Raw genomic sequence first — 115,343 nt, forward strand, 5'->3', positions numbered from 1 at the left:
GCGTAGCGAAACCTATTTTGCGGTGATTAAAGACACGACCGCATATGAGTATGTCGAAGCCGGAGGAATGGGAGTTGATCTACTTCCGGATTATTTTAGAAGTCAGCGTCAACTTATTATTGATACCGAAAAACTGCTTAAAAACAAACCGAATTTAAGTACCAAAGAATTCAATTCGACCAGTAACGAACTCGCTTTTGACCAGAAAAGTCTGCGTTTAAAATATGGCGAATTTATGGGCGATGAGGCCGAAGGCGGTCTTGCCGCGCAAACTGAAGATCTCGGGATAATAAGCGAAGAGGATGCTGACCCACTTGCTGAATATTCCCATCGACATGACAGTTCCAACGAGCATAATCTGGTGGAAGAGGAGCACGAACACGAGCACGAAGGCGAAGAAACAGAGGAGGAAGATCCGCTGGAGAAATACGTACACAACCACAGCGACCCTGAAGAATCGACCTTGTTTGCAAAATCCTTAAAGCAGAAGTTGCGCGAGGGGCTCAACATAATGTGGGATGCAGAATTGCACCTGAGAATGTTTGAGCCCGAAAAATCCCTACCGTATCAAAATGAGGCGTTGAAATTGATTCAGGAAATCAAGAACAGTTCGCGTATTTATGTACACCGCATCGGTTTTGATCCGCCGCCCATCAAGGAAGATAAACGCCTGACCGGCGAGTTGAAAGAAGTTGCAAGCACCACAAAACAGGAGGATTTGGAGCAAGGCGCCCGTTTTGAAGCGATTCAAAAGGCCATTTCAAGAATAGAAGAATTGATTGCGTTTCAAGTGAAATTAACTCCGGAAGATCAGCAATTGTTTGAAGACGCAGGCAACGAACTTGCAGCATTAGCTATTGAGCAGCCTGGGAATTATCTGGAAACCCTACAGCAACTCAATTGGATCTCGCAAAACCTGGATACCGATATCAAAACCTTGAAAGAACTACAAAACGGATTGCTCAAAGCCTTACCCGCCGAAGAAGCAAAACCCAATACCCAAAATGCCAAATTTTCTAAACTGGATGCCGTGCTGGTGAAAAATCTGGATGCCGATGAGTGAGTTGACCTCTGTACATAGCGCCTATTGGATTCCGGTATTGATTGGGGCGGTAATGTTATTCGCTGTTTTTGTTGCGAAAGAATGGCCGCGCAGAAGCAGCAGTTTTGTGTGGCGTCTGGCAGCCGGATTGGTAGCCGTTTTGGCATTGCTGGCCATTGCTTTAAAACCGGCACACTTGACCTCAGTGGAGGGAAAGCAAGGTGTTTTATTGACTTCAGGATATCAGGAAGCACAATTGGATAGTTTGCGGAAAACGAATCCGGAGTTAAAAGAGTTGGTGTATCAAGATCATATTGACCGGGACGAACTGGATTCGATCTCTCAACTTTTTATTCTGGGAAGTGGAATTAAACCGTATGATTTCTGGCAGTTAGAAGGAAGAAATGTAAAATTTCTAAAGAAAGAAATCCCCAATGGCATCGATCAATTAAGCTATTCAAAAACACTTTCAGAAGGAGAAGAACTAAACATTACGGCCCATTACTCAAAACCAAAACGCGGAAATCAAATCGTATTGCAAGCTCCGGGAAATCTGGGATTGGATTCGATTCAAGTTACGGCTACAGCAGATACGGTGTTTTCGCTTCAAGCGAAAGTAAAAGCGCCCGGAGATTTTGTATACAGTTTAGTTGAGAAGGATTCTTTGGGAAGGCTTTTGAACAACGAAGCTTTACCTGTACACATAAATCCGGAAAAGCAGTTGAGCGTTGTGATGCTTTCAGCATTTCCTTCTTTTGATTTCAAGTATCTAAAAAATTACCTGGCGGAATTGAACCATCAGGTTTTGGTGCGCAGTCAGTTGACGCAAGGTCGTTATAAGTACGAGTACTTCAATCAAGAACGGAAGCCTTTTAATGCGTTGAGTACTTCCGGTTTGAAAGATTTAGATTTGGTGATTCTCGATGCGGGAGCTTGGCAATCCCTTTCGCGAAACGAACAAAACAGCATCAAAGATGCGGTAGCACAGGAAGGCCTTGGAGTGTTTGTGATGCCTAGCGAAGAGCTATTTTATGGCAGTCAGCCCTTAATCGATTTTAAATTCACCCGAACCGCACAGAGAGAAGTAGAGCTACAAGATGGGACTGTGGTTTCTACATTTGGATACTATATGAATTCTGCGGCCAATTTTAATGCGACGCTAAAGGCAGCAAATCAAATCTTAGCTGGGCAACGCTTTATCGGCTTTGGAAGTGTCAGCACCACGGTGTTGTCAAATACCTACGCTTTGCAGTTAAAAGGAAATCAAGAGCGGTATAAATCCCTGTGGAGCGAGATATTAAAATCGGTGCTCAAACCGGAAAGCGATATGATTTTCTGGGAAGAAACAGAACAAATTGTTAGGCCTCATGAACCCTACACTATAAAGTTTCGAACTGCGGTTTCAGAATTCACCCTGACCGATACAGATGGGAATTCCATTCCTGTCATACAAGATCCAGACATCCCCGAGTTATGGTTAGCCACATTTTATCCCGAAGAAACCGGTTGGTTTACCTTAAGATTTTCCACAGGAGATACGGTTTCAGAATATGCATATTATGTGTTTGCCGAAGTGGATTGGAAAGCTAGAGCAGCGCAGGGGCTCACCAAAGCCAATCAGGACTTTTTTAGAAAAGGAGATGCTGAAGTAGAAGAACTTCAGGTAAAACGTCCTATCAATCCAATATACTTTTTTATTCTCTTTGTGCTGGCTATGGGCTATTTATGGTTAGAGCCAAAGCTGGAGCGCTAAATTCTAATACGATTTCTTAAAATTCAGCTTTAATGCTAATAAAATTTAGAAAGCCTTAGTATATGATGCTAAAGTACTTTTAATCTTTTGCTGGTGAGTGCTAATGCTTTGTAAATTAGAATTATAAATTTTGGACGATGAAAACTTTACTAAGCATATTCAGCATAATCACACTAAGTTTAAGCACCGCGATACTTCCGGTGAATGATGATCCTAGCACCCAACAACTCACCTTTGATGGCTATGAAGGCGGCTACTATTTTTTCTCAGACGAAACTTATCAAGCCGTAGTTCTGGAAAGTGATTCAGAACTTGTGATGGACCTAAAAAATAATGATGCGGTAGGTGAGCAATTTGAGGTAGCTTACGAACCTAAGGCACAAACTGAGACTTCTTCAAGTCAAGGTACCATTGAAAGCATTAAAAAAATTAAATAATTTATTTTGATTCCCCCCAACGAGAAAGTCCGGATTGTGAATCCGGACTTTTTTTATGGCTACACTTTTCGGAAGATTATATCCTGAAAAAATTAGTGTAGAATGTTTCGGGCTGTATGCTTATTTAATTTCGGTGATGAAATCCTCTTTAGGCGTACGCACTTTTTTCATATTCACTAACCAATCATTATCAGCATCGCGATAGCCCAAAGTGAGCAACAAGGTACTTTTATACCCAGAACCTTCCAATTCTAATAATTTATCTACTTCCGCAGGAACAAAACCTTCCATAGGCGTTGCATCAACTTTTTGTTCTGCCGCAGCAGCGATAGCCATCGCAAAAGAGATATAACTTTGTTTTGAAGCGTGATCTGCCTGCCACTCTTTACCCAATGGTTCGTACAAACTCATAATATTTTGCTTGTAATCATCCATAGTTTCGTGAGGTAAGCCGCGCTGATCCATCGTATAATTAAATACTGCGCTCACACGCTCATTGGTATAACCATCCCAAGCAGCAAAAACCAATAAATGCGAGCAATCAGTAACCTGACTTTGATTCCACGCAACATTTTTGATTTTTTCAAGCAATTCTTTGTTGGTAATCACAAACACTTTATAAGGCTGTAGTCCTGAAGAAGAAGGTGCTAAACGGGCAGCTTCTAAAATATAATCCAGTTTTTCCTGAGGTACTTCTGCGCCATTCATGCTTTTAGCTGCATAACGCCATTTTAGATCGTCTAATAAACTCATATGCTAGTATAATTTTTGAGCAAAATTAGCAAAGGGAGGTTACATAAAGTAACTTTGTAACAAAATAGCTAGTAACATTAGAGTAACCGGGTTATGTGTGAGGATGAATTAAATTGTAAAGAAAAAATTAGAGCCATTCACGATACGATGGATGTCCTGAGCGGCAAATGGAAAGTTTCAATTATTGCTTGCTTGTGTTATCAAGGTATGCGTTTTTCTGAATTACTCAGGGAGGTAGAGGGAATTTCCGGGCGTATGCTGAGTAGAGAACTCAAAGATCTGGAGATGAATAAACTCATTGAGCGTACCGTAGTTGACACTAAACCGGTAAGCGTGTTTTACAAAATTACAGACTATGGTGCTTCTCTAAAGGAACTCACCGATGTTATTGCCGAATGGGGCATAAAGCACCGCGCTCTGATCACTGAAGATTTTAAAAAGGTAACGCTGTGAAAGAGATCGAAAGTACATTGCAAAATAAAGGCATTCGGCCTACGGCGATGCGTATGCTGATCTATAAGTTTATGGCCGAAAAAAAATCGGCACAAGGCCTGTCAGATCTGGAGTTGGCGTTTACTAAAGCGGATCGCACCACGGTTTATCGCACGCTAAAAACTTTTGAAGAAAAAGGGGTAGTTCACCAGATTGACGACGGTACCGGCGTGCTCAAGTATGCGCTCTGTGAACCCGGCTGTCGGTGCGATATTGAGCGTGATCTGCACCTGCATTTTCATTGTAACTCCTGTGATAAAACCATTTGTCTAACCGAACATAAAATTCCGCATATCAATTTACCTGATGGTTTTATTGCCGAAGATGCTAATCTGGTGGTCAAAGGTATTTGCGACAGCTGCAGCACCTATTAAAATGCACTTCTGTTGCACGGCTTTTTTAGTGAACTTTCCATTATGAAAGAACACACGCATACTTCAGAGCACCACGTTGAAGAGGGGTGCTGCGCAAAACATAGCACATCAGGCACTTCTGAACAGCATCATCACGGTACGCTAGCGTTTAAAAACTATGGACCAGGACTTTTTAGTTTTTTGATGCTGGCTTCAGGAATGTTGCTAGACCATTTTGAAGCATCTTTTTTCAAAGGTACGTGGCGCTTGATTTGGTATATTATTGCCTATATCCCGGTGGGGATTCCCGTACTTCAAGACAGTTGGGAGAATATTAAAAAGGGTTCGGTCTTTACTGAATTTCTTTTGATGAGCATTGCAACGCTGGGTGCTTTTATCTTAGGCGAATATCCCGAAGGTGTTACGGTAATGTTGTTTTATGCCGTGGGCGAATTGTTTCAGCACGCTGCGGTAGATAAGGCCAAGAACAACATCAAAGCCTTGTTAGATGTACGACCCAATGAAGCTATGGTTTTTAGAGAGGGGAAATTTGTTCCGACGGCTCCCGAAGATGTTAAAATAGGCGAACGCGTTCAGGTGCGCAAAGGTGAAAAAATACCTTTAGACGGAATTTTGCTAAGCGCGAAAGCTTCTCTAAATACGGCTGCATTAACAGGCGAAAGCAAACCGGATTCGGTTAAACAAGGAGAAACCGTCTATGCCGGAAGCATTAATCTCGATGAAGTTATCGAACTGGAAACTACTGCGATTTTTACAGAAAGTTCCATTGCGCGTATTCTGGAACTGGTACAGAACGCCACTGCTAGAAAGTCAAAAACCGAATTGTTCATCCGCAAGTTTGCTAAAGTCTACACGCCCATCGTCGCCTTTCTGGCCTTAGCATTAACCTTTTTACCTTACTTCTTTGTAGCCGATTATGTGTTTAAAGAATGGTTGTATCGTGCCTTGATCTTCTTAGTGATCTCGTGTCCTTGTGCTTTAGTGATCTCTATTCCGTTAGGGTATTTTGGAGGTTTAGGAGCAGCATCCCGTAACGGGATTTTATTTAAAGGGGCCTCTTTTCTTGATGCGATAACCAAAGTGAAGCTCGTGGTTACTGATAAAACGGGAACGCTCACGCAAGGAGTTTTCCGCATAACAACCATAACAACTGAAAACGGCTGGAGCGAAGCAGAATTTATGACTTATGTAAAGGCCTTAGAAGCACAATCGACGCATCCCATAGCTAAAGCGATACAGGAATATCAAGTAGAAAGTTCAAGCGTAGAAGTGCGCGAGGTTCAAGAGCATAGCGGTAAAGGCTTGCAAGCGTTGATCAACGGCAAAACGGTGCTTGCCGGTAATGCGGCTTTACTGAAAAGTCAGCATATCAAAGTTCCGCAAAGTCTTGAGGATATCGTAGAAACTCTGGTTCTCGTTGCCATTGACGGTGACTTCGCCGGTTACATTGTACTTGCCGATGAGCTAAAGCCTGATGCTAAAACAGCTATTCAAAAACTGAAGGAAGCCGGTGTACAGCAGACTGTGATGCTTTCGGGAGATAAAGATACCATAACCCAAAAGGTTGCTAAAAGTCTTGGAATTACCTGGGCAAAAGGCGGACTCCTACCCGAAGATAAACTGCGGGAGGTTGAGCAGTTGCAAAAAAAAGGAACTACTAAGGTAGCATTCATCGGCGATGGGATTAACGATGCGCCGGTTTTAGCAACTGCTGACGTGGGTATCGCTATGGGCGGTTTGGGAAGCGATGTGGCGATAGAGACCGCCGATGTGATTATTCAGACAGACGAACCTTCTAAGGTGGCGCAAGCGATGCGAATAGGCAAAGCTACTCGCAAAATTGTTTGGCAGAATATCGCGTTAGCCTTCGGTGTAAAAGCTGCGGTATTGATCCTTGGAGCAGGCGGACTCGCAACAATGTGGGAAGCGGTGTTTGCTGATGTGGGCGTGGCGTTTCTCGCGATTTTAAACGCGATTCGTTTACAGCATATGAAGTGGAACTAAGCTTAAGGCTGAAGATCGATCTGGTAATCGGTGATTTTTAGTTTTAAGACGCCGGTTTTAGTATCCATATTCCGCATGGTTTTGCGGTCAATTTTTGTGTCACTTCCCATAAAATTCAGTGGGATTTTAAGCTTTTCGATAGCAAATGCAACTTCCACATAATTGGGCAACACGGTCGATGCCTGATCATATTGCATCTTTAGTTTGTAAGTACCGTTCTTTTTGGTGGTGATCTCTGAAGCTGCGATGCGCTGCTGCTCTATATCTAAAAACAAGGTTGCCAGCGCCATATCTGAGTCGTCACCGGTAGGAATCACATTAAGCACTTTTACTTGGTTTCCGTCAAGGGTTTGCATCCCGCGATCTACAGTGATAAATGGATGTTCAAACAATTCAGAAAGCGTAAAATCAAGACCGCGTTTGGGTAAGATGACAAAATCATCACTCGAGAATTTCAGGTCTTTTCCACGTTGATATTCCATCGCAGCACGCTTGGTGGGCATATTGATAAACGGCGCTTCGAGATCCAACTGAAGCTTTGCCGAAAAAGTATTCACGGCGTCCATCTTTGCTTTTATAGCAAGTAAATCGGCATCTATTTCCTGAGCATTGCAGTTCAAGCCGAACAGTAAAAAAGCGATTAAATATAAGGGTTTTATCATCCTACATCTTGTTTAGTAAACAGGTACATTCCGCCAAGGGCGACTAAAAAAGTATAAATAGTCAACGCGATATTATCGATTAGAATCTCCTGTAATTGCAATTCGTAATCAAAAAAGCGCTGCCACGAATTGATGAGTTTTGCAAAGAAAAAACGTTCCATACTACCCAAACCGAAATCGGCTTTTAAAAGTAGCGAACTCAAAATAAGAAAGAATGCTGAGGCGATCCAGGTTTTTGCAGGTTCCTTCAACAGTATCCCAAGCGTAACGCTCACTGTGGTAAAAAAAAGCATACTCAAAGTTCCCGAAGCGAAGGCCATCAGGATGCGTTTAAATGCTTCTTCCGCAGGAAAAAAATTGAGGGTTCCCAAATACACCACCAGATCACCGCTACCAAAAATACCATAGGCGAGGAGGAAGGTACTCGCCATCAGCAACAGCAACATCAACAATGTGAAAATCGCCGAGGTAAGGTATTTAGCCAGCATTAACTTGCGCTTGCTTACGGCCTGAAGCATCAGTGTTTTTAATGTGCCGTTTTTATATTCTTCAGTGATGAGGGCCGAGCTGACGATCATTAAGATGAGTGGTAGATTAAACCACAGCGAGTTGAGAATGATGTAGAGCAGCAAATTTCCGTTTAAAAGTGTTCCCTCAAAATAGAAGGATTGGCGTAGATTGTCGAGTAATAATTCTAAGATCGTAGCCCCTTGAAAGTAGGCGGCGATAAGAATGATGAATTCGATAAGTAAGACCGCTGCGACCGCATACCAGGTTTTACTTTCTCTAAAAAGTTTAAATAATTCAGCTTTTAATAAGGGAATCATCATGCGTTAAGCGGAATTATAAGTTGTTCTAAAGAAATGTTGGGAACACAAGAATGTACCTCAAACCCTTCTTCTAAAGTGCTTCGGAGTACGGCTGAAACCGGAATATGTTCACAATTGATGGTCACCGTGTTTGTCTCGGCGTGCAGCACATAGGGTTGAAGACTTTGAGCTTTTTCAATAGCAGTTCCAGTGAGTGTATATACCGAAATAAGCGCGTTGAGCAGGTTTTGCGTAGGACCTTCATTAACGATTTTACCTTGATCAATCACATACAGATAATCGCAGGACTTTTGAAGTTCTGCCATCAGATGCGACGAAACCAAGATTGCGATGTTTTGTTGTGCAAGTGTTTTGATCAATTGAATTAGCGAAGCCACTCCCGTAGGATCCAAACCAGAAAAAGGTTCGTCTAAAATGAGTATATCAGGAGCGTTGAGTAAAGCGATGGCAATGCCCAGACGCTGCTTCATCCCCATCGAAAAGTTGCGCACAGGATCTTTACGATCTAGTGGAAGTCCCACTTGAGTTAAATAATTTTCCAGCGAAGTGCGATCTGCCGGAGCAGCTTGAATTTGAGCAAAAAGTTTGAGGTTTTCGTAAGCGTTGAGGTAGGTGTACAGTCCCGGTTCTTCAATCACAGCACCAATAGGTTTAGCTCTTTTAGAGTTATGCTGTACCGCTCCATCATCTGGTGTGATCAGGCCGCAAAGTATTTTAAAAAGTGTGGTTTTTCCGGCACCGTTGCGACCTAAGAGTCCGCTAATTTTTCCGGGTTCAAGAGAGATCGAAACCGCATCGAGCACCTTTCCTGATTTATAGGATTTGCTCAGCTTGATCGCATTTAGCATTCCGTCGTGATTTTTTGCTCGTTTCTAAATTCAAATTTTGGTTCGTAATATTTCTCTAAAAAGGTACGGGACCAAAAGTATTTTTTAAAAGGAAACAACGGATCCTGAATCATAAACTGCGGGATAAAGTGATACCATTTTATACCCGCTTGCGCATAATGCTGTTTGATCTCTGTTTCCATTCCTAATTCTTTAGCAGCGGCATATAACGCCATGCGTTGGCATTTACTGCCTTTGTAATGTTCTGCGATTTTAGGCGTAAACCCGTGCTGAAACAAGTGATCTTTGATGCGTTTGTAGTTTTGAAAACGCGACCAGACATCCATCGTCACCAGAAAAATATGAATGAAAGAAAACATCAGGCACCACAACCAGAACGCGATGATAAGTATTGTTTTTTCGGTATAGGCTTCTACAAATTTAGTATAGTAAAAAACCGTTTCCAGAATAAACAAAAACAACGCGCCATATAAGAGTTTGCCTACATTCCAATAGGAAACAAAGGCGCTGGGTTGTTTGGGTAAATCACTAAAGTGCATGAATAAACGGGCTGAGTGCTACAAGTATACGCATTTACAGGTTTTGATAACAAGAAAGGCTTAGGATTAACTGTATTTTTTAGAAAAATACAGTTTAACCTGACGGAATTAAAAATCTGATAGTTATAGCCTAAAAAGAAGCAGATTATTAATCCACCTTTATCACCTCAGTTTTTTCGGAAATTCCATTTTCATTAAAGGCTTCGATGGAAAAGTAATAGGTCTGATCCCGATCTAAACAGCGCATAAAGAGTTCGTGCTCGTCATAAACCAACCACGACTGATACAATTTATCAGGAGCAATACCCCAGTGAATGTTATAGCCTTGGGCGCTTTTGATAGCATCCCAAGTGAGTTGTGCATCCCTGCGGTCGGTTTGTCTATCTATTGTAAAAGCTTTGACCTTTGTAGGTTTTTTACCAAATCCTTTTCCAAAGACACGAATTTCAGAGAGTGCGAGATTATTGCCGGGAACTTTGATGTTTTTGTAACGTATGTACGTGGCTTTTACCGGTTGGTTTAACACTAAATAGGCATTGGGCGTGTCTTTATAGCTCTTGGAACGATCAATAACCGTTTCCCAGGTTTTACCATCTTCTGAAGTTTCTATGATGAATCTATGCTTTAAGCCTTCCACACGCGTGTAGATCCCGCTTTCGTGATCGTGAAAATTCAGCTGAAGTGCATATACGTTTCCGGGCTGATTCATTTGGATCGTTACCCATTGTTTGGCATCATTCGCTTCAGCAACCCAAAACGACTTCGGGTTTTCGTCAGTTAATACTTCAGAAAGAATGCTTCCGTCAGCGTTGGTTTTTTTAGGAATTTCAGTGACTTCAAAATCTCCATCAGTGATCGTGCTTTTAGTGATTTGTAACTGCGAGGACGAAACAGTCGCATTTCCTTTATACGACAATAACATCCAGCCGTTATGTTCACCGGCCTTGGTAGGATGGCTTGGCGCATAACGCGGATAATCGCCATAGCTGGTATTGGAATACATGAGTCCGTCTTCATCAAAATACGTTGGAAACATACACAGTCGGCGCTCCCAGTGCGAGTTAGATGCCAGAGCCATTGTCGCAAAATGCCAGTACTGCCCGTTGGTTTGTTTCACCGTGATTCCGTGGCCCGCCCCGTTAGTAAAGCCTCCGGGTTTAAAACTCATCGGATTGTTAGGCATATATTTAAACGGACCCAGCGGTGTTTCGCCCATATAAACTCCGTCTCCATATACATTAAACTGCGTGCCGGGCGCGGCGTATTGCAAGTAGTATTTGCCATCGTGCTTGGTCATCGAAGCGCCTTCCATATAGCCTTCTTTTAGGGTAGGGTGGAAGTTGTTTTCGCCAAAACGCTCCCAGCCGTGCGCTTCCTCATCCAGATTGATGAGATCCTTGGTCACTCCGGTTTCCAACATGCGATCGTCTTTATTGAGCATTTTGACTCGAATGGGATGCACATTAGAAGAACCCCAGTACAAATAAGTTTTGCCATCGTCGTCAATAAACAATTCAGAATCCTGAATATTATTGCTTATAGAAGCCACCGGATTCCATATGCCTTCCTTGGGATTATCGGTATATAAAATACTGCCATATCCGGCAGGATCACCGGCAAAATAAACCAGCGAATCCTTATAATTAAATGCCGTGGGAGCATTGCTTCCCTCAAAAAACCACTGCTTGGGTTTGATGAAATCCCAATTGACTAGATCAGTAGAATGCCAATAACCAAACGAGCGGGTGACAAACATATAATACTCTCCACGGAACTCGATCACCGCCGGGTCTGCACCTGAGCGGTACGATATGTTCTTACTCGAATTATAGACCATATAGGTATAATCGATATCTAATGGATTGATATAGCTTTCAGGGATCACCTTTTGCGCCCGACTCAACGAAGTAAGGAGCGACAGTAATATGATGGGAAGTAGCTGTAGTTTTTTCATAGAAGTTTGTTTTTTCAATGGGTGGCTTACTTTCCAATACAATAGTTTCGGGTTCTTTATTTATAAGACTTCCCGAAGATTGAGGTGTAAAATAGGTGTAGAGCCTGATCTGTTTTTACATGTTAGAAAGGATAAGTATTACCCAGAAATTCGTAAAGCTAAAACTAATTTTTTATTAAGAGAATGCATGATTTTCAAGTTTAAAACTGATTCAAAATAAATACTAGTTTTAGACTCAAGGTTTAATTAACTTTAAGAATGGATAATTTGTCAAAATATGAAGTATATCTCATCAGTGCGTTGGCGCACGGGGCTACTATCATCCAAACGCGAAAAGTATTACGGTATTACAAGTTACGCCCTTATTCGTTGAGCAGCATTGATAAAAAGCTTTTTGATCTTCGTAAACGCTACCAGTGTAAAACGACCTTTCAATTGATTTATAAATTGAGCGATAGGGTAGAGGTTATGGATCTTGAGGATGTTCTAGAGTAAATTATTTTTATTTGTAATTTTTTAATATCCGTGTGTTAGAAAGGAATACTTTGTTAATTCTGTCTTTTTCGGATTTTAATTACTTAAGTCGATGTATACAGATAGCGGTAACTTCGAACTCGAGTTCGAAGTTACCGCTATCTGTATACACAAGCAAATTATTTTTATAAGTTTTAAAATGTCCAGTTTTTTATATAAAAAACTGGACATTTTTTTTATTTTTGATTAAAACATAAATAGTGAAAATATCAGTATATATAAGGGATAAGATAAATAAGCTTCCGAAAGGATATATTTTCACCTATACTGATTTTAGTACAGAGGTGAATGATAAAGAAGCTGTTATTAAGCATTTAAATAGGATGGTTGCCGCTGGCAATATTAATAAATTGTCTAAGGGAAAATACTATAAGCCTGAAGAAACTGTTTTTGGAACACTACAGCCCAATCAATACCAAATAGTAAAAGATTTATTAGAAGATGAAGGTAAAATTATAGGCTATTTAACAGGTTATAGTATATATAATTCATTAGGGTTAACAACACAGGTTAGTAATAGGATACAAATAGGTAAAAATGAAATTAGACCTGCTTTTAAAAGAGAACGATTTAAAATTTCTTTTATAAAGCAAAAAAATACAATAACAAGAGAAAATGTACCTCTATTACAAATCTTAGATGCTATACGTTATATAAAGAAGATACCAGATACAACTATTGATAAAAGTTGTATTCGGATAACTTCATTATTATCAGATTTGAAAAACTATGAAAAGCAAAGACTTATAAAGTTAGCTGCAAAATATCCACCGTCTACCAGAGCTCTAGTTGGAGCATTATTAGACAGAATTGAATATAGCGATAAGGACATTTTAAATACATTATTTGAAACGTTAAATCCTATATCAACTTATAAGCTGAATGTTTCAAAAGAGATCTTACCCAATGCAGAAAATTGGAATATAAAATGAATTTACACGAGAATAATACTCTTTTCAAGCAAGCGGTAAAAGTTACCGCGGAACGAATGGGAATTTTGGATATTTATATAGAAAAGGACTATTGGGTATGTTATGCGCTCAAACTAATCTTTGAAAGCAAAATTAAGGAAGAGGCTATATTTAAAGGTGGAACTGCGCTATCTAAATGCTATAAGTATATAGAGCGTTTTTCAGAGGATATAGATTTAGTCATTCTGAAACGAGAAGAGGATACAGCAAATCAACTGAAACGTAAACTTAGAGATGTAACGAATGAAATTTCGGCTCCATTTGAAGAAGTCGAGCAGGAGGGAATAAGTAATAAAAAGGGAATGATAAGAAAGATAGCTTATAATTATCCCAAAACGTTTAAAGGAAATTATGGTCAGGTTCGAGACACTATAATCATTGAAGCGACTTGGTTAGGCTATTTTGAACCCTATACTAAACGTGTTTTGAATACCTATATATATGAGATGATGCTAGCCACTAATCAAGGTGATTTGGCAAAAGAATATGATTTATTACCTTTTGAAGTCCTGGTATTGGATACAACTCGAACACTATGTGAAAAAATAATGAGCCTGGTTCGTTTTTCTTATTCTTTAAATCCTATTGAAGATTTAAAGGCAAAAATCAGGCATGTTTATGACATTCATCAATTATTGAAAGACATAAATTTATTTGAATTTTTTAATTCTGAAGCCTTCGAATTAATGTTGGTGAAAGTTGGTAATGACGATGTACAAAGCTTCAAAAACAATAATCAGTGGTTATCCAATCATCCTAAAGATGCTCTGGTATTCAAAATTCCTGAAGAGATCTGGAGGAAGATTAGGGCTACGTATCAAAATGAATTTAAGTTTTTAGTTTATGGAGAATTGCCTCCTGAAAATGAAGTTTTAAATACACTTAATCAAGTGTCTAAACGCCTTAGATTAATAGAGTGGAAAATTAGCTTATAAAACTTAGAAATAATTATTTTGCGTTATTTTCTAAAATTTCAATGAAACATTCAGTAAGCTCTAGCCTTAATATATCAAATTGACTAAAAATTGTCATGGTATTTTGATGTTCTAACAAATCTAAAGTCTGTATAAACGGTATTTGATAAGCCTTTACTTCTATTTCCTGACCTTCAGCAAGCATGTCTTGGACTTGCAAGGTTTTTATTTCACAGGGCTCAATAGCGTTGATAGAATTTGGATAAAACAGAATTATTTTTTTTGATTCAAAGCGTATAGCATAAGAAACCATTTGATAAAGATCAGATTGTGAGATTCCCCTTTTTGAATCTTGCTCATCTAGATTTACAATTTTGTACTTAGTGTCAGCAACAATGTGTTGGTCTTTATAATTTAATAGTAGGTCTGGCTTGAGTGCAAAATGCCTGTTAGTATCTAAAAAGGTGTTTGAGATTTGTGCCTTAGCATTAAGCTCCTCTATTTCTTTTTGGATAAACCCAAAAACAAAGTCTTCAAACACGTATTCCATGGGTAGGAGAAAAGCAAATAATTGTAAAGAGCTTTTATAGTTAAAAGAAACTGAGTTTTCTAAAAAGAGTATGCAATAATCCCTAACGGTTTCAAATTCCTTAAACATGGGATTGAATTGTATACTTCTACATTGATTTGCCGTGATGGATTCTCCACTTACTTCATCAAGAATAAATAGAATATCTCTTAGATTTCGTTTAGATTGACTGTCTTTAGATACTGTTAGTAATAGCTCCGCTACATATTTAATACATCGATTAAACGTATTGTCTAATTCGAAAGAATCGTAGGAACAAGGAATGTGATGGTAGTTTCCTCTTGAGATATGATTACCAACATACGCATTAAAGTTAACACTACCTTTTACGACATTCAGATCCCGTTCTACATTAACATACTGCTGAAAAATAGATGAGGACAATAACTGTTTGGTATACTTGCTGAACAGATAAATTAGAATCTCAAAGAAATCTTCCTTTTCATTTGTGAGGCCCGTTTGATAATTAGGAAAACGCAATTTTCTGCAGTAGCTCAGCCACCATAATACATGTGCATTGATTGAGCGAACATCCTTTTCTGTGTAGGTTTTTCCATTTTGAAAAAAAACCTTCGGGAGTAGGTTTATTGTTTGCTTATTAAAATGAATAACACCAACATACTTGTTTGATTTTAGATGATGCTCTTTTCTGAGTAATTGTAAAAATCGTTGGGCTTCAACTAGCTCTTCATCCTCAGAATCGGAGAAGTAGGATGACTTTTCTCGCTTATTCCAGATATCATCCAAAAACAGCTCTAATTCATCAAATTGATCTGCTTCAAAAGGTTCTTGATTTTGATATTCAAAAAGATTAATCATGTGCCTTTTCTTTGATAAACTCAAGAGGCCAGTTACCAATCTCTAAACCTGCAAAATCGAGAATGCCTATTACCTCTTTCTCATCATTCATAAAATATTCTAAGAGAAGAGGAATAATTTTATTATCAATAGTTTCTTTAAGATTAAATTCATCTTCCATAAAATAGGAGTGCCCTATCGTAAAATCTCGGGTTTTTAACTTAATAATTTTTTCGTTTATTTTCTCAAGAATTTCTGGTCTTTGAACGCCTTCAACCTTGCTATTAGGATACATAGGGATAAATTTAAAGCGTCTTCGCAATGCGATGTCTAAGAGGGCGATTGATTTATCTGCAGTATTCATAGTCCCAATCAAATAAAGATTTGAGGGTACAATAAAGCGTTCACCTGAGGGTAAAGTACAGGTGAGCGGTAATTTACCATGAGAGCGTTTATCGGATTCTAATAAGGTTATCAGTTCACCAAATACTCTTGATATATTGGCTCTATTTATTTCGTCTATGATCAAAATATAAGAGGGTACAGCATCTATAGGTATTGACCGTATTTGCTCTAGAGGGGTTTTAGCTAACAGTTCTTTTTTGCGATCATAACTAATGTCATCATACATTAATTCATCATAGATGTCTCCCTCAGATACTTCTTGATGATACTCTGAGATGTAGTTTGATCTAAAATTTATAAATTCCCTAAGTGCCACATAATAAACGGTTGTATTGCAACCACCTATAGCTTCTCTAATATCATCGTGAATTTTTTGAATTTGATCAATATTGGGAAAGATCTCATAAAGTCTCAAAAGACGATCTTGGGATACTAAGTAAGGCCTTCCATTTTCAAAATGAGCATACTCTACATTTTTGCTTTTTGAAAAACCTATAATTTGAATAGAACTCCCTGATTTGGTTTCAAATACTTGTCCCTTCTTCAAAGATTTAAAATAGGCAGCATATACTTCTCCCAGTTCAGGTTCTTTTAAATTTTCAGTGCTTGAAATTAGCTTTTGTTTTTCAAGCTCTTTGTAATATTCAAAAAGAGCTTGTGTAGCTACTTGAGTAAATAACCCATCGTTACGTTGAAAGCTGAGTTCTTTGTTTTCCACATCGGGTCTAAGGCCTTGAATGAAGTCTTCGTAGCTGTAGTTTTGATGAAAAGTAATAAACTGAATCCGATTGCCTAATTGCTTCTGAAATATTTCAAGAGCATTCTCATAGTTATCTATCTTTTGGCCTGTGATTATTTCAGCAGACTGGGAGACCGTATTATAGGTTTTACCTGTACCCGGCGGGCCATAGAATAGTTGGTTTAAAGAGATACTTTCATTTCTTTGCTTCGGAGTATTCATAATTATTGAAAGTAAGTGTTCGTGAAGAAAATCAAATTTCTCAACTTCAGAGGGTACTGAAGTGATATTTGTTAAGGTTTTTATGGCCAATTGCTTTTCGGGATTCCACACTCCTTTACAAATCCAATCAACTTTTCTACAGCTTTTATATTCTTTTCGAGCTTCGTCATAATAATAATTGGATCGAATAATACCATAACCCAGTAATTGACTTCTTCCTTTTTTTACAATGATGTAATCACCTTGGTTTATAGTATGCGCAAAGTCCCAATTAGCAGTTGCATCATTACGCCTGTCAGTTGTCCCTTCTGATAGCTCTTTTAATTTTGCTTGAAGTGTTCTTTTGGATGAATAATTAGAAAGATTGCCCAGCTCATCCCAGCCTAAGCCTACAATTCCCAATTTATAGAACTCTTCCCATTGATCAGCATTCTCACCTGGGGAATAAAGCCAATACTTTTTATTTTTTGTATTGTTCTCAATCAAGGTCTTTAAAGTATCAAATTGGGATTTTGAAGCACTGAAATTAGTGCCTCTATTTCCAGCATTTAGGTCTTGTAATTTAGGAAGGTTTTTTAATTCATCCCAAAGAAGAGGAGAATCAGCAGCATAATGCGAAATTTTTAGCTTTACGCGAGACTCGTAAGTATTATCAGGTTCTTTAACATAGTACTGTGTCTCATAACTTTTTTCTTCAAATTCACCTACATCACTTGTTATTTCTGCTAATGCATAGCAACCTGATTGCTTACCCGTTTGCCAAATTATGACCTTGTCACCCTTCTTAATCTTGTCTTTATGGGCACTTACTTTCCAGCTTTTGATATGACCGCCCTTTAATGCTTTGGTGATGTTATAAACTTCTGGATTGCCCTGAAATAACCAATAATTGACTTTTTTCTTCGATTCTGAATATTCCCAGGAGTTGTACGAAAGCTCAGCGAAGGCTTTAGAGGATTTGTTTCTTATTTGAGATAATATTGTTTGATAATCCTCAAGTGTTTTAAAGGTTGGATCAATATTCAAAACCTCCTTCAAATAGAGTTTTGAAGGACCGTTAATAGGGAAGAAATTTTCTGGATCTACATAAAAAAGTGCTTCGGTGATTTTTGTTTTACCAATGCCGTTAATCGCCAGTGCTTTTTCAAAAAGCTCTTGTGTTAGATTTTTTGATACAGTTTGATCAAATAGGTTCCATAACGTATCAATTTCATTCGTTCTATCGTACTTATAAGGAAATAACCAAGTCTTTTGCGCATTGGCAGAAGGAAGACCGCGCTCGTCTTTAGGTCTTGTAAAGCCTAGCTGATCTGCAATATTCTGCAAAACCTTAAGCCTTTTCTTTTCACCATAAATGTAGATATAACAGAAAAAGGTAAAGGGATCTATCTCTTCTAATGGTATAGAAGTATCATAAGATGATTTATCGTCTTGTACATTAACACCGGTCTCGGTAAGAATTTTAATCAATGCCGGCTGATCATTTCTTTTCTTTTCTAAAAAGTGAACCAATTCTTTATGGGTTTCTACCCAAGTGTAATAAGATGATTCTTTTGATAGGTTTTGAGAGATCATAAATTACTTTCTTTACTATTTTCTATTTATCAGATTCATTCTCAAGCTTTTTTATAAGCTTAGCTCTTTCTTGAAAAAGATCGCTTAGGTCTTTTCCTGTTAATATTGGATAGAAGATCACAAATATTAGAGTAATAGTTACAGCACTCAAAAACCATAGTACAAAGGTTCCTTCTAAAATTGTTTCCAGTATGAGCTCGTAGGTTATGTAGATTTGGAAAACGAGAGGGATACAAACAATTAATAAAAAAAAAGGTATTAATAAGAAAATAGTTGAAAATGAGCTTTTAGCCAATTCTAAAAACATATTGTTCAATGCGAAATCCGGCCATATTCCACTAAGCCAAGCTCGACTTTCTTTATCCTTAGGAGCTAAAGCTTCAATAAGCATGAGTAGAGAATTCATTTTGGTTGCAGAATAGAATAAGTAATAATATATGCCTAAGCAAAGAGTAGGCATAAAACTTAAAATTATTTCGTTATTAGCAATGCTTACAAAACCAAGCGAAACATTTATATCTATACTGTTATCAATTAAAAAATAAACTACAGGGCATATGTAAAATAAAGCTCCAAGTCTGGTAATTCGTTTTTTAAGAACTGTAACTTCATCAAGTAAGGTTTGAACGTAGAATTCATTCATACGTAACTGTTTATTTTTTTTATAATTAATTGTTTGCCGTTTTTAAGGCCGGCTCCAAACCTAAGTTTAGTTTATGGAGAGCCTGAGCTTCAATGCCATCAGGACTAAAGAATACCTCCCGTAGTATCCTTCTTAGTTTTTTAGAAAAATTGATATTAGATCCTATGAATTCCTGCTCATAAAATGTGACAAGTTTATATCTGCCTTTTTTATCAGTTACTCTATCATGATAAAGGCAAGGAGAAATGCTTTTAATTTCAATTAGTTTTTGTATTTCTTCTTCAGAGGTTTTGGTTTTCAACTCCTTCCAAACTTCAAATATGATAAAGACTTGATTGGTCTCGATAATTTCTTTTGCATCGCTAATCCAGAATGCTAGATTCTCGTCTTTAGGGTGTACATACCAAAGTTCATATTCCACATAATTAAATGATTCGAAAATTCTCTGTATTTCAGCATCCAAAAAGTTAATAGCTTCCCTTTTTTTTCTGCTCAATTTCATTTACTGCCTTGTGGTTAGATGCAAGAGCGGTCACGATATCATTCATTTTGGGTTGGTTGCTAAGGTTAAAATAATGAGATTCTATATTCTTAAAATATTCTCTTAGATAGAAAATGTCTAATTCTGGAATGGAAGTATCAAAGGGTATTTCTTTGCGCACTTCATTAATAAGTTCCTGATGTGTAATATTGATGAACTCAGAACCGGGTTTTGGGTCCAGGAGTTCTAAACTCAAGACTAAACACAGCAATTCCTTCTTTTTTGATTGCGCGTGCTCTAAATAAATATCAAGTGGATTATTTAATAAATGATCTATTTTATTTTCTATTAAAATGCACCAATCCCTACCTTCAAGAACGATATCAATAGATTTTAAACGATTCTCTTCTTCTTTTACAAAACTCGTACGCTCTTCGGTAACTACAGAAATAACCGAGTTGTAAAACACATCATTAATATTACCTTTTTTAGATTTTAAAACTTCAAGTAATGCATTCTTAAAGAGGTCACCATAAGCGTGATCTTCATTGGGATTGAAGAAGTAGGCTAGAACATTACTATTTAGTGTTTCTTTACGTTGAACACGCAAAATGTCAAAGAAGTTCTTTCTAGGTATAGTGGGTAGACAAGGTAGCCGTAAGGCAACATCCACTATTTTTTGGGATAGATTACTCATAAATTTTCTATTTATAACAGTTTATTTCTTATAGAAAATATACTCAAGTCTCTTTTTCATGGATTTATTGTCACCAAACAGTAAATCAAAATATTGATCGTGAAGATCTCTATTGAATTTGGCATATTTAAAATTTTGAAAATTAACTTCATCGAAGGGTGTTGCAAATGTGTATTCATAATATTTCATATAGCTATCACTTAATTTACCCTTAGCCAACAATTTGAAATATTTTGTAATTGAATATAAATATCCCTTATCATGCAAATCAAGTTTGCTAGCAATGAACAATGCTTGATGTGTCTCATCTTCATACCTAGCTTTTAATTTAAATGCATTGACGTTTCCAAAGGATTTATCGTCTGGATGAGAATATTTACCGAATATTCTTTTGTATTCAGGACTCGTTTGATTTACTTCGGATTTTAATACCACTTTATATCTCGGATTGCGCACTCCACTTAATACTGATGTAAATATTAGGCTTTTATTAAAACCGTCTAAATAAGGATTTAAGTGATAATCATTTGTAAATTCTATTGTGCCCTTGTTTGTTTGATTACAAGTAGTGTCAGAAGGGACCAAATTATAGATTGAATAACATAATAATGGAAACCTTGCTTTGTCAAAAAAATGATCAAGATCATGACTAGCAGCAGCATTTTCTTTCGAATCAGCAATATATTTTATCTTGTCAAGATTGCAATAAGGACAATATTCGATGAAATTTTTTTCTCTAAAGAATTCCCTAACTAAATTAGCTATCTCCGAATGTTGCTTGTAATTAAAGGCTAATTTAATATAGAATAAGTCATCGGGGAGTGTTAATCCTAATGTGAATTCATTGCTAGTATTCTTTAATTGGCTAGCATTACATTTTAATAATCTCTTAAGCTTTACGCTATCATTCAACAATAATTTATTGAAAAGATTAGAGATTCTTGTGAGCTGAGCATTATTTAAATTATTGTTACTTTGGATGTAAGTATTTAATGAAGTTGTATATACATCGGCATTAAAATCTCGGGTGGAATATTTTTTACCAACTCTAATTTCATTATCGGGATCAATTTCTTTAATGATACTAATTGTTGCATTCTTAATGAAGTCTATTTCACCGACCCCAATATTTACAGGAAATCCATTTAGGTGATCAATAGCCTTTTTTACACAAGTAATTCTTTTGATTAATTTAGAAGAGATTTTTTCAAAATATTCTTTCTCTACCTGCTTTGGATTTTCTAGTTTAATTTTAATCATTTTATTCTTCCAAATTGGTTTTGATTGCAGTTGCTAAAAATTTGTCTCCAATTTCATCTATTAAGGATTTATCTTGGGATGTTGTCTTTTTTTCATTGACTCTTTGAATTAAGTCTGTTATTTTACTATCTGCGAAGGAACCAATTATACCATCTCTCAAGAAGAATTTGTCAATTAATAACTCATGAATATTACCACCAAAAGTTTTGCTTAAAGTATTCTTGGCGACCTTTATTCCGTCAATTGTTCTTTCAAATGTTAATACATTATCTTGTGGGAGATCACTTAAAATAAAAGGCGAATGAGATGTTAGTAATATTTGAAAATTATACTCAGGATATTGTGTCAAAAAATCAAAAATGGCTTTTAAATATTGACGTTGCCATTCTGGATGAAAATATAAGTCGCCTTCATCAATTAAAATAAGAATGTTATCGCGCCTTTTGCTTTTAAGTCTCAGGGCCGCATCTATTCTTGAGAAAAAAGTAATCATAGATTCTTCGCCGGCACTTAGTCTTGACCAATCTAGTTTAATTGAATTTTTCGAAAATGGAATTTTAAAATATATATTAATAACTCTATCCAACAGCGTGTCGTCTGTCTTAACAGTTGCTCTATCTGGAATGTTCATCCATAAACTATCCTGATAAATAATTAAATCTACTAACTCAATTAAATTAGCAAAATATTCTCTTGTAGAGTTTTCTTTTTCATAATTAGAGTTATTGAAGATCTCAAGCATTTGTCTTAGAAACCTATCTAAATATCCCTTTTCATCATTATTGTAAATAGCTGAAACAAATCTATCAAGCACCAAATCAATTTTTTCAGAACTATTTATTTCTAGTTTTATAAACTTAGCTAATACTTCAAAAAAAATAATTTCTGTTATTATTATATTATATAATCTTCTTTTTGATTCCGAAATAATTCCTTTTTTTTGAGTATAAAAGGCATTTGCAACGTGATTAATTAGTTCAGGAAGTTTCCTACTTATCTTTTGATTAGTTTTCGAACTATTTTTTTCAATTGACTTGGTAAGCCTCTTATAGTCTGTGTCTTTTTTTTCAAATGGAATAATTTCAACATAATCAACCCTTTTCAAAAGCTTTCTTATGCTGTTAGATTTCTCTGATCCAAGGAAATTTCTATTTCTTTGAAATTCATTTAATAAGAATCGCTGTTCTGCAGTTACTTTTTTTGTTTGAAACTCTCTATTTATCCTTGCATTATATGTCCTAGAAAGATATGGGGTAGATGTATTATATAAGATTTCAGATTCAATAAAATCATCATATAAATCAAAATTGTTTGAATAGTAAATTGTTAATTCACTTTTTAAATGATCAAATAATTTAGGCTTTTTTCTGTAGGCGATTGTTTCAGGCTTTAAGTCTAAATTTTGAATATTGACATTGATGTTTTTTGAATTAATACTGGTATGTACTACAATTTTATTGCTTTTTTGATATACTATTATATCTCCTTCTCTTACATCGATTTCATTCCTTCTTTCAAAATAGAGCTCCTTTATATACCTTAGGAATGTTGTTTTACCAACCCCATTTTCACCTATGACACAAGTGACATTTGTAATATTTTTTCCAAAAAAATCTTTTAAAGAATTAGTATTATTTGAAATGTTTAGTTCATTATTTTCTTTATTAAAATTGATGTCAAACTTTGAGGATAGGTTAAAACTTTTGTTTTCTAAAGTCCCATAAGGTTTTCTAATATGAATGAATAATAACTCCATACCTTTCATTTTTTAGTTGCAGTTTTCTTCTTAGTTCCAGATATCCCTTTTTTCACCCCCTCAATCTCCCTCAACAACTCCCGGGCATCCCCATCACTTTCTAATTGCGGTACGAGCTCTCCTTTAAAGGCTTTATGTAAGATAGCTTGGGGCAAGTGTTCTATTTTGGTTTTTAAAGCCTCGTAATGTACCTCAATGGCATCTACTTTGGCAAAGAGATTTTCTACACGATTGACAATTTCTTGTTGTTCATCGGGAGAAGGAAAGGGGAGTGTGAATTTTGATAGTTTTGTTGCGTTAATATTTGATTGACTAACACCATCTGTTTTCACTTCCCAACACCATTTTTTTGCGTAATTAGTGTTTAGAACTATATTAAGAAATTCAGAATTTAACTCCTTCATCGAGTCAATTTTTATCAAATAACCTGCGTAAAGAGCTGGTATTTCACCGCGATATATTGAGGTTTTGCCAACTAATTCAGGGCTGTTTGTTCTATTAAACAAGACATCTCCTTTATTAAGTTTGTATTTTTCATATTCGTCACTATCCGAAGTGTATTTAAGATCACTCCAATCTAATTTACCTTGTTGTATATTTCCCATTCTTAAGACGGGATATGTACCTTCATTATTAGACTTGGAGGATGTGCCGTATGAGAAGGATGTACAGATTTTATCTAGATTAATTTCTATCCAATTACTTGGTATAGGAAAATCTAAGCTAGAATCACTGTCACTATAAATTTCTTGAAGTTTAGTTAACTTATTTCCTTTTAAGTTTTCGGCGCGGTTGTTATAAATTTCACTTATTATTTCATTCGGACTTTGCAATTCCTTGCCCTTTCTCCACTCTTCCGTCAACTTACCCGTCACTGCCTGAGTTAAAACCTGCTGCCTAAAGTTTTTCAATAGGGTTGGGATGTGGTCCAGGCTTTTATTGATGTGCTCCAACTGCTCAAACAAGGTGTCTAATTTGGCTACAATACGATCCTGCTCAGCGCGCGGAGGAAGGGGCACTTGAATTTCTTTTAGAATCTTGAAATGACGGCTATAACCAAGATCTGGTATTTTAAGTGTTTTAAGATAGTAGAAGAAAAATTTGGGTTTTAGCTGGCTTTTCGGTCTTAGAATCTTTGTGCCATCAGCTCCTACAGCAAATTCAAAATCAATAAACTTAACGACTCGAGTATGATCTCCAAAAACAATAATAGGGTACTCACCAGTGTATATTTTATCAGGATCATCTATGTAACCTCCTATAAAACTATCTCCTTGATCAATAACTGGATAGGTGCCATTATTTGATAATCCTTTCGTCTTATGTTTTACATACTTTGGTGTTTTATCTAAAGAATTTTCAAAATCAATAGTTTTCCAATTTGGTAATAAATTAGGTTGGACTGAGTTATAATCAATATCTCCTCGACTTGCCATTACACTAATTCTTTAATTAATACATTAAGCTTAGCTGTAATGCTGTTTAATTCTGCAAGCGCTTCTTTGGCAATATCTACAGGATCGCCTAGATCATCCGCCCTGCTGATGCTGTCATCAGCAATAAGACCCAGATCTAAACTGTCATTCTTTTTAGCAATGCTTTCCCGGGTGATATACTGCCAGCGTTCATCTTTAATGCTTTTACGTTTTGTTTCATCAATAACCCCGTGAAACTCCTCTTCTAAAGTATCTACCTTGATCCCGCCGGTATAGGCTTCTACAAAACCTTCAAAAGCTTTTTCGGTAAACGGCGTGCGCTTCCCATAATTAGGCACATTGGTACGCATATCATAAAACCACACGCCTTGCGTGTTATTCAATTCTTCTTTTCCACGGGTAAAGAATAATACGTTCGTTTTTACACCGGCGGCATAGAAGATTCCGGTAGGCAAGCGTAAAATAGTATGCAGGTTACACTTGTCCATCAAATCTTTACGTATGCGCTGGCCGTCACCATCTTCAAAGAGTACGTTATCGGGCAACACCACTGCAGCACGGGCTTTACCGTCTTTTTTAAGGCTTCGGTAAATGTGTTGTAAAAAGTTAAGCTGCTTGTTGCTGGTGGGGAAGGTAAAGTCATCCCGGGTAGGGCGCTCGCCTCCTTTTTTGGTTCCAAAAGGCGGGTTGGCCAGCACCCCGTCATAATTCTTTAAGCTTTTACCAAATTCCGTCAAGGTATCCTGCAAATAAATGTTGCTTTCCATTCCGTGCAGGCGGGCGTTCATAAGAGCTAGACGATGCGCATCGGTAACCAACTCAACCCCGCTAAAGGCTTCTTCTTTTTGAAACTTACGGTCTTTTTCGTTGAGGGCGTAATAATTTTGGTATTTATTCCGCAAATAATCATCTGCAGCGATCATAAAGCCAAAAGTACCCGCTGCCGGGTCATTCCAGCGTTCGCCCAGTTTGGGAGCGAGTAATGCCACCATAATGTTGATGAGCGGGCGTGGAGTAAAGTACTGCCCGGCACCGCTTTTTTTCTCTCCAGCGTTCTTTTCCAGCAGGCTCTCATAAATGTCACCCATCGTATCCCGGTCGTTTTCTTCGTACCAGTCGAGCTCATCTATCGCCTGCACTAGCGTGTTGAAGTTTACCGGTTTGCGTAAACTGGTAGAGGCATTCGCATAAATCTCTTTGATACTGGCACTGCTGCTTTCGTTGCTAATCTCGGCCAGAAACTTACGATAGCGGTTAAAGGCTTCAATATTATCGGTCTCTTCTACAAAACCCCTCCAGCGGTACTGCTCGGGGATATGCTTTTCAAAGTCTTTAACCTCACTGAGCTTAAGGAAGAGGATATAGGTGAGTTCATTTAAATATTGGTGATAGGTAACTCCATCATCGCGTAAAACATTACACAGGTTCCAGAGTTTATTAGCGATTTCATCTGCGCTCATTAGGGTAGTTGTTATTCTTGATTTGTATTAGTTGCTTTGTTCTCGACTGCGCTCGAACTGACATTTTTTTGACCACGCTTAGCTAATTGGGTTGTTACACCGAGCGCAGTCGAAGTATTTTAAGCACCTTCTGAATATAAATTATCATTTAAAGCTTGAAGTACTGCATCTACATTGCCTTCAAAAATTTTATTGATACGGGTATAGCCGCCTTCCTCTTTAAAAGGATCATTGTTTAAATCTTCTTTGGTTAAAATGGCTTCAGCGATAAGCTGCGCCTTAAAGCGATCAAGCCAGCGTTGTTGAATTTTATTCCAGTTACGCATCGCCTGTACTTTGATGAAAGCATTAGTAATGCGCTGCTCCTGAGGAATCAAATCTACATCAAGCGCCAGGGTGCGAATATAGGCAATGATATCTGCTGCGATGTCTTGATTTTTGGCCTGTTTCCAGGCAGTCTGAAGCGCGCGGGTATTAAAACCTTCTGCATCCAGCTGTAATTTGAGTTCCTTCAGACTCTTACGGTCTAGGGAAGTAGGGCTGGTCACAATAGCTTGTAATGCAGCTATTTTATTTTTATTTTCTTCGATGTATTTTTTAAAGCCTTCGATATAGTCTTCAGGTTTCTGCACTTTACCATAATCCCGGTCTATCCCCAGAAACTCATCTTTATGTTCAGAAACGAGCTGTACTTTCGGTCTGTAGATTTTTCTATCCAAATAATTCCATAAGCTGGAATAAGACTGAATGATTTTTTTGACTTCCTGCTGCGAAGCATTTTTTATGGTCTCAATAATTTCCTGAGGCTCCAATCCACCGGAGCGATAGATGAACTCTTCTAAATCCTCCGCTTCAATTTTCTTTCGTTTGCGCTGCAGTTTGGATAATAATTGCTCTACCTGAGTTTGTACCCGTTCGTCGGTTCCAATATGATCAAGCTCTTCTACCAGTTGAGTAAAGGAGGTTGAAGGATTGCTTACGGGTTTCATCTGGGTATAATCCTCAAGCGCTTCGTGCACACGTACAGCATCATAAATATCAAAAGACTCTTTCCCAATCTCATCACATTTACGGGTAGCACGGCCCAGCATTTGCTCAAACAGAATACGCGAACTTACCCGGCGTAGGAATACCAGATTACAAATGGCTGGGACATCAATACCAGTGGTTAGTAAGTCTACGGTAACTGCGATGTTCGGAAACTTTTCGTTTTTATACCTGCGGGTTAGTTCTTCAGGATCGTAGGCCTGACCGGTTATTTTTTCAATAGCTCCCTGTGGTACATCATAGCCTATGTTGTGAAACTCCTCGTGTAATTGGGTTACAATTAAATCGGCGTGTGAATCTCTAACTGCAAAAATCAGGGTCTTCTCTTCGCTGTTGGGGTCCAGATACTGCACGAGTTGTTTAATAACCGTACGGTTAAAATCATCGGTAATGACCAGTTTATTAAACTGTTCGATTTCCACCAGCATATCATCTTCCAGTTCAGCGAGTTCTTCGATTTTATTGGTTTCCGGATTGAATACTTTTGGCCGTTCACCTTTTTTCCAGAGAATACCCTCTTCACTGAGTTTTGTTTTAATACGATGCGGAGGGTCGTGATCTGCAAGGTATCCATCAATGACCGCTTGCCGATACGAATACGAGTACACGGGTTTCCCAAAGATCTGTGTGGTATGCAGCGCCGGTGTGGCCGTCAATCCAATGATGTAAGCGTTAAAGTATTCGATTACGCGTTTATACTGGCTTACATAGTCGTTTTGATCTTTAAAGCTGAAATCTTCTTCATCCAGTTCTTTGTCCAGATTATAACCCCGGTGCGCCTCATCAATGATGATGCAGTCGTAGGTGTCGATGGGTAATTTATCCGTATCGTTATAAAACAGGCGTTTAACCAGACTTTGCACGGTTGCGAAATGAATACGGGTATCAGCATCGGGTATTGAGGTCTTCATATCCTCAATTTGATACACCTCAGAAAAGGTATTTATCCCTTCAACTTTATTGTCTTTGTAATTGCCTAAGGCCTGTTTTGCTAATAAGCGCCGGTCGGTCAAAAATAAAATGCGCTTAAACCGGTTGGCTTTAATCAAGCGATAGGTAAGGCCTATTACAGTTCGAGTTTTTCCAGTTCCGGTTGCCATTACCAAAAGGGATTTTAACTCGTCTGTATTTTTAATGATCTTGGTCTCAACTGCCTTGATAGCTTCAATCTGGTAATCCCTTAAGCCGAGTCCGCTTTTAACCTGCAGATAGTCGTAATCGCTTTGAACCAGACGCTTATTTTCTTCTTCAGTTTTCTTATCAAATAAGTCAATAAGACCTTGTGGGGAAAACCAACCTTTCAGCGGATAAGGATGGTTGTGCTTATTGCGTATGTCTAGGAACCAGATCCCACTCTTGGTTTTAATTTGTTCCAAATAGTCCCTACCATTTGTTGAAAACAAAAAGGGAGCTTTATAGTCAAACCAGTCCCCTAATAGTTGAAACTGTTCTGTAGCCTCAATGCACCCAGCATAAATTTTAGACTGCCTTAAATCAGTTGAAATATCACTGCTGTATTTTTTAGCTTCTACAATACCGTATAGCGTAGTACCAATAAATAAGGCATAATCTGCCCATTTACCTTCACAAGGCCATTCAGATATAGCTATAAACCGGCCTTTCTCAGGTAGTGTTTTATGGGTTTTATAATTGAGCTCTAGCGTATCACACTCCCACCCCGCAGCCCTCAATTGCTCGTCAATAAGCGTCAGGCGTGTATCTTTCTCGCTTAAGTTTAATTTTTTAGCAACGCGCTCACTGCGTTTTTTACGCGAATCGGTTACGGCTTTAGAGCTGTTGAGTTGCTCTATTTTTTCTTTGTAATCGGCCACTTGCTGTGCCAGAAAGTCCACCTGATCGGATAGCTCTTTTACAGAAAGTTTATTTTCTTCGGTAAGCTGATAGTTGGTTTCAGCGATGTAGTCATTCTCGTAGGTTTCGTAAAACCATTTAGAAAGCTGAAAGCACTTTTTCAGAATGAATAGGGCTTCTGGTTTTGAACCCGTCCCGTCGTGGCTCGCTTTGTTTCCTGAGGTGCGTATGGTATGTAAAATACCTTTGATGATGTCCGGTATAACATTGCGGTAAGCCAGCTGATTGATGCGGTCTACTTGTCTGCCGCTAAATTCATCCAGTTCTTCAAAGTCCCAGATTAAAACACTAGTCTTTTCAGCCAGTAAGCGCGCTTTAGCTATCGACGAACTGGGGTCAACAGTATAAAGTTTTTCGGCAAGTGCAGCAATCCCATAAAGTTCCGGATAATCCGGCTGGAGGAAATTAAAGCTTGAGGGCATGAATTTTTGATTAGTTTTCTAAATGGAAGGGGACTTAAAAATATATATTATTATCAATAAACTCAAACCTAAGTAAAAAAGAATTTAGAGCGTTACGGAATTCTGTATTTGAGGAGTGTTAGATTCAACACGGTCATCGCGATTTAGTTTTTTTAGCTTCAATAAGCTCATCCAAAGTCATAGAACTATCCGGGCCATTCCAGCCCAATTCAATTTCCTTTCTTAAATCTTGTATGACTTTTTCGCGATAGATGCCGTGAAGTCTTAAGGCATCTCGTATAACATCGCTATTATTTTGATATTCTCTGGAAGCCTCTTGCTCAGAGATATACTCTTCTTGTTTTTTAGTGAAACTAATATTCATAAGTATTATGCCTTTATTTAATGAATATAGATATTTCCTAAAGAAGAACGACAATTTTGAGAGCTATAGATTTGTTACGTGTACACCTAACTAGTTTTTGTATTGAAAGACGACTTTATCAGAGGAGAAATTTCCATTTGTATCAATAGCAGTAAACACCGCTGTGTAAGTTCCGATTGTGGTAGTTTCAAAACCTTCAGAAATAGTAATTATTTGTTCAGAATCGCTAAGAGCATGTTGAGTTTTTTCCAAAACAATTGTTCCATCACTATCCGTTACTTGTAATTCCATTTTTTCTAATTCCTTTTCATCTGCCCCTTGGGCTCTCAGATTAACCTTATAGGGAACATTATTATTTCCAATATCTGTCGAGTAGGATAGTAGTAAAATTGGACTTTGTATAAAAACTTTAGGAGCTGTGAGGTCTGTCTCTACTATAGCATCATCAGAACAGCTTGTTAACCCAATTCCGATGATCAGTAATACCAATAAAATTAATTGTAGTCTTTTCATTTTCTTGATTATGAGATGAGACTAAGTTAAACATTACAATAGGAACTGCCTTACAGAACCCTGTATTTTAAATAGCTATGGAGTATAGTTTATTTAGGACTAACATCTAAAGGTGTATAGCCCCATCAGGATTAAAGGACACCCAGATAAGGCTATAATGCAGCTACTAGGTTCACCCGTAGATAAGCCCTAGATAAAGCATAGATAGAGTATGGATACAGTATGAGGAGTGTATGAAAGAGGTATAAGGTTATTTACCTGTTTCCTCCAGTGGAAAATCAAAATCAAAAAGATCTTTAGGATGTATTTCCAAACCTTTGGAAAGCTCAATAATAGTTTGGAATTCTAAGCTTTTTTGACCTTTCTCAATTTTAGAGATAGCACTAAAATCAATATCACATTTTTGAGCTAATTGGCGGTAGCTTAATTTTAGAGCTATTCTTCTTTTAAGAACATTTTCTCCAAATTGTAAAAGATATTTTTGATTAGGAATCATGCGCTCAGCTCTTGATTTAAGCAAGCTCATAAAATTTAACACAAATAATGTAGGTAATACTAACTACAACTTGTTCTTTTTTATATATTTACCTCATAATTATATATTTGCGAAACTTCTTTAAGTAACATATTAGAAGCATTCGCTTTGAATCTCGAATCTAAAACTGGTAATTTTTGAACAGCGAGAGGATAAGCCGGGATGCTCACGACCCGGGCGTGGGCTCTCACTTATTGCTGTAAGGTATACCAGTACCCAGATTCGATAAGTTGAGACCTGCGCCTTTTCTTTTTTCTCAGCACATCTCAACATTCAAGCCGTGTTTCTTCCTTAACGAAGGCGAGCAGCCACACCCCAATTTCAAAATTGGCAACTTGCCGGGTACCCCTATGCCTACAAACAAGCCAAGAACCCCCTAAACTAATGCTTATGTAAGAACTAAAACGGGTTAAGAATGAAACGAACTACAGCAGACAAACACTATATAGGGCTGAAACACGGCTGCCCTAGGGCCTTCAAGGCCATTTATACCCAATACCACCGGCAGATCTATTGGATGGGACGGAGTTTGATCAAAGATGTATTTGTGGTAGAAACCTTGGTACAAGACACTTTTCTCACCCTATGGGAAAAACGCGAAAGCATCGAGTCTTCACAACATCTGATCAATTTTCTATATACCGTCATTTCCAATGAATGCAAATGGTATTATGCGCGGCCTAGAAATCAGTTTAATCGGGAGTGTTATGCTTTAGAAATGATAGACAACTACCAAACCTTTATGCTAGGCTATGACCCCACAGCTGTAGACATACATTTAGAAGACCAGCAACAAAACCAAAAGGAGTATGAGCAGGTGGTGAGGGTGTTACCCCTCTTGGGTGCCCAACGCCAACGCCTTATCGAGCTTTGCTTGCAACACGGGTTTCAATACAAAACTATCTCTGAGCAGCTGGGCATCAGCATCAAAGAAGCCAGTAATACACTCCAGCACACCATCAAAGAGATTAAGAACATCCTGCATCAAGGCTATGTGCTCCAAGCTCAGGAACCTGAGCCAATACAAAACGAAGTAGGGCAGATGACCGAGCAGGAAGCTCATATACTGGCACTCCGTTGCCAGCAGCACTACTCGTTTGCCCAGATCGCTAACGAACTCCAGCTTTCCCAAAAGGAAGTACACCGCGCCTTTACAACAGCCTATAAGCTGTTACAGCAGTACGAACACTTACAATCCGCGTGATGATGAAGAATAAGACCTTAAGCCTTACACGTAAAATTCAGCTCAAGGTAGATCTGCCTACCTATGAAGAGCGTAAAGAAGCAATTGGAAAATTGTACCAATGGCAAAACCGTTGCTTTAAAGCGGCTAACATCATCGTGACCCATTTATACTGCCAGGAAATGATCAAGGAGTTCTTTTACCTGACCGAAGACATCCAATACAAACTGGCCGATCAAAAGAAAGACGAAAATGGCATCTTAAAACGTTCGCGTATCAACACCACCTACCGGGTGATCGCAGACCGCTTTAAAGGAGAGATCCCGATGGAGATCCTGTCTAACCTCAATCGGAGCCTAGAAAGCAGCTTCAACAAAAACAAACCTAAATATTGGAAGGGCGAACGCTCGCTTAAAAACTTCAGGAGGGATATTGGTTTTCCGTTTCCTGCGCGCTGTATGTGGGGCTTCAAGCACGATCCCGAGCGCAATGCCTTTTGTTTTCGCTTATTTCAGATTCCCTTTTGCACCTATCTAGGCAGAGACTTTTCTGATAAGCGGGACCTTTTGCATCGGGCGGTAAACGGGGAGGTGCGCCTACGCACCTCAGAGATCAAACTAACCGATACTAAGATCTTTTGGTTGGCGGTATTTGATATCGAGCAAGAGCAACATTCTTTAAAACCAGAGGTGATAGCCGAAGCTTCCTTGTCGCTAGAGCATCCTATCAGCGTCAAAGTAGGCAACAACAGGTTAAACATCGGGACCAAAGAAGAATTTTTATATCGGAGACTAGCCATTCAAGCTGCGCGGAAGCGTGCCCTGGCCGGAACCGTCAATTCTCGCGGCGGTCACGGCCGCACCCGCAAGCTTAAGGCAGTAGAAAAATATAAAGACAAAGAAACCAAGTACGTCAATCAGCGCTTACACGTTTACAGCAGAAGACTCATAGACTTTTGTGTCAAACACCAAGCCGGCACCTTGATCTTAATAAATCAGGAAGCCAAGATCGAAGCCGCCAAAGAAAATCAATTTGTCCTAAGAAACTGGAACTACTACGAACTCATTAAAAAAATAGAATACAAAGCCAAAAAAGCAGGAATTGAATTAGTAGTGGGCTAGAGTCTTTCAAACTTAAAATCAAGCACCCTTCTCTGGCGGGAGAAGGGCGGGGGGATGAGGCGAGAAATGTGATTTGCACTCAGAATCTTGAATACAAAACCTTGAATTTTGAACAATAATAGCGGGTACTTGTATACCCATAACGTGAGGTTGAATGACACTCACGAAATGCCGCGGGGGCATATACAACGCGTGGGCTTACTTATAAATCAGCTCTAATATAAAACGATGCCAATGAAAGGATAATAAAAGATAACCTGAATGAATTGTAAATAGACCCTTTAGGGTTGAGGGTGCTTGTACACCCGTAAAGTGAGGTCACGGGCACTCACCAAATGCAGGAAGCATATACAACGGCGTGTTCATCTACACTTAGATAACAAGAGCTTTTTAGTGAAGCACATAAAACAAATAAGATTGAGTTTTCAATCTTGAATTTTGAATAGAATCAGAGGGTACTTGTATACCCATAGGGTGAGGCATTGGCACTCACTAAATAGCTTTAAGCTATATACAATGGCGTGAGTTTTTTTATTGGAAAGAGAGTTTATATGCTTTCGAATAAAAAGACAGCGATGAGCTGACAATTACATTTATTTAGCTTTTTGCTAAAAGCTACTGTCATACTAAATCAATACTCCCCATTCCCAAATCTTCATTCTGACATCGGTAATCCACCTCATTACGAATGCTTGCTGATATGCTTATACTTCTTTTGAAAAGCTAATGGACTCAACCCTGTGTTTGATTTAAAATATCTAGAGAAATAAGCATAGTCAGAAAATCCAAGACATTCTGCAATTTCTGAAAGTGAATGTTTAGAATGTACAATGAGTCTCCGGGCTTCCAGTATAACTCGATCTGCAATCAATTGAGTAGTGGTTTTATCAAGAGTTTCGTGGACTACACGATTTAGGTGTCTGGGTGTAATGTGTAATAAATCTGCATAAAACCGAGGTAATTTCTCCTGTTCAAAATACGTGTTAATTGCCTGTTCAAGCTGCTCCAGAATTTTAAAATAACCCGATTTGGAATACTTTGTTAAATCAATAGTTGATGTAAACATTCGGGTAATCTGTATGTAAATATCGTTGATCCCGTTTAAAAGTTTTAATTCTCTCAAAATCCGAGTGCTTACATATTCATCCAAGACATTTTCAAAGAGTGCTTGCACTTCGTTTTTGAAGTCGATATGTACTTGAGGCACATTATGGTACGGATAATAAAACGGAAAAATCTCAAGTTGATGTACTAAAGAATACATCTCATAAAAGGCTTTACTGTGAAAAAATATATAACCTTTGGGTTTTTTATCAAATTTCCAGAAATGGGTTTGACCAGGTTTTAAGAAAAAGACACTACCCGGGTTTATGTTATATGTGTTAAAATCAATTTCATGAGTACCATTACCTTCAGTAAAAAAAACACATAAGTAGAAGTCATGACTGTGAGGCTTGCTAATCAAGTTTTTGTTTTTTAGGAAATGATCGGAAAACCGATTTACATAAACTTCATCTGCAAGTTCTGCAGGCTTAAATTGGTCTATATTGAGAACAGGGGTTTTCATAGAAATGTCTTAAAAGTACAAAAAAGTACGTAAATGGTTTATATGGATATTAAACAAGCTACCCTAATTTTGCTAAGTAAATCTCAGTTACCATGAACACTATTATAAATATTCTAAAAGGAACCTGTCCCAATTGTGAAGAAGGCTCTATTTTTAAAACTAAGGGTAATATTTTTTTGTTGCGTATGCCTAAAATGAATGAGCGCTGCAAAACCTGTAATCATAAATTTGAAAAGGAAACCGGCTTCTTCTTTGGCGCTATGTTTGTTAGCTATGCTCTTGCAGTTGCCGAAATGATAGCGAGCCTCGTACTTTTTTGGATGGTTATGGATCTTTCGCCTCTACTTGTTTTTCTTATCATTGCTGCGATTGCCTTTGTGACCAGTACGTTTAATTTTAGGCTCTCTAGGACCATTTGGATTTATTTGTTTAATTAGTGCGGCAACCTAAGAACATGACTACTAAACTGTAAGAGTGTATTCCACCTGCTTTACCAGTGCCTGATCAAAGTGCCAGATATTTGGATGCTAACTTCCGTGCAGGCTACTCTGGTGGATTCTCAAAACTAGTTCAGGGGTAACACCAACATACCAAAATTCCTCAACCCAAGACTTTGAACAAAATAAGAGGTGCTTTTATACCCATAGGGTGAGGCTCTAACACTCACTAAATAGTCTACTATATACAATGGCGTGAGTTAATTATCTTTAAACCGTTTTAAAATGATTGTACACAAAAGGTCCTAGTTTTATCCAGCCTTAATACTATTAAGAATTATCCCTTGATAAACTCCACGTTTGGTTAATTGTAAAGGTTGGGATAGGTTCCGAATGAAGTGTAATCAACAGCTTATTTTTAAAGAAAACATGAAAAAAATCATACTTCCATTAATACTTATCCTAGTTATATATCACTCTTGTTTAGATCAAAATCAAAATCAGTCTAGTGCAATTGATACAGGGTTATTTAAAGAAGTTCAAAGTGATAGTATATCCTTTAAAATCCCTGATACGCTAAACGTTACACAAAATAAAAGGATAAACGCTTTGGTGCTCTTAAACCCTCAAAGTTCTAAATCATATTATGCGCTTATTTTAAATCCCGCAAAAGACTTAAGAACTACTGAAGAATACATTAAAGCAGTATTTTCAAACTTAAAGAGGGATTATGGTGATTACGAGTATAGTTTAACAAAGGTACACTTGGACACGGGAGCTCATTTTTATTATCTAAATGTCCTTATCGAAGATGATAAGAAAACGTACCGCATACACAATTTGATCTATTTAAAAGATGATCATTTTTATGATTTCAGTTTGCGGGGTTTAAATAAAGACTTTCAAAGTAAAGACTACGGGCGCTTATTTAAAAAAATAGTCTTTAGTACTAGAGTAAACAAAGAAGAGTTGTTTCGTGCAGAAAATACCATAGTAGTAAGAGAGGAGAATGTAGTACTATAGAATCCTTTAGTAGCTGGAAGTTTATAGATATAATTTAAAAGGATTGATAAATACCTAATATGCAACTTCTCATAAGGAAAGAGGTCTATTGATTTGTAATAACCTATCAATTCTATTATGCCGTATTTTCGATCCTGCTTTGTGCTGCTATGTGTAGTAATCAGTATTCAATCTGCTTTTTCCCAAGAAAAATACAATCTGAATTTTAATGATTTTGATCCAAACGAAGAGCGCTTGCCTAAAGGCTGGTTCGTATGGGGTGATTTTAAAACCGTTGTTGGGGATCGAGAAAATCCAAACAATGCAGTAGGTAAAATAGTATCCGACAAAAAAGGAAAATTTGGATGCATTGCCTATCAAATACCGGCAAATTATATCGGAGATACCATTGTACTATCAGGTAAAATCAAGTATGAAAAGGTCAAAAATTATGTAGGGCTGCTCATACGTATTGATGGTAAAAAATCAGTAGCCTTTAGAAGTATGCAATACTTGCAAATGCGGGGTTCTAGGGATTGGAAAGAATATTCGATAAAACTTCCTTATCCTACGAACGCCGCAAACATCTATGTGGGCGGAATTTTAGGCAAAGGAGGTACGGCTTGGTTTGATGATTTTAAGGTGACTATAGATGGAAAAGACATCCAGACCCTTGAAGAAACACCGGTTCAAACTTTAGCGCAAGTAGATAGTAAACAGCTACAACAGGCGATCAAGCAAGCTTCAAGTCCGCTGGATTGGTCTAGAGATGCTCAATTGAGTAAAGATCTGGATGCGTTGATTGAAAAGGTGGGAGATAAGCGCATTGTAGCCTTAGGAGAAAGTACGCATGGCACTTCAGAATTTTACAAGTTAAGAGCTTTACTTACGAAGAGATTAGTAGAAGAAAAGGGCTTTAATCAGGTGGTTTTAGAAAACCCCTATGACAATATCGAACGTTTAAATATGGAATTGGATACCAAACCGCTTGACAGTTTAATCAAGAGGGACCTGTTTTCCATTTATCAGACCGAAGAGGTGAAATCCTTTATAGAATGGTACAAAAGCAAGCGTGCCACTGTTGATGTGGAATTCAAGGGATGTGACGACTCCTATTGGTCTTTCCTTGAAGTCTTGACCGATCGATTAAAAGATACTCCGGATAACCAGTTGGAGCTACAAGTACAACAGCTTAAAACCCACGTATCGAAATCAACTAAAGCTAACCGCAAGAAAGAACTTCGGTTCAACAATTTGATCTATGAGGATATCGTCCAAATCGAAAAGTATTTAAAAGACGCCAATATGCTTGATGAGGATCTTGAAGAGCTCCTGTTCAACGGGAAGAATTCCTATATCAACTATGTGCATGTAAAAAATGGGATGCCCATCCAAAGTCGGGACAAAATCATGGCAGATCGAATAGCGTATTTGGCTAGAGATACTAATAATAAGATCATTGTTTGGGCGCATAATGCACACATTGCTAACGAAGTCATAGCAGACAACGAAATAGGTGTTATGGGGAGAGATCTAAAAGCAGCCTTTGGGGAAGATTACTACACAATAGGGCAAATGACATCAGAAGGGACCTATTCCTATATGGAGGAGAAGTTGATCAATGCGGATGAGGATTATTCCGAAATGCTTGAAACAGCAGTATTGCAGCAGCAAGACGAACTCTTATGGGAAGATCTATTCGCTGAGTGTTCTGAAGCGTTTATACTAGATCAAAAAGAACTAAAGAAGTCTTTTGATAAACGTATTATGGGACTTACCAATTTGGTTGGTTATGCCAAAGAAACTGAAAAAGACCAGTATTTCTTACCGCTTATGGAATATTACGATTCCCTGATTTACATTAACAAAACCCAAGCGACTTCACCTGTTTTTTTGATTAATAACTCAGAATACTCGTTTGATAGATAGGTTTCAGTTTTACAATTTAAATAGTTTACGCAAGAAGGAGGAAGCCGTAACATACTACCATTGAAAACTGGCGAATACCGGTAAATGATCTGATGCATAGTGTTCATCAATGACGCGATGATTGTTGAGCTTGAAAAAAGACTTTGGTTTAAAGGCTATAAAATCAATAGCCTTTGACGGATTTTCTACGGGGATTGTGGGCGGACAAGAGGAGCAGGTTCTTGTAAATACGCTATCGAGTGAGGTAATTACTGGGCTGTTTGCTACTGCATTAAAATCTCCTGCCAAAAGCACAGGCTGGTTCAAATTCGCAGTGATATTTAATAGTTCTTCTATTTGTAAGATCCGGTTGGTATCTTCTTTCTGAGAATCTAAATGGGTACTTGCAAACCAAATGGTCTGCGCATCCGGTAACTGGATCAATGACATAGCCAAAACTCGAGGTTCTCCGTGAGTTTTAGGTTTTGAAGGAAGTTTATAGACCTTAGATGCTATAATAGGGAAACGGGAAAGAATAGCAACACCGTAGGCTCCGTTTTGAAAATCTATTGACTTACCAAAGAATACCTGCATTCCCAGGGCATCTCCAATTTTTTGGGCTTGATTTCCTGAACCCGAGCGCTCCGTATCGGAATCGATTTCTTGTAAAGCAACGAGATCTGCATCACTATCTTTGATGACTTGAATGATGGCTGAGAGGTCTATACTGTCCTTATGCATCGGCGGATTCGCGTGATGAATGTTATAGCTTAAGACCTTCAGTTGATTGGAGGAGTTTCCAAAAGTAGCCGTGGAGCGCTCTTGAGAAAGCATTGGGTAAAAGGATAAAAAAAGGATTATCTTGAAGATAATCCCTTTAGTCATTTTTGTATGCATAGTGTTGTATGGGTTCATTAGGTAAAGCTATTAGTTCTCTGTTAGTTCAACTTTTGCAATCACAGGAAAGTGATCAGAGATATAGCGATCTCCGCGTTGTCCATCTAAAATTTGTAAAGTTAAGGGTTGCACCCCTCCCGAGTAGAATATGTAATCTATTCTACTATCTGAGGTTCTTTCTGTTGCATCCCATCCATTAGCACTGTATTCGGGACCATAGACCTGATCTGCATCTAAAGTAAGGTACGGATCTTTCAATCCGGAGCTTAAGAGGGTAGCGATAGCCTCACTTTTCGGCGAACTATTAAAATCACCCGTGAGTAGCACGGGGGAGGTTCCGGCAATTTCCTTAATTTTTTGAGTAAGTAAAGCTGCACTTGCTATTCGAGCTTGTTTTCCTCGGTGATCAAAATGCGTATTGAAGTGATAGAAGCTTATTCCAGAGTGTTTGTCTTTAAATAAAGCCCAGGTTACAATACGGGGTAAAGCCGCGTCCCAACCCTTGGAAGCGACAACATCTGGTGTTTCTGAAAGCCAAAAGGTATTACTTTCTAAGACTTCAAAGCGCTCTTTCTTATAGAAAATCGCAGAGTACTCTCCTTGAGTTGCACCATCGCGACCTATACCTACGTGCGCGTAATAAGGTAGGAGTACTTCCATATCCAAAAGTTGGGTATGGGTGACTTCTTGGGTACCAATAAGGTCTGCTTGATAAAACCGAATACTGTGGGTGAGCCAGTCTTTACGCTGCTCCCATATATTGATCCCGTCGTCAGGACTATTATAGCGTATATTGAACGAACTTATTACAAGTTCCCTCTTGCTTTTCTGAGCATTTACACTGCTGAATAGGAGCAGTGCAAATGCAATAGATACTAGGGTTCTCATTAGTTCCAACCAGGGTTTTGTTCCAGATTAGGATTGAGTTGTAATTCTCTACGCGGTATAGGGTAGAGGTAATCCTTGTTTTCATCAAAACTTCTGTTGTTAAAATCCGGATGAGGATCAATCAATCCATTCATGTCCAAGGTGAAATCTGAATCTAAGCGATAATATTGAATTCCGCTTATTGGATTCGCTGGTCGTTCTCCTTCATAAAGCACGACATTTATAGCACCATCTCCGGTAAGGTCATATTCACCTGGTCCGGGGAAGTATAAACCTCGAATAGGTTGGGTAAGGGTTTGGCCGGCTTTCCAGCGCACCACATCATCCCATCTGAAGTTTTCCATATACAATTCAATGCGTCGCTCTCGTCTTATTTCTAAAATAACACCAGTATTTGCTCCGGTTACATCGGGATACTGAGCTGCCATAAACGAATCTGGTGCTGCATTTGCTGTATCTAGATTCAAATCAGGCATACCAACGCGTTGTCTTAGTAAATTAATGGAATTATTGAGATCTTCTTGAGATAGCGTTCCTAATTCAGCTTTAGCTTCTGCATAATTCAAGAGCACTTCTCCAAAACGATAGATAGGAAGATCCGTAATAGACTGCCCATTGGTATCATAAACCGGCTCGGTCACATACTTTATGATTTGATAACCGGTAACTGTAGCTCCAAGATTAGGAGCCAACTCAATACTTTGTCCTTTTCGGGTATATCCCGGAGTGCGTATCGTCTGTGCCAAACGAGGGTCTCGATTTTGAACTTCTTCAGTAAAGGACAGTTGATTATAGCCTGCTCTATCTGTAAAACGCGTTCCATCAGCATTCAGATAGCTATTTACAAGATCTTTCGGCATACCTGGACGACCATACGAACTTGTCGTGGTGTAGTAATTTACATTATGACCAATATTAAGATCTTCCGAATACGCACGGGCTAAAATCACTTCAGTTTCATTGGCATCGTGTGAATTAAAAAGCTCTAGATAATCTTGTTCCGGATTTCCTGTGCTGTAAATCTGATAAGGAGAATCTTCAATCAATGCAGTTGATGCTGCTACAGAGGCTTCTAAGTATTTTTCATATCCGTCGATCCCTCTGTATTTCTCGTAAGTTCCCTCATAAAGTCCAATCCTTGATTTTAAAGCCAAAGCCGTATACTTAGTCACTTCATATGTATTTTGCTCTTCATTGAGGTTTTCAATAGCCCAGTCTAGATCTTCAAGCATTTTATCAACAACATACTGTCTTGAATCTCTAGGTTTGGTTAGTGCTTCAGTATCGTCTGGAGCTATGGGAGCGTCATACCAGGGTAAAGCACCAAAGCGTTGGAACTTATCGAAGTAAAACCGTGCTCTAAAAAAGCGAGCTACCCCTCCATAATGGGCTTTAGCCGCTTCATCATCAGATTTTTCGTATTCCTGTAGAAAAAAATTGATGTCACGCAAATATTCCCAATTCCAACCGCCTCCGGTTGTAGGTACAAGCCTTGCGCCACGCATTTCTTCACTCAATTCGGTTTGTATAATATTGTCTGTACTCGCTTCTCCGTTGTAGATGGAAGTACTGGGCCACATCCGGTAAAACCCGTTGGTGTACAGTTGAAGGTCACTAGCGGTATTGAAAAAGGTTTCAGCAGTAATTTCAGATAGCGGTTGCTTGTCTAAAAAATCATCACTGCACGAACTGATGCTGGTTGCAACAAGCAAACCGGCAAGTATATGTTTAACTTTCATAAGGATGTTTTTTAAAATTTAAGAGATAAGCCTAAAGAATAGGCTTCTGAAAATGGATTGGTTTGAGCTGTTCCTCGATTTGCAGAGGTAGAGGGACTGTTTAAATTCACAGAAGCACTTGCGGCTTCCGGATCGATATAATCGGTCAGTTTTGAAAAGGTCAGAAGGTTTTCGCCACTAAAATAGATACGCAGTTTCGTCGCAGCGGTTTTTGATATCAGTCCGTCAGGAAGTGTATATCCTAAGGTCAGATTTTTAAGTCTGAGATAGGCCACGCTTTGCAAGTAGCGATCATTTACCTTTTCTAAGGAACCACCAAGCGCGATATAACCGTAATTTCGGGGATAGTAAGCATCAGTATTTTCTGGGCTCCACATATCGTCTACCATATCTTTTCTGATATAAGAATTATAGGGTCTGTTGTAAGGTCCCCAAAACATTCGAGAGTCTGAATTAGGATACCAATCTTGTTTCCCTACACCCTGAAAGAACACAGAAAAATCAAAGCCTTTCCAATTAGCATTAGCCAAAAAGCTGTATAAATATTGCGGAGCAGAATTCCCGATAATTTCACGGTCTCCAGGATTGTCCACGGTATTTTCACCTTCTCCTATATAGCCATCACCGTCAAGGTCTCTGTATTTTACATCGCCAGGTTGTAGCCCTCCTCCGGAAGTGATTCTATTGGAAACAAAACTCTGGTCTGCATGATTGGCAATCTCTTCTTCGGTTTGAAAAAGTCCATCTATGCGATATCCCCAAAGTTCCCCGATGGTCATCCCTTCATAAAAGTCTACCAGGCTACGGTTAGGATTATCAAAGTTGGTTATTTTGGTTTTTGAGTTGGAAAGGTTCGCACTTACAGACCAGCTGAACGTATCTTCAGCTAATTCAAAATAGTCATTGTAGCTTACGGAAAGTTCAAATCCTTTGGTTCTTAAATCTGCAGCATTTTCTAAAGGAGAAGCGGTACCTAATACACTGGGTAGCGTAGCTCCAGGTGAAAGCATTCCTTGGGTATCTCTTTGAAACCAATCAAAAGAAGCAGATAAGTGGTTGTTAAAAACCCCTACATCAACCCCGAAGTCAAGCGTACTTACTTTTTCCCAGGTGATCTCGCTAGGGTTTAAGGCTGGAGATTCGATATAATTTAAGCGACTTCCATTAAGAACATAGTCATACAATCCATTTGGCAAAGTCGGGAAATAAGCATAATTGCTTATGTTTTGATTTCCTAGAGAACCGTATGAAGCACGGAATTTCAGCAGATCAAAGGTTTCTCCGGTGGCATCCTCAATAAATTGCTCTTTGTTTGCTAACCAAGCACCAGAAAAGGATGGGAAGAATCCCCATCGATAGGCAGATGGAAAGCGTGATGTTGCATCATATCTACCATTAAACTCAGCTACATATTTATCCTTATAATCATAGGATAGTCTATAAAATAAACCTTGAAGCGCCCACTCTGATGCACTACCAGAGGTGGTAGGATTCGATGTTGCCAGTCCTAAGGAGTTTAAGTCATTTGAAATTAAATTCTGCTTACTGGCGTTGATGCTCTTGGTCATGAACGTTTCTTGGTTGAAACCAATAGTAGCTTTTACATTATGATCTCCAAAGTATCCTTTGTACTCGCCATATACATTGAGCGCATCGTATTTGCTTTCAGTGCGATATTCATTAAGATAATCATTCCCCATTAGATCCAATTGTTCAGGATAAATCGAGTAGGGGATACGGGTAGAGCGTTGAAACCTGCTATACTCATTACGTCTAATAGCATAGTTTGCATTTAAGGTTACCCCTTTGATGGGTCTAAGTTCTACAGAAGCGATGTTACTAAACTCATTATTATTGGTTTGCTGTTTAGTGGTTCCTTGTAATAGTCCGGCATACACACCGTCACCAATCGTATAGTTATTCAGTTCCGTACGCCATAAGGCACCTCCATCAGGATTTACAGGAACATAGGAAGGCAGTGCGTGCACCCATATTAAACTTCCCCAAAGATTGCTGTAGTTTCCATATTGGCTACCACTGTGCTCCAGATCTTCTGAGCTGTTGTACTGCATATTGTTAGAGAACGATAACCAGTCTGTGGCTTTGATATCAATTTTGCCACGTAGATTGTACTTATCGTAATAGTCGTCCTGAACTTTCAGGATTCCTTGAGATTGAAAATTACGATAGGAGAAATAGGCTTTGATTTTTTCAGAACCTCCGGAAACAGAAGCATTATAAATTTGTGTTGGATAGGTCTTTCTGAAAAAAGTATTCCACCAGTCCGTATAGCCGTAGTGCACATATTGATCACGCCCATTGCGCTGGTCAATAATTACACGGGCTAGAGAAGGGTCTTGGGAAACTTCATAAAGCGCCTGCATATCTTCTTCCGTATAACCGGTATAAGACGCTCCGCTGTTATTTCTAAAAGCTTCATCCACGATGGAAACTGCTTTAAAAGGGTCAGTAAGAAAATCGGTGTTCATCGTTGGGGAGTTAATAGCTGTGGTCACTCCCAGATTCACTTGAACATTACCTTTATCCGCATTTTTAGTGGTTACTAAGACCACACCAAAGGAACCTCGGGCTCCATAGATTGCGGCAGCTCCGGCATCTTTTAAAACACTGATTGATTCAACATCACTTGGATTGAGGTTGCTCAAGCTTCCTTCTATACCATCAATAAGAATCAGTGGTGTTCCGCCATTAATAGAGGTAAAACCTCTGATGTTAATACGAGGTTCTGCACCTATCTTACCGGTACTTTGAGTAACATTAAGTCCGGGACTTAGACCCTGAAGACTTGAGGTAACGTCGGCTACGGGTCTCTGTTCTAAATTTTCAGTGTTGACCGTGCTAACTGCAGTAGAAAGTTTTTCTCGGCTGGTTTCACCATAACCTACGACAACCACTTCATCAAGTGCATTATTATCTGCTTGTAATTGAACTTGGAGCGGGGCCAAAGATTCAATGGTGATTTCCTGAGTGGTAAATCCTATATAGGAAATTTTAATTACCGCAGGTAATTGAGAAACATTAAGTTCAAAGTTACCATCAAAATCAGAGGAGGCCCCATTGGTGGTATTTACTTCCATAATAGAAGCGCCCGGCAAAGGCATTCCTGTATTGTCAAGAACCGTTCCTGTTAATTTTTGCTGATCGATGTTTGTGTTTAATGGAACGTTGGCAGCATTAATATTGGTTGAGCAGTAGAGTAATAAAGTAATCGTGACCAAAAATTTGGGCACAAGGGCAGGCAATTCAAAAAATTGGAGTAATTTGTTTTTCATCAGAATAGAACTATGGATTTGTACTGTAGTTTTAATTTTAATGACCCGTTTCTGGTGCAACAGAAACGGGCTTTAAATTTTTGGGCTAATTCAAAATAATGTGTCGTATACTAGGGCCTTTAGGAAGTTAGAATTCTATTTGAAGACAAAAGAAGGGCTTATTTGATTCAATTGTATTAACTTAATTTTATCTAAAACTTAAATAGTAAATGGTTTTAGTGAAAAGATTAACCTAAGATTTACAAAGTAGCGGAATAGAAAAAGTTGGTTTAATCTACTTCTATGATATTTTTATAAATAGGAATACAAGAGGATCATTATGTGAGATTACATAGTATGATTCTCGTGAAAGTTTTCTAGCGCTGCATTTAGATAGTGATCAATTCTGAGGAAGGATAAATATTTATAAAGTGGAGAGGCTGCTCTAAACCTATACTTATCATACATGAATAATTGACCTAGGTCACCTAAAGAATATTAGGTTCAATAAAAGTTCTAATTTATGGTGGCTAGGATCAAAAATCAAGACATATTTGAAGTTTAAATATATGGTTTGCCTTAAAATACCTGGAGAATAGGAAAACTACTCAATGTCTACCTTTCTATGAATCGCTTTAAATACCTAAAGTCAATCAACTTTCTTTAAAAATTCAGACGGTGGCATTCCAAAGTGCTTTTGAAAATTACGTCCAAAGTTGGTTTGTGATTTATAACCAACCTCCTCAGAAATTTCAAAAATTTTCTTGTTTGATGTTTTCAATAAAAATGCTGCTTTTCTGAGTCTACTTACGTTTATAAGTTCGTTTGGGGATAGTTCAGATATTTCTTTAATCTTTCGGTATAATGTTGATCGGCTCATATTCATGAGGCTGGCTAATGACTCTACGTTAAGATGAGGATCTTCTAAGTTTTGTAAAATTACCGTATCCAATTTAGAAAGAAAATCTTGGTCTGAGCCAGAGCTTGACAATGACTTCAAATGGGCTAGAGGTGAACTACTATAATGCCCTAAGATCGTTCTTCTATTTTCGAGAAGATTCGAGATTTGTACTAAAACATGATCCATTGAAAATGGTTTTGAAATGTAGGCATCTGCACCTGATTCTAAGCCTTCAATTTTTGCGTTTAAAGCACTTTTGGCAGTTAATAGGATTACAGGAATGTGACTAGTTTTAATGTCTTCTTTGATAAATCGACATAATTCGATTCCATTCAAAATAGGCATCATCACATCACTAATTACAAGTTGAATTTCATAATTCGAAATATAGTCTAACGCTTTCTGACCATTCCCAGCTATAATCACATTATAAATAGAGGACAATTCTGAAAACATAAAATCAGCAAGCTCACGGTTGTCTTCAGCAACTAAAATAGTCGGAACATTTTTATTAATATTCGGTGTGCCGTGTATAGCTGGATAAGTATCTATAGCGTCAGAGTGTTTGTGCACATTTTTTAAACCTTCAGATTGAAGAACAGGCATTTGTAAGATGAACGTGTTCATTTTATTCTGAGATTCAAAATATAAGCTACCGTGGTGCAGCTCGGTCAACGAATGAGCGAGTGACAAACCTATTCCTGTGCCTAGATTAAGGCGATCTCCTGGAACGCGGTAAAAAGGTTCGAAGATTCTTTTTTGAAGCTCCGTTGGAATTAATTTTCCGTCGTTTTGTATCGTTATTAGAAAGTCTGATTCTATTGATTTGAGATTGATTGAGACTTTGCTCTTAGAGTATTTAATAGCATTGTTAAAAAGGTTGCTCAATATTTTTTTGATGGCTTCTTCATCTACAAATGCGTAGATAGGTTCTTCTGTTTTTAAAAGTGAAAACTCGAGTTGTTTTTCTTGAATCATCTGACTGAAACGTACATACGTTTCTTCAAGGATCTCATTGATGTTGACCTCTACGAAATTCAGTTTTACATGCTGCATTTCCGTTTTTCTAAAATCGAGCAATTCATTTACAAGGTTTAAAAGTCTTGAGGTATTTTTCTCCATAATACCCAAATTTTTGGGTATTTCGGGGGACTTATAAGAGCTTTTTAAAAGCTTTTCTAAGGGGCTCTTTATCAGGGTCAGCGGTGTGCGTATTTCGTGAGCAATATTGGTGAAAAATTCAATTTTTGCCTGATAGATTTCTTTTTCTTTAGCATTTTCCAGCTGACGTATTCTGCTATTATTTTTATCCTTAGTATAGCGGTGATAGTATTGAAACGATAAAAATGCTATAACAATAAACAAGAGAATATATAAGGAGTATGCGGTTCTACTGGCAAAAAATGGAGGTGTTATCTCAATTTCTAGAAAATCGTCATTGGTACTCCAAACACCATGGCTATTTAATGCTTTAACTTGAAATAAATATGTGCCGGGGGGAAGTTGAGTGAAATTGACCTCGTGATTTTTACCTAGGCTTATCCAGTTGTCGTTAAGACCTTCTAGTTTATACCAATATTTGGTCATCTCAGGTGCGGTATAACTCAGAGTAGCAAATTCAAGTTTAAATGTGGATTGTTTATGAGTAAGACTCAATTTACTTGAAAAGGAAATTGATTTATTTAGGGGTGAATTAGCATTCTTGACACTTACTTCTTTGTTGTTAATTTGAATATCAGTGATATATATGGGTGGCTGATATGTGTTTTTAATAAAGGTATCAGGGTTAAAGCTGACCAGACCGTTAACGCTACCAAAATACATGACACCTGATTCGTCTTTAAATGCTGAACTGTAATTAAACTGGTCACTTAGTAAACCATTCGATTTAGTAAAAACTTTAATCTTCTCATTAACAGGATTGAATTCTACTAGACCGCTGGAAGTGCTAATCCATAAATCTTTATTTTGATCTTCAAGAATGGAATAAGTTACATTGCTTGGGAGTCCATCACTTTTGGTTATTCTTCTAAAATTTTTCTGTTCAGGATTGTATTTATTCAGGCCGTTTTCTGTGGTCACCCATAGCCGGTTTTCTGAGTCTTCAAAAATACCATTAATGACATTAGTACTAATACTGTTCGGATCTTTACTGTTGTATTTAAAAAAGCCTTTTTCCCCGCTCTTAGGATTGTAATAGTACAAACCATCCCAATAAGTTCCTGCCCACAAAACCCCTTGATGATCTTCAATTAAATAGGTGTAATGATAGGCTTCGGGAAAAGCTGTTACAACTTCAAATTCATTTAAATCTTCTTGAAAGCGATGAATTCCCGCAGAGGTTAGCACATAAAGATCTTTGTTTTTGGCTTCAAAAATATAGAGTACAAAGTCACTGCGTAACCCCTGGCCATTTTTCCCAGAGCCATAATGCTTGATTAATTTTCCAGTCTTGATATTAATCACATCAAGACCGTGTTCAAATGTACCTATCCACAATTCATCATTGCGAGCTAGTAAGCCATGAATATTATAATGAGCAATGGGGCCTTTATTTTTTACTGAAGCATAATTTTTAAATATTTCTGTTTGAGGGTTTAGGCGGTTTAAACCTGCATCTTCAGTTCCAATCCACAAATTACCGTACTTATCCTTTTGAATTTCCCTGACAGCATTGCCACTAATAGAGTTTTCACCCACTCGTGGAAAGTAACGTTTTATAGGGGTGTATTCTTTTGGGAAATAATTTACACCACCAAAATAAGTGCCTATCCAAACCCCATCTTCTTGGTCAAGAACCAGGCAGTAAATGGCATTATCAGATATTGAGTAGGGATTGTTGTAATTTTTTTTAAAGTTGTCTAAAACTTTAGTTTTAAGATTGTAAATGAAAATTCCAGATTCGCTTGCAATCCATAGTTCGTATTTATTTTTCCTTAGAAATTTTCTGACAAATAATGGATTTTCTTTCTCTGAAAATAAACTTGTAGTGTGGTTATTCACGAGAGTATGCGTCAGTACCCCGTTATCTTTAGTGCCTATATATAAGGTGTCATCAGCAACGTCAGCTGCGATTTCGGTAATGTTTACATTTCCACTAGAGTTAAAACCCAGATAAAGTTGCTGTAAAGAATTGGTATCTTCAACATAGGTGTATATCTGCTCAAAACTTGAAACGTAGATTTTGCCCTTTTCACTTTTGGAAATAAATGAGAAATTGGCCTCTTTAAAAACTTCTTCAGAATTATCAATAAGAGATTTCTTATATAAATTTCCTGAGGCTATATACCAGATGTTTCCTTTATTATCGTGGGTGATGTCAAGAATAGGTTGATCTTTTGTACTATTTAAGAGACTAAACGATTCGGTTTGTTCGTGGTATTTAAAAAGACCGGTATCTGTGCCTACCCATAGGGTGTTGTCAAACTCATATAGACAACGAATAAAATTGCTTCCTATACTACTGGAATCATTTGGGTTATGCTGAAAAATTTTATAGCTGTATCCATCAAACCTATTGAGTCCATCTTTAGTTCCAAACCACATAAATCCTCGATGATCTTGCAACATACTAATCACCGAATTATGGGATAAGCCATCTTCCACTCTATAATGATGAAAATTGGGACTTTGACAATAGATATTGACGACCCACAAAATTGTAATTATGGAAAACCAGAATTTCATAAATACAAAGCACGTGATTAAAACATGAATTGAATTAATACTTCCGTCCTATACTTCGACGATTTGTTTCAAAACGCCTAAAACTTAACTTTTTCTTAAAGATGAACAGAAGCGTCGAAAGATTGAAACACCAATTCAATGAGCTTTCAAATTAAAATAATCTCCTTTGTAGTGAGGTGAAATGATGAAATAACACCCTTTCTATTGAATTATTAATAGAATTGAATATTAAAAAGTAAGATATTGTTAAAATAAGACAATAAGCTTTTTTGGTTTTAAGGGTGTCTAATATTTGGAAACTTCATTAAATCGTCTCAATTAACTAAAACTAAAATTTCAAATGAAATTCTATGAGAACTAATTTACGTAACAATTTAAAGTCGATCTTGTTCCTGACTTTAATTGTTTTTTGCTTTAATCAATCGTTTGCGCAAGAAACAGAGATTACAGGAACTGTTACCACTGTAACTGGAGAGCCTATTCCATTTGCAAACATTTTGATTAAGGGAACATCACAGGGAACTTCTGCTGATTTTGATGGTATTTATTCCATATCAGCAGCAAGCGATCAGATATTGGTGTTCAGCTATGTTGGGTTTAAAACATTAGAAGTTCCGGTTGGAGATCAAAAAGTAGTTGATGTTCAATTGCAAGAAGATGTTGCAACTTTAGACGAAATCGTTGTAGTGGGGTATGGTACCCAAGATAAAAAAGATCTTACCAGTGCTATATCGGTGGTTAAATCTGACCAAATTCAGAAAAGACAAACAACTACGGTAGCTGAAAGTTTACAAGGTTTGGCGACTGGGGTTAATGTGCGTGGTGGTGGTCAACCAGGGCAAGAGGCCAAAATTGAAATTCGTGGCTTAAAAAATCTTCAAAATGCCAATCCGCTATACGTGATAGATGGATTAGTGACCACGGCTAACCGTGATTTTAATCCTAATGATATTGAGTCTATTCAAATCCTTAAGGATGCAGCTGCAGCTGCAATCTATGGTTCACGAGCGGCAAACGGGGTAATAATTATTACTACTAAAAAGGGTAAACAGGGGCCCTTGCAAGTTTCAGTGAGCTCAAAATGGAGTGTAACTGAGGTTCCTCGATATGATTTAGCCGGGCAAGAAGAGTTTGTGCGTTTAAACAATATGGCTTATGATAATTCTGGTATTCCTAGGCAAGATTTAAACCTAGATGTAAACACAGATTGGCAGGAAGAAGTATTCCGTACAGGCCTTATTCAAGATCAGAATGTAAGTTTTTCTGGCGGTGGTGAAAACTCCTCTTACTTTATGTCTGGTAATTATTTTGGTAATAAAGGAACTGTAATAGGTACAAAATTTGATCGAGTATCCTTTAGGGTAAACAGTAGTGGTACCAAGGGGATTTTTAGTATTGGTGAGAATCTAGCGCTTTCTAACTCTAAAAATAATGAAATAGGTGGACCGGAAGCGTTACGTGGAAATCCATTTATTGATGTAGTAAGATTATTTCCTACCATTCCAGTGTATGATGAAGATAATCCAGGTGGATATGGTTATGGTAAATCTGGAGTCGCAAATACTTTTGCTGCGAATCCAGTGGCCATTTCAAATCTTATTGATCAATCGATACAAAATTTTAGAATTCGAGGTAACGTATGGGCGGAGCTCAATCCGTTTCCTTTTTTAAAGTATCGAGCGAGTTTTGGCTATGAGACTAGTTTTGACAATTTCAAATATTTGAGAAAGGAAGGTAGCTGGACGTTGAATCAACCTTATGAGGCATCATTTACCAATCAAAACAGGGCCCAATCCCAAACGAAATTATTAGAAAATACGTTGACTTTTACCCACGATTTTGGGAAGCACGGTCTTACAGTTCTAGCAGGTACGACGTATCAGAAGGATAGCTACGAACAAATAAATGGATTAAAGAGAAATTTGCTTGTCAACCCGAATACTGGAGAATACTTTGACGTTTTAGATTTAGGGGATCAAGCACAAGTAGGTGGATTTAGAAATGAAGCTTCCTTACTTTCTTACTTAGGAAGATTGGAATACAATTATGACGACCGGTATTTATTGAATGCAGTATTCAGAAGAGATGGCTCCTCACGCTTTAGTGATGCTAATAAATGGTCTAATTTTCCGTCACTCTCGTTAGCCTGGCGTTTGAGTAACGAATCTTTTTTTAATATAGAATCCATTAGTGACTTGAAACTACGTGCAAGTTATGGAGAGTTAGGGAGTGGTAACATAGGCAATTATGAGTATCAAGGATTTATAAACACCTTTGGTGCGATAGTTTTAGGTACAGGTCAAAACTTGACCCCATCCGCTACACAGGTCAGACTTGCTAATTCAGAACTGCAGTGGGAGACCTTAAAACAGACCAATCTAGGTTTGGATCTAGCCTTATTTAAAAATAAACTTCAAATAACAGCAGATTACTTTATTGCAAAGACCGAAAATGTGCTGTTTGGTTTTCCAATTTTATTATCGACAGGTAATGATGGTGGAAACCCTATTGCAAATGCAGCAACCGTTGAGAACAAAGGTTTTGAATTGAATATAGCCTATAACAAAGTCATCAATAATGATTTAAGTTTCAATGCTTCTTTAAACTTCACGAAACTTAACAATAAGTTGGTTAAACTAGGGAATGGTTTAAATGAAAGTATTCAAGGAAATACTATAACCAGAGCAGGCGGTCCTGTGGGTATGTGGTATGTATTGCAAACTGACGGCTTGTTTCAGAGTCAAGACGAAATAAACAATTATACGAATTCTGAAGGAGAGGTTATTCAGCCAGGAGCTGTACCAGGAGATATACGTTTCGTTGATTTTAATGATGATGGTGAAATTACTAATGAAGACAAATCAATTGTAGCAAGCCCGTGGCCAGATTTTGAGATGGGCTTCAACGCAGGTGTTACGTATAAGGATTTTGATTTCTCAATGAACTGGATTGGTTCTTTCGGAGCTACCGTTTACAACGGATATCGCAGTATAGTAGATCGTTTTGATGACGATAGTAATTACCGGGCCGGTGTACAACCTTGGACTCCAGAAAATCCAAACACCGATTTTCCTAGGATTGTAAAAGGAACAACGCTCAATTCACGGGCAGATAGTGATAGATGGTTAGAGGATGGAAGTTTTGCCCGCTTAAAATATATCGGATTAGGATATAGTTTGCCTCAAAATACTCTTGACAAAATAGGATTTTCAAAAGTTCGTTTGAGCCTTTCTGCTCAAAATATAATCACGATCACGGGATATGAAGGTCTAGATCCTGAGTTCAGCAACAGTAATATTTTTCAACGAGGTGTAGACTTAGGTTCCTATCCTAACGTACAAACTTATTCATTAGGAGTAGAATTTGGTTTCTAAAATAAAACAGTAATAAAATGAGAAAAATACTAACAATACTTACAGTAACCTGTTCGCTTCTGGGGGTAGTTTCCTGCCAAGAAGACGAGCTTGATCTTAAAAACCCAAATGCATTGACCACAGATCAATTTTGGGTGACGCCGAATGATGCAGAGTTAGGTGTTAATGCTATTTATGCAATGTCTTATAAGGATGGCTTATGGTCTAGATGGATGTCTTTTAGACTCGATTTAACTTCAGATGAAGGTTTCAGCCAAAGCCCGTGGATAGAATTAGCAGACTGGACACGTTTTAATTATATCAACTATAATTTTTGGGAGGGTAATGGTGTGACGTGGAGAGATACCTATAAAGCCATTTTTAGAGCCAATCAAGTATTAGCAAATGTGCCGGATATAGAGTTTGATGATGCGGCAAGAAAGCAATCTATATTAGCAGAAGCTAAGTTTTTACGGGCGTTGAATTATTACTATGTGGGCTTACTTTGGGAGAATGCGCCTATTATTTTGGAGCCTTCAAAGCCAGATGATCTGCCGATGCAATCCACTCAGCAGGAGATCTACAGCCAAGCCGAATTAGACCTAAATGAAGCTTTCGAAGATTTACCCTTACAATGGGATGCTGAGAATCTTGGACGTCCTACAAAAGGTGCAGCAAAAGCAATGCTTGCGAAAATTTATATGCAACAGCGCCAATGGGGTGCTGCAAAAACTGCATTGGATTTTTTAGTTGTAGGAGAAGGAGCGAACTATAGTCTGGTATCAAATTATAAGGACAATTTTACAGATATAAATGAGAATAACTCAGAATCTGTATATGAGATTCAGTTTGGGGATCAGCGGAGAGGTGGTACTGGAGAAGGACCGAACGCAGCCGTATCAAGTACTAGAGCTCAGTTTTTTGCCCCTCGCGGGATTGGCTGGTCAGATGGACAAGCCCGTTTTTGGCTTGTAAATGCTTTCAAGCAAGAATTAACGGTCGATGGCAACCTAGATCCACGATTGCAACATTCTCTTTTTTATCCAGATCTATTTGAAGATTTTGGAGATAAAACTTACTCTAGAGACTGGGAGTGGGGAGAAGATGAGGCTTGGTTTAGAAAGGGAGCGCGTGATTATAAACGGGATAATGAAGATTATTTTTCTGAAGTAAACTGGCGATTAATTCGTTATGCTGATATTCTATTGCGTTATGCAGAAGTTTTAAATGAACTAGATATGACGGCAGATGCTTATCAATATGTTGATCAGGTTCGAGCACGTGCAAATATGGCTCCGCTTGCTACAGCATATCCTGAAATAGGAAATGATCATGATCTGTTTCTAGAGCGTCTTAAAATAGAACGTGTTTTAGAATTATCTGGCGAAAGTGTGCGTTGGGAAGATCTTAAAAGATGGGGTGATTTAGAAACGCAGGAGTCTGTAGATGCAATAGCAGAGCGTGATCCCGATTTTAAAAACTTTGAAATAGGTAAGAATATTCGTTTGCCTTTACCACAAGTAGAAGTAGAAAATAATCCTAATATGGAACAAAATCCACAATATTAACAACCCTAGTGCCTCCAAGTAAAGTATGGAGGTATTTTGAGGGGTCAAATATAAAATTGATGAAAAGACTAAGTTTTATTCTAACTCTTATAATGGTAAGCATGCTTTTTTCGTGTAAGAATACCAAAGAGGATTCTAAGGAGGTTGCGCTCAATACTAGCGATACAATTTCTGTAAATACCAGAGCAATCTGGTCTCAAGAAGAGGCCAACGCGTGGTACGCTAAGCAACCTTGGCTTGTAGGTGCTAATTTCAATCCGAGTAATGCCATAAATCAATTAGAAATGTGGCAAGAAGAGAGTTTTGATCCAGAGCGTATTGACGAAGAATTAGGCTGGGCTGAAGATATTGGAATGAATACCATGCGGGTTTATTTACATGACCTACTACATAAAAGCGATAAGGAGGGCTTGTATAAGCGCATGAATGAATTTTTGAAGATAGCGGATAGTCACGGTATTAAACCGTTATTTGTTCTATTTGATTCGTGCTGGGATCCTTTTCCAAAGGCAGGGGAACAACGAGCTCCCAAGCCACACGTTCATAACTCTGGGTGGGTACAAAGTCCTGGGCAGGAAGTGTTGAAAGATAGTACACAATACGGCAGATTAGAGTTATATGTAAAAGAAACCATAGGAGCATTTAGAACAGACGATCGCATTTTAGGTTGGGATATTTGGAATGAGCCAGATAATATGACTGGGCCTTCCTATGAAGATATAGAAATTCCAAATAAAGCAGAGTTGATAATGCCACTATTGGAAAAGGCATTTGGATGGGCACGATCTGTCAATCCGCAACAACCACTTACTTCGGGTGTATGGACGGGAGACTGGAGTGATCCCAAAACAATGAGTCCGTTTCATAAAATGCAATTGGAACAGTCGGATATTATTACATTCCACAATTACGATTTACCTGCCGATTTTGAGAAAGACATTAAAAATCTACAGCGTTATGGCAAACCTATTTTATGTACAGAATATATGGCCAGACCTAACGGAAGTACCTTTGAAGGCTTTTTACCTATAGCTAAAAAGTACAATGTAGGAATGTATAATTGGGGCTTTGTAGATGGCAAAAGTCAAACTAAATATCCTTGGGATAGTTGGACGAAAACCTATACTTCGGAACCCAAAGAGTGGTTTCATGAAATTTTTCATACAGATGGAACACCTTATAGAAAAGCAGAGACTGATTTGATTACAGACCTTACTTCTGAAGTAAATGCGAAATAACAAAAACATCCGTCATTTGGTAAATATTGAATGACGGTTTTTATTTTATGAAAAAATCACTTTTAATTATAATATGTCTTTTATTCGGGTTTTGTAATACTCAATGTGCTGCAGATCAATTATCAGACTCAGAGCAGATGGTCCAACCCAGTGATTCAGAATCTGAAATATCAACACAAGAACCTGTAACTGGTATACGAATCGCCTGGGATGCTTCTACAAAAACACAGATATCTGAATTGGGAGATGTGGGCTATAATGGTTACGCTCGGGTGATTCAGTTGACCGATGGGGCATTGGTGGTAACGTATGAATCCCATGGAAAGATCCTGGTTAAGAGGAGTACAGACTTAGGTCAAACTTGGTCATCTCTCATAGTTGTGGCTGATTATAAAAATGGTGTATCTAATACTACTCCAGATCTTATTGAGTTGAAAAACGGAACGATTTTACTTGCTTATAATCCTAGACCGGGAAATACAGCATCCGTAGATGAGCATTTTTCGATTAAAGTTATTCAAAGTTCAGATGGCGGTAGGTCTTGGCATAATGACCAAACGGTCTACACCGCTGATACCTTATTTGAAAATGGAGCCTGGGAACCTACTTTTTTACAACTGCCCAGTGGAGAAATTCAACTGTATTTTTCTAATGAGAATATTTACAGAAATTCTAACGAGCAAAACATTTCGATATTACGGTCTACTGATAACGGATTATCTTGGACTTTAACTCCTGAGATCACTAGCTTTAGAAGTGGTCATCGTGACGGAATGCCAGCACCTATTTATTTAAAGGATACTGAAGAAATTGTATATGCCATTGAAGATAATGGTGATAATAATCAGTTCAAGCCATATATTATACGCAATACCTTGGCTCAAAATTGGTCAACTTTCGTTAGCGCTAGCAGTCCTAACCGAAGTTACGCTTTACAAGATGCATTAGAGAAGGATGAATATGCAGGAGCTCCAGATCTTGTTCAATTGGCCAATGGCGAGGTACTGTTATCCTATCAAGGAACTGAAAACAGAGCAGGAACGGATTTGAATAATGCTGAAATGCGTGTGGCGATAGGAAACAAAATTGCCCAAAATTTCAACAGAACAACATCTCCTTTTGTAATTCCTGAAAATAAATCTGCACTATGGAATAGTATCACCGTTTTAGAAGACGGAACGGTTCTAGCATTAACTACTACCAATGCCTTTTCCTCTGCGAATAACTCCGAAGTGTGGATGATTAAAGGATATGTTATTCCGCAACTACGAGCAGAAAGTGCAACGATTAATATTGACGGAGCCCAAACTGAAGATATTTGGGAACATAATTTTCCATTATTTGTTGGTCATATGGGGGATACGCAGTTGCGTGGAACTGTTTCGGCAGATTCTAATAATTTATATATTCTTACACGGACCACAAATAATCAGGGTGCTTCTACAATTGCAACACAAAATAATGCAAACGGGACAATCCTATATTTAGATCCTCAGGCTCAAAATAAGCTAAGACCTGATGCGGGAATCTTTAAAATCCAAATATCGGTCAAAGGTGAAGCGGCTATTTATGAAGGAGCTGCCGGAAATTGGGATCAGATTGAAACACCACAATTACAAGTTGCTGTAGCGGAAAATGAGGGGATTATACAAGAAATTGCAATTCCTTGGGAGGTTTTGCATCATCGATTTCAAGTCGACACGGAGTTAGGGTTTAGTATTGCTTTAATAGGACGCGGAGAGGCGAATTATACTGAAATGCTATCTACTACAAATGGTGATGAACCATATACGTGGTTGCGTTTAAAGATTTAAGAAAGTAAGATAAAGGACGAGTTTAATGCTAAACTGAAAAATTATGCAATTATACATTTTATATTTCCTGATTCTGTTAGGAGGTTTAAGATTAGCGGCACAAAGCCAAAGAGATGATGTAATCTATCTGGCAGATCCTACAGTTTTTGAAGATGAGGGTATGTATTATTTATATGGTACAAAAGGCGATAATACTATAAAGGGTTCCGGTTTTTTAGTATATACTTCTAAAGATCTTAAACACTGGGAAGGCCCAGTAGGATCATCTGATGGTTTTGCGCTAAAAAAAGGCGATGCTTATGGAAATAAAGGCTTTTGGGCTCCGCAAATATTTAAACATAAAGCCAAATATTATATGGCTTACACCGCAAATGAAAACATAGCAATAGCAACAAGTGACAGTCCTTTAGGGCCATTTGTAAACGATAACAAAGCATTGGAAGCTCCCGTTCGGCAGATTGATCCTTATGTATTTTTTGATGAGGATAAGGTGTATTTATATCACGTGCGGCTTCAAGAAGGTAACCGTATTTTTGTTGCCGAGATGAATGCAGATCTCAAAAGCATAAAGCCGGAAACGTTGCGAGAATGTATCAATGCAGAAGAGACATGGGAAAATACTGCAAATGCAGATTGGCCTGTTGCCGAAGGACCTACGGTTTTCAAAAAAGATGCACTGTATTACTTGTTATACTCTGCTAATGATTACAGAAATCCAGATTATGCAGTCGGCTATGCTATAAGTAGGACTCCGTTAGGACCTTGGGAAAAAATGAAAACAAATCCGTTGATCTCGAAATTAGATAGTAACGCTGGTACAGGCCACGGGGACCTTTTTTATGATAAAAGAGGTAGAATGAAATATGTTTTACATACACATTTATCAAATGAGGAAGTCGGTCCACGTAAAACGGCAATACTTGAATTATATTTAAAAAATCAAAAGCTAAGCGTAAAAAATAATAGTTTCTATTTTGTCGAAAAGCAATAGTTCTATAGCTAAAGAGTATATCGGTCTACGAAGTTTGGAGGTACAGTTTCATTCTCATAGATCTTTGAAAATAATGGGAGACTTTTATGTCATATGGTCTAAGGCTTAAGATGTTAAAAATCATTGTGTTGATGTGCGAAATAAATTAAGTTAGGGTTTTAAGGATACGCAGTTTAGTCGAGATGTTAAAAGGAGATAAAGAAAATTACACATAATATTCTTCTAAGAAAGGTAAGCTAGAAACACTTCGAATTTTTTCTTTCTGAAAGGCCTTCACAAAAGACAGGTCTTTTTGAAAGAAAAATAAATTCCAATTTCACTTCTTAGCGCAGCAATAGAAAGACAATACAAAATGCTTGTGAAAGAAAAAGAAGCAGGGCTAAGATGATAAACCAATTTGGGATCGTTCGCGTATGCTTGATCTTTCTCAGAAGTTCCTTGCGATTTTCCTGCTGCGAGATTTGATGCAACTCCAATTTTCTAAGATGCGCTTCGACCATCTTTTCAATTTGGGTGCTATCTGCTTGTATGGAGGTGCTCTTAAGACTTTGTTCAATGCGTTCTAAGCGATTGACCTCGTGTTTGAATGAATGTAATTCTTCAACCAGCAGTTCTGATAAGTGTTCTAGTTTAGTCATATTCCTATTCCTTTATCGATTACTAGTTTTAATACTTTTTTAGCCACAGCTTTGGCCAGGCTTGGCGCAATAGGTATGCTCCCTCCGGATAACACAACAGCTTTGGCGCGGTTGATGGATTTAAGCAAACTACTGGCCGACATTGAGCGATGTACTTCACTTCCCTTAATGTTTTGACCTTTGTATTCAAAACGAAACCCCTGCAGCTGTTTTGATTTATTGATCACCGGGATCACGGTAATGTGCTGCTCTTGCATGCGATTGATGTAAGTCTGAAGATCTTTAGTAGAGCCTTGAATAGCCTGCTGATGAATTTTATGGATTTCACCTCGCGTCTGTGCTAAGGCTTTGTTTTTCTCAAGCTGAACGTCCTGTACGGTTTGAATACCCATTTGCTTTGCGGTCCGCTCAGCGGCCCACTGACTTTGCTTTCCGATAAAACTATCAGTATAAGCATTCCCTTTTAGATCGATTCGATTCACATAGAGATGCACGTGGGTATGTGCTTTGTCCCGATGTACATACGCCACTGCTTGGCGCTCTTGTAATTTCATATGTTGAATAAAGGTTTTAGTGAGTTTCCCTAAATCCTCTGTGTTCATTTGAGCTCCATCGGTTACTGTCGGACTTAGAACAAAACTCAACGTGTTGCGCTCACAATTTTGATTGAGCGCTTGCACGGCTTTAAATTCTTGGGTGATCTCTTCAGCAGTACCGCCTACAACCAGATCGCTATATACTAGCTCCGCTTGTTTGTCTGGATCATTACCGTAACGCAACGCGCCAAGGGTACTGGATATAGCACTGCCTTTGCCAATCATTTCATTATGGTTTTTAGATGTTTCTTGATTTCTTCAGCTACCTGAATGACTTCCTCACTAAGTTTTGGATTACCTTTTTTATACATATTCCCAATGCGTTTAAAATTGTTGTGATATTTCACCAGCATTTTATAGGTATGAATATGTTCTTCATTCATCCGCTCGGTGATCTGTTGCTCCAACAAACTTCTTCTGCAAAAAGCACTCAGGCTCAAGCCTGCAGCTTTTGCTTTTATCTGCAGCAATTTTTTCTCATACACGCTGCATCTGAATTTGATAAGTGCTCGTTTCATCGTTTGTTTTTTTTCTTTGCAACCACCGGGAGCAAAGCAAGATTGTGGCCACAGCCACACATCTTGCCCTGCTTCCCAGAAATCAGTTTAATGCGTTTTCATCAGCCAGGCATTAAGGTCTTTTTCCGCTTTATAGAAACTGGATTTATCAATACACGTAGCGTTGTTGTATAGAAAGAATGAAGTTGTTTTTCTTCCGGCGTCATCCTGATCGAGATACAATTCAACAGTAGTGTAGGTATCAAAATAGGGGAGTGCTTTTTCAGCAAAAGCAACAGAGTTTAAAATCAGAAAATCAGCTTCCCGTTTTAAGTTTGAAAAAAGTGTAAGCAGCGATAACAAATCAAACATTCCTTCAATGACGATCAAGTTTTGAGATCCATTAGTGATCCATCGCAAGTCCTTTGGGGAGCTGGATGCTTTAAAATATGTGTTTCTAAGTTCCCATCCTCCGGAATTGTTTTTCAGACCAATTGAAAAACCGTACTTCTCTTTTATGGTATAATGCACTTCTTTGCAAAACCCCTGCGCTACAACCGGACTAATTTTTCGACTTTGCAGATAGGCTAATAATGCCGGATGTTGAATCGATTTTACCTGTCTGATTACAATTCCAGATTTGTTTACTTTCGGTAATTGTGGTTTTGGAAGCGCATAGTTTCTGGTATTGACTTGAGCTAAAATTGCTAAAGCTTCACCTACAGCTATATTCTGAAGCTCACAAATAAGATCGATGCAATTGCCGCCTTTACCCAGTCCGTGATCGTACCAGCAGTTTAAAGATTTAGAGACTTTAAAGGAGGCTTGGGTTTCTGACCGCAGGGGACTCAGAAACCAAGCTTCCTTTTCCGTATTGCGAGTGGGAAGGTGCCCTAAAAATTCCAGCGCCTTAACGATGGGTATTTTTCGGGCTTGTTCACACGATAGTTTTTCTTTTTTCATCTGCACGCTATTTTTAAAAATAAAATGATGATTTGATGACTAATCTTCTTAAGCCTTGAAAACATTGGCTTTACCGTGTCATCAAAAATTCATCGTTTCATCATTTTTGATTTTTTAAGCTTAGTTTTTGTCATCATTTATTTTTTTGATGACAGTTTGATGATAAAATGATGACAGCTTCAGCCCTTATAAACAGTGGGATCATCTTCATCTGTCATCGTCTCATCAAAATTTTGGATCAGAAATTCCTTTTTTACGGTAAAGTAGCGGCCTTTTGCTTCAATTAGGGTGATAGTACCTTCAGACCAAATCACAAATTTTCGATACTGATTGGAGTTGGGTTGATTGGTAAGTTTCCAGTCCACCTTTAGTAATCTGCGCAGCTGGGTAAGATCGGTCTTTACTCGAGTTTTGTTCAAGGCATTCAAAGCATCCAGCGGACAAAAATCTACTTCTTCTAAATCAAATTTTTCAATAACTCCCATCAGGATACTGGCCAACTCTTTTTCTACGCGGTTCCTATTATTTTTTACAAGCTTGGTAAGCGCAGCGGTTTTGATCTGTCCTGGAGTAAACCACATACGCGTCTGATGTGGTGTACTTAGTTTGCGATTGGATAGGAAATAAAGAAAAGCAGGAATCTCTGTAATCAGATGTTCCAAAAAGTTGGTGCTTTCTTTTTTAATAGAAGGCACCTTCAACACCCAAAAACGCGTTTCATTGGCATCAACCTTTATAAAGTTATCCTCATTGTTACTACAGAGGATAAACTTGCCGAAGAATTCCACTTCACGTTTATCTTTTCCTTTAGCCTCGAGCTTATTGATATTGGTGGTGCTAAGGTATTTGATGCGTTCGGTAAGCTCTTCTTTATTGAAAAGAACTTCATCAATACAGATTAGGAGTTTATTGGCCCAATCAGAATTGAACTGACTGCTAAAGCTATCATTAGTAAGGTAGGTCAGGTTGTTCTCAAAAATGGATTTAAGCCATTTTAGAAAGGTGCTTTTCCCGGTGGAACGTTCTTTAGATACCAGACAAAGAATCGGTAATACTTGAACAGGTCTAGTGTAGAGTAGTTGCAGATAATCTAATCCCAAGGCTAATTGCTTACCAAAGATGTGCTCAAGAAAACCAATAGTGGTTTCACAAGAACCTTCAAGAGGTTCTTTGCTTAGAGGTGAATAGATATTATAGAAGCCTTTGTATTCCTGCTTAAAGTTGATATGATTGGGAATACAAGTAAACCCATCATACTTTGGTATTTTTGTCAAATAGGCTTTACCGTGATCTTGTTTGATGGTCTCGATATTCCAGTGTACAAGAAACTCATTAAAATGACCGGCAATAGTAGGAGCAGCCACCAATTTGTAATACGTGGTGCCCACCCTTTTATAAGGTATAGCTTTCATAGTGAATAGTATTAATAATGAAAAGAACCCCTGATTCGAAAAGAATTAGGGGCTTAGAGTAGCATCACCGTTTTTTCAAGGTGTATTCAAGGGCTTCCTGCTCAATCTGTGAATTCGATTTACGCTGATTTTCTAAAAGCCAGTTGTTGAGCAGATCGATATCAAAGTAAATAAGTTTACCGCCTGGCTTGCTGTGTGGGATACCTCCAGTAGAGGTCAGTTTGTACAGATAGCTTCGTGACATACCTGTATAGTCACAGGCTTCATCAAGATTGAGTACTTTTTTTTGGCTAAGTAACAGCGATTCAATGCGTGCTAGCCGTTCGTCTAAATTAATCGTGTTCATCATATTCGATTTTAAGGTGAATAGTGAACAAAGCGCTTTGTTTATTTATGATTGAATTCTTGAATTAAAAGTAGCGCCAAGGTTAATTTAAATGAAGTTTATTAGGCTGTTTTTATGCACAAAACAAGGAAAAACAATTGTATAAGTTATTTGTTTTCAGATGAAATCAAATGATTGCATTAAAAATTTTAGACTGTGAAGTGACTACTAAATCTCAACAAATAATAGTTAGGATAACGAAGTTTTTGAGAGTTATCAACAGGTCAAATCTGAGATTTCCAATTTCGGAATCAAATAGGCTGCTTCTTTCTTCTTAGTATCTACAATTTTAGCATAGATCTGAGTTGTGCGAATTTCTTTGTGTCCAAGAATTTTGGAGACGGTATAAATGTCGGCTCCGCGCTCCAGTAAAAGAACGGCGTGAGTATGTCTGGCGCTATGAAAGGTTATATGCTTCGTAATTCCGGCGCGCATACACCAACGGAGTATTTCCGCGTTAAAGTGAGCCCCGTACTTCAAGCCTTGAAACACACGTGTATTTTCTTGCTTTCGGCTTCCTAATATAGAACGTGCCTGATCCGATAGGTATTGATATTCCTGAGCAGCCGTTTTCTTTTGCTTAAAAACTAGTCGAGAACCCTCTTCCTCATCCCGTACTTCAGACCAAATAAGTTTATTAATATCACTCCATCGTAATCCGGTAAGACAACTGAATATAAAAGCATTTTTAAGTATTTGATGTTTACATTCAGCTTTAGCTAAATTTTGTAATTCGTCAAGCGTTAGATATTCACGCGTTGTTTCACCCATCGCAAAGCCTTTTACAGTAGAAGCGTAATTGCGACTGGTATAGCCATCATTAAAGGCTTGACGTAAAGCAGCTTTAAATTTATTGTAATAGGTGTATTTAGAATTTTGCGATAATAGGGTGTTGGATTTAGTCTTCGCTTTTTTATTGAGGTATTTCTTGAAACCATAAACAAAGTTTTCATCAATATCCTCAAAAGTAACCTGTTTGTTTTTGCAGAATTTCTCAAGATGATTTTGAGCGGCATCCCAATTGTCGTAATTCCCCTTGGATTCATAGCGCTCTTCTTTTAACTTATCGTAATAGGAGAGGAAGTTCAATTTTTCCTTAGAACGATCCTTAATGCTATACTTGCCTTGAGCATATTCAGCGCGACGAATCGAAAGGATTTGTTCAGCTCTTAACTGAGTTTCTTCATTGGCCTTCTTTTCAGATGCGTTTTTAGGGTTGATAATGAGATACTGTTTGAGATACTCAAATTCCCTCAAGTGTTTTGTCTTTCCTTTTTCATCTAGGGTGTGGCCTCTATAATATTCTATGTACAGGCTGTACTTCCCGGAATTGAGTTTCTTTTTTTTCAAATGTATTTTCATAACTCAATAGTATTAGGAGTTAATAGATAAGAAAGCAAAACCGAGATTTGATTATAAGTAAGATCTCAAATGTAATGGAATTACATAGGAATTACTTGTTCTAAAGAGCGTCTGTTTATTCTTATGAGTCGTTCCGATAAATTGACTGCTTTAATAGTCCCGTTATTAATTAGACGGTATACCGTTCTTGTAGAACAGCCAATTATTTGGGATACATCTTGAACTGTAAGGAAGTCCTTAGAATTTATGACATCAATACGCTTTGAATGAATCTGATTATTCTTTACCAGTGATGCTTCATTAATTTTTTGCTTCTTTTTACGTGCTTTATAATCTCTGCTATTGCATTTGTGAGAACAGTATCTAGTAGTGAGGGTCTTTGCAATAAACTCATTGCCACAATATTCGCAAATGCTTTTCAGCCTGATATTACTACTCATTTATCTTGTGTATTTCATCAAAACATGGCTAAGTTAATAAAATTAGGAGGAAATAGAGTGAAATAAGAAGAAATAAGTATACTTAAGTGTATTTAAGATGATTTAAGTTGAAATAGTCGCCATAATTTCGCCAAATTGAAAAAGGTATTGAACTACAATTTCCGAAGAAAATCAATGTGTAAATTATTGTTTATCAGTATTTTAATTAAAAAATGTCTATCTTTGGAAAATTAATATGATTCATGAAAAATCGAAAATATCTATATAAAAAGGCGAAATTATTCACTTTAATCCTAATGAGGTGTAAATTTTTACACCTCGTTGGGATTAAAAGCTTACTGAGGTGTAAATGAGGTGTAAATTTTGACCAAAAAACATCAAAAAATGAGAAAATTAAATTTAGAAATTCAGAGAATTAAAATGTTAACTATTTGTAAATCAGTGTTATTTGATGTCAAATGATATTAAATAAAACTAGAGGCTATTTACCAATACAAAAATTAGCAAAAATATTTCCGAGCAATTCATCATTAGTGACTTGTCCTGTGATTTCGCCAAAGTGATACAGCGCTTCTCGAATATCAATTGCCAACAAATCACCGCTTAAACCGGCATCGATGCCCAGTTGTACTTTTTCGATCTCTTCCAAGGCTTTAAGTAGTGCGTCGTAATGACGGGAGTTGGTTACCAGAGTTTCGTTATTGCGAAGTGCTCCGGTATTAACAAATTGAAGCAACTGCTCCTTAAGCGCTTCGACCCCAGTTCTGGTTTTAGCAGAAATAAGCAGTACCGCCGATTTGTTACCTTCTGAGACCAGTTTGGCAAGTTGGTCGTTGATTAATTCTTGTTCAGCTTCCGTGAGGTGATCGATCTTGTTGGCTACCAGGACCAATGGCTTGTCTGGGAAACGATTTCTGATCTTTTGTATTTCCACCGTAAATAATTCGGCTTGATCTTTAAACTTCTCCGAATTGATGAGGTAAAGTACGACTTGTGCTTGTGCGATCTTTTCAAAGGTTTTTTTAATCCCTAAACCTTCAATAACATCTGCCGTTTCGCGGATTCCAGCAGTATCTATAAATCGGAAACCAATACCACCTATTGAAATTTCATCTTCGATAGTATCTCTTGTAGTACCGGCGATATCACTAACAATAGCGCGTTCTTCGTTGAGCAAAGCGTTCAATAAGGTTGACTTACCCACATTAGGTTCGCCCACGATGGCAACCGGAATTCCGTTTTTGATCACATTTCCGGTTGCAAAAGAATCGATAAGTCTTTTTAGAACGCGTGTAATCTTTGATATTAGTTGCTGAAATTCTTCGCGATTAGCAAATTCCACGTCTTCTTCAGCAAAGTCAAGTTCGAGCTCTATAAGCGAAGCAAAATTGAGTAATTCTTGACGCAGCTGAGCAATTTCGTTTGAGAAACCGCCGCGCATTTGCTGCATAGCGATCTGATGCGCCCCAGCATTATCACTGGCGATGAGATCTGCTACAGCTTCCGCCTGACTCAAATCCATTTTCCCGTTGATGAACGCACGTAGGGTAAATTCGCCGGCTTTTGCTGCCCGGCAGCCATTTCTAAATAAAAGCTGAAGAATTTCTTGCTGAATGTAAGAACTACCGTGACACGAAATTTCAACCGTCGGCTCTCCGGTATAGGAGCGTTTCCCTTTAAAAATAGAAACTAAAACTTCATCAATAATCCGGGAACCATCAATAATGTTGCCCAGATGAAGCGTGTGCGAATCTTGCTCGATCAGCTTTTTTTTGCTTTTCGCTTGAAAAAGATCAGAAACGATCGAAAGCGCCTGAGTTCCGGAAACCCGAATTACAGCAATTGCTCCAGCGCCTGGCGCAGTCGCTAATGCAGCTATAGTGTCTTGAATTTGCATGCTGCAAAATTACAAAATAAGCAGCTCGCAACAGCCCATAAAAAATCCCCGATACACTAAAGTATCGAGGATTTTCAACTAACTAACCAACCAAAAAAATCAAACTATGTCCCACGATCGTGGGGTTTATCATTATGACCTACGACTACGCGTACTATAAACCGTTTGCGAGCGTACACCGTGTACTTCATATGCTTTACTGATAGTTCCCGTTTGCTTATAAATACGCCCGCTTCTATCATAGTGCATTTTTAAATTTCCTATTTTATCTAGACGTCCTTTTTTATAAGTAAGCGCTATATCACCTATCTTTTCAACACTCCCATTACGATGGTAATCAATGTTCAAATTACCTATTTGTGCTACTTGGCCGTTACGGTTGTATTGAATATATCCTTTACGATACGCTTGATTCGAACCATAAACCGAATTTGGATTGTAATAAATCTGGTTTACCCTTCTACCATTCAAGCTTATCGACGCCGGTGGAAGATTAAAATCTAATGTTCCGTCAGGATAAACTAAAAATTCAACACCTCGTTCTATAAAAACTACAGGTTCCAGATGCATTTTGCTTGCAGTATTTGCTGTAAGCGTTTGCCCTTCTATACGTTCGTTTGCCTGTGCAGAAACTCCGATTACGAAGCTGACTGCCAAAAAGAGTAAGGTGCGTTTCATAATTTTTAGTTTTTGAGATAACGCGCGTTGCGCTGTCTCGGTTCTGATATGTATAAACCAAACCGCGTGCCAAAAATTAAAATTACGTATTTGTGATAGTACTGTGGAAAAGTTTTATGGAATTTAAGTGTCTGAAATTTAATATTTTAAAACAAAAAAAAAGAGATGTGAATTTTTCACACCTCTTAACTGTTTTTCTACTTTGTGGGCACTACAGAGGGTTTACTACTCCGTCCCGAAAGTCATCGAGATGCCTAAACATTGAAAATTGGTTTCCAAATAATGCTTCATAGAATTGCCTTGCCGGGAGATAGACTTGCCTATGGGAGGTTATTTCCCATTAAAGTTTGTCTTTAAGATAAGGAGCAGTATATGATTTTTTATTTTTCGCAACCTCTTCCGGGGTTCCTGAAGCGATAAGATATCCGCCGTTTTCGCCACCTTCAAGACCCAAGTCGATTACGTGATCTGCACATTTGATCAGGTCTAAATTATGTTCAACAACAAGAATAGAATGTCCTTTTTTGATCAATGCCTGAAAGGAAGTAAGTAATTTCTGAATATCATGAAAGTGCAAACCTGTAGTAGGTTCGTCAAAAATAAATAGATTCTTTTCTTTAGAAGTACCTTTGACTAAAAAGGAAGCGAGCTTTATACGCTGCGCCTCGCCTCCGGAAAGGGTAGAAGAACTCTGCCCAAGCGTGACGTAGCCTAAGCCCACATCTTGCAAGGGTTTAAGCTTACGGGTGATTTTATCTTGCTTGTTTTCTTTAAAAAAGGCAATAGCATCATCGATGGTCATATTGAGTATGTCATCAATGTTTTTGTTTTCAAACGTAACCTCAAGCACCTCTTTTTTAAAACGTTTCCCTTTACACACTTCGCATTCTAGATGCACATCTGCCATAAACTGCATTTCAATGGTGACTTCGCCTTCGCCTTTACAATTTTCACAACGCCCCCCATCAACATTAAAGGAGAAATGTTTGGTTTGAAAATTTCTGATCTTACTCAATTTCTGACCAGCAAAAAGCGAACGAATATCATCATAGGCTTTGATGTAGGTCACAGGATTGGAACGTGAAGAACGACCAATAGGATTTTGATCTACAAACTCAATATGATTGATATTATCAAACTTCCCCTCAATCCCGGTCATTTGGCCCACTTTCTCACCATAACCGCCGGTTTCTTTAAGTAGGGCGGGGTAGAGCAGTTTTTTTACCAGCGTACTTTTACCACTTCCGGAAACTCCGGTTACTGCGACAAACATTCCTAATGGGAAACGTACATCTATATTTTTCAGGTTGTTTTCTCGTGCGCCTTTGACCTCCACATAATATTTAGATTCCCGGCGTTTTTCAGGGACCTTAATTTCAAGATCACCATTGAGATATTTTGCGGTAAGCGATTCGCTTTTTAGAATCTCATCATACGTGCCCACAGCAACAACATCACCGCCGAAGGTTCCGGCTTCCGGACCAATATCGATGATCTCATCTGCTGCTTTCATAATGTCTTCATCATGTTCTACAACGATCACCGTATTTCCTAAATCTCTAAGATTCTTAAGCACTTCTATAAGACGTTCGGTATCTTTTGGATGTAGGCCAATGCTGGGCTCGTCTAGTATATACATAGATCCCACAAGGCTGCTTCCCAATGAAGTCGCAAGATTGATTCGTTGAGATTCTCCTCCAGAAAGAGTATTGGATTTTCGGTTTAGCGTAAGGTAATTTAAGCCTACTTTAGACAGAAATTCTAATCGACTTTCAATTTCGGTGAGCAGACGCTTTGCGATTTTGCTATCGTGTTCACTCAGTTGAAGGTTCTTAAAAAAGTCAGCCACTTTATTAAGCGGAAGCCCTACAAGGTCTGTGATTGTGGTTCCACCAATTTTGACATAATTCGCTTCTTTACGCAGACGTTTGCCACCACAGGTTTTACAACGCGTTTTTCCGCGGTAGCGTGACAACATCACCCGATTTTGAATTTTATATGCTTTTGATTCCAAAAATTCAAAAAATTGGTGAATACCTTCAAAATACTGATTTCCATTCCATAACAACTCTTTTTGCGCGTCGCTGAGCTCAAAATAAGGTTTGTGAATAGGGAAATCAAATTTATAAGCGTTGTTTACCAGCTGGTCGCGATAGTAACTCATACTATCGCCACGCCAGGGAAATACAGCATTTTCATAAACTGAAAGTGCTGTGTTTGGAACGACTAGATCTTCATCTATACCAATCACATCACCGTAACCTTCACACGTGGGGCAAGCGCCATAAGGATTGTTAAAACTGAACAAATGCACGTTAGGCTCCAAAAAGCTCATGCCGTCCAATTCAAAACTATTGCTAAAGTGACGTTGTTTGCCGGTATCTAGATCTTCAATAAAAGCTTCTCCTTTACCTTCATAAAAAGCCGTTTGCACGGCATCAGCTAAGCGATTGTAAAAGTCTTCATCATTTTTTTTGATGATTCTGTCTACCACCAGAAAGAGTTTGTCTGTTTTTTTGATACTTCCGGCTTCATCAATACGTACGACGGTGTCATTGACTTTAATCCGTGCGTAACCTTGCTGCTGAAGAATATTGAGTTTTTCTTCAATTTTGCGTCCTTCTTCAACCAGAAAGGGAGCAAGTAATAAGAGTTTGCTACGCTCATCAAACTGCTTTACATAATCTACAACATCGGTCACGGTATCCTTCTTAACCTCATCACCAGAAATAGGAGAGTAGGTCTTCCCAATTCGGGCAAAAAGCAATTTGAGGTAATCGTAAATTTCGGTAGACGTTCCTACGGTTGAGCGCGGATTAGTACTGTTTACCTTTTGCTCGATAGCGATCGCGGGTGCAATACCTTTAATATAGTCAACCTTTGGTTTGTTAAGTCGGCCCAAAAATTGCCGTGCGTATGACGACAGGCTTTCTACATACCTGCGCTGACCTTCGGCATAAAGCGTATCAAAAGCGAGGCTCGATTTTCCTGATCCAGACAAACCGGTAATCACAACCAGCTTGTTACGTGGAATAATGGTATTTATATTTTTTAGGTTATGAAGCTTGGCCCCTTTGATGATAATATTCTCTTTAGGGTTAGCTTTTGAAGCATCAACAATCATAGCAATTTGTATAGGTATGCAAAGATAATTTATAGGATTGATACGCGCTCAAAGATTTGGCCAACGTCCTATTAATGTTAAAATTGTACAGGACGTGTTGTTTATTTGGAATGAAAGTTGTTATATTTGGTTTGTATTAACATTAACAGAACGCCTATACCTTAAAATTACTTTTTAAAATTTTTACCGGCCCTAAGGCCAACTTTAACCTACAAAAGTAATTTTATGGAAGAAATGTTAACTACAGACGCGACTCTGGTGAGCAGCTATATTAAAGGCGACGAGTCGGCACTTTCTATATTAATTTCGAGACATCAGCAACGAGTATACAGTTTTATTTATTCAAAGGTTTATGACCGTGATGTAACCGAAGATATTTTTCAAGACACCTTTATCAAAGTCATACGCACGCTAAAACGCGGTGGTTATAATGAAGAGGGTAAATTTTTACCCTGGGTAATGCGTATTTCGCATAATCTGGTTATAGACCATTTTAGAAAGAATAAGCGAATGCCGAAATTTGATAACACGGGCGACTTCAATATTTTTTCTGTTTTAGGAGATCCAGATCTAAATGCTGAAAAAAGAATTATCAAAGATCAGGTGGAAGAAGATGTGCGTAAGCTTATTGACGAACTTCCTGAAGATCAGCGCGATGTTTTGATGATGCGCATCTATAAAGATATGAGTTTTAAAGAGATAGCAGAGCGCACTGATGTGAGCATCAATACCGCTCTAGGTCGTATGCGTTATGCACTGATCAACCTGCGGAAAGTGATTGAGAAAAACAATATAGTTTTAACAAATTAAGATAGACTAAATCCAGAAAGTGTGCGTTATATAGGGACTATTAACCAAACGTCATTTAATGGAAAACATTTACTCAAAAAAAGCGTGCGCGCTTGACAACAATTTAAAACCGACTCAAGAGACGGTTGACCGCATTTTAAATTATTCTAAGGCTTTAAGTGTTATGAATACCAAATTTGGGAAGTTTGAGAATCTTCTCAATTAAAACTGAAAAGACCCGCAACTTGCGGGTCTTTTTTTTGGTTAATTGTTTTATTCTTTTACCAACGCGTAAGGATTTCTTTTACCTCTGGAGTTTCCGCTCTCAATTCAAATTGTGTTCGAAGACTATTTTCTAGTGATGCAAATCTTTCAGTCTTTTCTGGAATTTGTATTTGTTTGAAAGAATCTGAGAAAGCTTGAATACTTAATTTACCCACTCTCAAATTCTGAAAAACATTGGAGATGAACGCATTCATTTCTGCCTCTCCGATTTCGTTTTCCAAAATTTTAAACTGTTCAGGAGAAATAAGCAACGCGCTAAGTTCGCGTCTCTCTGAAGCCAGACCGGCATTAGAAGTGTTACCTTCTAAGAAGGAGTTTAGGTTATTGTATTGATCAACGCTGTATTTTTTCAGATAGCGCAGTTTTACATATTTCGCTAATGATTGAAGAAGCATACGATCTAACTGACTTTCTGGTTTAAAGGCACTTGCCATATAAAAGTAGGCGTCACCCTCTTCAATGGCATCGTCTATTTTTTTAACGTCAACTTGCGCTCCTGTGTTGATGATCGTATTGTATGTAGATTCATTACCATACACCGGCGAACTCACCTGCGCATAGACTACTTTGTCGTTAGGTGCTACTTGGGTCAATTCTTCTAGAAATCCGCGCGTTTTAGCAAACTTAGCCTCAAGTGCGGGGATGGCTTCTTGAGGAACGTTGATGTAATTAGCATATTTTCCGGTTTGGTATTCAAGATTACCGGCCAACAAAACTAAATCTCCTTCTGCCTGGGCATTTGTAAATTTAGACCCACTGGGCTGCGGTTGCCCTTTACCTATATAAATTTTATCACAATCTTCGCAATTAGCGGTAATACTATAGGTGTAATTAAAAGGATCCATATAATCTGAGATATTACTCGATTTATTGACGATCTCAGGATACCATTTATCTGAATTGGTCGCTCTTAGAACACCGTTAGAATATACTAATTGCCCTTTGTAACGTTTTGCTCCGCCTTCGCTATCAAAATTTTTAAACTTTCCCTCGGTAACAATCGTAAGTGTAGATTGTGGCGTGATTACCACCTCGCAGCCTACCAGAACGGTATAGATCAAACAATCAGTACAGTTTTGAGGAACTTTGCTAGAAGCAATGCGCTCACCATTTAGGGAGATCGATTTTACCTTGATAAACTCATTGAGTCTAAACGACAAGGTCTGTGTATCCACAGGTAGATTGCTTAATGTGTATGTGGCATCGATGGTTTCATCTTCTAAAGAGATGTTCACCGTACCATCTAAGTGACTTAAAGCTTGACCAATACTCAGGTTGGCACACATTGTAAAAAGGAAAAAGAGTAGCGTTCTGCTCATAAAATTCTGATTTCTAGTTTAAAATTAAACAAGCAGAAATTAAACTTTTGTAAAACAGCATTTTGTGGTTGTTCATCTATAAAAATGAACGTTAATCCGAAAGTCGATTAAAAGCCTAGATAAATTGTCAATTTTTTAGACTAACAGCCTGTGATATAAACCAATTGAATTTTAGAATTAGAAAATTGAGGCGCAAATGACTTGAAAATGAATCAAGATTGATTAGAAGACTATTATTCAAAATAATTTTTTAAGAAAAAATTAACGAACAGGAGTTTGATAAACGATCGCTTCGATACCTGAATCTAATTTAATCTTGAATTGCTCATAAGCTTCACTCTCATAAGCATCGGTAATTTTTAATTCGTGCTCTGATAAGTAGAAAACAACACCTTCAACACTATCCTGCGGATTACCGTTTGGTTTTGCGATGGGGTAGGTGATATAATTGAAGGAAGAATCCGGAAGATTAATGCTTTCCAAAATATAACCTGAAAGGCGATCAGGTTGACCTTCAAGCACACGCTGATACAGTTCCATTTGGACTTCAGGATTTTGAAGGGTGCCATAACTAAAAACAGCGATTTGATTTGGAGAATCCATTTTCATTTAGCGCTTTAATGTTACGTGACCTTGATAATTTACAAGAGATCCGTCTGTTTTTGTCAAAAGCACTTTATACCAATAATCGTCGGCCGGAAGGTTGCTACCGCGTGTGCTGCCGTCCCAGCTCGAATTGAAATCGTAAAGCGTTTTTAAGAGCTTTCCGAATCTATTAAAAATAAATATTTGAATCGCAGAAAATTCATTTGAAGCAACACCTTGCGCTCCCCAAGTATCGTGATAACCATCATTGTTTGGCGTGAAATACTTTGGGAAACCTAGCACAGGAATTTCAATACTGCTTATTCCGCAACCGTTCTGGTCACGCACATATAAGGTTTGTAAACCAATAGCAACATCGTCAAATGTCGGGTCTGTCTGATATGGACCTATGGGATCGCCTAGTGCAAATTCATAATCCCCAATTCCCAGCAGGCTTAAATCACGTATGTGTATACTGTTGCTCCCGTTTTGCTGAATAACTTCAATATTCTCTAGATCAAGTAGCGCAGCTTCAGAAGCGATAACTTCAATTTGCTTAGGTTCAGAAATGCAACCGTAAGTTGTAGTTGCGGTGACTGAATAAATTCCGGGAGTGGTAACGGTAACTTGAGCCGAAGTGCTTATGCGTGTGTTTGAAGCATCATACCAACTGTAATTATAAACACCTTGAGCATTTTCGGTTTCTAAGGTAAACGAACTCGCGTTACTGCAAAATTTGCCCTCATTAACGACATCAAAAATTGGGAGCGCTTCTACCTGAAGTTCTAAATGCGGACCCACTCCGTAACATCCGCCAGAATTTTGATCTTCAACACGCACGTATAGGATTTGATTATAAGCAACCTCGTTTCGGTAGAAGCTAGCGGTGCTTATTTCATTTTGAGCTAAGAGTGCATCTTGTTCAGAACGGAAATAGGAAACCTCAAGATTAGCCCCTGACGGAAACACATTTAGCATTGCTGAAGAAGCTTCGTTGAGGTCAAAATCCATAAAACCATCCTGTTGAGCATCGGTGTCGCAGCTGGTTAAATTGTATAAAAAACCAGTGGGGAAAGTGGTGGTGGAAACCTGTAGCTGCACTTCAGAAACTGCAGAACAGCCCGCACTATTGAAAATATACGCATAAATTGTATTGCCGGAAGCATTGTTATAGGGCGTTGTCAAAACATTACTTCCAGAATTGGTATCCGCGTCAAAACGCGTGCTGTAAAAGGTTACCTGAACAGCAGGATCAGCTGTTAAATACGGAATGATTTGTTGTAAATTAAAATCTACAAATCCATCAGGCGTTCCATCTTCATCACAATTAGAAAATGTGATCTGATTGGGGGCTGCAACCTCCGGGAGAATTTCTGCCTGAACCGCTCTTCTTTTCCCGGAAGTACATCCTGCAGGTTCTGCGGCAACATAAAAGGTTTGCGAACTTGTTAAATTTGGAGTGAATTGAGTGCCCGTAAATAAAATATTTCCTCCACTTTGACTATCATACCAGTGCAACTCACCAGCATTTGTAGTCGCATCCAATGTGACAACGCCGGGACCACACCGCGAATCTCCGGTAGCTGAAGTGACAGGAATGCGAATTTGAGTAGCTGCTGCAATTTTTAATACAGGATCACCCGGCATTCCGCCATATTCAACAATATATCCTTTTGCCTGAAAAAGCGGATTGGTTTCTCCAGTGGTTCTTAAATCATTCCAAGAACCTTCAATGCCAACTCCCGGTGCCGTGATATGCGCATAGTCTTCCCCACCGTTAGTATTGTTTGGTTCTCCCGGATTCCAATATGCGAAAGTTGTGGTGCTACCGCCGGGGCCACCTCTCCAAAATTCTAAACCGCCAGCTAGACCTTCTGGCCCTGTAACCCATTCCCAAACGCCTTCTACAGCTTCATCGGTGCCGCCAATCCAGCCAGCACCTTGAGTTTGTTCTCCGCACAAAACAGCTTCATCTAGTGTTGTAATGGTTGCGAGATAGCCTTGAAGACCGTAATAGGTTCTGTTTTGTGCTGCTATCCTTGCATCTTGCCAAGTAATGAGATTGGCAGGTACATACTCATAATAATGATCAGATGAGGGTAGGTAATTGGCTTGACCAATACTGATAGAAAACTCTTTTTTTCCGCTCACCGAGGCGTCATCACTTCTAAAGGTTACTGCTTCAACCGCCTCAATAATTTCAGCGTTGGTTATTGTCGAAGAAAAACGAAGTGTAAGTTTTCCGTCTGCTGCATTGAAACTTTGCGTGATATTGGGGTTGAGGTTGGGAAACTCTAAAAAATCGTTTCCTTGCTCATAGCCCGAAGAAATTTGAATGTAAAGCGCATCGATCACCGTTCCTGCGGAATTATTAAGCTCAAAATCAGTAGCAATAGGAATTGAAGTCAACGGACAATACACTTGATCTCCCACAGCGGTAAGTTCGGGGGCTTGCCCGTAGATAGAAGTGTATGCAAAAAAAAGACTTAGTAAGAGGTATTTATAATTCATACACTAATTTTCGTTGTCGGTTGCTTGATAGGCTCCGGAGTCTATGTGTTCTTCTCGGGCAATGCCTAAAAGGTCTGTGGGCACCTGAATTGCACCGCTTTCATTTCCCAAAGCCCTAGCGGCAGAAGGAGCGATGATTTTATAATTGTTTAGAGAAGTATTTTCAAAATTAGGGTCTTCATTTAAAAGTATATCGGTGTACAAAGTTTCGTTAGAAAATTGATATAAAGGGTTAGCAGTAAAATCATCAAAGGGATCTTCAAAGCGCACTAAGCTATTTGAAAAATTATACTGAAATGTTGCTGCATCTACTGCTTCGAGTCCTAATTCTTTTGTTGCGTTTCCGTAGATGATACAATTGGTAAATTGGGCTTTAGTAAGATCAGCGATCAACAGTTCGTCTTCGGTTTCTAAAAAATTCGACAATTGTACCGAAGGCGTATTTCTAAAACTTTGATTCCAATAATTAGCAAATGTACTGTGTACAAACTCGTAACTTCCACCTTGCCGAGCCCAAAAATTCGAAATTCCGGAATTTCCTATCACGAGATTTTCTCCTAAAATGGATGCGTTTAAGCCGTAAAGCCCCACCGAAGCCGTGTTATAAATCTGAACATTTTTGAAGTAGTGGTCAGGGGTGTTGGTGTTAGAATGTCCCTCAGCCAAAATGCCAATCGCATTGTTTTTAATTGTAACGTGCTGCATACGTGCAGTGCTTCCCGGGGTGAACCACAGCGTGCCCCATTGCCCGGGAACAGCACTAAATTCAGGCTCCAGCCGATCTCCTTCCAGAATGATCTCACCTTCTAAACGATCAGGATCTTGGCTTAAACTTCCGTCAGCTTCCAACCTGGCGCCGTTACTCAGTATGATCCCGCTATTTTCGTGAAAATGAATACGCGCTCCTGCTTCAATACGTAAGGTTTGTTCGCCTGCAACACCGGCATAGCCATAGATCACATAAGGTTTTTGATTCGTCCAAACAAGTTGATCTTCTTCTAAAATAAAACCTTCAATGGTTATCGGGTTGCCATCTTCATCGGTGCCTAAAGTCAAGGTTTCTTTGATTCCTTGAGCATTCCGTTCAGGATATAAAAAAATAGCGTCTTGAATAAGGGTGACCAATGCTACCTGCTGCTCGTAAACTCCAGAATCAAAAAGGATTTGATCTGTGTATAAAAACTGATTTTCATCTTGCTGTGAAGCGTCAACTGTGGTTTCCACGAAAACATAGATACTGTCTTTAGCAGGCAGTTCTACATTTTCAAAAGTTTTTCCCGGAATTCCATCTATATTAAGCCGGTATTGCGAATTTTCGCCTTGCGCGAGTCGTACTTGAGGAATGCTAATCAGTTCGTTAGATCGGTTGTAAACCTTAAAACTATAGGTGCTGCTACCAATGTTTGAAAAAACCGTGTCTAAAAAAATAGTATCTCTTGAGAATTCTAAATTACCTGTGCTTAAGCTGGGTTCAAAATCTGTTCTGCATGAATGAAGCAGGAGCAGCCCGAAACCGACAAGAGCACTTAAAAGACTACATTTTAGCAGGTTTTTCAAAGTAGTTATTTCTTAATCAAACGAATTTCAAACAGCTTGTCCCAGTGTTTACCGGTAACATAAAGTTGCTTTGTCGCTGAGTTGTATGCAATACCATTAAGCACTTCGTTATCAGCATCGGTAATGGAGCTGATTTCTTTTTTAAGTGGGCGTAAATCTACCACACCCTCGATCGCTCCCGATGTTGGATTAATTATTGAAATGCTATCAAACTGATAACTATTAGCGTAGATCTTACCATCTACCCACTCCAGTTCGTTGTATTTAGAGCGTAGTTTTTTAGAATCTACAACCTGAATATACTCTTGTTCAGCAAAAGTTTCCGGGTCAAGCAGCCATATTTTTTCGGTGCCGTCAGATTTATAGATCACCTGACCGTCATTACACAATCCCCAACCTTCTTTGCTTTTTCCGTAATTAAAGGTGTCGGTTTTTTCAAAACTATTCAAGTCATACACAAAACCTACATTCTCACGCCAAGTCAATTGAACAAGTTGGTTGTTGATCACCGTTAAGCCTTCGGCGAAATATTTTTTCTCAAGATCTTTGCGCTCCAAGATTTTTCCGGTTTCTAATTCGGTTTTGAGCAGACCAGATTCACCATATTCTCCCACGCTTTCATATAAGATGTTATCGTGAAATTCTAAACCTTGTGTGTACGAACTTCTATCATGTGGGTAGGTATTGACAATCTCATAGGTATATAACGTAGGAGTTTCAGAAGCTAAAAAGGTGAGTTTAGAATTTAGCGTGGCATGTTTTCCTTCGGCATAGACCTGCGCACTCAATTTTTTGGCTCCTAATTTAGTTACGTCAAAAGCGATCTCCAAAGGACTTAAATCTGTTTTGGTTCCTAAGACTGCACCATCCAGTTTATAAATCACAGAATCGATGGGGATTTCTCCTTTTGATTTCAGACTTATGCTTACCTGATCGCCGTTTTTAAGACTGTTTTCGGCCTTATTTAGGGTGAGTTTAAAACTTTTACTTAAATCTTTTCCGTTGCCGCAAGCCAGTAAGGTAAGGCTTAAAATAAAGACAGCGAGAAGGTTATAAATGCGCATGGAATTTTAAATTTTGTGGTCAAGTTAAATCAATAAATTCAGTTTAAAAAACGTTTGGTATACTGTTCTATTGCTGTATATTTGCAGCCGGCAAGTCCTACACAACCAGCTCCTGTCGAATTCCCCCAGGGCGGGAACGCAGCAAGGGTAGATGGTCGTAGCGGTGTGATGTAGGTAGCTTGCCTTTTTTTATGCCCTAATATTACGTATTTTCCCCGCTCTAAATTATTAATATGTCTCAAGTAGTCTTGATCACAGGAGCCTCTTCAGGAATCGGGAAATCTATCGCAGAATTTTTAGTTACCAAAGGTTTTATCGTTTATGGCACAAGCCGAAACCCCAAAAATGAACTCGTAAATGGGGTGCATTTTCTTGCCTTAGATGTAACACAAGGTGAAACGGTTAAAGCTGCGGTAGCTGCAGTGCTCGCCAAAGAGTCGCGCATTGATGTACTTATCAATAATGCCGGAAAGGGAATTACCGGTCCTTTAGAAGAAATTCCGGAGGAAGAGCTCAAATCTATTTTTGAAACAAATTATTTTGGTCCGTTAAAAGTCATTAAAGCGGTTTTACCTGCAATGCGTGAGCGGCGCAGCGGACTCATCATTAACGTTACGTCTATTGCGGGTTATATGGGGCTGCCGTATCGTAGCGCGTATTCTGCAACTAAAGGCGCGTTAGGTTTGACTACCGAAGCTTTAAGAATGGAATTAAAAGAGTTTAATATAAAACTCACCAATGTAGCTCCCGGAGATTTTGCGACGAATATTGCTTCCGGGCGCTATCACGCACCCTTAAAGGAAACTTCACCGTATAAAGAAAACTACGGCAAATCACTCGCTTTAATGGACGAGCACGTAGATCACGGTGAGGATCCTCAGAAAATGGGTAAAGCTGTTTATTCAATTATTACCGAAAAAGAACCTAAAGTGCATTACAAAGTAGGTGCATTTATGCAAAAGATTTCGGTTTTTCTCAAAGGTGTGCTGCCGAACAAAATCTATGAGCGTTTGCTGCTCAATCACTATAAATTGTAGATTGAAGGTTAATTTAGTGTAAAATCAACACTTAACAGGTTTTAAACGTCTTGTTCTTAAATATTAACGATTATATTGCGTAATTTTGAACAACAAATATTAGATAATCTAAATTCTTCACATGAAATTTTTTATTGATACAGCAAATCTTGATCAGATTAAAGAAGCTCAAGAACTAGGTGTTCTTGACGGGGTAACTACTAATCCATCTTTGATGGCCAAAGAAGGTATTACCGGGAGAGAAAATATTTTAAAACACTATGTTGACATCTGTAACTTAGTTGACGGTGATGTAAGTGCAGAAGTTATTGCTACTGACATTGACGGAATGATCAAAGAAGGTGAAGAGTTAGCAGCACTTCACGAGCAGATCGTAGTTAAGATACCAATGATCAAAGATGGTATTAAAGCTTTAAAATACTTTAGCGATAAAGGAATAAGAACTAACTGTACATTAGTATTTTCAGTAGGGCAGGCGTTGCTTGCTGCTAAAGCTGGAGCTACTTACGTATCACCATTCTTAGGACGTCTAGATGATATCTCAACAGACGGACTTCTATTGATTTCAGATATTCGTTTGGTTTATGATAACTATGCGTTTGAAACACAAATTTTAGCAGCATCTGTACGTCACACTATGCACGTAATTGATTGCGCTAAATTAGGATCAGATGTTATGACCGGACCATTAAGCTCTATTGAAGGTTTATTAAAACACCCTTTAACTGATATTGGTTTAGAGAAATTCTTAGCAGATTATAAGAAAGGAAATAGCTAATCCTAGCTTTAAGATATATTAGAAAAGCCTGCATCACGCAGGCTTTTTTTATGAATGTTCTTTAAAGGCTGTAAGACCTTTAAATTGACTATTTCAAATGTTCACTTGTGTGATCCAATATGCGCTATTGATTCAATGCTTCTAAAAGTTCTTGCTCAAAGTTAGAGCTGAATATATTAGCGTGCGCGTTGATGATAATCCCATTGCGGTCTACAATAAATGTTTTCAGCAAGCTGTTTAGCGCAAGATCTTCTGCTAATTCATCAAAAGAATCTTTAAAATAATACTGCTTTGCACTATCAAAATTATAACGAGAAACCGTGTTCTGCCAATTGTCATAAATATCATTGACATTTATGGCGAGGTAAGAGTACTCAGGATATTTTTGTTGTAGTGAAGAGGCAAGTTTCTGTGCTCTGATGGCGTGAGACTTTCTGGAAGATGACCAGAAGAAAATAAACGTAGGTTTAGTGATGATACGTTCAAAACTTAAAGTGTCATTATCAAAATTTACCAGTTTTTCGTTAGGGATACGCTTACCAGTCTCTATATTCTTATTGGATTCGTATAGTTCCTGTATAATCACCTTGTCATCTTTAGAAGCGATGCGCTCCATATACATGTCATACAAGGTTTGTCCACCTTTTTTGTCGTTACTGTTTGCCAGGTAATCGCGTATGGTTCTGGTTAGTAGAAAGCTTTCAACAGAGTCATTGTCGATTTGGGAATCAATCAATCGCAACTTGTGCAAATTATGTGTAAAGGATAACGGGTCGTAGGCCTCTTGCTTATAATAATCTTTAAAGGCTGCCTGATTGAAATAATTGATCAAAAAACGCTGATAACTATAAAGCTCTAACAGGCTCGCATCATTAAAATCTGCGTCCTTTCTATAATCGAAAAACGGCTGCGGAAGACTTTCTAAAAATGCTACCCGGTCTACACCAAAATGTGACATCGGGTAAACTTCTTTACGCGCGTAAAAATCGTAATTCACTACGGTTTCAGCTATTTTTTCAAAATAGGCATCTGCTTCATTTTTCTTTAAAAAGTCTTGTAGAATCTTCTCACGCTCTGCCTTGAGTAAGGCGATGCTTTTGCTAAAGGTTTCCGGGTCTTGCTGATAAATCTCATCCTGAAGCATGAGCTCATTCTCGTGTTCATTAAGCAAGAAAAGTTCGACCAGTAAGTTATTGCGCGGTGCACCAAAACCTGAAAAGGTCAAAGTTTCATCAAACTCGTAGGTGTTCACCCGTAACATTAAACTGTCGTTGGGCTCGATAAATATTATTTGCCCTTCGTTATGAAATATTTGATAGAGTCCCTCTTGTGGATTTTCAATCTTGTATAAAAAACGGTTGTTTTGATCTAACTTAATGCTGTCAATAAGTCTGTCGTTCTTGCGCAGGAGCACAAAATTAGAAGTGGGATTTACGATTTCTCCTCCCAGATACGTTCCGGATTTTGCTTTATGCGTTTGCTCAGAGCAACCTAGTAACGATAGGGATAGAAAGGTGGCTAAAAGTAGCTTAACGCTCATAAAAGATTGAGATAGAGGTAATGCAATAGGTTAATTTTTAAAAATTGCTCAAATGTATAAGTGGCGATTAATCTAGGCTGTTAATTGCACGTTAAATCACAATATTAAAAAGTTAATGTTTCTTGTTTTACGGTAATAGCTGTACTTTTGCAAATCACAATAAAATCAGGCTTTAAGCATATGTTATCAGTATCAAATTTATCTGTACAGTTTGGAAAACGCGTATTGTTTGACGAAGTCAATGTCTCGTTCACTCAAGGCAATTGCTATGGAATTATAGGTGCAAATGGTGCAGGAAAATCTACATTTCTAAAAATTATTTCGGGCAAAGAAGATCCTACAAGTGGTCACGTGCACTTGGAGCCGGGCAAAAGAATGTCGGTTTTAGAGCAAGATCACTATGCTTACGATGAGCATACTGTTTTAGAAACAGTTTTGATGGGGAACAAGCCCTTATTTAAGATCAAGACGGAAATTGATGCGCTGTATGCTGATTATTCAGACGAAAATGCTGAGCGTATCGGGGAGCTTCAAGTAGAGTTTGAAGAGATGAATGGGTGGAATGCAGACAGTGATGCTGCGGCTTTATTATCAAATCTAGGGATAACCGAAGATTTGCATTACAGTCTGGTAAAGGATCTTGACGGTAAGCAAAAGGTACGTGTTCTTTTGGCGCAGGCACTTTTTGGAAATCCAGATGTGTTGATTATGGATGAGCCTACTAACGACCTTGATTATGAAACGATCAACTGGTTAGAGAATTTCTTGGCGAATTACGACAACTGCGTCATTGTGGTATCTCACGACCGTCACTTTTTAGATGCGGTATGTACTCATATTTCTGATATAGATTTTGGAAAGATTTCGCATTTCAGCGGAAATTATACTTTCTGGTATGAGTCTTCTCAATTGGCTGCTCGTCAACGCGCGCAACAAAACAAGAAGGCTGAAGAAAAGAAAAAGGAGCTTGAGGAGTTTATTCGTCGTTTTAGTGCAAACGTAGCAAAGAGTAAGCAGGCAACGTCGCGTAAAAAAATGATTGATAAGCTTAATGTAAATGAGATCAAGCCATCTAGCCGAAGATACCCTGCAATTATTTTTGAGCGTGAGCGCGAAGCAGGAGATCAGATTTTAAATGTGGAGAAACTAGCATCTTCTATTGATGGAGAAGTTTTGTTTAAAAACGTGAATCTCAACCTAGCTAAGGGTGATAAAGTTGTAGTATATTCTAAAGACAGTAGGGCAACCACTGCATTTTATGAGATCCTAAACGGTAAGCAAAATGTGCTAGAAGGAAAGTATGAGTGGGGGGTGACTACGAATCAGTCTTATCTACCGGTGGATAATCAAGAATTTTTTGATAACGAATTGACCCTAGTAGACTGGTTGCGTCAATATGCAAAAACCGAACAGGAGCGTGAAGAAGTTTATTTGAGAGGTTTCTTAGGGAAAATGATCTTTTCGGGAGAAGAAGCGCTCAAAACTTCAAATGTGTTGTCAGGGGGTGAAAAAGTACGTTGTATGTTAAGCCGAATGATGATGCAGCGCGCAAACGTATTGATGTTTGATGAACCTACTAACCATTTGGATCTTGAATCGATCACGGCGATCAATAACAGTCTAAAGAACTTTAAAGGGACTATTTTGTTGACTACGAGTGATCACGAGTTCGCGCAAACAGTAGGTAATCGTATTGTTGAATTAACTCCAAAAGGTGCAATAGACCGTTATCTTACGTTTGATGAGTATATGAATGATCCTAAGATAAAAGAGCAACGCGAGCAGATGTACGCTGTAGAAGCGTAAGCTATCAGCTGAATAAGAAAAAAAAGATCCGTGGTACAAACCACGGATCTTTTTTGTTTTAAAAGAACGTCTGTTCTTACTTTTTTATGAAATATCGTACGAGCGTATAACCGCAGAAAACTGCAATAAAACTACTCAAGAGTATACGATAAGTGGGCAATTCTTCTCCTTGAGTGAGCGGATACAAGCGCCATAGCGAATAAATAAGTAAACCGGCATTTAATGCGAGATTGAAAAAAGAGCGCTTCGGCTTTTCTTCTTTTTGAATTAATGGCCGCTCGCCTTTACGCTCAGTGGTTTGCTCTTTCAAGCGGCTTTGCGTAGCCTGCTCTTCTAATTCGGCATCGGTGAACTTAGGTTCTGAAGTGGATTTTTCGATAATATGTTTAGCTCTTAATAGGTTATCCTTTTCTACAAATAATAATACGCCGCGATCATAGTCACTGCCAAAACCGGCACGTATGGCACTCTCGTGATCATTGCGAACGACGCTGCTGATACCGGCATCTTCCAGTTGTGATTTTAGGTGGTTTACATTGATTTCAGAGCCTGTATAGACACGCTCATACTTTGAATCTTTAATCATTGTGCTTTATCATATTGACACTTCCAGATGGCGGTGTTGAAGTTTTTTCCCAACGCAAAGCCGTAGTAGATCACCACAGCGGCGATAGATTTAAACATAAAAAAGAAAACCATCACGTCTTGACTTAAGCTTTGCTCCGGCGCAAACATACCGTTAGGAACTAATACCGTAGCTAAAATACTCGAAAGCATAATGGTAAAAACCAGCGTTTCAAAAGTTTTAAAAGGCCACATTAGCAATTTGCGTAACGGGTGCAGGTCATTGCCCCATTTATGAATAAGATAAAAATACCCATTACCCATTGGTGCAAATAAGAGCGGATCGTCTGTTTTGCTCAAGACAAACATTTTTGACGGAGCCATTATTTTAAAGTTAGAAAGGCTGGTTTCATGTGCTTCTTCCAGATGTTTGATTTCGTCAAGAGCTTCCTGAGGATAGGTTCCTTTAAAAAAATGCGTGTCTAAAAACCGAAGCCTGTAGTCCACGCAAATTCTTTTAATGCTTTTTTCGTGAAATATGCGTTCTGAATCAAGCTTGTCAAAAACAAAAGCCGTTGCCGAAGCATCGCTGTTTTGTTGCTTGAGCTTGTCTAAAATACGCGCATTGTTAGCGGGTGTGTTCTTAAGAAATTGATTAACCCAGTTTATGATTTTTGATTCTCCGGCATTGGTGTTTAGACGTTGTTCACGAAGCAATTTTTCGTGAATGTTGGTTCTTTTTAACAGCATCATTCTTCTTTTTAAGTCTTAAAGTTAACTATTTGAAGACTAAAGCACAACACGCGAAATGCTAAAAAATCTAGCGCAATTCAGCGTTTAAGCTTTTCTCAAAGCGCTGCTGCAACTTGTTCATGATTTTATCAATTTCTTTATCAGTTAGGGTTTTGTGTTCGTCCTGAAGCGTAAAACTCACAGCATAACTCTTTTTCCCTTCCGGAAGGTTTTTACCCTCATACACATCAAACAAGGCTACATTTTGCAGTAGTTTTTTCTCTACTGTAAAAGCTTCTTGGTAAATCTGATCAAAGGTCACTTCCTGATCTAAAAGCAAGGCAAAATCACGTCGTACCGCCGGATTTTTAGGTATTGGCACAAATTTGATCGAATTCTGTTGAACCAGATCTAAAATGGTATCCCAATTAAAATCAGCAAATAGGACTTCTTGCTCAATATCAAAATGCTTACGAATAGCTTTAGAAACCAAGCCAAAAGAAACCACTTGCTTTTTCTGTACAGTGTACTCTAACCCTTCAGAAAATTGAGCATCTTTTACCGGTTTTACCTTCCACTGGGCAATACCTAATCTTGAAAGCAGAGCTTCAACACTTCCTTTTAAATCAAAGAATGTAGTGTTTTGTTGTTGCTGAAACCAGTTTTCGGCATTTTGCTTTCCGCTTAAAAGCAGCGTTAAATGCTTATATTCTTCACGGCCACCCGGGAAATTATGGTAGCTTTTTCCGAATTCAAAAAGTTTTAAATCCGGTTGTCTGCGGTTGCTGTTAAAAGCCACAACTTCTAATCCGCTAAATAGTAAGGATTGACGCATTACCGAAAGATCAGTACTCAGCGGATTCAGCATCGTTACGTTATAATCTTCTTTAAAAGCATCGTTTAAAGAAGCGTACACCGGAGAGGTCAGAGAATTGTTCAGGATTTCGTTAAATCCTAACGACGCCAATAGCGTACCGGTTACTTGCTGAATTTTATGATCTGCAAAGCGGCTGCTTTTTGAAACCGAAGCATTAAGCTTTGACTTAAATTGAATTTTGTTGTAGCCGTAAACGCGTAAAATTTCTTCAATAACATCTACCTCACGGGTCACATCATTACGGTATGCAGGGATGGTCATCCCAATACCGGATTCTGTAATATTATTGATCTTGATATCTAGAGAAGACAAAATAGATTTTATGGTTTCTTTTGGGATTGCTTCTCCAATGAGTTTTTCAGCACGATCAAAATTGAGCACTACTTGATGATCTTCAATCTTTTTAGGATAGAAATCCACCACGTCACTTGTTACTTCGCCACCGGCACACTCTTGAATTAACAAAACGGCACGTATTAAAGCATATTCTGTAATATTTGGATCAATACCGCGCTCAAATCTAAAAGAGGCATCGGTATTAAGTGCGTGGCGCTTTGCAGTTTTACGTATGCTTACAGGGTCAAAATAGGCACTTTCTAAAAATATAGAAGTCGTTTCTTCAGTTACACCGCTATGCTCACCGCCAAAAACACCGGCGATACACATAGGTTTTTCAGCATCGCAAATCATCAGATCTTCCTCGTGCAGTTCACGCTCAATACCGTCAAGAGTAGTGAATTTTGTACCTGCAGCTACCGTTTTAACATTGATCTGCTTTCCGGCAATTTTTGCCAAGTCAAAAGCGTGAAGCGGTTGCCCTAGTTCGTGCAACACATAGTTGGTGATATCAACGATATTATTTTTTGGGGTAAGTCCTATCGCTTTAAGCCTGTTTTGAATCCAGGCCGGTGATTCTTTTACGGTTAAACCGCTTAAGGTGATTCCGCAATAGCGCGGTGCTTTTTCATTATTTAAAACCTGCACGCTTATTTTTTGGGTGCGGTTATCAATTCTAAACGAACTCGTAGAAGGCGTGATGAATTCAGGATGCACACCAGACTGAATAAGTCCTGCACGTAAATCGCGCGCGGTACCCATATGACTCATCGCATCTGCACGGTTGGGGGTCAAGCCAATTTCAAAAACATAATCATCTTCAACTTCAAAGATTTTAGCAAGCGGAGTCCCCGGTTTTAGATCTTCTTCTAAGATCATAATTCCATCGTGACTTTCGCCCAGACCAAGTTCGTCTTCAGCGCAAATCATTCCATTACTTACTTCCCCGCGAATCTTTCCTTTTTTAATTTTCCAAGGCTCACCTTTATCATCATAAAGCGTTGTACCCACAGTTGCTACAGGAACTTTTTGACCGGCGTCAACATTGGGTGCTCCGCATACGATTTGTACCGGTTCACCATCACCAAGATCTACAGTGGTAAGTTTTAAACGGTCAGCATTGGGGTGTTTGACACACGTAAGCACGTGCCCAACTACAATACCTTTTAATCCTCCTTTTACACTTTGAAAAGCTTCTATACCTTCAACTTCAAGACCTAAGTCTGTCAATAAATTACCGGTTTTTTCGGCTTCCCAATCAATATTAATAAACTGTTTTAACCAGTTGTAGCTTATTTGCATTCTTATATTTTTGAAAGGGCAAATATACTATTTACCCTGCTTTTTTACTCAAATACTTAGGGTTAATCACGACATTATCTACCGTGTTTTTCAACAGAAAAATCTTGAAGGTGTTAGGAAATATAGTTCCAGATATTTTTGAATTTCATGACCTGCGCATAGGTTTTGCGTATGGATAAATTTTCGGGCTGTGCCAATTGCGGATCTTCTTTAAGCAATGCAGAAGCATAATTGCGTGCTATTTTCATAACTTCGTTATCCTTCACAATATCAGCGATTTTAAGGTTAAGCACCCCGCTTTGTTGCGTGCCCATAATATCGCCGGGACCGCGTAGTTTTAGATCTACTTCGGCGATCTCAAAACCGTCATTGGTTTGTGTCATCGTTTGTAGGCGGGTTTTTGAATCTTCAGAAAGTTTATGACCGGTCATCAAAATACAATAACTCTGGTCTGCACCGCGCCCCACGCGTCCACGTAATTGATGAAGTTGTGACAGCCCAAAACGCTCTGCACTTTCTATGATCATCACCGAAGCATTGGGCACATTTACACCCACTTCGATCACGGTAGTGGCGACCATAATTTGCGTTTCACCGTTTACAAAGCGGTTCATCTCATAATCTTTGTCTGCAGGTTTCATTTGTCCGTGAACGATCGAGATTTGATAATCGGGCATCGGGAATTCTCTTGCGATACTTTCATAGCCATCCATCAGATCTTTGTAGTCCAGCGCTTCACTTTCTTGAATAAGCGGGTAGACCACATAGATCTGTCGGCCTTTTTTGATCTCATCTCGTATAAAACCGAAAACCTTTAATCGGTTGTTATCATAGCGATGCACGGTTTTAATGGCTTTTCTTCCGGGAGGTAACTCATCGATCACCGAAACATCAAGATCACCATAAACACTCATCGCTAACGTACGCGGAATGGGGGTTGCTGTCATTATCAAAATATGCGGCGGCAGTTCATTTTTGTGCCAAAGCTTGCTACGTTGCGCTACACCAAAGCGGTGTTGCTCATCAATAACGGCAAGTCCCAGATTTTTAAACTTTACTTTATCTTCAAGCAGCGCGTGTGTTCCTATTAAAATATTCAGGCTGCCATCTTCTAAACTTTCATGAATTTCACGGCGTTCTTTGGTCTTTGACGAACCGGTAAGCAGCGCGATTTTAATATTTAGTTTTTCGCACAATTCACTGATTCCCTGAAAATGCTGAATGGCCAAAATCTCGGTAGGAGCCATAAGACAGGCTTGAAAATTGTTGTCAAGCGCGATCAGCATCGTCATCAGGGCAACGATGGTTTTACCGCTTCCTACATCTCCCTGAAGCAGGCGATTCATCTGTGCAGGTTTTCCCAGATCGTTACGAATTTCTTTAACTACTCGTTTTTGAGCGCTCGTGAGTTTAAAAGGTAAATAATTATTATAAAAAGTGGTAAAATAGTCTCCGATTTCCTCAAAAGCATAGCCTTTAATTTTTTGTTTATGCAATTGATTTTTTACTAAAAGCTGCAACTGAATAAAAAAGAGTTCTTCAAATTTGAGTCGAAATTGCGCCTTTGCCAGTTTTTCTTGCTGCTGCGGAAAGTGAATATTAAGATAGGCCTCCCGACGCGAAATCAACTTCAATGTATTTCTTATGGATTCAGAAAGGGATTCTTCGATACTCTTATGCACTTCCTGAAACAGCGTTTGCATCAAGCCATTCATCACACGATTGGTAATGCCCTTGTTGCTTAGTTTTTCGGTTGAAGGGTAAACCGGTTGCATCGCAATGCGCAGGCCTTTTTTATGTTCTTCAAGCAATTCAAGATCAGGGTGCGCAATAGAGTAGGAGCTTCCAAAACGTTGCACTTTTCCAAAGGCGACATAGGGCACGTTTATTTTTAGGCTTTCTCGTATCCATTTTAACCCCTTGAACCACACCAGTTCCATAGCGCCGGTTTGATCGATAAAGGTTGCGACCAAGCGTTTTGATCTTCCTTCTCCTGCGGTTTTGATATGCGTGACTTTGCCAATAATCTGTACATCGGCGCTGGTAGGTTGCAACTGACTAACCGTGTAATAATGCGTTTTGTCAATATAACGATTAGGAAAAAGATTGAGCAAATCCTGATACGTATGGATCCCCAATTCTGAGCGCAACAAATTAGCCCGGTTGGGGCCAACGCCTTTGAGGTAATCTATAGGAGTCTGAAGTTTACTACTCATGAATTAGATAAGCGCTTGTATATTTTTTTTCCGATGAAAACTAAAGTGATACCTGCTACGAGCGCTACAAATAATCTGATGCTGTTGACTATTTTGATAAGCACAGTCGTAGCTTCATCTGCGGACTGCATTTCATGTAAAGCACTCAAAAATTGAGTGCAGAATACCAGGAGTACTCCAGAAGCAATAATAAAGAAAAGCACTGTTGCGATTTCTATTTTTTTCTGAATTAAGAGTTTTAATCCGTTCCCTAAAAAAAGTAAAAGGCACAATATTCCCGGGAAAATGTATAGAACAGAAACTACATAATAGGTGTCGCCAATGTTGATATCCGTAGTTTTTTCTACACTAAAACCCGAAGCGCCAAAGAATAGCAATTGAAGCGCGGCAGCTATCACAAGAAGTAGAATTAAAAAAAAAGGTTCGCGTTTTAGCATTGCTACTCATTTTAGTTTGCTCTAAGATCAAACCGTTGGAAAGATAATGTACTCCTAAAAGTTTTTCTTTTAGGCTATTTTCAGCCTAGAATGATCTTGATAAACGAAGATATAAAACCCAATTATTTTATTCTCGTATTCGGTACACTTAAAACAAGCAGGTTTGAATTCAAATCCTTAATTTGGCAGCCTATTCATTAGATTGATTTTATGAGATTGATTTTTTCGCTTATCGCATCATTTTTGATAAGCACCACGTACGCCCAACAAACCGAAACGGTTGACTTTGAACGCATATATGCACTGCTTGATTTTGACTTTGCCAAGTCTAGTGTTACCGGTAGAATGGAGATTAAATTTACCATGAAAGCCAATGCAGATTTTGTTTATCTGGATGCTAAAAACATCGCAAAATATGAGGCACTTCTTAATGGTAAGATCGTCCCAACACATACAGATGAAGGTCGCATCATTTTCACCCAAAGTTTTGAGAAGGGTAAAACCTATAATTTGATGCTTAATTATACGGCACAACCTAATAAGGCGCTATACTTCGTGAATAATGGCGGTTTTCAGCAAATCTGGACACAAGGTCAGGGGAAATATACTTCTAATTGGTTGCCGAGTATTGACGATATGAACGATAAGATCGAGTTTGATCTTTCTATTGTAGCGTATCCAGGGCAAGAGGTGATTGCTAATGGTGTTTTAAAGGAAAAAGAAGAAGTTGAAGATAAATTCATCTGGCATTATGAAATGTCAGAGCCTATGTCTAGCTATCTGGTAGCAGTTGTTCTAGGCGATTACCGCAAGCAAAGCCGTAGATCTGATTCTGGCGTGCCTATTGATTTGTATTATTACCCTGAAGATTCACTTAAAGTGATGACCACCTATAAATATTCTGATGATATTTTTGATTTTTTAGAGGAAGAAATTGGAGTTCCTTATCCGTGGCCGGTGTATAAGCAAGTACCTGTAAAGGACTTCCTATATGCAGGAATGGAAAATACTACCGCAACCATTTTTAGTGATGCCTATATGGTAGATCGCAGCGGTTTTACAGATCGTAATTATGTGAATGTAAATGCGCACGAACTCGCGCATCAATGGTTTGGAGATTATGTGACCGAAACTTCAGAAACGCATCACTGGCTGCAAGAAGGTTTTGCAACCTATTACGCGTTGTTAGCCGAAGCTGAAGTTTTAGGAGATGAAGTATATGCATGGAAACTGTTTCAGTCTGCAATGCAACTAAAAGCAATGACTGATAAAGGAAACGGCGAAAGCCTGCTCAACCCTAAAGCGAGTTCGCTTACGTTTTACGAGAAGGGTGCTTGGGCACTGCATATGTTGCGCAAACAAATAGGAGACGAGGCATTTAAAACTGCTGTGAAAAATTACCTTAATGCGCATAAATTCAGCAATGTAGAAACCGAAGATTTTCTAGCGGAAGCACGTGCTGCAAGCGTTCAGGATTTGCAAGAATTTGAACAAAACTGGTTACAAGCAGCCGACTTTAGATATGAGGAAGCGATCGCGACCTTACAAGATTTCCCGGTGATTCAGCGCTATAAGCGCACGGTAGATCTACGCAAGCTTTCTTATGGGCAAAAATCACAGAAACTTTTTGACCTGCTGGCATTGCCTGATAAATACTCGGGTCCTGAGGCTGTTTACCAACTTGCTGATGTTTCACCAGTTGCTGCCGGTCGCATTTATGAGCGCGCATTCTACACTAATAATCCTTGGGTACGACAAGCCATTGCGCAAACGGTGACTAAGGTTCCCGCTGCTATGAAAACCAATTATGAGCGCTTACTGAATGACGATTCTTATATTACGAGAGAGCTTGCTTTTATGAACTTATGGACGTCCTTTCCATCAGAGCGACATAAATACTTAGATAAAATGAAGGGTGTTCAAGGGTTTTCTAATCACAATGTGGAGATCTTGTGGTTGGCTTTGGCGATTTCAACTCTAGATTATGAGGAAGCTTACATTAGAGATCATTTTTTTCGATTAACACGCTATACGGGTAATAGATACTCTTTTGAAACCCGCGAGCAAGCTTTTACTAAGCTGTATCAGTTGCAGTTGTTTGAACCTAAAAGTTTAAAAAATCTCGTGGAAGCTTGTTTTCATCACAATTGGCGCTTTGCACAAACTTGTCGTCAAATTCTTGATGAGGTAGTGAAAAATGCAGATTATCGCAGAGAGTTGAAAAAGCTTGATATTTCTGATGAAAAAGAAAAGCAACTTTTAGCCGAAAAATTAACCTGATGCGCGCATTAGTTATTTCAGGAGGAGGAAGTAAAGGCGCATACGCCGGCGGTGTGGCTCAGCATTTGATTGAAGAGCAGGGACACAAATATGATTTGTTCTTAGGCACTTCAACCGGTAGTTTGCTTATCTCTCAACTTGCAAATAACAATATCAAGCGTGCGTATGAAGTATACACGCAGGTTAATCAAAACACGATTTTTAATGTCAATCCGTTTAATATTAAAAAGCGTGGTGATCGGGAGTATGTCTCCATTAACTATTGGAATACGGTCTGGCAATTCATCAGACGGAAGCGTACGTTTGGGGAGAGCAAAAACCTGCTGAAAAACATCAAGAAAAACCTCTCTAAAGCCGAGTTTGAACAGATAAAAAAACAGACGGCAGATGTGGTCGTGACCGTTTCAAATCTCACCAAAAATACGGTAGAATACAAATCAATTCGCAATTGGGACTACGAAGATTTTTGCGAGTGGATCTGGATCAGCTGTAACTACATTCCGTTTATGAGTTTGGTGAAAAAGAATGGCTTTGAGTATGCTGATGGTGGTTTTGGGTGTATAGTGCCTATTCGTGAGGCTATACGCCGCGGAGCGACCGAGGTGGATGCGATTATTCTGGAGTCAGAAAATATGGAGTATAACAAGGTCTTGGGCAACAATCCCTTTTCATTGATGGTCAATCTTTTTGGCTTTTTGATGGATCAGGTAGAATACCACGATGTGATTGTAGGAAAGTTAGCTGCAATCAACAAAGACGTACCGTTGAATCTGTATTACACCCCGTCAAAACTAACGGAAAACAGTTTGATCTTTAATAAAAAGCTGATGACTAATTGGTGGCAGCAAGGTTGGGATTATGCAGCCGTAAAGGCCAAACAGGCTCAAGAGAATAAACTTCGTGAGTTGCCCGAAACAGAATAGCTTCTCTATTTAAAGCGCTAGTTTACAGTAATCGTTTTGGTGATAAATTCTGTTTCTGAAGACTTGAATTTTAAAGTATAGCTTCCTTCGGTTTCCGCTTGAAAAGTATAAGTTGCTGTACGCGTTGGGATATCCATCGTACACATACTGCAGGTTTCATAAATAGCTTCTACTTCAATTGTAATTACGTTGCCATCTTCAGATTCTGTAAAGGCATTAAACTGACCACAGCCATTATTCACCGGGAACGAAACGCTTAGCTCAAGTTCGTCGCCTGCCGCAACTGCTGAATCCCCTGTTACTTCAGAAACATAGGCAGTATTAGTTTCGGTGCAGCTTTCTTCATCGCTTGCTTTTGAGGAAGCGTCACAACCAGAAATAAATAAAAGCGCTGCGAGTAATAAAGTACAGAAGAGTTTCATAAGCTTCGTTTCTTTTTAGATGCCGAAGCTAAACAAAGGTTGCGTGGTGCGTATCTCTATTTTGAATTAATTAACGCATTTAATTACATCGTCTAATCCTTCTTCATCTTCGCTCAAAACTACAAGCGTATCGCCGGCATTGATCACTGTTGAGCCTTTTGGAGTCAGGAATTTATCATTGCGTTTAATCATAGCAATAATCGCATTTTTAGGAAATCCCAAGTCAATGATCTTTGTGTCAGCCGCTTTACAGTGCGGTGAGATCTTGATTTCCCGCATCGCTGTTTTTGGAATTTCAGAAATAAGATGATTCATATTACGCTGTGCTTTGCTTTCTTCGGGCAAGCCTACTTTAAGCCATTTTGCCACCACCGAAAGCGTAGTTCCTTGAATAAGCACCGAAGTCAGTGAGATAAAAAACACAATATTAAAGATCATATTAGCCTTGTCAATTCCGGCGAGAAGGGGATACGTCGCAAATACAATGGGCACAGCCCCGCGCAATCCCACCCAGGAAATATAAAATCTGCGGCGCATTTTCATCTTAAAAAATGCTAGACTGATAAAAACTCCAACAGGTCGCGCGACAAATATGAGGAATAGCGAGATCATTAGACCAATCCCGATATAAGGAATCACTTGCGTAGGAAAGACGAGGAGCCCTAATGTCAGGAACAATACGATCTGCATCAACCAAGCCAATCCATCAAACATTTTTAAAATGGTTTGTTTATGAATTAAATCTTGGTTGCCTAGATAAACCGCACAAATATAAATAGCGAGGAAACCATTACCCCCAATAAATTCAGTTGCTGAAAAGGTAATAAACATTAAAGCGATTACCAAAACAGGATAAAGACCTTCAAAACCTAATTCGATCTTATTGATGATGAGTTTACTGAATTTCCCAAAAAGAAACCCGGCAATTCCACCAATGACCATTTGCTTTAAAAGCATAGGTATAACAGAAATCAAACCTTGATCTTGATTGATCACTAAGGTTAAAAATGCAATGGTTAATACATACGCCATCGGGTCATTACTACCGCTTTCGAGTTCTAGCGTTGGACGCAAATTGGTTTTTAGCGCTAGACTTTTTGATCGCAAAATGGAAAATACCGCAGCAGCATCAGTAGATGATACGATAGAGCCGAGGAGCATACTCTCATAAATGGTAAAATCTGTAACATAATACACAAAGCAGCCTAAGGATACCGCTGTTAATAGCACGCCGGCTGTAGATAATGCCAGGCCTTCCCGTAAAATTGGTTTCACCGAAGACCATTGCGTGTCTAATCCCCCCGAAAATAAAATGAAATTAAGGGAGACAATACCTATAAACTGCGCTATTTGCGGATTGTCAAACTGAATGCCTCCAATTCCATCAGAGCCCGCGATCATCCCGATTCCTAAAAATAAGATCAGCGTAGGCACCCCAAATTTATAGGAGGTTTTACCAACGATAATACTTATTAGGAGTAAAACAGAGCCAACGAAGACAATATTTTCGATGGTTAAATTCATAGGGTATCAGTTTTGGAGATGCGTTTGTTAGCAGGCTAATTTAAGCGGAAGTCATTATTCTATGCGTTTTCCTTCGGTGGTAAAGGAGAGGCCTTGAGTTCCTCGGGTTGAGATCATTATTCCTTCAAAAAGGGGATCAGTAACTATAGTATCATCGAGCCAGTTAAAAATAAAGTTTCCTCCTGTGCCTCCGGTTTTATCGCCTTCTTCAATTATGATTTCTACCGTTTCCAAAGGTTTTAAAACAATAGGGAAATCAAAATAGGTGTGAATGAGTTTTCCGGTGGTGTCATAATAAGCACCTTTAGTTAAATATACAGCCGCGGTCTCGCTAGTATTTCTTAAACTCACGGTTACCGTTAAATCGTGCGTGAGGTGTTCTGAAGTACTATAAATCTCAGAATAAATGCCCAGATAGGTTTTTGCAGGTTTTAGGCTGTCTTGATTAGTTATAGTAGCACGACGTTTTTCCCAATTTATGGGATTGATAGAGCTGCTTTCTTTTTTTTGCTCATCACAACCCACGAGCAAGAAAACAATGGTAATTAGGGAAAGAAGGTAGCGCATAGCATAGTTTTTTAACCGAACAACTCTTGAACTTCAGCCTTAAGATAATCTAAAGCAAGCGAAGTAGGATTCTGTGACTCGTCAAAATTTGTTAAAATATACTCCCGAATATCTTGAGCATTCTGCAACTGCGTATCAGCAAGTGTTTTTCTCAGTTGTTGGATCAAGGTGTTTTTAGCAGATTTAATCGCTGCCCAACATTCGTTAGAAACATAAATCTGCTGCGTTAGATTATGCTCAAATTCTTGCTCAATTGTCGCTGCAAGCAAATCTACATACGCCTTTTTATCCTCGCCGGTGGGTTTTACTCTGATGAGTAATTGCAAAGGTGAGATACGCTCTAAAAATAAGGTGAGCCGCTCATAAGCTTGTAGTCTTATGGGTAAAGCTTCGGTTTGTGCCTCCTTATGCAAAATAAAGCGCCTTCTGTTTTCTTCGTTTTTTAAAAATCCATCAAAAAAGTAATAGGCGAGTATGCCTACAACCACCGCCGGAAGCACCGGTATCAAAATGTCTAAAATATCATTCATAATTAATAGCGTACGTCTTCAAATTGTTTTTGGCCACTTTTTTCAGATTTCACGGTTTCTCTATCGTAATGCCCGCCTAAATACTGGCAGTTTAATAAAGAAGACATACCTTCAAAAGGGACTTCAACTTTATGGTAGGTAAAACAAGCCGCCAGCGTCTGACTCAAGTTTTTATCGCCTAAAGTTAAGTCAACATCTTCAGTTGTCAACTGGCACGGGTGTTCATAACCACAAGCGTGCGTGATCTCAAGCAATTCTTTTCTAAAGTTTTTAAAGTAGAAGTTAGTCCGTACTGCTTTATCTTCGATATTGATTCCTGATTGCAACCACTTATTTTGTGTAGCAACGCCACTAGGGCAGGTATTGTTGTGACATGCTTTTGCCTGAATACAACCTATAGAAAGCATAGCTTCACGAGCCACATTGATCACATCAGCACCCATCGCAAAAGCCATAGCACCTTTTGCCGGAAGTCCTAATTTTCCACTTCCTATAAAAACAATACGATCTGTAAGATGGTGTTTTTTAAAGATCTTATACAGGTCACTAAACGCATACACCCACGGAAGCGAAACGTGATCGGCAAAACTTGGAGGAGCCGCACCGGTACCGCCCTCGCCACCGTCAACCTGAATAAAATCTGGACCTTTATTGGTTTTTACCATCAGCTGAGCCAGCTTTTCCCAATCTTGAAGTTTTCCTATCGCAGCTTTAATTCCAACAGGAAGACCGGTCGCTTCGGCAATTTGTTCTACAAATTCGATTAAGCCTTCAACACCATCAAAAGCCGTGTGAGTCGCAGGTGAGATCACGTCTTTGCCCATAGGCACGTGGCGTATTTCAGAAATTTCCTGTGTGATCTTTGAGGCAGGAAGCACGCCTCCTTTTCCGGGTTTTGCGCCTTGCGAAAGTTTTACTTCAATAGCTTTGATCTCAGGGTTAGCTTCAACAAGAGCGACCATTTTTTCCATGGAAAAATTTCCGTGCTCATCACGAACGCCAAAGTATCCTGTTCCTATTTGATAAACGATATCAGCACCTTTTTTGTGATATGGAGAAAGACCTCCCTCACCGCAGTTATGATACGCATGTGCTAGTTTACACCCGCGATTAAGCGACTCGATAGCTCTGGCGGAAAGTGAACCAAAACTCATTGCAGAAACATTGATCGCCGAAGCTGGGCGATAAGGCTTGCGCCGCTTGTTATAGGCTCCCATCACTTTAGCACACGGCAGAAAATACGGATTCTTAGCATTGGGATGTTCCGGAGGAACTTTAAAGCCCATCATCGCATTGTTGATAAAAATATAGTTGGCTTCATAAATGTTTTGGTCGGTACCAAAACCTTCATAATTGTTTTGGTTTTTTGCCGAAGCATAGATCCAGCCGCGTTCAATACGGTTAAATGGAAGTTCTTCGCGGTTATTGGCCACAATATACTGTCGCAATTCCGGACCTATACTTTCTAGCATATAGCGTATATGGCCTACAATTGGGAAGTTGTGCGTTATAATGTGTTTTTTATTAAAAAAAACATCGCGAATGCCTATGATCACTAAGACGATGAGTATCCAAGCCCACCACGGAATCAGCGCTAAAAAAGTAAAAAAATCGTTCATATCGGGTATCAAAATTCAGGTTTCAAACTTACTATTTCCAAAGGGTTTAACGTGATATAGATTGAAATTTTAAAACTAATTTAGGTTACTGCAACCACCAAAAGGATTAAACCTCTAAGGTTTGATTTGAAATTAAAAATTGGTTTTCAACGAATTCTTCAAGTGTGTCTTGAGATTGTTTACTTGTATCTAAAAAAAAGTGCTTCAACTTTTATATGTTGAAGCACTTTAAAAGGTTTTTATTAGCACCGCCAAAGAGTTATAAGATCGTTAGGTGCGCTCTAAGGTGGTGATTGCTCCATAACCGAAAAACTATGTGTATTCATCTAAAGTTATTGAGCGCTTAGATAATCAATGACCAACTGTGACATGGTTTTTACACCTAATAGCATTCCGTCATCGTCGATCTGGAAATCTGGCGTATGATGTGGATATGCTTCGGTATTTCCCGGAGTCATTCCGCCTAAGAAAAAGAAGAATCCCGGTACTTCTTCTTGAAAATAACTGAAGTCTTCCCCACCAGTTGTGGCTTTAACCAGTTTTACATTTTCTGTTCCTGCCACTCCTTGAAGGGTAGGTAGCATTTGTTCAGTGAGTTCAAGGTCGTTATAGGTGATGGCGGTATTGCTTTGAAATTCAATAGTTGCGCTTCCGCCGTAGGCTTTTGCTAATCCTTCGCTCATTTCGGTCATACGTCTAATGATCAACTCGCGCATATCAGGATCAAGCGTGCGTACCGTACCTATAAGTTCTGCACTTTCAGGAATGATATTAAAACGTACACCGGCAGTAATTTTTCCAACGGTGATCACGGCGGGTTCTACAAGCAAATTAGATTCTCTACTGATGATCGACTGAAAACCATCAACGATCTTTGAGGCAATGTAAATAGGATCAACACCGCCCCAAGGTTGCGAGCCGTGCGTTTGTTTTCCTTTGATATTGACCACAAAACGCTCAACAGCAGCCATCGTCCCACCGGGTTTGTACGCAATGGTTCCTACCGGAGTCGCGCTGTTGATGTGCAATCCAAAAATGGCATCCACATCCGGACTTTTTAAAACGCCTTCTTTGATCATCAGCGCAGCACCGCCTTCTTCTCCCGGAGGCGCTCCTTCTTCAGCCGGCTGAAAAATAAACTTTACGGTCCCGTGAATTTTGTCTTTATTTTGAGCTAAAACTTCGGCAGTACCCATAAGGATCGCAACGTGTGTGTCGTGACCACAGGCGTGCATCACACCGGTTTCAGCACCCATAAAAGTTGTGGTTACTTCACTTTTAAAGGGCAAATCGTTACGTTCGGTAACCGGAAGTGCGTCCATATCTGCGCGAAGAGCAACCACTTTTCCCGGATGGTCGCCTTTCAAAATACCTACAACTCCGGTTTTAGCTACTTCAGTTTGAACCTCAATACCTAAAGACTCTAAATGTTTGGCAACCTTAGCGGCAGTTTCAAATTCACGGTTGCTCAATTCAGGATGTTCGTGAATATCGTGACGCCAGTTGATCACTTTAGGCTCAACCGCTTCAGATGCTGCGATCAAGTCGGGATTTGCAGATTGAGCAAAAGCACTCAACCCTAAAGCGAAGAAAAACAGTGTGTTTAGTTGTTTCATAAGATAGAATTTAGAAGGAAATTAAAGCGTAATCCATATTTTGATACTGTATCAATGCGGTCATAGCCGAAAGCGCAAGCTGCGTTTTTCCCCAGCGCTTTTCAACTGAAATATCGCGCGCACCGGCGGTTTGACCACATAATATTACCGGGATCTTTAGTTTGTGTAATGTATTAAGTAATTCAAGATTGGGATTGTCAACGCCAAATTGTTCTTTGTAGAATTTATTTTTTAGCAGACCAAAAGCAGCGCTTCCGTGGACTACAAGTACCGGCTGAAGTTTTGATTTTTCTATACCGGCGTGGGCGTGCATATTTAAAAAGCGCGCCACAGTGTTGAAATATGGATTGAGCTTTGCGGGATCTTCCGGCGCATTTGCAATATCAAAAACAACTTTATAGTCAGCCTCTGTATCAACAGCCAAGTCGGGTTGCGGAACAGCAAATGTCTCGCCATATCCGTGAATGAGTGGTCCTTCAATCTTTTTCTGAGCTTCAGCGTAAAGAGAAATCAGTAGGAAGAACAGCCCAAAAACAAAACGTTTTAGTTTCATAAAAAAATCTTAACAAAGAATAAATATATTGAAAAGCTCGGGAAGCTAAAACGAATAGGCTACGAATTGTGGTTATGTGAATTTTCTGGTGAAATGATACTATATTGATAATTTACAGCGCGCATCTTTTCACTTTGAATGGATTTAAAATAAAAAGGACGTGTTCTCGATCTAACGAAAATCACGTCCTTTTCCTCTCCAACATCTATTTTTATGGGCGTCACCAGAGGTGTTATTTTCTCAGGTTCGCCACCCTGTAGTTTACTCGGTGTATTTAGTGATCAAACGTACCATCAAATCTTTTAAATATTCTACTTCATATTCCCCAACAGTAGGTTCTAGATGGTCGTTACCCACGCCGCTGTCATTTGTAATAAATACATAAGTCCCGTTAGTCGTAATGCTAAAATTTCGCATCAGGAATTCGGTTTCTTTATTGATGCCACTGGCAACAATAGGAATGATCTTTATTCCTTTTTTTGCAGCTTTTTGAATGGAAGTATGCAAATCGTCTTTGATCTGAGATTCGTTATGCGGTGGCGCATCGAGCAGCAGAAATGCGATTCTACTTTTGGCTGAGGTAGACCATTGCAATTGCTCAACTCCCGTTTTTAAAGCGGTATGTACAGCTTCTGGAAAATCGCCACCACCTTCGGCTTCTTGGTCGCTTATAAAACTTAGCGTGCTTTCGAGATTTGTGGTAAATGCGGACTCTTTAACCACATAAGCATCGCCGGTATCCCGATAAAAAACCGTGCCTGTCGAAATTTGTAAGTTACCATCGCTGCTTTTTACATTTTGAATAACCTGTTTAAGATCATCTTTTAGAAAGTCCATCTCATCACCCATAGAGCCTGTTGCATCCACAATAAAAGCCAGGTCAACTTTAGATTGCACCGGCACACTTGCGTTCAGTTTAATGGTATTTACACCCTGAGCAAAAGCGTGTACCGAAGCAGTTATAGGAGTATTGTTTATGTAAAAGCTGTACGTCGAAGCATCAGCTGTTTTCTGCGTGTTATTTTTAAGATCGATCCATAATTCTGCGGTTCCCTGGTTATCAGTTCGCGCCTCCCAAATGATGTTGTTGCCTTGTCTTACACTGATAGGAATATCAACAGCAGGAAGATTACTCTCATCAGTTATCTTAAAAGAAAATCTGTTTGCGGTGTTAAATTGCCAATCAGAAGTAAAAGCATCGGCTTCTTCTTGGTTGAGTAGATTTTGCCAGAAACTCCAGTTGGCGAGGTCATTCCACTCTCCGGCGGTTACGATACCAGAGTTGTCTTGCGAACCATCACCCACTCCGGAGGATTCTCCGCCAGGCTCAGAAGAGGCTAGACCATCTTCGGTAAAACTGTCTTCAGATTCAGAAAGTGCTCCATCTTCGGTACAGGATATAAAAAGTAAGGAGCAGAAGATGAAAAGAAAAAGGTAATTAGTTTTCATGCTGTCGTTTTTTGATTGATTGTTACTTTGTAGATGCTTTATTTTAAAAAGGTTGCGTCGATTCTAGAAGTTTTTTTTTAATGAACTGATATTCTTTTCAAACCTCTTTAGGAAACAAATACTGCTGAAAAATTCTTGATAACTAACACGGTTGGAATTCTGCTAAAAAAATAAGTTTCCTTAATTTTCGCCCTTTGGCAGATATTGAGATTCTTGCACGCTCGTTTGGAGGTGCACGCTCTCTTTTAAGTCCCATTATTTTAAAAAAATTGAATTGTTTTGGAGGCACTTTTAGCAGGATTAAATGAAGCACAACGCGCACCGGTTTTACAGAAAGAAGGTGCGATGATGGTGATTGCCGGTGCAGGTTCGGGGAAAACCAGAGTACTTACGATGCGTATTGCACACTTGATGCAGCAAGGGGTGGATGCGTTTAATATTTTATCGCTCACGTTTACAAACAAAGCGGCGCGTGAGATGAAAACCCGTATCGGAACTATTGTAGGGAATAGCGAGGCAAAAAACCTGTGGATGGGAACCTTTCACTCGGTTTTTGCAAAAATTCTGCGTATTGAAGGGCATCACCTTGGATTTCCGCCCAATTTTACCATTTATGATTCTCAGGATTCGCAGCGTCTTATTTCTGCGATCATCAAAGAAATGGGACTGGATAAAGATATCTACAAGTACAAGCAAGTGCATAGCCGTATTTCTTCTTTCAAAAACAGTTTGATCACGGTCAAGGCTTATTTTCAAAATCCTGAACTGATGGAAGCCGATGCGATGGCAAAAAAGCCACGCTTGGGTGAGATTTATAAAGAATATGTGGATCGCTGTTTTAAAGCTGGAGCCATGGATTTTGATGATTTATTGCTGCGTACCAATGAATTGTTGGCGCGTTTTCCTGAAGTTTTAGCAAAGTATCAAAAGCGTTTTCAATACATTCTGGTTGATGAGTACCAAGATACGAACCACTCCCAATATCTTATCGTAAAAGCGCTTGCAGATCGTTATCAAAACATCTGTGTGGTAGGAGATGATTCACAGAGTATTTATGCTTTCCGCGGAGCGAATATTAATAACATTCTCAACTTTCAGCGGGATTATGACGATGTAAAAGTCTATCGCCTGGAGCAAAATTATCGTTCTACAAAAAACATCGTAGAGGCGGCAAACTCAGTTATTGAGCACAACCAGACTAAACTGGATAAAGTCGTTTGGACCGCAAATGATAGTGGACCCAAAATCGTTGTGCATCGCTCATTAACAGATGGGGAAGAAGGGCGTTACGTAGCGAGCAACATCTTTGAGACCAAGATGAACCAGCAGCTTAAACACAGCGATTTTGCGATTTTGTACAGAACCAATGCACAATCGCGTGCTATGGAAGACGCCTTACGTAAGCGCGAAATTCCCTATCGTATTTTTGGTGGTTTATCGTTTTATCAACGCAAAGAAATTAAAGATGTGCTGGCGTATCTGCGTATTTTGGTTAATCCTAATGACGAAGAAGCGCTTAAAAGAATTATCAATTATCCCGCTCGAGGAATTGGAGCGACCACTCTTGATCGTCTGACGATCGCTTCTAAACAATACAACCGCTCCATTTTTGAAGTGATGGAAAATATTCAGCATCTGGATATCAATATCAATAACAGTACAAAAAACAAGCTCTATAATTTTGTGAATATGATTCACAGCTTTAAAATTATGAGCGAAAATCAAGATGCTTTTGCAGTTGCAGAAACCGTAGCGCGTAAAACCGGATTATTACAAGAACTCAAAAAAGACGGTACGCCGGAAGGGATCGCACGAATTGAAAATATTGAAGAATTACTCAACGGGATGCGCGATTTTGTGGAAGGACAAAAGGAAATCGCTGATGCCACCGGAAGCTTAACCGAATTCTTAGAAGATGTTGCTTTGGCAACAGATATGGATAAGGAGGTTGATGATGTTGACCGTGTTTCGCTTATGACTATTCACTTGGCAAAAGGACTAGAATTCCCATACGTGTATATCGTTGGAATGGAAGAAGACCTGTTCCCTAGCGGAATGAGTATGAACACGCGTAGCGAACTCGAAGAAGAGCGCCGCCTGTTTTATGTGGCGTTGACGCGTGCAGAAAAACAAGCCTATCTCACCTATACCGAATCGAGATATCGATGGGGAAAACTTATAGATGCAGAACCCAGCCGTTTTATTGAAGAGATCGATGAGCAATATTTAGATATACAAACACCGATGGATACCTATCGCTACAAACCGATGATTGATAGCGATATTTTTGGCGAACCTGATAAGAGTAAATTACGGCTAAAAAAACCGGTAAGCGGGACCCCGCCTACGATGGGTAAACCTTCTGAAGAGCAGTTGCGAAAATTAAGAAAGCTTCGTCCTCAAGCTGCTTCGGCGCCACAAACTGATGAACTCAACGGAAAACTTCAGAAAGGGATGCACGTAGAGCACAGCCGTTTTGGTCGTGGGCAGGTGTTGAATCTAGAAGGAGCAGGACAGGATCAAAAAGCAGAAATTCAATTTCAAACCGGCGGCATCAAAAAGCTCTTACTGCGTTTTGCAAAGCTGAAGATTTTAGATTAATGGACGCAACCATTTTAATCATTTTGTATCTTCAAAGTGAACCTTTTAAACAAAAAAAATGAAATATCTATTCTTTCTCGTGGCTCTACTTCTCACCTTTAGTGCTTGTGATAATATCGATGATACTTTAATTTCTAGTGAAGAAAATCTATTAGGGAGGTGGTTTATGGAGGTATCCAAAGAAGGCGAAATTTTTAGAAGTACACATACATATAGGACAGACGGAACTTACGAAATCTTAAATATTTATCTTAATTCAGATAGAACCGATACTCTCGGTTATAGTTATCTTGAGCAGGGTGATTTCTTAATTGAATTTGATACACTAATTTCTACTCAAGCTAATATTTATACCGGACAACCAAAGCAATATGTGGATGATCTTGGAAATCTAAAATTAGAAGGAAGAATCGAAACCCAAGAGTCGACCATTTTGATTAAAGACAAAAAATTTACTATATACCCTATTTGCGGTCCTTTGGAAAACTGCGTTGAAAAAGTAGTTTATTCCAGATTTGAAGATTAATTAAACATCTTAATCGAAGCCAATAGCGCAACAGGATCGATCTCGGTATTAACCGATTCATCCTCTTGTGTTTCAGGTAGGTTTTGCTTTTCATATTCCATTAAAGACCAGATCCCTTTGTCATATTCCAATGCGGTTAGATTTTCGATCCAATCCCCGCTGTTAAGATACAGGCAATCACCTTGTGGCGTTTGAACCTTGCGCATTTGCGGTTGGTGAATGTGTCCGCAGATCACATAGTCAAATTGGTTCTCGATAGCGAGCTCGGCAGCGGTTTCTTCAAAATCGGTTATAAAGCTTACGGCTTTTTTGACGCTGTTTTTGATCTTTTTAGATAGCGAATATTTCGGTCTTCCTAAGCTTACCAGACACCAATTGATAAAGCTGTTGAGAATGATAAGAAAATCATAGCCCCAACCGCCCAGTTTCGCGATCCACTTGGTGTGCTGTATCGAAGCGTCAAACACATCGCCATGAAAAATCCACGCTTTTTTTCCATCTAAATTCAAAACCAGCTTGTCAAGAATGGAAATATTTCCGAATTCCACCGGACTGAATTTCCGCAGTTTCTCGTCGTGATTTCCTGTGATGTAATAGACTTTGGTTCCCTTGGCAGCCAACGAAATGATCTTTTTGATCACTTGTAAATGCGATTTTGGGAAATACCGTTTTCTAAATTGCCAGATATCGATGATGTCTCCGTTTAAAACCAGCGTTTTAGGTTTTATACTTTGCAGATAACTTACCAGTTCTTTTGCGTGCGCGCCGTAAGTACCCAGATGCACATCAGAAAGAATAACGAGTTCAACTTTTCGTTTCAAAGAATATGATTTTTAACAAATTACATGCATAGGTGTTACGATAGCTTTATGTGATCATTAAATAATTTTAGTCTTTTAAGATTTTTCGTTTCAATTAGCGCATTCTAAGCAAGGCTTTTAGCCAAAAACACATTATTTTCGCCACACAACATTACGTTATGGCAGGGAATACTTTTGGAAAATTATTTACACTTACCACTTATGGAGAATCTCACGGGGAAGCTATTGGTGGTATCATAGATGGGTGTCCGGCAGGGATTGAGATCGATCTGGATCTGGTTTATCGCGATATGGAACGCCGCAAACCGGGACAATCTAAAATTGTAACCCAGCGTAAAGAGCCGGATTCGGTGAATTTCTTTTCAGGGATTTTTGAAGGGAAAACTACGGGAACTCCTATTGGATTTAATATTGTGAATACCAATCAAAAGTCACACGATTACAGCCATATTAAAGATACCTATCGTCCTTCGCACGCCGATTATACTTATGATCAAAAATATGGCGTACGTGATTATCGCGGCGGCGGAAGATCTTCAGCGCGGGAAACTGCGAGCAGAGTAGCGGCAGGAGCGATCGCTAAGCAATTTTTAAAAGACATCAAGATCAATGCGTTTGTTGATTCGGTAGGAGAAATTCATATGTCCACGCCGTATCAGGAACTGGATTTTGATAAGATCGAATCGAATATCGTGCGTTGTCCTGATGAGGCTTTCGCAGAAAAAATGATCGATAAGATCAAAGAAATACGTAAAGCAGGAGATACCATTGGCGGGACCGTGATGTGCGTGATTCAAAATGTGCCTGTTGGTCTCGGCGAACCGGTTTTTGACAAACTGCACGCTGAGCTGGGCAAAGCAATGCTTTCAATCAACGCTGTCAAGGGTTTTGAATACGGAAGCGGTTTTCACGGGGCTTCTATGCTGGGTAGTGAGCACAACGATCTTTTTAATGCAGATGGAAGCACGAAGACCAATCTGAGCGGTGGTATTCAAGGCGGAATCAGTAATGGGATGGATATTTATTTCCGAGTAGCGTTTAAACCGGTTGCGACCATTATGCAAAATCAGCCCACGATTGATAAAGAAGGAAACGCCACCGAAATGCAAGGAAAGGGGCGCCACGATCCGTGTGTTGTACCTCGTGCAGTGCCTATTGTTGAAGCAATGGCAGCATTGGTTCTGGCAGATTATATGCTATTAAATAAAGGCTCAAAGATTTAGCCTTTATTATGTTATATGCAAAAGCTTCAGTTAATCACTGGAGCTTTTTTTTTGACGCGGTCAAAGGGTTATACTCCCTCAAAATTGAAATAGGTTTCGAGCGTTTACCTTGTGCGTTTACCACTAGAGGGTGAACTTAAAATCTTCTTATTTATTTTTCGACAAAATCAAAGATTTACTAACAATTCCGCATCAAAAGCGCGCGGAAGCTTACACTAGATAGGGATTTTGTTTATCTTTCAGCTCAAAGTAACAATGCACTTATTTATGAAGAAAATCGCACTACATTGGAAGATAATTATTGGTCTCGTTCTCGGTATAATTTGGGCCTTAATTTCTAGCCAATTAGGATGGAGTCAGTTTACCATAGATTGGATCGCTCCTTTTGGAAAGATCTTTATCAATCTTCTGAAACTCATTGCGGTTCCGCTAGTGCTTTTTTCGATAATAAGTGGTGTTGCTAATCTAGGTGATCCCGCAAGTTTGGGTAGAATGGGAGGGAAGACCTTGCTCGCCTATCTGGTAACAACCGTGCTAGCGGTTGGGATGGGGTTATTTCTCGTAAATCTTATTGGCCCTGGTAAACTAGTTGATGAGCAAAGCCGAATTGACAACCGTATCAGTTATGAGATTTGGGCTGCCGAAGAAGGCTATGTAATCAAAGACGGTATCAATTACTTACAAGATCCTGAATTTATGGATCGCGCGCGGGAGATTTCAGACCTTACTAAAAGCGATCTGAAAGACGCTTCGATGAATGATAAAATGCAGGCCGCAGATGCTACCAAAGATGCCGGACCATTGCAGCCGTTAGTTGATATTGTACCAGATAATTTTTTCAGTTCGCTGGCAGATAATGGCTTGATGCTTCAGGTCATTTTTTTCGGTCTATTTTTTGGGATCAGTATGCTCTTTATAGATCAGAAAAAAGTAGCACCGGTCACTAAAGCAGTTGATGGTATTATGGAAGTCTTCTTAAAAATGGTCGACTTTACTATGCAAGCTGCGCCATTTTTCGTATTTGCCTTGCTTGCCGGTGTGGTCAGCCAAATGGCCGGTAACGACATTGGTAAAGTGGTAGAGATCTTTAAAGGCCTGAGTTGGTATTCGCTCACTGTTTTTGGAGGACTAGGGCTTATGATCTTTGTGATCTACCCACTGATCTTTAAAATATTTGTGAGAAAAGTTTCGTATTTCGGTTTTTTCAGAGCGATGGGACCTGCACAAACCTTGGCGTTTTCAACCTCGAGTAGTGCAGCGACACTTCCCGTAACTATGGAATGTGTTGAAGACAATCTAGGTGTCGATAAAAAGGTGACCAGTTTTGTATTGCCCATTGGTGCCACAGTAAATATGGACGGTACCTGCTTGTATCAGGCGGTGGCCGTGGTTTTTCTTGCGCAGTTGCATATGATTGACCTTACCATTGGCCAACAACTGACTATCGTATTAACTGCTACTTTAGCGTCTATTGGGTCAGCAGCAGTACCTAGCGCGGGCTTAGTGATGCTTATAATTGTATTGGAGTCTGTAGGTTTAAATCCGGCGTGGATTGGTATTATTTTCCCGGTAGACCGTATTCTTGATATGTGTAGAACAGTTGTAAACGTTACTGGTGATGCTACGGTTTCTTCGGTGATCGCTAAAGGTGAAGGGATGTTCAATTACAATCCTAACAAAGAGCCTGATGCTGCTTTTGATATTGATGAAAAATAGTAATGCATTGATTCTCAGATTATAATTTGTTTTGGTGTAGATTTTTTCTAATTTAGATTAACCCAATCTACTGTAAGCTGTCCCCTATCAGCAGCTTGACTTACCATTTAATTTTAAATGTGTAAGTATGAAAACATTTTTACTCTTTTTACTTTTCGGAAATTACTGCCTTTATGCGCAAGTAGGGATTGGTACTACAAGTCCTAGCGAATCTTCTATGCTAGAAATTAACAGTGAAGCTTCAGATGGAAGTTTTAAAGGGTTGATGCCTCCACGAGTTACCGTGGCACAACGAGATTTGATCAATCCTACAGATGCAGATACCGGGTTGATGGTTTTTGTGAACGACCCTGATGCTTCTATTTATGGATTGCAGGTTTACAACGGAACCTTTTGGGAAAATATTTATCTACTTCAAAACTCTGTCCAGCCCACTGAAGTATCTTTTACGATAACGGAAACTTCGCAAAGCGAAAGTGATGCAGCAATTGACTTAGAGTTTAACATCACTAATCCTTCAGCAACTAACGGACTCACACTAACTGTTGCGGCATCATCGTATGATGATTTGGTCGAAACTACCGCTCAAGTAATTACGATTCCACCGGATACTCAGGTCTTTAACGCTACCGAAGTCTTCACGTTGGTAGATGACACAGAAGTTGAGGGTAATGAGCAGATCTTATTTTCGATAACCAATGCGAGTGGCGGCTCAGGCGCACCAACAATTGGTGCTAACTCTGCTTTTGATCTTACTGTAGTGGATAATGATGTAAACCTTTGGATTAATGAGATTCATTATGATAATTTAGGAGGTGATGTTGAAGAACGTGTTGAAATTGCTGGTTCTGCTGGGATAGATTTAACAGGATATAGTATTTACCATTATAATGGATCTGGAGGAACGATTATTTCAACTGAAAATATATTAGGAATTATTGTAGAAATTTCTTCGGGAATAGGGGTTAAAAATATAGACTTTACCAGTCTACAGAATGGTCCTGATGCTCTGGCACTAGTTGACCCTTCAGGTAATGTAATTCAATTTTTAAGTTATGAGGATGAAGTGATCGCAACAGAGGGGCCTGCAGCAGGAATGACTTCTATACTATTGCCAATTTCTGAAGAACCTGCAGTAACTATTGGTTTATCCATGCAGCTTACAGGAGCGGGTAATCAATATACTGATTTTACTTGGACTTTAGCTCCAGACACCATAGATGCTATCAACTCAGGTCAAACGTTCAACTAACTCATTTAAATCCTTACAATCGTAAGTGGGCTGTTCTGCAAGGGGGTATTTGAATTTTCCATCACGAGCAATAAAGCTGGTTTGAAGTCCGGCGCGTTGTGCACCGGTGATATCCCAACCATGGGCTGCGACCAACATAGCATTTTCGGGATCAACTTGCATCTCGCTGAGCACGTATTGATAAGGTTTTGCATTCGGTTTAAAAGCTTCGGCTTCATCTACGCTAAAAATGCGATCAAACAATGGTGCTATTTCGGCAAAATTTAATTGTTCTTTTGCAACTTGACTATTTCCGTTAGTTAAGGCCACTAAAGTGTATTTATTTTTCAGCTTGGCTAAAGCTTTAGCAACATCGCTATGTGCCGGAAGCTGTGTAATCAAACCCAGAATACTGTCAATTTCTTCTTCCGCCAGCACTTTTTTGTATTTGGCCGCAGTCATTTTAAACGTGGCTTTGGCGATCTTACTAAAATCTTGATGTTTTCCACTTACCGTTTCCACTAAAGAATAGTGTAACAGCGTGCTAAACCAAAGCTCAAAAGCATGCTCATCGCTTAATACAGCATTTATTCGGCGTGCTAAGGGTTTTAGATCTAGAAGCGTTTCATTAACATCAAAAATAAGTAGTCGGGGTTGCGTCATAATTATAAGTTTATATAGCGGTCTTTAGGATAGCGCACTTCGTACGAGAAATTTTTAGTTGCTGAAGCTTTAGGAGCCAATTCTATTTTCCATTTAAGAATTCCTGTTTGTTCATCATAATCAGCATCAGCAGTTTCTTGGTCAGAGATTTTAATCTCCTTATTTTGAGAAACAGGTATGCGATCTTCTAGGAGCAAGTTAATCGTTGAGCTTTTAGAATTACGCACCGAAATTTCATAAGCATTTGTAACCACACGAGTGCCGCCTAATAAAGATTTGCTTTTAAAATTATCTTTTTTCTCGCGTTTGATAATAATGTTAGGATCGATGCCAAGAGAGATTTCAAGACTGTCTGTTGTAGCCAACGGACTGATAGCGGTTTTGCCTGCGTAGCTTCCTTCAAAATAAATATTGGCTTCGCCTTGCAGCAGATCATAGCGCTCCCAATCAGTCACGGTTGCGGTTAAAAACACATTCTCATTGAGCTCTGGTGCCGCGTAATGTTGATAGTTTGCGGGAAGGTTGAACGCATCAATCTCTATAGTCGTGATGTCTGAATTAGAAACGATCGTATAGCGCTTTTTGATTTCAAAACGGGTGTTTGTTAAACTTTCTTCCTTGGCCTGAACATTTTCATTATAGGAAGCAGGTTGAATTGCAACTCCAGCAGCTTTACCTGCCAAAGCTCTTGATACATCTGTCGTCTCATAGCCAACTACAACAACTTCCTCTAAAGCTTCCTGGTTAGCTTCTAATCGCACATTCATCATCGATGCATAAACCGGGATCGATTGGGTTTCAAATCCCACATAAGAATACCTTAATTCATTACCTCCAGAATTGTTGATGGCAATTCGATACTTACCATTAAAATCACTAGTTGTGCCATTAGTTGAACCGGTTTGAGCAATATTAACTCCCGGAAGCGGCGCACCTGAATCGTCGGTAACAATACCAGAAACACTTCTTACTGTAGGATTGTGTTTAAAATTATTTCGGCTTACCGCGCTTGAGCGCTTGTAATTTCTATTAACGAAATTGAGGTATTTAGGTTGCAAGTCGGGTTTTAGGTTATTAGTATTCGGGTCACCTGTAGACAACACGAGATTCACGTCGTCCCAATCTATGCCGCTTTGCTGGTAAACACTAGCTTTATAATTGAGTTCAATGGGATCTGCCGTATTGTTGGCGCGAATATCATAAAATGGAAACCAGCCTGCATTCTCAATATTATAAGAGAGTTCCATATTTAGATAAGAAGCGCTTTCTGCTTGAAGTTTTACGGTGATCTCGCCGCGCATTTCTTTACGAGAATCTTCAAGATTATTCATTTGCTGGCGATGATCATTAATATCGCGTTCCAAATCTTGCAACGCTCTTTTTTGTTTGTAAATCGTATTCTGAATTTCGGTGCTGCGTTGCCGATAATAGGTGCTTATTTGTTTGATTTTTTCTAAGGATAAATCGGTTTTATCGCTATTGATGCGCTGATTTTCTGAAAGCAATTTAAGCTCACGCTCGTAACCTTCAATCGTGCTTTGAATAGCATTTCTTTCAAAAAGAAGTTCGTCTAATCTCGTTTCTAGTGATTCATATTCTGCGGAAACATTTTTTTTATCCAGGTAATCCAGATTAAAAGCAATAGACAAAATACTAGCGTCTTTAAGGCCTCTCAGCTGAATACTGTTTTCAATAATATCTGGGGATAGATTGTCAAAAACGAGTTCGTTAACACCTGTTCTCAATTGTACCGAAGCACTACGTTCAATAGTTGCGCCTTGCAAAAACACAGTGACTTTTTCAATTTTAGAGTTTTGAGCGATCAGTGGTTTTTCTGAAGCGCTAAGAAGATTTGAGCAGAGCAAGGCTACAATGGCAAACGCGTAGTATATTTTCATAAAACGATATATTAAACGATCATCAAGTGCGATGGCTTAGTGATTGATCTCGTTGTGAGCAGGTTTTTAAATTGAATTGACCTAAATCAAAGTAGTTTAAATATAAGCGAAAAGTTTAAGCTAAACGCCAATAGTATTATTCATAGCAATTATTTAATCTAGAAAGCGAGAGCGCAACTCTGGAGTAGGAAGCATACAACTTTCTTTTTTGCCAAACCACTTGTAGCGGTTTGCAGCAATAAAATCATACACGCCATTTCTAATAAAGGTTGGGATGATCATAAAACCAAAAAGTAATGGATAACCCTGATTGAGATTTTTTGCAATGCGCAAGGCCGCCGAAGACTTCACAGAAACCTGATCGTTATCGATTAATACAATAGAATCAGTCTCTTGCGGATCTATATTGTGTTGAGCAAGCAGCTTTTTGCCGGTTTCCCCTTGTAGCGAAGCAAATTTGAAAATACCTTTAGGATCGTGCTTGATTATAAAATTGATAGCGCTGTTACATAAATTACAAACGCCGTCAAACAGAATGATTTTACCTTTCATAGCTACCGTTGTTTATTAAAATAAAGCACTTGAATCATAGCCAAGATCAACAATAGGTTAGCGGCAACACGTAAAATAAATCCAATATCTCTAAAGCTAGTAGTAAAAAGTATATTGAGAACCAGTAATAAGGCTCCTAGAAATAGTAATGATTTAGCTAGCCCGCGATTCATTATTTAGCTTTAGGTCTTTTTACAAATTCAAGCGTGTCAACGTCCACTTGGGTGGTAAACATACCATAATCTACAGTTGCTTTGCCTTTTTCAATTTTGTCGATACTGCCTACAGCTCTTCCGTCTGGCAGGCGTACTTGATCGCCAACTTGCAAGCTTACTTTAGGTTTTGCTTTTTCAATCTGAATTTCTTTCTGTTTTTCCTCCTTCTTCTTTTGACGGATTACTTGAACCTTCTTTTCTGCTTCTTGCTGAATGCGACGCTCCTTAGCCTTCTGAGCGCGTTTTTGTTTTGCATTCTGCCTTTGCCGTTTTGAATTCTCAATCTGAACCACTTTGTAGAGTTCGTCTAGAAGTAATTTTTTATTCTTATTGCTGAAAAACTTCTCGCTCAGATCATCTAGTTTTTGACCCAAATAGATCAAACGCTGGTTACTGTCGTAAAGCTCTTGATAGCTTTCTAACTTCTCCTGAATACGCGCATTGGTTTTATTCAGCTCTTGCTGTTGTTTTGCCGCTTCTTGCTCTTTAGTTTTTAAAGAAGTAGTGGTTTTGGCTAGCTTACTGCGTTCTTTTTGCAAGTTGGCTATACTTTTATCAAAGCGTATTTTACCCCGTTCTACTTTCTTTTTAGAGCGGTTAATCAGCGAATAGGGGATTCCATTTTTCTGTGCCACTTCAAAAGTAAACGAGCTTCCGGCCTCACCTACATATAATTTATAAAGCGGCTCAAGCGTGCGCGAGTCAAAAAGCATATTGGCGTTGGTGATCGCTTCGGTCTCGTTTGCCATCATTTTTAAATTGGCATAATGGGTTGTGATAATTCCATAGCTGTTGCGCTCGTAAAATACTTCGAGAAAGGTTTCGGCTAAAGCACCACCCAATTCAGGATCACTACCGGTACCAAATTCATCGATCAGGAATAAGGTCTTGTCGTCACATTTCCGCAGAAAATAGTTCATATTTTTCAGACGGTAACTATAGGTACTCAAGTGATTCTCTATACTTTGATTGTCACCAATATCCGTAAGAATTTTGTCAAAAAGGCAAAAACGAGAGTATTCGTGTACAGGAATCAAGAGTCCGCTTTGCAGCATCACTTGAAGCAAGCCCACGGTTTTTAGAGTAATACTCTTTCCGCCGGCATTGGGGCCGCTGATGACAATGATACGATTGTCTGCATCCAGTTTGATGTCCTGCGGATAGGTTTTCTCCCCGCGTTTTCTGTTGTTTAAAAGCAAGAGTGGGTGATAGGCCTCTTTGATCTCTAGTTCGCGATCTTTAGTAATTTTTGGCAGCACCGCGTCAAGCTTCTTGGCGTACTTTGCTTTTGCTGCAATGACGTCTATAGTGCTTAGCAGCTTTTGATACTCTTTTAATAACGGACTAAAAGGCCGCACAAAATCTGTGAGTGCTTTTAAAATGCGTTTAACCTCTTCCTGCTCATCATACAGCAAATTGTTGAGTTCGCGCTGATGTGACTGGGTTGCTTCCGGCTGAATGTAAACAATGCTTCCGGTTTTTGAATTCCCGAGGATTGAACCCTTTACTTTGCGTCTATGCATTGCAGAAACCGCCAGAACGCGTACATTATCTACAATTGACTCGCGTATTTCATCTAAATAACCATAAGAGGCGTAGCGCGATAGCGCCGAAGCAAAGCTGCTGTTGATTTTACCCTTTACCTCATTGATGGCCCTTCTGGTTTGTAAAAGTACCGGTGAGGCATCATCTTTAATTTCGCCATAGCGATCAACGATAGTATTGATCTCATCGGTCAAGGCAGTGGTATATTCAGTATCGCGAACGGTTTGATGCAGTACCGGAAATGTTTCCTGAAATTTTCTAAAGTATCTTAAGTGTGTATTTACCGTTTCTGAAAGGCTACCTATTTTTCTAAAACTACCCACCTCAAGCACCGTATCTTCTATCCCCAGCATCTTGAGTTCGTGATCAAGCGCATCAAAACCGTGATTAGGAATAGGCGTTTCGTGCGTATCAGCATTAATGTATTCCTGGGTTTGATCAAGAACAAATAGAGTCTTTCTATAATTGCGCTGAGGTGCCAGTTTTAAGGCTTTTACTTTGCCCATATCGGTGATACAAAGCGCACTCAATTGCGCACAAACCGTGTGGAATTCTAAATCTGAAAGGGTTTTAGGATGGATCTTTATCATAGTCTGCCGTCAAGGCTTAAGAGCTTAATTAGCTTTTTAACAAATTAAAAATGGAAAAGAGTGTG

Annotated in this window: 91 protein-coding genes and 1 other RNA gene (1 of these 92 cut by a window edge); 32 read left to right on the top strand and 60 right to left on the bottom strand. The window is 38.8% G+C overall.

Annotation, left to right across the window (positions count from 1 at the left end):
* From HCN54_RS02945 to HCN54_RS02955, 3 genes are all read left to right on the top strand, one after another.
* Positions 1-1,063, top strand: the final stretch of a protein-coding gene (locus tag HCN54_RS02945) for a tryptophan-rich sensory protein (RefSeq protein ID WP_167596455.1). It extends 1,163 nt beyond the left edge of the window; 1,063 of the gene's 2,226 nt are visible here — the last part of the coding sequence; the start codon falls outside the window, past its left edge; its stop codon occupies positions 1,061-1,063.
* A complete protein-coding gene (locus HCN54_RS02950; protein WP_167596456.1) occupies positions 1,056-2,795 on the top strand; it encodes a hypothetical protein in 1,740 nt (579 codons plus the stop codon). The genes HCN54_RS02945 and HCN54_RS02950 overlap by 8 nt, the downstream gene beginning before the upstream one ends.
* Positions 2,796-2,932: 137 nt before the next feature.
* Entirely contained in the window at positions 2,933-3,232 is a 300-nt protein-coding gene (locus HCN54_RS02955; protein WP_167596457.1) for a hypothetical protein, read from the top strand.
* A gap of 120 nt (positions 3,233-3,352) precedes the next feature.
* On the opposite strand, the gene HCN54_RS02960 is transcribed toward HCN54_RS02955, so the two are convergent.
* Entirely contained in the window at positions 3,353-3,985 is a 633-nt protein-coding gene (locus HCN54_RS02960; RefSeq protein ID WP_072984642.1) for a nitroreductase family protein, read from the bottom strand.
* 93 nt (positions 3,986-4,078) lie between these two features.
* Between HCN54_RS02960 and HCN54_RS02965 the strand changes: the two genes are divergently transcribed.
* The 3 genes from HCN54_RS02965 to HCN54_RS02975 are packed head-to-tail and all read left to right on the top strand — an operon-like array spanning position 4,079 to position 6,855.
* Positions 4,079-4,438, top strand: a complete 360-nt coding sequence (locus HCN54_RS02965; protein WP_167596458.1) for a winged helix-turn-helix transcriptional regulator — start codon at positions 4,079-4,081, stop codon at positions 4,436-4,438.
* Entirely contained in the window at positions 4,435-4,851 is a 417-nt protein-coding gene (locus HCN54_RS02970) for a Fur family transcriptional regulator (RefSeq protein ID WP_167596459.1), read from the top strand. Before HCN54_RS02965 ends, HCN54_RS02970 begins: the two co-directional genes overlap by 4 nt.
* Positions 4,852-4,893: 42 nt before the next feature.
* Positions 4,894-6,855, top strand: a complete 1,962-nt coding sequence (locus HCN54_RS02975) for a heavy metal translocating P-type ATPase (protein ID WP_167596460.1) — start codon at positions 4,894-4,896, stop codon at positions 6,853-6,855.
* Positions 6,856-6,857: 2 nt separating this feature from the next.
* On the opposite strand, the gene HCN54_RS02980 is transcribed toward HCN54_RS02975, so the two are convergent.
* The 5 genes from HCN54_RS02980 to HCN54_RS03000 all read right to left on the bottom strand — a co-directional run bounded on the left by HCN54_RS02980 (position 6,858) and on the right by HCN54_RS03000 (position 11,688).
* On the bottom strand, positions 6,858-7,517 hold the full coding sequence (locus HCN54_RS02980; protein ID WP_167596461.1) for a hypothetical protein: 660 nt from the start codon (positions 7,515-7,517) through the stop codon (positions 6,858-6,860).
* Complete coding sequence (locus HCN54_RS02985) at positions 7,514-8,347, bottom strand: ABC transporter permease (protein ID WP_167596462.1); 834 nt, start codon at positions 8,345-8,347, stop codon at positions 7,514-7,516. Before HCN54_RS02985 ends, HCN54_RS02980 begins: the two co-directional genes overlap by 4 nt.
* Positions 8,344-9,195: an ABC transporter ATP-binding protein gene (locus HCN54_RS02990; RefSeq protein WP_167596463.1), complete on the bottom strand. Its 852-nt coding sequence runs from the start codon at positions 9,193-9,195 to the stop codon at positions 8,344-8,346. The genes HCN54_RS02985 and HCN54_RS02990 overlap by 4 nt, the downstream gene beginning before the upstream one ends.
* A complete protein-coding gene (locus HCN54_RS02995; RefSeq protein WP_167596464.1) occupies positions 9,189-9,734 on the bottom strand; it encodes a hypothetical protein in 546 nt (181 codons plus the stop codon). The genes HCN54_RS02990 and HCN54_RS02995 overlap by 7 nt, the downstream gene beginning before the upstream one ends.
* A 148-nt stretch (positions 9,735-9,882) precedes the next feature.
* Positions 9,883-11,688: a family 43 glycosylhydrolase gene (locus HCN54_RS03000; RefSeq protein ID WP_167596465.1), complete on the bottom strand. Its 1,806-nt coding sequence runs from the start codon at positions 11,686-11,688 to the stop codon at positions 9,883-9,885.
* A 258-nt stretch (positions 11,689-11,946) separates the two neighbouring features.
* Between HCN54_RS03000 and HCN54_RS03005 the strand changes: the two genes are divergently transcribed.
* From HCN54_RS03005 to HCN54_RS03015, 3 genes are all read left to right on the top strand, one after another.
* Complete coding sequence (locus tag HCN54_RS03005; protein WP_167596466.1) at positions 11,947-12,183, top strand: hypothetical protein; 237 nt, start codon at positions 11,947-11,949, stop codon at positions 12,181-12,183.
* Positions 12,184-12,422: 239 nt separating this feature from the next.
* Positions 12,423-13,154 (top strand): DUF6088 family protein, encoded by a 732-nt coding sequence (locus tag HCN54_RS03010; RefSeq protein ID WP_167596467.1) that lies wholly within the window; start codon positions 12,423-12,425, stop codon positions 13,152-13,154.
* Positions 13,151-14,128, top strand: coding sequence for a nucleotidyl transferase AbiEii/AbiGii toxin family protein (locus HCN54_RS03015; RefSeq protein WP_167596468.1), 978 nt, complete (start codon positions 13,151-13,153; stop codon positions 14,126-14,128). The genes HCN54_RS03010 and HCN54_RS03015 overlap by 4 nt, the downstream gene beginning before the upstream one ends.
* A gap of 13 nt (positions 14,129-14,141) precedes the next feature.
* Here HCN54_RS03015 and HCN54_RS03020 read toward each other — a convergent pair whose 3' ends face one another.
* The 13 genes from HCN54_RS03020 to HCN54_RS03080 all read right to left on the bottom strand — a co-directional run bounded on the left by HCN54_RS03020 (position 14,142) and on the right by HCN54_RS03080 (position 30,912).
* Positions 14,142-15,515, bottom strand: a complete 1,374-nt coding sequence (locus HCN54_RS03020; protein ID WP_167596469.1) for an McrC family protein — start codon at positions 15,513-15,515, stop codon at positions 14,142-14,144.
* On the bottom strand, positions 15,508-18,435 hold the full coding sequence (locus HCN54_RS03025; protein ID WP_167596470.1) for an EVE domain-containing protein: 2,928 nt from the start codon (positions 18,433-18,435) through the stop codon (positions 15,508-15,510). The genes HCN54_RS03020 and HCN54_RS03025 overlap by 8 nt, the downstream gene beginning before the upstream one ends.
* 22 nt (positions 18,436-18,457) lie before the next feature.
* Positions 18,458-19,078 (bottom strand): hypothetical protein, encoded by a 621-nt coding sequence (locus tag HCN54_RS03030; protein WP_167596471.1) that lies wholly within the window; start codon positions 19,076-19,078, stop codon positions 18,458-18,460.
* Between the two features lie 25 nt (positions 19,079-19,103).
* A complete protein-coding gene (locus HCN54_RS03035; RefSeq protein ID WP_167596472.1) occupies positions 19,104-19,580 on the bottom strand; it encodes a hypothetical protein in 477 nt (158 codons plus the stop codon).
* Positions 19,546-20,256, bottom strand: a complete 711-nt coding sequence (locus tag HCN54_RS03040; protein ID WP_167596473.1) for a PD-(D/E)XK nuclease family protein — start codon at positions 20,254-20,256, stop codon at positions 19,546-19,548. Before HCN54_RS03040 ends, HCN54_RS03035 begins: the two co-directional genes overlap by 35 nt.
* Positions 20,257-20,277: 21 nt before the next feature.
* A complete protein-coding gene (locus tag HCN54_RS03045; protein WP_167596474.1) occupies positions 20,278-21,516 on the bottom strand; it encodes a hypothetical protein in 1,239 nt (412 codons plus the stop codon).
* A 1-nt stretch (position 21,517) separates the two neighbouring features.
* Positions 21,518-23,272 (bottom strand): AAA family ATPase, encoded by a 1,755-nt coding sequence (locus tag HCN54_RS03050; protein ID WP_167596475.1) that lies wholly within the window; start codon positions 23,270-23,272, stop codon positions 21,518-21,520.
* A 5-nt stretch (positions 23,273-23,277) separates the two neighbouring features.
* On the bottom strand, positions 23,278-24,708 hold the full coding sequence (locus HCN54_RS03055) for a restriction endonuclease subunit S (protein WP_167596476.1): 1,431 nt from the start codon (positions 24,706-24,708) through the stop codon (positions 23,278-23,280).
* Positions 24,708-26,168: an N-6 DNA methylase gene (locus HCN54_RS03060; RefSeq protein ID WP_167596477.1), complete on the bottom strand. Its 1,461-nt coding sequence runs from the start codon at positions 26,166-26,168 to the stop codon at positions 24,708-24,710. The genes HCN54_RS03055 and HCN54_RS03060 overlap by 1 nt, the downstream gene beginning before the upstream one ends.
* 119 nt (positions 26,169-26,287) lie before the next feature.
* Complete coding sequence (gene hsdR / locus HCN54_RS03065; protein ID WP_167596478.1) at positions 26,288-29,509, bottom strand: type I restriction-modification system endonuclease; 3,222 nt, start codon at positions 29,507-29,509, stop codon at positions 26,288-26,290.
* 133 nt (positions 29,510-29,642) lie between these two features.
* Positions 29,643-29,873, bottom strand: coding sequence for a type II toxin-antitoxin system ParD family antitoxin (locus HCN54_RS03070; protein ID WP_167596479.1), 231 nt, complete (start codon positions 29,871-29,873; stop codon positions 29,643-29,645).
* Between the two features lie 90 nt (positions 29,874-29,963).
* Positions 29,964-30,386: a hypothetical protein gene (locus HCN54_RS03075; RefSeq protein ID WP_167596480.1), complete on the bottom strand. Its 423-nt coding sequence runs from the start codon at positions 30,384-30,386 to the stop codon at positions 29,964-29,966.
* A 250-nt stretch (positions 30,387-30,636) separates the two neighbouring features.
* Complete coding sequence (locus tag HCN54_RS03080; protein WP_240924938.1) at positions 30,637-30,912, bottom strand: helix-turn-helix domain-containing protein; 276 nt, start codon at positions 30,910-30,912, stop codon at positions 30,637-30,639.
* A gap of 424 nt (positions 30,913-31,336) precedes the next feature.
* On the opposite strand from HCN54_RS03080, the gene HCN54_RS03085 reads away from it, so the two are divergent.
* Complete coding sequence (locus HCN54_RS03085; protein WP_167596481.1) at positions 31,337-32,125, top strand: sigma-70 family RNA polymerase sigma factor; 789 nt, start codon at positions 31,337-31,339, stop codon at positions 32,123-32,125.
* 2 nt (positions 32,126-32,127) lie between these two features.
* A complete protein-coding gene (locus HCN54_RS03090) occupies positions 32,128-33,225 on the top strand; it encodes a hypothetical protein (RefSeq protein WP_167598826.1) in 1,098 nt (365 codons plus the stop codon).
* A 682-nt stretch (positions 33,226-33,907) separates the two neighbouring features.
* Here the strand turns inward: HCN54_RS03090 and HCN54_RS03095 are convergent.
* The gene (locus HCN54_RS03095) at positions 33,908-34,792 is read right to left on the bottom strand and encodes a helix-turn-helix domain-containing protein (RefSeq protein ID WP_167596482.1); all 885 of its coding nucleotides are present in this window, start codon (positions 34,790-34,792) and stop codon (positions 33,908-33,910) included.
* A 92-nt stretch (positions 34,793-34,884) separates the two neighbouring features.
* On the opposite strand from HCN54_RS03095, the gene HCN54_RS03100 reads away from it, so the two are divergent.
* The 3 genes from HCN54_RS03100 to HCN54_RS03110 all read left to right on the top strand — a co-directional run bounded on the left by HCN54_RS03100 (position 34,885) and on the right by HCN54_RS03110 (position 38,160).
* The gene (locus HCN54_RS03100) at positions 34,885-35,229 is read left to right on the top strand and encodes a DUF983 domain-containing protein (protein ID WP_167596483.1); all 345 of its coding nucleotides are present in this window, start codon (positions 34,885-34,887) and stop codon (positions 35,227-35,229) included.
* A 429-nt stretch (positions 35,230-35,658) separates the two neighbouring features.
* Positions 35,659-36,252 (top strand): hypothetical protein, encoded by a 594-nt coding sequence (locus HCN54_RS03105; protein WP_167596484.1) that lies wholly within the window; start codon positions 35,659-35,661, stop codon positions 36,250-36,252.
* Between the two features lie 117 nt (positions 36,253-36,369).
* Complete coding sequence (locus HCN54_RS03110; RefSeq protein WP_167596485.1) at positions 36,370-38,160, top strand: erythromycin esterase family protein; 1,791 nt, start codon at positions 36,370-36,372, stop codon at positions 38,158-38,160.
* Positions 38,161-38,214: 54 nt separating this feature from the next.
* Here HCN54_RS03110 and HCN54_RS03115 read toward each other — a convergent pair whose 3' ends face one another.
* From HCN54_RS03115 to HCN54_RS03135, 5 genes are all read right to left on the bottom strand, one after another.
* Positions 38,215-39,054 (bottom strand): endonuclease/exonuclease/phosphatase family protein, encoded by an 840-nt coding sequence (locus HCN54_RS03115; protein ID WP_205881696.1) that lies wholly within the window; start codon positions 39,052-39,054, stop codon positions 38,215-38,217.
* A gap of 12 nt (positions 39,055-39,066) precedes the next feature.
* On the bottom strand, positions 39,067-39,924 hold the full coding sequence (locus HCN54_RS03120) for an endonuclease/exonuclease/phosphatase family protein (RefSeq protein WP_167596486.1): 858 nt from the start codon (positions 39,922-39,924) through the stop codon (positions 39,067-39,069).
* Entirely contained in the window at positions 39,924-41,663 is a 1,740-nt protein-coding gene (locus HCN54_RS03125) for a RagB/SusD family nutrient uptake outer membrane protein (RefSeq protein ID WP_167596487.1), read from the bottom strand. Before HCN54_RS03125 ends, HCN54_RS03120 begins: the two co-directional genes overlap by 1 nt.
* An 11-nt stretch (positions 41,664-41,674) precedes the next feature.
* The gene (locus HCN54_RS03130; protein ID WP_167596488.1) at positions 41,675-44,956 is read right to left on the bottom strand and encodes a SusC/RagA family TonB-linked outer membrane protein; all 3,282 of its coding nucleotides are present in this window, start codon (positions 44,954-44,956) and stop codon (positions 41,675-41,677) included.
* Positions 44,957-45,584: 628 nt separating this feature from the next.
* Complete coding sequence (locus HCN54_RS03135; protein WP_167596489.1) at positions 45,585-49,523, bottom strand: two-component regulator propeller domain-containing protein; 3,939 nt, start codon at positions 49,521-49,523, stop codon at positions 45,585-45,587.
* Between the two features lie 350 nt (positions 49,524-49,873).
* Between HCN54_RS03135 and HCN54_RS03140 the strand changes: the two genes are divergently transcribed.
* From HCN54_RS03140 to HCN54_RS03160, 5 genes are all read left to right on the top strand, one after another.
* Complete coding sequence (locus HCN54_RS03140; protein ID WP_167596490.1) at positions 49,874-52,897, top strand: SusC/RagA family TonB-linked outer membrane protein; 3,024 nt, start codon at positions 49,874-49,876, stop codon at positions 52,895-52,897.
* 17 nt (positions 52,898-52,914) lie between these two features.
* The gene (locus tag HCN54_RS03145) at positions 52,915-54,444 is read left to right on the top strand and encodes a RagB/SusD family nutrient uptake outer membrane protein (RefSeq protein WP_167596491.1); all 1,530 of its coding nucleotides are present in this window, start codon (positions 52,915-52,917) and stop codon (positions 54,442-54,444) included.
* A gap of 59 nt (positions 54,445-54,503) precedes the next feature.
* A complete protein-coding gene (locus HCN54_RS03150; RefSeq protein WP_167596492.1) occupies positions 54,504-55,682 on the top strand; it encodes a cellulase family glycosylhydrolase in 1,179 nt (392 codons plus the stop codon).
* 137 nt (positions 55,683-55,819) lie between these two features.
* Complete coding sequence (locus tag HCN54_RS03155) at positions 55,820-57,496, top strand: exo-alpha-sialidase (protein ID WP_167596493.1); 1,677 nt, start codon at positions 55,820-55,822, stop codon at positions 57,494-57,496.
* Between the two features lie 43 nt (positions 57,497-57,539).
* Positions 57,540-58,487, top strand: a complete 948-nt coding sequence (locus tag HCN54_RS03160) for a glycoside hydrolase family 43 protein (protein ID WP_167596494.1) — start codon at positions 57,540-57,542, stop codon at positions 58,485-58,487.
* Positions 58,488-58,810: 323 nt separating this feature from the next.
* Here the strand turns inward: HCN54_RS03160 and HCN54_RS03165 are convergent, their stop codons facing one another.
* The 11 genes from HCN54_RS03165 to uvrA all read right to left on the bottom strand — a co-directional run bounded on the left by HCN54_RS03165 (position 58,811) and on the right by uvrA (position 70,479).
* Positions 58,811-59,125 (bottom strand): DUF6730 family protein, encoded by a 315-nt coding sequence (locus HCN54_RS03165; RefSeq protein ID WP_167596495.1) that lies wholly within the window; start codon positions 59,123-59,125, stop codon positions 58,811-58,813.
* Positions 59,122-59,946 carry a relaxase/mobilization nuclease domain-containing protein gene (locus tag HCN54_RS03170; RefSeq protein WP_167596496.1) on the bottom strand — a complete coding sequence of 275 codons (825 nt, stop codon included), beginning with the start codon at positions 59,944-59,946 and terminating at the stop codon, positions 59,122-59,124. The genes HCN54_RS03165 and HCN54_RS03170 overlap by 4 nt, the downstream gene beginning before the upstream one ends.
* On the bottom strand, positions 59,943-60,239 hold the full coding sequence (gene mbpA, locus HCN54_RS03175; protein WP_167596497.1) for a mobilization protein MbpA: 297 nt from the start codon (positions 60,237-60,239) through the stop codon (positions 59,943-59,945). The genes HCN54_RS03170 and mbpA overlap by 4 nt, the downstream gene beginning before the upstream one ends.
* 87 nt (positions 60,240-60,326) lie before the next feature.
* Positions 60,327-61,181, bottom strand: coding sequence for a toprim domain-containing protein (locus tag HCN54_RS03180; RefSeq protein ID WP_167596498.1), 855 nt, complete (start codon positions 61,179-61,181; stop codon positions 60,327-60,329).
* A gap of 179 nt (positions 61,182-61,360) precedes the next feature.
* On the bottom strand, positions 61,361-62,593 hold the full coding sequence (locus HCN54_RS03185) for a primase-helicase family protein (protein ID WP_167596499.1): 1,233 nt from the start codon (positions 62,591-62,593) through the stop codon (positions 61,361-61,363).
* Positions 62,594-62,657: 64 nt separating this feature from the next.
* On the bottom strand, positions 62,658-62,939 hold the full coding sequence (locus tag HCN54_RS03190) for a helix-turn-helix transcriptional regulator (protein ID WP_167598828.1): 282 nt from the start codon (positions 62,937-62,939) through the stop codon (positions 62,658-62,660).
* 255 nt (positions 62,940-63,194) lie between these two features.
* Positions 63,195-64,340: a site-specific integrase gene (locus tag HCN54_RS03195; RefSeq protein WP_167596500.1), complete on the bottom strand. Its 1,146-nt coding sequence runs from the start codon at positions 64,338-64,340 to the stop codon at positions 63,195-63,197.
* A gap of 80 nt (positions 64,341-64,420) precedes the next feature.
* Positions 64,421-64,780, bottom strand: a complete 360-nt coding sequence (locus HCN54_RS17605) for a helix-turn-helix domain-containing protein (protein WP_167596501.1) — start codon at positions 64,778-64,780, stop codon at positions 64,421-64,423.
* A gap of 481 nt (positions 64,781-65,261) precedes the next feature.
* A complete protein-coding gene (gene mnmE / locus HCN54_RS03205) occupies positions 65,262-66,677 on the bottom strand; it encodes a tRNA uridine-5-carboxymethylaminomethyl(34) synthesis GTPase MnmE (RefSeq protein ID WP_167596502.1) in 1,416 nt (471 codons plus the stop codon).
* Between the two features lie 132 nt (positions 66,678-66,809).
* A complete protein-coding gene (locus HCN54_RS03210) occupies positions 66,810-67,355 on the bottom strand; it encodes a hypothetical protein (RefSeq protein ID WP_167596503.1) in 546 nt (181 codons plus the stop codon).
* A 340-nt stretch (positions 67,356-67,695) separates the two neighbouring features.
* Positions 67,696-70,479 carry an excinuclease ABC subunit UvrA gene (gene uvrA, locus HCN54_RS03215; RefSeq protein ID WP_167596504.1) on the bottom strand — a complete coding sequence of 928 codons (2,784 nt, stop codon included), beginning with the start codon at positions 70,477-70,479 and terminating at the stop codon, positions 67,696-67,698.
* 225 nt (positions 70,480-70,704) lie between these two features.
* Between uvrA and HCN54_RS03220 the strand changes: the two genes are divergently transcribed.
* Positions 70,705-71,289 (top strand): RNA polymerase sigma factor, encoded by a 585-nt coding sequence (locus HCN54_RS03220; RefSeq protein WP_167596505.1) that lies wholly within the window; start codon positions 70,705-70,707, stop codon positions 71,287-71,289.
* Positions 71,290-71,347: 58 nt separating this feature from the next.
* A complete protein-coding gene (locus HCN54_RS03225; protein ID WP_164916945.1) occupies positions 71,348-71,494 on the top strand; it encodes a hypothetical protein in 147 nt (48 codons plus the stop codon).
* Between the two features lie 55 nt (positions 71,495-71,549).
* On the opposite strand, the gene HCN54_RS03230 is transcribed toward HCN54_RS03225, so the two are convergent.
* The 5 genes from HCN54_RS03230 to HCN54_RS03250 all read right to left on the bottom strand — a co-directional run bounded on the left by HCN54_RS03230 (position 71,550) and on the right by HCN54_RS03250 (position 78,589).
* Positions 71,550-72,872: a hypothetical protein gene (locus tag HCN54_RS03230; RefSeq protein ID WP_167596506.1), complete on the bottom strand. Its 1,323-nt coding sequence runs from the start codon at positions 72,870-72,872 to the stop codon at positions 71,550-71,552.
* Between the two features lie 261 nt (positions 72,873-73,133).
* Positions 73,134-73,481, bottom strand: coding sequence for a gamma-glutamylcyclotransferase family protein (locus HCN54_RS03235; protein WP_167596507.1), 348 nt, complete (start codon positions 73,479-73,481; stop codon positions 73,134-73,136).
* On the bottom strand, positions 73,482-75,968 hold the full coding sequence (locus HCN54_RS03240; RefSeq protein WP_167596508.1) for a T9SS type B sorting domain-containing protein: 2,487 nt from the start codon (positions 75,966-75,968) through the stop codon (positions 73,482-73,484).
* Between the two features lie 3 nt (positions 75,969-75,971).
* A complete protein-coding gene (locus HCN54_RS03245) occupies positions 75,972-77,525 on the bottom strand; it encodes a hypothetical protein (RefSeq protein ID WP_317172004.1) in 1,554 nt (517 codons plus the stop codon).
* A gap of 5 nt (positions 77,526-77,530) precedes the next feature.
* Positions 77,531-78,589, bottom strand: coding sequence for a glutaminyl-peptide cyclotransferase (locus HCN54_RS03250; protein ID WP_167596509.1), 1,059 nt, complete (start codon positions 78,587-78,589; stop codon positions 77,531-77,533).
* An 88-nt stretch (positions 78,590-78,677) separates the two neighbouring features.
* Between HCN54_RS03250 and ffs the strand changes: the two genes are divergently transcribed.
* The 3 genes from ffs to fsa all read left to right on the top strand — a co-directional run bounded on the left by ffs (position 78,678) and on the right by fsa (position 80,404).
* Positions 78,678-78,777: signal recognition particle sRNA small type (ffs, locus tag HCN54_RS03255), an RNA gene on the top strand.
* Between the two features lie 45 nt (positions 78,778-78,822).
* The gene (locus HCN54_RS03260) at positions 78,823-79,626 is read left to right on the top strand and encodes an SDR family oxidoreductase (protein ID WP_167596510.1); all 804 of its coding nucleotides are present in this window, start codon (positions 78,823-78,825) and stop codon (positions 79,624-79,626) included.
* A gap of 121 nt (positions 79,627-79,747) precedes the next feature.
* Complete coding sequence (gene fsa / locus HCN54_RS03265; RefSeq protein WP_167596511.1) at positions 79,748-80,404, top strand: fructose-6-phosphate aldolase; 657 nt, start codon at positions 79,748-79,750, stop codon at positions 80,402-80,404.
* A gap of 124 nt (positions 80,405-80,528) precedes the next feature.
* On the opposite strand, the gene HCN54_RS03270 is transcribed toward fsa, so the two are convergent.
* Positions 80,529-81,944 carry a TlpA family protein disulfide reductase gene (locus HCN54_RS03270; RefSeq protein WP_167596512.1) on the bottom strand — a complete coding sequence of 472 codons (1,416 nt, stop codon included), beginning with the start codon at positions 81,942-81,944 and terminating at the stop codon, positions 80,529-80,531.
* A 180-nt stretch (positions 81,945-82,124) separates the two neighbouring features.
* On the opposite strand from HCN54_RS03270, the gene HCN54_RS03275 reads away from it, so the two are divergent.
* Positions 82,125-83,750, top strand: coding sequence for an ABC-F family ATP-binding cassette domain-containing protein (locus HCN54_RS03275; RefSeq protein ID WP_167596513.1), 1,626 nt, complete (start codon positions 82,125-82,127; stop codon positions 83,748-83,750).
* A gap of 76 nt (positions 83,751-83,826) precedes the next feature.
* Here the strand turns inward: HCN54_RS03275 and HCN54_RS03280 are convergent, their stop codons facing one another.
* From HCN54_RS03280 to HCN54_RS03300, 5 genes are all read right to left on the bottom strand, one after another.
* A complete protein-coding gene (locus HCN54_RS03280; protein WP_167596514.1) occupies positions 83,827-84,336 on the bottom strand; it encodes a putative signal transducing protein in 510 nt (169 codons plus the stop codon).
* Positions 84,333-85,067: a hypothetical protein gene (locus tag HCN54_RS03285; RefSeq protein ID WP_167596515.1), complete on the bottom strand. Its 735-nt coding sequence runs from the start codon at positions 85,065-85,067 to the stop codon at positions 84,333-84,335. Before HCN54_RS03285 ends, HCN54_RS03280 begins: the two co-directional genes overlap by 4 nt.
* A 67-nt stretch (positions 85,068-85,134) precedes the next feature.
* Positions 85,135-87,561 (bottom strand): phenylalanine--tRNA ligase subunit beta, encoded by a 2,427-nt coding sequence (gene pheT / locus HCN54_RS03290; protein WP_167596516.1) that lies wholly within the window; start codon positions 87,559-87,561, stop codon positions 85,135-85,137.
* Positions 87,562-87,674: 113 nt separating this feature from the next.
* Complete coding sequence (recG, locus tag HCN54_RS03295; RefSeq protein ID WP_167596517.1) at positions 87,675-89,777, bottom strand: ATP-dependent DNA helicase RecG; 2,103 nt, start codon at positions 89,775-89,777, stop codon at positions 87,675-87,677.
* Positions 89,774-90,214, bottom strand: a complete 441-nt coding sequence (locus HCN54_RS03300) for a hypothetical protein (protein ID WP_167596518.1) — start codon at positions 90,212-90,214, stop codon at positions 89,774-89,776. The genes recG and HCN54_RS03300 overlap by 4 nt, the downstream gene beginning before the upstream one ends.
* 210 nt (positions 90,215-90,424) lie before the next feature.
* On the opposite strand from HCN54_RS03300, the gene HCN54_RS03305 reads away from it, so the two are divergent.
* Positions 90,425-92,494, top strand: a complete 2,070-nt coding sequence (locus tag HCN54_RS03305; RefSeq protein ID WP_167596519.1) for a M1 family metallopeptidase — start codon at positions 90,425-90,427, stop codon at positions 92,492-92,494.
* On the top strand, positions 92,494-93,417 hold the full coding sequence (locus HCN54_RS03310) for a patatin family protein (RefSeq protein WP_167596520.1): 924 nt from the start codon (positions 92,494-92,496) through the stop codon (positions 93,415-93,417). The genes HCN54_RS03305 and HCN54_RS03310 overlap by 1 nt, the downstream gene beginning before the upstream one ends.
* A 17-nt stretch (positions 93,418-93,434) precedes the next feature.
* On the opposite strand, the gene HCN54_RS03315 is transcribed toward HCN54_RS03310, so the two are convergent.
* The 8 genes from HCN54_RS03315 to HCN54_RS03350 all read right to left on the bottom strand — a co-directional run bounded on the left by HCN54_RS03315 (position 93,435) and on the right by HCN54_RS03350 (position 101,697).
* Positions 93,435-93,839, bottom strand: a complete 405-nt coding sequence (locus tag HCN54_RS03315; protein WP_167596521.1) for a hypothetical protein — start codon at positions 93,837-93,839, stop codon at positions 93,435-93,437.
* 66 nt (positions 93,840-93,905) lie between these two features.
* Positions 93,906-95,363 (bottom strand): potassium/proton antiporter, encoded by a 1,458-nt coding sequence (locus tag HCN54_RS03320; RefSeq protein ID WP_167596522.1) that lies wholly within the window; start codon positions 95,361-95,363, stop codon positions 93,906-93,908.
* Positions 95,364-95,417: 54 nt separating this feature from the next.
* The gene (locus HCN54_RS03325) at positions 95,418-95,930 is read right to left on the bottom strand and encodes a DUF3124 domain-containing protein (RefSeq protein ID WP_167596523.1); all 513 of its coding nucleotides are present in this window, start codon (positions 95,928-95,930) and stop codon (positions 95,418-95,420) included.
* An 11-nt stretch (positions 95,931-95,941) separates the two neighbouring features.
* Positions 95,942-96,460, bottom strand: a complete 519-nt coding sequence (locus tag HCN54_RS03330; protein ID WP_167596524.1) for a hypothetical protein — start codon at positions 96,458-96,460, stop codon at positions 95,942-95,944.
* 2 nt (positions 96,461-96,462) lie between these two features.
* On the bottom strand, positions 96,463-98,079 hold the full coding sequence (locus HCN54_RS03335) for an FMN-binding glutamate synthase family protein (protein ID WP_167596525.1): 1,617 nt from the start codon (positions 98,077-98,079) through the stop codon (positions 96,463-96,465).
* A gap of 332 nt (positions 98,080-98,411) precedes the next feature.
* A complete protein-coding gene (locus tag HCN54_RS03340) occupies positions 98,412-99,695 on the bottom strand; it encodes an amidohydrolase (RefSeq protein WP_167596526.1) in 1,284 nt (427 codons plus the stop codon).
* 10 nt (positions 99,696-99,705) lie between these two features.
* Entirely contained in the window at positions 99,706-100,248 is a 543-nt protein-coding gene (locus HCN54_RS03345; RefSeq protein WP_167596527.1) for a DsrE family protein, read from the bottom strand.
* 261 nt (positions 100,249-100,509) lie between these two features.
* A complete protein-coding gene (locus HCN54_RS03350) occupies positions 100,510-101,697 on the bottom strand; it encodes a vWA domain-containing protein (protein ID WP_167596528.1) in 1,188 nt (395 codons plus the stop codon).
* Positions 101,698-101,976: 279 nt separating this feature from the next.
* Between HCN54_RS03350 and HCN54_RS03355 the strand changes: the two genes are divergently transcribed.
* Complete coding sequence (locus HCN54_RS03355) at positions 101,977-104,298, top strand: ATP-dependent helicase (RefSeq protein ID WP_167596529.1); 2,322 nt, start codon at positions 101,977-101,979, stop codon at positions 104,296-104,298.
* Positions 104,299-104,356: 58 nt separating this feature from the next.
* Entirely contained in the window at positions 104,357-104,824 is a 468-nt protein-coding gene (locus HCN54_RS03360; protein WP_167596530.1) for a hypothetical protein, read from the top strand.
* On the opposite strand, the gene HCN54_RS03365 is transcribed toward HCN54_RS03360, so the two are convergent.
* Entirely contained in the window at positions 104,821-105,645 is an 825-nt protein-coding gene (locus tag HCN54_RS03365; protein ID WP_167596531.1) for a UDP-2,3-diacylglucosamine diphosphatase, read from the bottom strand. The two genes, HCN54_RS03360 and HCN54_RS03365, sit on opposite strands and share 4 nt — an antisense overlap.
* Before the next feature lie 158 nt (positions 105,646-105,803).
* Between HCN54_RS03365 and aroC the strand changes: the two genes are divergently transcribed.
* From aroC to HCN54_RS03380, 3 genes are all read left to right on the top strand, one after another.
* Positions 105,804-106,868, top strand: a complete 1,065-nt coding sequence (aroC, locus tag HCN54_RS03370) for a chorismate synthase (protein WP_167596532.1) — start codon at positions 105,804-105,806, stop codon at positions 106,866-106,868.
* A 267-nt stretch (positions 106,869-107,135) separates the two neighbouring features.
* On the top strand, positions 107,136-108,584 hold the full coding sequence (locus tag HCN54_RS03375; protein WP_167596533.1) for a dicarboxylate/amino acid:cation symporter: 1,449 nt from the start codon (positions 107,136-107,138) through the stop codon (positions 108,582-108,584).
* Positions 108,585-108,711: 127 nt separating this feature from the next.
* Complete coding sequence (locus HCN54_RS03380; RefSeq protein ID WP_167596534.1) at positions 108,712-109,836, top strand: lamin tail domain-containing protein; 1,125 nt, start codon at positions 108,712-108,714, stop codon at positions 109,834-109,836.
* On the opposite strand, the gene HCN54_RS03385 is transcribed toward HCN54_RS03380, so the two are convergent.
* From HCN54_RS03385 to HCN54_RS03400, 4 genes are all read right to left on the bottom strand, one after another.
* Complete coding sequence (locus tag HCN54_RS03385; protein WP_240924941.1) at positions 109,816-110,478, bottom strand: haloacid dehalogenase type II; 663 nt, start codon at positions 110,476-110,478, stop codon at positions 109,816-109,818. The two genes, HCN54_RS03380 and HCN54_RS03385, sit on opposite strands and share 21 nt — an antisense overlap.
* Positions 110,479-110,480: 2 nt before the next feature.
* Positions 110,481-112,376, bottom strand: a complete 1,896-nt coding sequence (locus HCN54_RS03390) for a mucoidy inhibitor MuiA family protein (protein ID WP_167596535.1) — start codon at positions 112,374-112,376, stop codon at positions 110,481-110,483.
* Between the two features lie 153 nt (positions 112,377-112,529).
* Positions 112,530-112,928 (bottom strand): thiol-disulfide oxidoreductase DCC family protein, encoded by a 399-nt coding sequence (locus HCN54_RS03395; RefSeq protein ID WP_167596536.1) that lies wholly within the window; start codon positions 112,926-112,928, stop codon positions 112,530-112,532.
* Positions 112,929-113,100: 172 nt separating this feature from the next.
* Entirely contained in the window at positions 113,101-115,278 is a 2,178-nt protein-coding gene (locus HCN54_RS03400) for an endonuclease MutS2 (RefSeq protein WP_167596537.1), read from the bottom strand.
* Between the last annotated feature and the right edge of the window lie 65 nt (positions 115,279-115,343).

Source organism: Leeuwenhoekiella sp. ZYFB001 (assembly GCF_011784865.1).
Classification (GTDB): Bacteria; Bacteroidota; Bacteroidia; order Flavobacteriales; family Flavobacteriaceae; genus Leeuwenhoekiella; species Leeuwenhoekiella palythoae.

Coding starts and splice junctions, on each gene's coding strand:
- HCN54_RS02950 (WP_167596456.1), top strand. CDS start 1,056: ATGAGTGAGTTGACCTCTGTACATAGCGCCTATTGGATTCCGGTATTG.
- HCN54_RS02955 (WP_167596457.1), top strand. CDS start 2,933: ATGAAAACTTTACTAAGCATATTCAGCATAATCACACTAAGTTTAAGC.
- HCN54_RS02960 (WP_072984642.1), bottom strand. CDS start 3,985: ATGAGTTTATTAGACGATCTAAAATGGCGTTATGCAGCTAAAAGCATG.
- HCN54_RS02965 (WP_167596458.1), top strand. CDS start 4,079: ATGTGTGAGGATGAATTAAATTGTAAAGAAAAAATTAGAGCCATTCAC.
- HCN54_RS02975 (WP_167596460.1), top strand. CDS start 4,894: ATGAAAGAACACACGCATACTTCAGAGCACCACGTTGAAGAGGGGTGC.
- HCN54_RS02980 (WP_167596461.1), bottom strand. CDS start 7,517: ATGATAAAACCCTTATATTTAATCGCTTTTTTACTGTTCGGCTTGAAC.
- HCN54_RS02985 (WP_167596462.1), bottom strand. CDS start 8,347: ATGATGATTCCCTTATTAAAAGCTGAATTATTTAAACTTTTTAGAGAA.
- HCN54_RS02990 (WP_167596463.1), bottom strand. CDS start 9,195: ATGCTAAATGCGATCAAGCTGAGCAAATCCTATAAATCAGGAAAGGTG.
- HCN54_RS02995 (WP_167596464.1), bottom strand. CDS start 9,734: ATGCACTTTAGTGATTTACCCAAACAACCCAGCGCCTTTGTTTCCTAT.
- HCN54_RS03000 (WP_167596465.1), bottom strand. CDS start 11,688: ATGAAAAAACTACAGCTACTTCCCATCATATTACTGTCGCTCCTTACT.
- HCN54_RS03005 (WP_167596466.1), top strand. CDS start 11,947: ATGGATAATTTGTCAAAATATGAAGTATATCTCATCAGTGCGTTGGCG.
- HCN54_RS03015 (WP_167596468.1), top strand. CDS start 13,151: ATGAATTTACACGAGAATAATACTCTTTTCAAGCAAGCGGTAAAAGTT.
- HCN54_RS03020 (WP_167596469.1), bottom strand. CDS start 15,515: ATGATTAATCTTTTTGAATATCAAAATCAAGAACCTTTTGAAGCAGAT.
- HCN54_RS03025 (WP_167596470.1), bottom strand. CDS start 18,435: ATGATCTCTCAAAACCTATCAAAAGAATCATCTTATTACACTTGGGTA.
- HCN54_RS03030 (WP_167596471.1), bottom strand. CDS start 19,078: ATGAATGAATTCTACGTTCAAACCTTACTTGATGAAGTTACAGTTCTT.
- HCN54_RS03035 (WP_167596472.1), bottom strand. CDS start 19,580: ATGAAATTGAGCAGAAAAAAAAGGGAAGCTATTAACTTTTTGGATGCT.
- HCN54_RS03040 (WP_167596473.1), bottom strand. CDS start 20,256: ATGAGTAATCTATCCCAAAAAATAGTGGATGTTGCCTTACGGCTACCT.
- HCN54_RS03045 (WP_167596474.1), bottom strand. CDS start 21,516: ATGATTAAAATTAAACTAGAAAATCCAAAGCAGGTAGAGAAAGAATAT.
- HCN54_RS03050 (WP_167596475.1), bottom strand. CDS start 23,272: ATGGAGTTATTATTCATTCATATTAGAAAACCTTATGGGACTTTAGAA.
- HCN54_RS03055 (WP_167596476.1), bottom strand. CDS start 24,708: ATGGCAAGTCGAGGAGATATTGATTATAACTCAGTCCAACCTAATTTA.
- HCN54_RS03060 (WP_167596477.1), bottom strand. CDS start 26,168: ATGAGCGCAGATGAAATCGCTAATAAACTCTGGAACCTGTGTAATGTT.
- hsdR (WP_167596478.1), bottom strand. CDS start 29,509: ATGCCCTCAAGCTTTAATTTCCTCCAGCCGGATTATCCGGAACTTTAT.
- HCN54_RS03070 (WP_167596479.1), bottom strand. CDS start 29,873: ATGAATATTAGTTTCACTAAAAAACAAGAAGAGTATATCTCTGAGCAA.
- HCN54_RS03075 (WP_167596480.1), bottom strand. CDS start 30,386: ATGAAAAGACTACAATTAATTTTATTGGTATTACTGATCATCGGAATT.
- HCN54_RS03080 (WP_240924938.1), bottom strand. CDS start 30,912: ATGAGCTTGCTTAAATCAAGAGCTGAGCGCATGATTCCTAATCAAAAA.
- HCN54_RS03085 (WP_167596481.1), top strand. CDS start 31,337: ATGAAACGAACTACAGCAGACAAACACTATATAGGGCTGAAACACGGC.
- HCN54_RS03090 (WP_167598826.1), top strand. CDS start 32,128: ATGAAGAATAAGACCTTAAGCCTTACACGTAAAATTCAGCTCAAGGTA.
- HCN54_RS03095 (WP_167596482.1), bottom strand. CDS start 34,792: ATGAAAACCCCTGTTCTCAATATAGACCAATTTAAGCCTGCAGAACTT.
- HCN54_RS03100 (WP_167596483.1), top strand. CDS start 34,885: ATGAACACTATTATAAATATTCTAAAAGGAACCTGTCCCAATTGTGAA.
- HCN54_RS03105 (WP_167596484.1), top strand. CDS start 35,659: ATGAAAAAAATCATACTTCCATTAATACTTATCCTAGTTATATATCAC.
- HCN54_RS03110 (WP_167596485.1), top strand. CDS start 36,370: ATGCCGTATTTTCGATCCTGCTTTGTGCTGCTATGTGTAGTAATCAGT.
- HCN54_RS03115 (WP_205881696.1), bottom strand. CDS start 39,054: ATGAACCCATACAACACTATGCATACAAAAATGACTAAAGGGATTATC.
- HCN54_RS03120 (WP_167596486.1), bottom strand. CDS start 39,924: ATGAGAACCCTAGTATCTATTGCATTTGCACTGCTCCTATTCAGCAGT.
- HCN54_RS03125 (WP_167596487.1), bottom strand. CDS start 41,663: ATGAAAGTTAAACATATACTTGCCGGTTTGCTTGTTGCAACCAGCATC.
- HCN54_RS03130 (WP_167596488.1), bottom strand. CDS start 44,956: ATGAAAAACAAATTACTCCAATTTTTTGAATTGCCTGCCCTTGTGCCC.
- HCN54_RS03135 (WP_167596489.1), bottom strand. CDS start 49,523: ATGAAATTCTGGTTTTCCATAATTACAATTTTGTGGGTCGTCAATATC.
- HCN54_RS03140 (WP_167596490.1), top strand. CDS start 49,874: ATGAGAACTAATTTACGTAACAATTTAAAGTCGATCTTGTTCCTGACT.
- HCN54_RS03145 (WP_167596491.1), top strand. CDS start 52,915: ATGAGAAAAATACTAACAATACTTACAGTAACCTGTTCGCTTCTGGGG.
- HCN54_RS03150 (WP_167596492.1), top strand. CDS start 54,504: ATGAAAAGACTAAGTTTTATTCTAACTCTTATAATGGTAAGCATGCTT.
- HCN54_RS03155 (WP_167596493.1), top strand. CDS start 55,820: ATGGTCCAACCCAGTGATTCAGAATCTGAAATATCAACACAAGAACCT.
- HCN54_RS03160 (WP_167596494.1), top strand. CDS start 57,540: ATGCAATTATACATTTTATATTTCCTGATTCTGTTAGGAGGTTTAAGA.
- HCN54_RS03165 (WP_167596495.1), bottom strand. CDS start 59,125: ATGACTAAACTAGAACACTTATCAGAACTGCTGGTTGAAGAATTACAT.
- HCN54_RS03170 (WP_167596496.1), bottom strand. CDS start 59,946: ATGATTGGCAAAGGCAGTGCTATATCCAGTACCCTTGGCGCGTTGCGT.
- mbpA (WP_167596497.1), bottom strand. CDS start 60,239: ATGAAACGAGCACTTATCAAATTCAGATGCAGCGTGTATGAGAAAAAA.
- HCN54_RS03180 (WP_167596498.1), bottom strand. CDS start 61,181: ATGAAAAAAGAAAAACTATCGTGTGAACAAGCCCGAAAAATACCCATC.
- HCN54_RS03185 (WP_167596499.1), bottom strand. CDS start 62,593: ATGAAAGCTATACCTTATAAAAGGGTGGGCACCACGTATTACAAATTG.
- HCN54_RS03190 (WP_167598828.1), bottom strand. CDS start 62,939: ATGAACACGATTAATTTAGACGAACGGCTAGCACGCATTGAATCGCTG.
- HCN54_RS03195 (WP_167596500.1), bottom strand. CDS start 64,340: ATGAAAATACATTTGAAAAAAAAGAAACTCAATTCCGGGAAGTACAGC.
- HCN54_RS17605 (WP_167596501.1), bottom strand. CDS start 64,780: ATGAGTAGTAATATCAGGCTGAAAAGCATTTGCGAATATTGTGGCAAT.
- mnmE (WP_167596502.1), bottom strand. CDS start 66,677: ATGCAAATTCAAGACACTATAGCTGCATTAGCGACTGCGCCAGGCGCT.
- HCN54_RS03210 (WP_167596503.1), bottom strand. CDS start 67,355: ATGAAACGCACCTTACTCTTTTTGGCAGTCAGCTTCGTAATCGGAGTT.
- uvrA (WP_167596504.1), bottom strand. CDS start 70,479: ATGATTGTTGATGCTTCAAAAGCTAACCCTAAAGAGAATATTATCATC.
- HCN54_RS03220 (WP_167596505.1), top strand. CDS start 70,705: ATGGAAGAAATGTTAACTACAGACGCGACTCTGGTGAGCAGCTATATT.
- HCN54_RS03225 (WP_164916945.1), top strand. CDS start 71,348: ATGGAAAACATTTACTCAAAAAAAGCGTGCGCGCTTGACAACAATTTA.
- HCN54_RS03230 (WP_167596506.1), bottom strand. CDS start 72,872: ATGAGCAGAACGCTACTCTTTTTCCTTTTTACAATGTGTGCCAACCTG.
- HCN54_RS03235 (WP_167596507.1), bottom strand. CDS start 73,481: ATGAAAATGGATTCTCCAAATCAAATCGCTGTTTTTAGTTATGGCACC.
- HCN54_RS03240 (WP_167596508.1), bottom strand. CDS start 75,968: ATGAATTATAAATACCTCTTACTAAGTCTTTTTTTTGCATACACTTCT.
- HCN54_RS03250 (WP_167596509.1), bottom strand. CDS start 78,589: ATGCGCATTTATAACCTTCTCGCTGTCTTTATTTTAAGCCTTACCTTA.
- HCN54_RS03260 (WP_167596510.1), top strand. CDS start 78,823: ATGTCTCAAGTAGTCTTGATCACAGGAGCCTCTTCAGGAATCGGGAAA.
- fsa (WP_167596511.1), top strand. CDS start 79,748: ATGAAATTTTTTATTGATACAGCAAATCTTGATCAGATTAAAGAAGCT.
- HCN54_RS03270 (WP_167596512.1), bottom strand. CDS start 81,944: ATGAGCGTTAAGCTACTTTTAGCCACCTTTCTATCCCTATCGTTACTA.
- HCN54_RS03275 (WP_167596513.1), top strand. CDS start 82,125: ATGTTATCAGTATCAAATTTATCTGTACAGTTTGGAAAACGCGTATTG.
- HCN54_RS03280 (WP_167596514.1), bottom strand. CDS start 84,336: ATGATTAAAGATTCAAAGTATGAGCGTGTCTATACAGGCTCTGAAATC.
- HCN54_RS03285 (WP_167596515.1), bottom strand. CDS start 85,067: ATGATGCTGTTAAAAAGAACCAACATTCACGAAAAATTGCTTCGTGAA.
- pheT (WP_167596516.1), bottom strand. CDS start 87,561: ATGCAAATAAGCTACAACTGGTTAAAACAGTTTATTAATATTGATTGG.
- recG (WP_167596517.1), bottom strand. CDS start 89,777: ATGAGTAGTAAACTTCAGACTCCTATAGATTACCTCAAAGGCGTTGGC.
- HCN54_RS03300 (WP_167596518.1), bottom strand. CDS start 90,214: ATGCTAAAACGCGAACCTTTTTTTTTAATTCTACTTCTTGTGATAGCT.
- HCN54_RS03305 (WP_167596519.1), top strand. CDS start 90,425: ATGAGATTGATTTTTTCGCTTATCGCATCATTTTTGATAAGCACCACG.
- HCN54_RS03310 (WP_167596520.1), top strand. CDS start 92,494: ATGCGCGCATTAGTTATTTCAGGAGGAGGAAGTAAAGGCGCATACGCC.
- HCN54_RS03315 (WP_167596521.1), bottom strand. CDS start 93,839: ATGAAACTCTTCTGTACTTTATTACTCGCAGCGCTTTTATTTATTTCT.
- HCN54_RS03320 (WP_167596522.1), bottom strand. CDS start 95,363: ATGAATTTAACCATCGAAAATATTGTCTTCGTTGGCTCTGTTTTACTC.
- HCN54_RS03325 (WP_167596523.1), bottom strand. CDS start 95,930: ATGCGCTACCTTCTTTCCCTAATTACCATTGTTTTCTTGCTCGTGGGT.
- HCN54_RS03330 (WP_167596524.1), bottom strand. CDS start 96,460: ATGAATGATATTTTAGACATTTTGATACCGGTGCTTCCGGCGGTGGTT.
- HCN54_RS03335 (WP_167596525.1), bottom strand. CDS start 98,079: ATGAACGATTTTTTTACTTTTTTAGCGCTGATTCCGTGGTGGGCTTGG.
- HCN54_RS03340 (WP_167596526.1), bottom strand. CDS start 99,695: ATGAAACAACTAAACACACTGTTTTTCTTCGCTTTAGGGTTGAGTGCT.
- HCN54_RS03345 (WP_167596527.1), bottom strand. CDS start 100,248: ATGAAACTAAAACGTTTTGTTTTTGGGCTGTTCTTCCTACTGATTTCT.
- HCN54_RS03350 (WP_167596528.1), bottom strand. CDS start 101,697: ATGAAAACTAATTACCTTTTTCTTTTCATCTTCTGCTCCTTACTTTTT.
- HCN54_RS03360 (WP_167596530.1), top strand. CDS start 104,357: ATGAAATATCTATTCTTTCTCGTGGCTCTACTTCTCACCTTTAGTGCT.
- aroC (WP_167596532.1), top strand. CDS start 105,804: ATGGCAGGGAATACTTTTGGAAAATTATTTACACTTACCACTTATGGA.
- HCN54_RS03375 (WP_167596533.1), top strand. CDS start 107,136: ATGAAGAAAATCGCACTACATTGGAAGATAATTATTGGTCTCGTTCTC.
- HCN54_RS03380 (WP_167596534.1), top strand. CDS start 108,712: ATGAAAACATTTTTACTCTTTTTACTTTTCGGAAATTACTGCCTTTAT.
- HCN54_RS03385 (WP_240924941.1), bottom strand. CDS start 110,478: ATGACGCAACCCCGACTACTTATTTTTGATGTTAATGAAACGCTTCTA.
- HCN54_RS03390 (WP_167596535.1), bottom strand. CDS start 112,376: ATGAAAATATACTACGCGTTTGCCATTGTAGCCTTGCTCTGCTCAAAT.
- HCN54_RS03395 (WP_167596536.1), bottom strand. CDS start 112,928: ATGAAAGGTAAAATCATTCTGTTTGACGGCGTTTGTAATTTATGTAAC.
- HCN54_RS03400 (WP_167596537.1), bottom strand. CDS start 115,278: ATGATAAAGATCCATCCTAAAACCCTTTCAGATTTAGAATTCCACACG.